104 protein-coding genes, 1 tRNA gene and 1 pseudogene (1 of these 106 cut by a window edge) are annotated in these 111295 nt (G+C 66.7%); 49 read left to right on the top strand and 57 right to left on the bottom strand.

The genetic code is table 11. The features are described 5' to 3' along the window. The 8 genes from ODR01_RS11915 to ODR01_RS11880 form a co-directional block, all read left to right on the top strand. Positions 1–42 carry the 3' portion of a nucleotidyltransferase family protein gene (locus tag ODR01_RS11915; RefSeq protein ID WP_316977882.1) on the top strand. Its footprint begins 1062 nt before the window's first position, so only the last 42 of its 1104 coding nucleotides appear in the window; its start codon lies beyond the left edge, outside the window; its stop codon occupies positions 40–42. Next, positions 39–1022 (top strand): GDP-mannose 4,6-dehydratase, encoded by a 984-nt coding sequence (locus ODR01_RS11910; RefSeq protein WP_316977881.1) that lies wholly within the window; start codon positions 39–41, stop codon positions 1020–1022. The genes ODR01_RS11915 and ODR01_RS11910 overlap by 4 nt, the downstream gene beginning before the upstream one ends. Beyond that, positions 1012–2196: a LegC family aminotransferase gene (locus ODR01_RS11905; protein ID WP_316977880.1), complete on the top strand. Its 1185-nt coding sequence runs from the start codon at positions 1012–1014 to the stop codon at positions 2194–2196. Before ODR01_RS11910 ends, ODR01_RS11905 begins: the two co-directional genes overlap by 11 nt. A gap of 222 nt (positions 2197–2418) precedes the next feature. After that, the gene (locus ODR01_RS11900) at positions 2419–3324 is read left to right on the top strand and encodes a flagellin N-terminal helical domain-containing protein (protein WP_316977879.1); all 906 of its coding nucleotides are present in this window, start codon (positions 2419–2421) and stop codon (positions 3322–3324) included. Positions 3325–3414: 90 nt separating this feature from the next. Continuing rightward, a complete protein-coding gene (locus tag ODR01_RS11895) occupies positions 3415–3918 on the top strand; it encodes a flagellar biosynthesis repressor FlbT (protein WP_316977878.1) in 504 nt (167 codons plus the stop codon). Further along, positions 3896–4234 (top strand): flagellar biosynthesis regulator FlaF, encoded by a 339-nt coding sequence (locus tag ODR01_RS11890; protein WP_316977877.1) that lies wholly within the window; start codon positions 3896–3898, stop codon positions 4232–4234. The genes ODR01_RS11895 and ODR01_RS11890 overlap by 23 nt, the downstream gene beginning before the upstream one ends. A gap of 17 nt (positions 4235–4251) precedes the next feature. Beyond that, positions 4252–6189, top strand: a complete 1938-nt coding sequence (locus ODR01_RS11885) for a tetratricopeptide repeat protein (protein ID WP_316977876.1) — start codon at positions 4252–4254, stop codon at positions 6187–6189. A gap of 10 nt (positions 6190–6199) precedes the next feature. Then, a complete protein-coding gene (locus ODR01_RS11880) occupies positions 6200–8194 on the top strand; it encodes a motility associated factor glycosyltransferase family protein (protein WP_316977875.1) in 1995 nt (664 codons plus the stop codon). A 12-nt stretch (positions 8195–8206) separates the two neighbouring features. Here ODR01_RS11880 and ODR01_RS11875 read toward each other — a convergent pair whose 3' ends face one another. The 6 genes from ODR01_RS11875 to ODR01_RS11850 form a co-directional block, all read right to left on the bottom strand. Continuing rightward, complete coding sequence (locus tag ODR01_RS11875) at positions 8207–9292, bottom strand: hypothetical protein (RefSeq protein WP_316977874.1); 1086 nt, start codon at positions 9290–9292, stop codon at positions 8207–8209. An 83-nt stretch (positions 9293–9375) separates the two neighbouring features. Next, positions 9376–10542, bottom strand: coding sequence for a UDP-N-acetylglucosamine 2-epimerase (neuC, locus tag ODR01_RS11870; RefSeq protein WP_316977873.1), 1167 nt, complete (start codon positions 10540–10542; stop codon positions 9376–9378). Positions 10543–10552: 10 nt separating this feature from the next. After that, complete coding sequence (gene neuB, locus ODR01_RS11865; protein WP_316977872.1) at positions 10553–11605, bottom strand: N-acetylneuraminate synthase; 1053 nt, start codon at positions 11603–11605, stop codon at positions 10553–10555. Beyond that, on the bottom strand, positions 11599–12411 hold the full coding sequence (locus ODR01_RS11860) for an SDR family oxidoreductase (RefSeq protein ID WP_316977871.1): 813 nt from the start codon (positions 12409–12411) through the stop codon (positions 11599–11601). Before ODR01_RS11860 ends, neuB begins: the two co-directional genes overlap by 7 nt. Continuing rightward, positions 12401–13111, bottom strand: a complete 711-nt coding sequence (locus tag ODR01_RS11855) for an acylneuraminate cytidylyltransferase family protein (protein ID WP_316977870.1) — start codon at positions 13109–13111, stop codon at positions 12401–12403. Before ODR01_RS11855 ends, ODR01_RS11860 begins: the two co-directional genes overlap by 11 nt. Beyond that, on the bottom strand, positions 13108–14121 hold the full coding sequence (locus ODR01_RS11850; RefSeq protein ID WP_316977869.1) for a Gfo/Idh/MocA family protein: 1014 nt from the start codon (positions 14119–14121) through the stop codon (positions 13108–13110). Before ODR01_RS11850 ends, ODR01_RS11855 begins: the two co-directional genes overlap by 4 nt. A 187-nt stretch (positions 14122–14308) precedes the next feature. Between ODR01_RS11850 and ODR01_RS11845 the strand changes: the two genes are divergently transcribed. Next, positions 14309–15067: a class I SAM-dependent methyltransferase gene (locus tag ODR01_RS11845; RefSeq protein WP_316977868.1), complete on the top strand. Its 759-nt coding sequence runs from the start codon at positions 14309–14311 to the stop codon at positions 15065–15067. A 40-nt stretch (positions 15068–15107) separates the two neighbouring features. Here the strand turns inward: ODR01_RS11845 and ODR01_RS11840 are convergent, their stop codons facing one another. The 11 genes from ODR01_RS11840 to ODR01_RS11790 all read right to left on the bottom strand — a co-directional run bounded on the left by ODR01_RS11840 (position 15108) and on the right by ODR01_RS11790 (position 28465). Next, positions 15108–15812 (bottom strand): acetyltransferase, encoded by a 705-nt coding sequence (locus ODR01_RS11840; RefSeq protein WP_316977867.1) that lies wholly within the window; start codon positions 15810–15812, stop codon positions 15108–15110. A gap of 102 nt (positions 15813–15914) precedes the next feature. Next, positions 15915–16271 (bottom strand): flagellar biosynthesis regulator FlaF, encoded by a 357-nt coding sequence (locus ODR01_RS11835; protein WP_316977866.1) that lies wholly within the window; start codon positions 16269–16271, stop codon positions 15915–15917. Between the two features lie 137 nt (positions 16272–16408). Beyond that, positions 16409–17725, bottom strand: a complete 1317-nt coding sequence (locus tag ODR01_RS11830) for a hypothetical protein (RefSeq protein ID WP_316977865.1) — start codon at positions 17723–17725, stop codon at positions 16409–16411. Between the two features lie 10 nt (positions 17726–17735). After that, positions 17736–19979 (bottom strand): flagellar hook-associated protein FlgK, encoded by a 2244-nt coding sequence (gene flgK, locus ODR01_RS11825; RefSeq protein WP_316977864.1) that lies wholly within the window; start codon positions 19977–19979, stop codon positions 17736–17738. Between the two features lie 20 nt (positions 19980–19999). Continuing rightward, positions 20000–20449, bottom strand: a complete 450-nt coding sequence (locus ODR01_RS11820) for a hypothetical protein (protein WP_316977863.1) — start codon at positions 20447–20449, stop codon at positions 20000–20002. A gap of 2 nt (positions 20450–20451) precedes the next feature. Next, positions 20452–20769, bottom strand: coding sequence for a rod-binding protein (locus tag ODR01_RS11815; protein ID WP_316977862.1), 318 nt, complete (start codon positions 20767–20769; stop codon positions 20452–20454). Further along, the gene (locus ODR01_RS11810; protein ID WP_316977861.1) at positions 20769–21932 is read right to left on the bottom strand and encodes a flagellar basal body P-ring protein FlgI; all 1164 of its coding nucleotides are present in this window, start codon (positions 21930–21932) and stop codon (positions 20769–20771) included. Before ODR01_RS11810 ends, ODR01_RS11815 begins: the two co-directional genes overlap by 1 nt. Positions 21933–22180: 248 nt before the next feature. Next, a complete protein-coding gene (locus ODR01_RS11805) occupies positions 22181–24349 on the bottom strand; it encodes a flagellar hook-basal body complex protein (RefSeq protein WP_316977860.1) in 2169 nt (722 codons plus the stop codon). A gap of 209 nt (positions 24350–24558) precedes the next feature. Further along, complete coding sequence (locus tag ODR01_RS11800) at positions 24559–25620, bottom strand: ABC transporter ATP-binding protein (RefSeq protein WP_316977859.1); 1062 nt, start codon at positions 25618–25620, stop codon at positions 24559–24561. Then, the gene (locus ODR01_RS11795) at positions 25617–27341 is read right to left on the bottom strand and encodes an ABC transporter permease (protein ID WP_316977858.1); all 1725 of its coding nucleotides are present in this window, start codon (positions 27339–27341) and stop codon (positions 25617–25619) included. Before ODR01_RS11795 ends, ODR01_RS11800 begins: the two co-directional genes overlap by 4 nt. A gap of 83 nt (positions 27342–27424) precedes the next feature. Continuing rightward, positions 27425–28465 carry a Fe(3+) ABC transporter substrate-binding protein gene (locus ODR01_RS11790; protein ID WP_316977857.1) on the bottom strand — a complete coding sequence of 347 codons (1041 nt, stop codon included), beginning with the start codon at positions 28463–28465 and terminating at the stop codon, positions 27425–27427. 326 nt (positions 28466–28791) lie between these two features. Here ODR01_RS11790 and ODR01_RS11785 point away from each other — a divergent pair, with 326 nt between their 5' ends. Beyond that, positions 28792–29226 (top strand): flagellar assembly protein FliX, encoded by a 435-nt coding sequence (locus ODR01_RS11785; protein ID WP_316977856.1) that lies wholly within the window; start codon positions 28792–28794, stop codon positions 29224–29226. Positions 29227–29392: 166 nt separating this feature from the next. Beyond that, entirely contained in the window at positions 29393–29809 is a 417-nt protein-coding gene (gene dksA, locus ODR01_RS11780) for an RNA polymerase-binding protein DksA (protein ID WP_316977855.1), read from the top strand. A gap of 92 nt (positions 29810–29901) precedes the next feature. Here the strand turns inward: dksA and flgH are convergent, their stop codons facing one another. The 4 genes from flgH to flgF are packed head-to-tail and all read right to left on the bottom strand — an operon-like array spanning position 29902 to position 33233. After that, a complete protein-coding gene (gene flgH, locus ODR01_RS11775; protein ID WP_316977854.1) occupies positions 29902–30663 on the bottom strand; it encodes a flagellar basal body L-ring protein FlgH in 762 nt (253 codons plus the stop codon). 10 nt (positions 30664–30673) lie between these two features. Continuing rightward, positions 30674–31639 carry a flagellar basal body P-ring formation chaperone FlgA gene (flgA, locus tag ODR01_RS11770; protein ID WP_316977853.1) on the bottom strand — a complete coding sequence of 322 codons (966 nt, stop codon included), beginning with the start codon at positions 31637–31639 and terminating at the stop codon, positions 30674–30676. Positions 31640–31651: 12 nt separating this feature from the next. After that, positions 31652–32437: a flagellar basal-body rod protein FlgG gene (gene flgG / locus ODR01_RS11765; protein ID WP_316977852.1), complete on the bottom strand. Its 786-nt coding sequence runs from the start codon at positions 32435–32437 to the stop codon at positions 31652–31654. Positions 32438–32495: 58 nt separating this feature from the next. Next, a complete protein-coding gene (gene flgF, locus ODR01_RS11760) occupies positions 32496–33233 on the bottom strand; it encodes a flagellar basal-body rod protein FlgF (protein ID WP_316977851.1) in 738 nt (245 codons plus the stop codon). Between the two features lie 297 nt (positions 33234–33530). Here flgF and ODR01_RS11755 point away from each other — a divergent pair, with 297 nt between their 5' ends. From ODR01_RS11755 to ODR01_RS11725, 7 genes are all read left to right on the top strand, one after another. After that, entirely contained in the window at positions 33531–34079 is a 549-nt protein-coding gene (locus ODR01_RS11755) for a flagellar basal body-associated FliL family protein (protein WP_316977850.1), read from the top strand. 42 nt (positions 34080–34121) lie between these two features. Then, the gene (fliM, locus tag ODR01_RS11750; RefSeq protein WP_316977849.1) at positions 34122–35246 is read left to right on the top strand and encodes a flagellar motor switch protein FliM; all 1125 of its coding nucleotides are present in this window, start codon (positions 34122–34124) and stop codon (positions 35244–35246) included. A gap of 2 nt (positions 35247–35248) precedes the next feature. Continuing rightward, complete coding sequence (locus ODR01_RS11745) at positions 35249–35683, top strand: DUF6468 domain-containing protein (protein WP_316977848.1); 435 nt, start codon at positions 35249–35251, stop codon at positions 35681–35683. An 18-nt stretch (positions 35684–35701) separates the two neighbouring features. Then, a complete protein-coding gene (locus ODR01_RS11740; protein WP_316977847.1) occupies positions 35702–36454 on the top strand; it encodes a MotE family protein in 753 nt (250 codons plus the stop codon). 86 nt (positions 36455–36540) lie between these two features. Further along, the gene (locus ODR01_RS11735) at positions 36541–37248 is read left to right on the top strand and encodes a flagellar motor protein MotB (protein ID WP_316977846.1); all 708 of its coding nucleotides are present in this window, start codon (positions 36541–36543) and stop codon (positions 37246–37248) included. Next, complete coding sequence (locus tag ODR01_RS11730) at positions 37245–37937, top strand: OmpA/MotB family protein (protein WP_316977845.1); 693 nt, start codon at positions 37245–37247, stop codon at positions 37935–37937. Before ODR01_RS11735 ends, ODR01_RS11730 begins: the two co-directional genes overlap by 4 nt. Positions 37938–37939: 2 nt before the next feature. Beyond that, entirely contained in the window at positions 37940–41428 is a 3489-nt protein-coding gene (locus ODR01_RS11725; RefSeq protein ID WP_316977844.1) for a tetratricopeptide repeat protein, read from the top strand. Between the two features lie 35 nt (positions 41429–41463). On the opposite strand, the gene ODR01_RS11720 is transcribed toward ODR01_RS11725, so the two are convergent. The 4 genes from ODR01_RS11720 to ODR01_RS11705 form a co-directional block, all read right to left on the bottom strand. Further along, positions 41464–41907, bottom strand: coding sequence for a CBS domain-containing protein (locus tag ODR01_RS11720; protein ID WP_316977843.1), 444 nt, complete (start codon positions 41905–41907; stop codon positions 41464–41466). A 112-nt stretch (positions 41908–42019) separates the two neighbouring features. Continuing rightward, complete coding sequence (locus ODR01_RS11715; protein WP_316977842.1) at positions 42020–43315, bottom strand: HlyC/CorC family transporter; 1296 nt, start codon at positions 43313–43315, stop codon at positions 42020–42022. Between the two features lie 58 nt (positions 43316–43373). Then, a complete protein-coding gene (aroB, locus tag ODR01_RS11710) occupies positions 43374–44519 on the bottom strand; it encodes a 3-dehydroquinate synthase (RefSeq protein WP_316977841.1) in 1146 nt (381 codons plus the stop codon). Then, positions 44516–45082 (bottom strand): shikimate kinase, encoded by a 567-nt coding sequence (locus ODR01_RS11705; protein ID WP_316977840.1) that lies wholly within the window; start codon positions 45080–45082, stop codon positions 44516–44518. Before ODR01_RS11705 ends, aroB begins: the two co-directional genes overlap by 4 nt. 239 nt (positions 45083–45321) lie before the next feature. Between ODR01_RS11705 and ODR01_RS11700 the strand changes: the two genes are divergently transcribed. The 5 genes from ODR01_RS11700 to ODR01_RS11680 all read left to right on the top strand — a co-directional run bounded on the left by ODR01_RS11700 (position 45322) and on the right by ODR01_RS11680 (position 50470). Continuing rightward, the gene (locus ODR01_RS11700; protein ID WP_316977839.1) at positions 45322–45462 is read left to right on the top strand and encodes a hypothetical protein; all 141 of its coding nucleotides are present in this window, start codon (positions 45322–45324) and stop codon (positions 45460–45462) included. A 4-nt stretch (positions 45463–45466) separates the two neighbouring features. Next, positions 45467–47272 carry a hypothetical protein gene (locus ODR01_RS11695; RefSeq protein WP_316977838.1) on the top strand — a complete coding sequence of 602 codons (1806 nt, stop codon included), beginning with the start codon at positions 45467–45469 and terminating at the stop codon, positions 47270–47272. After that, positions 47269–48234, top strand: coding sequence for a site-specific tyrosine recombinase XerD (gene xerD / locus ODR01_RS11690; RefSeq protein WP_316977837.1), 966 nt, complete (start codon positions 47269–47271; stop codon positions 48232–48234). Before ODR01_RS11695 ends, xerD begins: the two co-directional genes overlap by 4 nt. Before the next feature lie 172 nt (positions 48235–48406). Beyond that, positions 48407–49387: an HpcH/HpaI aldolase/citrate lyase family protein gene (locus ODR01_RS11685; RefSeq protein ID WP_316977836.1), complete on the top strand. Its 981-nt coding sequence runs from the start codon at positions 48407–48409 to the stop codon at positions 49385–49387. A 126-nt stretch (positions 49388–49513) separates the two neighbouring features. Beyond that, positions 49514–50470, top strand: coding sequence for an acetyl-CoA carboxylase carboxyltransferase subunit alpha (locus tag ODR01_RS11680; RefSeq protein WP_316977835.1), 957 nt, complete (start codon positions 49514–49516; stop codon positions 50468–50470). Positions 50471–50563: 93 nt separating this feature from the next. On the opposite strand, the gene ODR01_RS11675 is transcribed toward ODR01_RS11680, so the two are convergent. Further along, the gene (locus tag ODR01_RS11675; protein ID WP_316977834.1) at positions 50564–51223 is read right to left on the bottom strand and encodes a transposase; all 660 of its coding nucleotides are present in this window, start codon (positions 51221–51223) and stop codon (positions 50564–50566) included. Positions 51224–51367: 144 nt separating this feature from the next. Here ODR01_RS11675 and ilvD point away from each other — a divergent pair, with 144 nt between their 5' ends. Further along, a complete protein-coding gene (ilvD, locus tag ODR01_RS11670) occupies positions 51368–53041 on the top strand; it encodes a dihydroxy-acid dehydratase (RefSeq protein WP_316977833.1) in 1674 nt (557 codons plus the stop codon). Between the two features lie 12 nt (positions 53042–53053). Here the strand turns inward: ilvD and ODR01_RS11665 are convergent, their stop codons facing one another. The 3 genes from ODR01_RS11665 to secA form a co-directional block, all read right to left on the bottom strand. After that, positions 53054–53887, bottom strand: a complete 834-nt coding sequence (locus ODR01_RS11665; protein WP_316977832.1) for an amidohydrolase family protein — start codon at positions 53885–53887, stop codon at positions 53054–53056. Between the two features lie 22 nt (positions 53888–53909). Next, positions 53910–54920, bottom strand: a complete 1011-nt coding sequence (locus ODR01_RS11660) for an NAD(P)-dependent oxidoreductase (protein WP_316977831.1) — start codon at positions 54918–54920, stop codon at positions 53910–53912. 228 nt (positions 54921–55148) lie between these two features. After that, positions 55149–57875 carry a preprotein translocase subunit SecA gene (gene secA, locus ODR01_RS11655; RefSeq protein WP_316977830.1) on the bottom strand — a complete coding sequence of 909 codons (2727 nt, stop codon included), beginning with the start codon at positions 57873–57875 and terminating at the stop codon, positions 55149–55151. 297 nt (positions 57876–58172) lie between these two features. Between secA and ODR01_RS11650 the strand changes: the two genes are divergently transcribed. From ODR01_RS11650 to ODR01_RS11620, 8 genes and pseudogenes are all read left to right on the top strand, one after another. Beyond that, positions 58173–59048, top strand: a complete 876-nt coding sequence (locus ODR01_RS11650; protein ID WP_316977829.1) for a peptidylprolyl isomerase — start codon at positions 58173–58175, stop codon at positions 59046–59048. Between the two features lie 76 nt (positions 59049–59124). After that, positions 59125–60354 carry a bifunctional glutamate N-acetyltransferase/amino-acid acetyltransferase ArgJ gene (gene argJ, locus ODR01_RS11645; protein ID WP_316977828.1) on the top strand — a complete coding sequence of 410 codons (1230 nt, stop codon included), beginning with the start codon at positions 59125–59127 and terminating at the stop codon, positions 60352–60354. Further along, positions 60335–60820, top strand: a pseudogene (locus ODR01_RS25365) (GNAT family N-acetyltransferase); the annotation flags it as partial. The gene argJ and the pseudogene ODR01_RS25365, both read left to right, overlap by 20 nt. Before the next feature lie 84 nt (positions 60821–60904). Beyond that, a complete protein-coding gene (gene mutT, locus ODR01_RS25360) occupies positions 60905–61339 on the top strand; it encodes an 8-oxo-dGTP diphosphatase MutT (RefSeq protein ID WP_449441451.1) in 435 nt (144 codons plus the stop codon). Between the two features lie 110 nt (positions 61340–61449). Continuing rightward, positions 61450–62217, top strand: coding sequence for a competence/damage-inducible protein A (locus ODR01_RS11635; RefSeq protein WP_316977826.1), 768 nt, complete (start codon positions 61450–61452; stop codon positions 62215–62217). A gap of 310 nt (positions 62218–62527) precedes the next feature. Beyond that, positions 62528–62959 (top strand): SPW repeat domain-containing protein, encoded by a 432-nt coding sequence (locus ODR01_RS11630; protein WP_316977825.1) that lies wholly within the window; start codon positions 62528–62530, stop codon positions 62957–62959. A gap of 128 nt (positions 62960–63087) precedes the next feature. Then, the gene (locus tag ODR01_RS11625) at positions 63088–65112 is read left to right on the top strand and encodes an ATP-binding protein (RefSeq protein WP_316977824.1); all 2025 of its coding nucleotides are present in this window, start codon (positions 63088–63090) and stop codon (positions 65110–65112) included. Continuing rightward, a complete protein-coding gene (locus tag ODR01_RS11620) occupies positions 65109–65813 on the top strand; it encodes a response regulator transcription factor (protein WP_316977823.1) in 705 nt (234 codons plus the stop codon). The genes ODR01_RS11625 and ODR01_RS11620 overlap by 4 nt, the downstream gene beginning before the upstream one ends. A gap of 52 nt (positions 65814–65865) precedes the next feature. Here the strand turns inward: ODR01_RS11620 and ODR01_RS11615 are convergent, their stop codons facing one another. After that, positions 65866–66273 carry an SPW repeat domain-containing protein gene (locus ODR01_RS11615; RefSeq protein WP_316977822.1) on the bottom strand — a complete coding sequence of 136 codons (408 nt, stop codon included), beginning with the start codon at positions 66271–66273 and terminating at the stop codon, positions 65866–65868. A 62-nt stretch (positions 66274–66335) separates the two neighbouring features. Further along, on the bottom strand, positions 66336–66695 hold the full coding sequence (locus tag ODR01_RS11610) for a hypothetical protein (protein ID WP_316977821.1): 360 nt from the start codon (positions 66693–66695) through the stop codon (positions 66336–66338). Positions 66696–67159: 464 nt separating this feature from the next. Here ODR01_RS11610 and ODR01_RS11605 point away from each other — a divergent pair, with 464 nt between their 5' ends. Further along, complete coding sequence (locus tag ODR01_RS11605) at positions 67160–68098, top strand: bifunctional helix-turn-helix transcriptional regulator/GNAT family N-acetyltransferase (RefSeq protein WP_316977820.1); 939 nt, start codon at positions 67160–67162, stop codon at positions 68096–68098. A gap of 45 nt (positions 68099–68143) precedes the next feature. Further along, a complete protein-coding gene (locus ODR01_RS11600; protein ID WP_316977819.1) occupies positions 68144–68998 on the top strand; it encodes a DUF1194 domain-containing protein in 855 nt (284 codons plus the stop codon). Between the two features lie 4 nt (positions 68999–69002). Here the strand turns inward: ODR01_RS11600 and ODR01_RS11595 are convergent, their stop codons facing one another. The 3 genes from ODR01_RS11595 to ODR01_RS11585 all read right to left on the bottom strand — a co-directional run bounded on the left by ODR01_RS11595 (position 69003) and on the right by ODR01_RS11585 (position 71965). Next, positions 69003–70532: a tripartite tricarboxylate transporter permease gene (locus tag ODR01_RS11595; protein WP_316977818.1), complete on the bottom strand. Its 1530-nt coding sequence runs from the start codon at positions 70530–70532 to the stop codon at positions 69003–69005. Then, entirely contained in the window at positions 70533–71003 is a 471-nt protein-coding gene (locus ODR01_RS11590) for a tripartite tricarboxylate transporter TctB family protein (RefSeq protein ID WP_316977817.1), read from the bottom strand. An 80-nt stretch (positions 71004–71083) separates the two neighbouring features. Next, positions 71084–71965: a tripartite tricarboxylate transporter substrate binding protein gene (locus ODR01_RS11585; RefSeq protein ID WP_316977816.1), complete on the bottom strand. Its 882-nt coding sequence runs from the start codon at positions 71963–71965 to the stop codon at positions 71084–71086. A gap of 432 nt (positions 71966–72397) precedes the next feature. Here ODR01_RS11585 and ODR01_RS11580 point away from each other — a divergent pair, with 432 nt between their 5' ends. Then, positions 72398–72781 carry a hypothetical protein gene (locus ODR01_RS11580; RefSeq protein ID WP_316977815.1) on the top strand — a complete coding sequence of 128 codons (384 nt, stop codon included), beginning with the start codon at positions 72398–72400 and terminating at the stop codon, positions 72779–72781. Between the two features lie 154 nt (positions 72782–72935). Here the strand turns inward: ODR01_RS11580 and ODR01_RS11575 are convergent, their stop codons facing one another. From ODR01_RS11575 to ODR01_RS11560, 4 genes are all read right to left on the bottom strand, one after another. Then, the gene (locus ODR01_RS11575) at positions 72936–73664 is read right to left on the bottom strand and encodes an amino acid ABC transporter ATP-binding protein (protein ID WP_316977814.1); all 729 of its coding nucleotides are present in this window, start codon (positions 73662–73664) and stop codon (positions 72936–72938) included. Continuing rightward, positions 73661–74320 carry an amino acid ABC transporter permease gene (locus ODR01_RS11570; protein WP_316977813.1) on the bottom strand — a complete coding sequence of 220 codons (660 nt, stop codon included), beginning with the start codon at positions 74318–74320 and terminating at the stop codon, positions 73661–73663. The genes ODR01_RS11575 and ODR01_RS11570 overlap by 4 nt, the downstream gene beginning before the upstream one ends. Continuing rightward, on the bottom strand, positions 74317–75039 hold the full coding sequence (locus tag ODR01_RS11565) for an amino acid ABC transporter permease (protein WP_316977812.1): 723 nt from the start codon (positions 75037–75039) through the stop codon (positions 74317–74319). The genes ODR01_RS11570 and ODR01_RS11565 overlap by 4 nt, the downstream gene beginning before the upstream one ends. Before the next feature lie 85 nt (positions 75040–75124). Then, a complete protein-coding gene (locus ODR01_RS11560) occupies positions 75125–76015 on the bottom strand; it encodes an amino acid ABC transporter substrate-binding protein (RefSeq protein ID WP_316977811.1) in 891 nt (296 codons plus the stop codon). Positions 76016–76413: 398 nt separating this feature from the next. Here ODR01_RS11560 and ODR01_RS11555 point away from each other — a divergent pair, with 398 nt between their 5' ends. From ODR01_RS11555 to ODR01_RS11540, 4 genes are all read left to right on the top strand, one after another. After that, entirely contained in the window at positions 76414–76836 is a 423-nt protein-coding gene (locus tag ODR01_RS11555) for a DUF2442 domain-containing protein (RefSeq protein ID WP_316977810.1), read from the top strand. Positions 76837–76893: 57 nt separating this feature from the next. Then, a tRNA-Leu gene (locus ODR01_RS11550) sits at positions 76894–76978 on the top strand. A gap of 25 nt (positions 76979–77003) precedes the next feature. Then, on the top strand, positions 77004–77771 hold the full coding sequence (locus tag ODR01_RS11545; RefSeq protein WP_316977809.1) for a DUF6602 domain-containing protein: 768 nt from the start codon (positions 77004–77006) through the stop codon (positions 77769–77771). 209 nt (positions 77772–77980) lie between these two features. Further along, entirely contained in the window at positions 77981–80431 is a 2451-nt protein-coding gene (locus ODR01_RS11540; RefSeq protein WP_316977808.1) for a bacteriohemerythrin, read from the top strand. 52 nt (positions 80432–80483) lie between these two features. Here the strand turns inward: ODR01_RS11540 and ODR01_RS11535 are convergent, their stop codons facing one another. Together ODR01_RS11535 and ODR01_RS11530 are read right to left on the bottom strand one after the other, a co-directional pair. Beyond that, positions 80484–81089 carry a thiamine pyrophosphate-dependent enzyme gene (locus ODR01_RS11535; protein WP_316977807.1) on the bottom strand — a complete coding sequence of 202 codons (606 nt, stop codon included), beginning with the start codon at positions 81087–81089 and terminating at the stop codon, positions 80484–80486. Between the two features lie 3 nt (positions 81090–81092). Then, the gene (locus ODR01_RS11530) at positions 81093–81647 is read right to left on the bottom strand and encodes a thiamine pyrophosphate-binding protein (protein WP_316977806.1); all 555 of its coding nucleotides are present in this window, start codon (positions 81645–81647) and stop codon (positions 81093–81095) included. 186 nt (positions 81648–81833) lie between these two features. On the opposite strand from ODR01_RS11530, the gene ODR01_RS11525 reads away from it, so the two are divergent. Then, positions 81834–82220, top strand: coding sequence for a cyclophilin-like fold protein (locus ODR01_RS11525; RefSeq protein WP_316977805.1), 387 nt, complete (start codon positions 81834–81836; stop codon positions 82218–82220). A gap of 13 nt (positions 82221–82233) precedes the next feature. Here the strand turns inward: ODR01_RS11525 and ODR01_RS11520 are convergent, their stop codons facing one another. Next, positions 82234–82725: a hypothetical protein gene (locus ODR01_RS11520; RefSeq protein WP_316977804.1), complete on the bottom strand. Its 492-nt coding sequence runs from the start codon at positions 82723–82725 to the stop codon at positions 82234–82236. Positions 82726–82905: 180 nt separating this feature from the next. Here ODR01_RS11520 and ODR01_RS11515 point away from each other — a divergent pair, with 180 nt between their 5' ends. From ODR01_RS11515 to serA, 4 genes are all read left to right on the top strand, one after another. After that, positions 82906–84759: an SLC13 family permease gene (locus ODR01_RS11515; RefSeq protein ID WP_316977803.1), complete on the top strand. Its 1854-nt coding sequence runs from the start codon at positions 82906–82908 to the stop codon at positions 84757–84759. Between the two features lie 201 nt (positions 84760–84960). Further along, positions 84961–85977, top strand: coding sequence for a hypothetical protein (locus tag ODR01_RS11510; protein ID WP_316977802.1), 1017 nt, complete (start codon positions 84961–84963; stop codon positions 85975–85977). A gap of 176 nt (positions 85978–86153) precedes the next feature. Next, entirely contained in the window at positions 86154–87329 is a 1176-nt protein-coding gene (locus tag ODR01_RS11505) for a phosphoserine transaminase (protein ID WP_316977801.1), read from the top strand. A 10-nt stretch (positions 87330–87339) separates the two neighbouring features. Beyond that, positions 87340–88917: a phosphoglycerate dehydrogenase gene (gene serA, locus ODR01_RS11500; protein WP_316978059.1), complete on the top strand. Its 1578-nt coding sequence runs from the start codon at positions 87340–87342 to the stop codon at positions 88915–88917. A 127-nt stretch (positions 88918–89044) separates the two neighbouring features. On the opposite strand, the gene der is transcribed toward serA, so the two are convergent. The 4 genes from der to ODR01_RS11480 all read right to left on the bottom strand — a co-directional run bounded on the left by der (position 89045) and on the right by ODR01_RS11480 (position 93204). Continuing rightward, on the bottom strand, positions 89045–90418 hold the full coding sequence (der, locus tag ODR01_RS11495; RefSeq protein ID WP_316977800.1) for a ribosome biogenesis GTPase Der: 1374 nt from the start codon (positions 90416–90418) through the stop codon (positions 89045–89047). Positions 90419–90439: 21 nt separating this feature from the next. Further along, entirely contained in the window at positions 90440–91765 is a 1326-nt protein-coding gene (locus ODR01_RS11490; protein ID WP_316977799.1) for an outer membrane protein assembly factor BamB family protein, read from the bottom strand. 30 nt (positions 91766–91795) lie between these two features. Then, positions 91796–92452 (bottom strand): tetratricopeptide repeat protein, encoded by a 657-nt coding sequence (locus ODR01_RS11485; RefSeq protein WP_316977798.1) that lies wholly within the window; start codon positions 92450–92452, stop codon positions 91796–91798. 197 nt (positions 92453–92649) lie between these two features. Next, positions 92650–93204 carry a thioredoxin family protein gene (locus tag ODR01_RS11480; protein ID WP_316977797.1) on the bottom strand — a complete coding sequence of 185 codons (555 nt, stop codon included), beginning with the start codon at positions 93202–93204 and terminating at the stop codon, positions 92650–92652. A gap of 114 nt (positions 93205–93318) precedes the next feature. Between ODR01_RS11480 and ODR01_RS11475 the strand changes: the two genes are divergently transcribed. After that, a complete protein-coding gene (locus ODR01_RS11475; RefSeq protein ID WP_316977796.1) occupies positions 93319–93663 on the top strand; it encodes a hypothetical protein in 345 nt (114 codons plus the stop codon). 35 nt (positions 93664–93698) lie between these two features. Further along, positions 93699–94853, top strand: coding sequence for a hypothetical protein (locus ODR01_RS11470; protein WP_316977795.1), 1155 nt, complete (start codon positions 93699–93701; stop codon positions 94851–94853). Between the two features lie 119 nt (positions 94854–94972). Here the strand turns inward: ODR01_RS11470 and ODR01_RS11465 are convergent, their stop codons facing one another. After that, a complete protein-coding gene (locus tag ODR01_RS11465) occupies positions 94973–95224 on the bottom strand; it encodes a hypothetical protein (RefSeq protein ID WP_316977794.1) in 252 nt (83 codons plus the stop codon). A gap of 35 nt (positions 95225–95259) precedes the next feature. Further along, complete coding sequence (locus tag ODR01_RS11460; protein ID WP_316977793.1) at positions 95260–96732, bottom strand: sensor histidine kinase; 1473 nt, start codon at positions 96730–96732, stop codon at positions 95260–95262. A 191-nt stretch (positions 96733–96923) separates the two neighbouring features. Here ODR01_RS11460 and ODR01_RS11455 point away from each other — a divergent pair, with 191 nt between their 5' ends. Further along, the gene (locus ODR01_RS11455; RefSeq protein WP_316977792.1) at positions 96924–97688 is read left to right on the top strand and encodes a DeoR/GlpR family DNA-binding transcription regulator; all 765 of its coding nucleotides are present in this window, start codon (positions 96924–96926) and stop codon (positions 97686–97688) included. A gap of 83 nt (positions 97689–97771) precedes the next feature. On the opposite strand, the gene ODR01_RS11450 is transcribed toward ODR01_RS11455, so the two are convergent. Together ODR01_RS11450 and ODR01_RS11445 are read right to left on the bottom strand one after the other, a co-directional pair. Then, positions 97772–99070: a hypothetical protein gene (locus ODR01_RS11450; protein ID WP_316977791.1), complete on the bottom strand. Its 1299-nt coding sequence runs from the start codon at positions 99068–99070 to the stop codon at positions 97772–97774. A 708-nt stretch (positions 99071–99778) separates the two neighbouring features. Then, positions 99779–100912, bottom strand: a complete 1134-nt coding sequence (locus tag ODR01_RS11445) for a hypothetical protein (protein ID WP_316977790.1) — start codon at positions 100910–100912, stop codon at positions 99779–99781. Between the two features lie 361 nt (positions 100913–101273). Here ODR01_RS11445 and ODR01_RS11440 point away from each other — a divergent pair, with 361 nt between their 5' ends. Both ODR01_RS11440 and ODR01_RS11435 read left to right on the top strand, forming a co-directional pair. Continuing rightward, positions 101274–101732, top strand: coding sequence for a terminase small subunit (locus ODR01_RS11440; RefSeq protein WP_316977789.1), 459 nt, complete (start codon positions 101274–101276; stop codon positions 101730–101732). Positions 101733–101889: 157 nt separating this feature from the next. Beyond that, entirely contained in the window at positions 101890–102429 is a 540-nt protein-coding gene (locus ODR01_RS11435) for a type 1 glutamine amidotransferase domain-containing protein (protein ID WP_316977788.1), read from the top strand. Between the two features lie 26 nt (positions 102430–102455). On the opposite strand, the gene ODR01_RS11430 is transcribed toward ODR01_RS11435, so the two are convergent. From ODR01_RS11430 to radA, 8 genes are all read right to left on the bottom strand, one after another. Continuing rightward, complete coding sequence (locus tag ODR01_RS11430) at positions 102456–103019, bottom strand: flavin reductase family protein (protein WP_316977787.1); 564 nt, start codon at positions 103017–103019, stop codon at positions 102456–102458. 68 nt (positions 103020–103087) lie between these two features. Next, positions 103088–103327: a hypothetical protein gene (locus tag ODR01_RS11425; protein ID WP_316977786.1), complete on the bottom strand. Its 240-nt coding sequence runs from the start codon at positions 103325–103327 to the stop codon at positions 103088–103090. A gap of 174 nt (positions 103328–103501) precedes the next feature. Next, positions 103502–103903, bottom strand: coding sequence for a SirB2 family protein (locus ODR01_RS11420; protein WP_316977785.1), 402 nt, complete (start codon positions 103901–103903; stop codon positions 103502–103504). Between the two features lie 173 nt (positions 103904–104076). Further along, positions 104077–106398, bottom strand: a complete 2322-nt coding sequence (locus ODR01_RS11415) for a nitric-oxide reductase large subunit (protein WP_316977784.1) — start codon at positions 106396–106398, stop codon at positions 104077–104079. Between the two features lie 261 nt (positions 106399–106659). After that, positions 106660–107385 (bottom strand): SDR family NAD(P)-dependent oxidoreductase, encoded by a 726-nt coding sequence (locus ODR01_RS11410; protein WP_316977783.1) that lies wholly within the window; start codon positions 107383–107385, stop codon positions 106660–106662. A 3-nt stretch (positions 107386–107388) separates the two neighbouring features. After that, positions 107389–108864 (bottom strand): amidophosphoribosyltransferase, encoded by a 1476-nt coding sequence (gene purF, locus ODR01_RS11405; protein WP_316977782.1) that lies wholly within the window; start codon positions 108862–108864, stop codon positions 107389–107391. A gap of 178 nt (positions 108865–109042) precedes the next feature. Then, positions 109043–109714 carry a CvpA family protein gene (locus ODR01_RS11400; RefSeq protein WP_316977781.1) on the bottom strand — a complete coding sequence of 224 codons (672 nt, stop codon included), beginning with the start codon at positions 109712–109714 and terminating at the stop codon, positions 109043–109045. Continuing rightward, positions 109707–111119, bottom strand: coding sequence for a DNA repair protein RadA (gene radA / locus ODR01_RS11395; protein ID WP_316977780.1), 1413 nt, complete (start codon positions 111117–111119; stop codon positions 109707–109709). Before radA ends, ODR01_RS11400 begins: the two co-directional genes overlap by 8 nt. Positions 111120–111295: the final 176 nt, after the last annotated feature.

Raw genomic sequence — 111295 nt, 5'->3', positions numbered from 1 at the left:
CGGGCCCAGGCGGACGCCGCGTCCGGGAAGTTTCGGAAATGAACTGGCAGGGAAAAAAGGTCCTGGTCACCGGCGCCGACGGCTTCATCGGCAGCCACCTGGCGGAACGCCTGGTCGCCGAGGGGGCCAAGGTGCGCGCCTTCGTGTGGTACAATTCGTTCGGCCGCTGGGGCTGGCTCGACGATTCCCCCATCCGCGAGACGCTCGACGTCATGGCCGGCGACGTGACCGACGCCGAGTTCGTGCGCCGGGCCGTCGAGGGCCAGGAGGTGGTCTTCCATCTGGCCGCCCTCATCGCCATCCCCTATTCCTACCACGCGCCGCGTTCGTATCTGCGCACCAACGCCGAGGGGACGTTGAACGTGCTCCAGGCGGCGCGCGAGTTGGGCATCCCCCGTGTCGTCCACACCTCGACCAGCGAGGTCTACGGCACCGCGCGGGTCGTTCCCATCGACGAGGGCCACCCCTTGCAGGGCCAGTCGCCCTATTCGGCCAGCAAGATCGCCGCCGACAAGCTGGCGGAAGCCTTCCACCTGTCCTTTGGACTGCCGGTCGTCACCATCCGGCCCTTCAACACCTTCGGGCCCCGCCAGTCGGCCCGCGCCGTCATTCCCACCATCATCTCCCAGGCCCTGCGCGGTGAGACGGTGCGGTTGGGCAACCTGCACCCGACGCGCGACCTCACCTACGTCAGCGACACCGTCGAGGGGTTCCTCAGGGGCGGCGCCGTCCCCGGCATCGAGGGGCGCACCTTCAACCTCGGCACCGGGCAGGAAATCAGTATCGGCGGCCTGGTCGATCTGGTGGGCGAACTGCTGGGCCGCAGGATCGAGTGCGAGGTCGAAGCGGCCCGCCTGCGCCCGGCCGGCAGCGAGGTCGAACGCCTGCTCTCCGACAACCGGCTGGCCGCCGACGCGCTGGGCTGGGCCCCGCAGGTGACGCTCAAGGCCGGCATGGCCCGGACCATCGAATGGGTGCGCGAGCACCTGAACCAGTTCCGGGGAGGCGTCTATGTCCTCTAAGGGCCAAGCGGTCACAATTCCTCTTTGCGTGCCGTGGATGACGGGGACCGAGGGGCCGTACCTCGCCGAATGCGTCGACACCAACTGGGTGTCCTCGGCCGGGCCGTTCGTCACCCGCTTCGAGACGATGATGGCCGACTATGTCGGCACCACGCACGCGGTCGCCACCGTCAACGGCACCGCGGCGTTGCACCTGGCCCTGCTGGCCGCCGGGGTCAGGCCGGGCGACGCAGTGGTCACCTCGACCGTGACCTTCGTCGCCACCGCCAACGCCATCCGCCATGCCGGCGCCTGGCCCGTTTTCATCGACGTCGATCCCGCCACCTGGCAGATCGACCCCTCGTTGCTGGCCGGCTTCCTCAGGCGGGATTGCGCCGTCGTCGACGGCCGGCTTTGCGACGGGCAGACCGGCCGGCGCATCGGCGCCCTGTTGCCGGTGCACATCCTCGGCCATCCCGCCGACATGGACCCCGTCCTCGATCTGGCCCGCGAATTCGCCCTGCCGGTCGTCGAGGACGCCACGGAATCCCTGGGCGCCACCTACAAGGGCCGAAGGGTGGGGGCGCTGGGCGACATCGCGGCGCTCAGCTTCAACGGCAACAAGCTGATCACCTGCGGCGGCGGCGGCATGGTCGTCACGTCCAGCGCCGAGTGGGCGGAACGGGTACGCCACCTGACGACGCAGGCCCATTGCCATCCGGTCGAATCCCTGCACGACGAGGTCGCCTTCAACTATCGCCTCACCAACGTCCAGGCGGCCATCGGCTGCGCCCAGATGGAAGCCATCGAGGCCCGCCTCGCCGCCAAGCGGCGGATCGCCGACTTCTACCGCACGCTCTGCGCCGAGGTGCCGGGGCTCACCTTCATGCCCCAGGCGAACTGGGCGGGGGCCGTGTTCTGGCTCTCGACCGTGCTGGTCGACCCCAAGGCGTTCGGCCGTGACTGCCGCCAACTGCTGGCCTTCCTGGCCGAGCGCGGCATCGGCACCCGGCCGCTGTGGCAGCCCATGCACCTGAGCCCCGCCCATCGCGGCGCCCGGGCGGTCGGCGGCGGCGTGGCCGAGGATCTGTATGCCCGCGGTCTCAGCCTTCCCTCCTCATGCGGCCTTACGGAGGAGGAAAAAATTGCCGTTCGCTCGGCAATAGTTGCCGCCTCGGCAAGATCTGCCGCCTGAACGGAGTGGGGCCGGCCTCGGAAACCTTGGACTCTCCGGCATTTTCTGCCTGGCACGCGACTTGCTTGGTTCTGGGCACCGGACCCCATATCCGGCGGCGCCCAAGGTCCAATTCGAGGCATAACGCCATGGATAGGCAAGCGGTCGCGAGTGTGCTACTATTCGTCCGGTGCGTGAGAAGCACGCACTTTTTATGATCCTTCTAGAAAGGGAGATCTCTTAATGTCTAACGTCAGTCTGTCTTCGGCAGTACGTGCAAACCTGCTGTCGCTCCAGGAAACCACCAGCCTCATCAACCGGACCCAGGGCCGCCTTTCGACCGGCCTCGCCATTGCCAGCCCGGTTGACGACGCGGTGAAGTACTTCCAGGCCAAGTCGCTCAGCGATCGGGCCAGTGACCTTGCAGCGCGTAAGGACGGCATCGACCAGGGCGTCAGCGCCCTGACCACCGCCCTCAAGGCCACCGACGCGATCGAAGACCTGGTCGGCCAGATGAAGGGTGTCGTCGACGGTTCCCGCAGTGGTGACAAGAGCCAGCGCGCCTCGGCCGCCAAGCAGTTGCGCGAACTCGCTGGCCAAATCCAGAAACTGGTGGACGACTCCACCTATCAGGGCTTGAACCTTCTGAACTCGACGGCGTCGAGCCTGAACGTTCGGTTCAGTGAAAAGGCCGACTCCAAGCTCGAGATCAAGGGCAACAACCTGAACGCCAGCGCGTTTTTCAAGAATTCGCTTGGCGTCTCCCTTGGCATTTCGAAGGCGTCGGCCATCGTTAGCGAGCTCGGCTTCACCAAGGCGATCTCGCTCTACAACTTGTCGCTCGCTGGCAGCTTGGCGCTCTTCAACAAGGCCGCCGACTTGGCGGTCACGCGGTTGGACAAGACCATCAGCGAGCTGCGTTCGAAGGCCGCCACACTGGCCGGCAACGTCGCCATTCTGAACGTTCGTCTGGACTTCACGAAGCAGTATGTCGACGTGCTCGAACAGGGCGCCGGCAAGCTGACTCTGGCCGACCTCAACGAGGAAGGTGCCAACCTGCTGGCTCTGCAGACCCGCCAGCAGCTCGGCATCCAGGCGTTGTCGTTCGCCGGTCAGGCCGAACAGGGTATTCTCGGCCTCTTCAGGTAAGGCATTCGCCGGTTGGCGAGTAGATGACCGGGGAGGCCTCGTGCCTCCCCGGTTATTTTATTAAACGTAGAGAATATGGGATATGCATAAATGCCGCTAAAGTTGCAGCTCAGAAAAGGCCAGAAGATCATTATCAATGGGGCTGTGCTTGAAAATGCCGGCACGCATACGGCTTCTCTTTTAATCAAAAATGATGCCGCGATCATGCGCGATACCGATATTCTGACGTTTGAAGATGCGAAAACGCCAGCTACTCGTGTTTATTATGCTCTTCAGTGCTTGTATTTGTTCCCGGCGGATCGGGATAAGCATTTACCCAATCTTAACGAACTTGTCGGTAGTTATAGTGCTGCCGCGCCCAGTTCGCAGCCCATCTGCGATGGAATCCGGCTCTTGGTGGACGAGGGCAAGTTCTACCAGGCGCTCAAGCTGGCACAAGATCTGATTGCCCACGAAAAGCAGGTTTTTGCTTATGTCCAAGGAACAATTGATCAACAAGTACAACGTCCCGCCGCTGGAGGGGAATCCCCGGGCGACGGAGGCGTGGGCCCTGACGCAGGCGGCCCTCAAGATGAAGGCCGCACAAGAGACTAACGACCTCGAGGCCATGTTGACCGCGGTCCGCCTGAATTGGCAATTGTGGACCATCATCCAATCCGAACTGTTGTCCCCCGATTGCCCGGTTCCTGCCGACATCCGCCAGAACGTGCTGTCGCTGGCCAATTTCATCGACAAGCACACGGTCGGCTTCATCGGGGCGCCGGAAGCGAAGAAGCTCAATGTCCTGATCTCGATTGACCGGGAACTGGCCGGCGGACTCTATGCTGCGGCGCCCGCCCCTGTCGCCGAGCCGGCGCGCGGAACGGCGGAAGCCGACATGGTACGCCAAACCACCAATACCTCGGCCTGAACGCGGGAGTCCCGGACGTGAAGAAAAAAACGGCAACGCCGAAGGAACACTTTTTCGGGCGGGTGGACGAACTTGTCGAAAAGGGCGAGTGGGAAACGATCCAGGAGGAAGGTGCGGCTCTCCTCGAAGGGGGTGAACCATGCGGCGACGTGTTGTTCCTGCTGGCGCTGGCCGCCTTCATGCGCCACGATTTTGCCGGTGCGGTGGCTCGTGCCAAGCAGGCTTACGACATTGAGCCGGGGGTGACGGAATACTGCGATCTGCTGGCCACCCTGCACGGCATGGCCGGCGATCTCAGCAGCGCCAGCTTTTTCGCCAAAATGGCGTCCGTCGGCACGTCGTCGCCAAAGCTTGTCGGCTGGCTGCCGAAATCGCTGCCGACCTTTACCGAAGCGTTTTTCGAAGTTCAATCGCGGCCGTTCTTCCAGCAGGCCGTGCGGGCGCTGTCGCTTGGTCGGTGGGCTGATGCCGAGCATTGGTTCGGCCAGCACTTGGCCTTCCATCCGAAAGACGCCGAAGCCCACGCTGGCCTCTCCCATGCCCTGATGGTTCGGGGCCTTTTTGCCTCGGCCGCGGAAAACCTGCGGGCGGCCCGCCACGTCGTGCCGTCCGACGCCAAGGTCGCAAGCCTGCTGGGCAACGCCCTGGCGGCCATCGGGCAGTTCGCCGAGGCGCAGGCCGTGCATCGCGCCGCCAAGGCGGCGGACGCCGCCGATCCTGCCATCCATGCCGCGGCGATCGTCGACCTGTTGGCCGATTCGGAAGTCAAACCGCAAGCCATTGCCGCGGAAATCCAGGACTGGGCCCGCCGCTTCGGCGTGGCGCCAGAGGCTCTGCCGCCCCGGCGCAGCTCGGCATCGCCGCGCCGGCTGACGGTCGGCTATGTGATCGGGACGGCGGGCCGCTCGCAATCGATTGCGTTCCTGACCGAGATCCTGGCCAAACACGAGGCCCAGCGCTTTCGCGTGGTCGGGTTCGGTGCAGGCCCGCTTTCGGACGCCTCCAACGCCGTATTCCAGAAGTGTTTCGAGGCCTGGGGCAACACCCGGGACGCCGATCCGCTGACCTTCGCCTCCATGGTTCGCGCCGAGAATGTCGATATCCTGATCGATGTCAGCAGTTTCACGTCGCCGGCGCTGCTCCAGGCCTTCGGCGCCCGCATGGCGCCGGTGCAGGCCATGTGGTCGCCATTCTTCTATGGCATGGCCCCGCAGAATGTCGACGCCCTGCTGACCGACGGCTTCCTGGATCCGACCGACAAGGCTGCGGCGATTGTCGGCGAGGCCCTGTGCCGGCTGGAAATGGGCGCTCCCGTGGTCCTGCCGGTCCCAGCGGTGCCGACGGACGCCGCCGCCGGGGGGGAAGCACGTGGTCCGGTCTTCGCGGCCGATGCGACGCTGGCCGAACTCAATGTCCAGACGGTGGAAGCCTGGGCGCAAATCCTTGCCGCCGTTCCGGATGCCGTGCTGCTGTTGCGCGATCACGGCTTCCGCAGCGGCGACGTGGGCAAGCGCCTGATCGGCCTGTTCGGCAATTTCGGCCTCGCCCATCGCGTCGACGTCGTCTCGGTTTCCGAGACGGCCGAGTTCTTCGCCCAGGCCGATGTTTGCCTGCTTCCCTACCAATCGATGCGTCCCGAGGTGGCCATCAACGCGTTGACCGCCGGCCTGCCGGTCGTCAACTGGAGCGGTGTCGGCCGCCATCGGCGCCTCGTCGGCAGCGTGCTGAATTTCGCCGGCCTGGCCGCAGACATGGTGGCGGAAAGCGCCGACGAGTATCGGGATAAGGCGGTGGCCTGGATGAACGACCCGAAACGTCGCGAAGCCTTCCGGCCAATCATTCGCGATCACTTGGACAAAGCCCCCATCTTTGATGTTGGGGGCCGGGCTGCCGACCTAGAGAGGGCCTACCTGAAACTGCATAGTAAGGTCGCGGCCGCGGTCGGCTCTGCCTGACGGGGTACACATGTCCGAAGCGGAAAGAACCAGCCTTTTCCGGCGGAATCGGAATGCATTCCGCCGTCATCATCCGAAGATTTGGGCCGAATTGGAGCGGATTGAGAAACCGGTTTCGCGGGCGATCATCGAGAACGATCTCGTCGTCAACATTGACCTCGGCGATATTCGCCTTTACCCGGACCCCGCCCCGGCCTGGACCGCGCGGCAGCTTGATGACTATTTCACTAACCCCGACCGCTTGGGATTCGAAAATCCCTTTCACTGCAACCTTTCGCCCGTGTCGATGGAGGTGCTCCGGGATATAGGCGAATACCTAGCCGAGCACAAAAGGGCCAAGCTGGCGTCCTATCCGGTCGTCGACGTCGGCTATGCCTTCATCTTTGGGGTCGGCCTGGGCCTCCACGTGGCCGACTTGGTCCGCCGCAAGGTGGCTCGCAATCTGATATTGATCGAGCCGATCCCGGAATTCTTGCTGCACTCCATGCAGGCGGTCGACTGGAGCCGGATCTTTGCTGCCGCCCGCAAGCAGGGCATGGCCATCGAATTTCTGCTCGGCAAGGACCCCGGCGCCACTATCGATGGGATCGAGGTGCTGTTCAGCCGACGGGGCACCACATTCCTCGACGGCTCGTATGCTTACCGCCACTACCATTCGTGGGTGCTGCAGGAGGCGCGCACCCAACTCAATGAGAAGATCAAGGTATTCTATTACTCGTCGGGGTTTTTTGAAGATGAGATCCTGATGATGCAGAACACCTACGGGAATCTTCGCGAGCGGGCATTCCACGTCGTCGACAGGCGGCCCCGCATTGCGCGGCGGATGCCTGCTTTCGTCATCGGCTCGGGATCTTCGCTGGACAGGGACCTGCCTTACATCAAGAAATGGCGGGACCGTGCGATTGTCTGTTCGTGCGGCACCAGCTTGGGCATCCTCCTGAAGAACGGCATCCGGCCCGACCTGCACGTCGAGAACGAGAACACCCTGCCGTTGGTGAAGAATCTGCAGAATTTCCGCGAGACCTACGGCCTAGACGGGATCCGGCTGGTATGTACGACCACCCTGCGGCCCGAGGCCAGCGGGCTGTTCGACCAGCGCTGGTTCTATTACCGCGCGCCGCTCAGTTCGAGCGCGGTGCTTTCCGGCGGCATCGAGCCGCTGCCCAACGCCGACCCGCTGGTTTCCAACGCTGGCTGCGCCGCCCTGGCCTACCTGGGGTTCCAGGACATCTACCTGTTTGGGGTTGATTGCGGCCGCCACTTCGAGGGCGAACATCATTCCCGCGACGCCGTTTATTATCAGGACGGCTACGACATCAATCCGAATAACCGACCGGATGCCGGCTTCGAGCGGGTGGTGCCCGGCAACTTTGGTGGCAAGGTGGTGACGAGTTGGTCCCTTGACCTGTCGCGTCGCAGCATCACCGCGCTTCTGAAAAAGCGGGACGTGAGTATCACGAATTGCAGCGACGGTGCCCGCATCGAAGGCACTCGTCCCAAGGTGGCGGGTGCCCTGAATATCACCTATCCGCCGAACGAGCAGGAAGCCGTCCTTTCGGATATCGAGAAAAGCCTGCCGTTCTTCAAACCGGGAGAAATGCTGGACAAGACCGATCTTCAAGCCCACGCCGATGCCTGCGATGTATTTGAAAAAACCTTCAATGAGGTGATCGACAAGGCCTTTGAGGAGGACGGCGGCTTCTGGGAGTTCGAGCAGCGGCTCGAGGCGTTCTGGTACGGGGATTGGTCCAAATACAAAGGCGTGCTTCGCATCATCGGGGGTTCCTATGCTTCGATGGTGCGCCTGGGCGCCTTCGCTGGCACCCGTCTTCGTAGCAAAAAGGCACGCATGGCCTTCCTCCACTTCTTCCTTGAGCGCTATCGCCAGGCCTGCCTGTGGATGGCGGCTGAAACTCACACTCTTTTGCAGGAAATGGCGGAACGGCGGCCGGAAATCAGCGAGGTCGGCAAAGTCCCCGAACCGGCCGAACCGCCGGCTTGTTGAGAGACAGCCTCATCAGGTCAGGATGTCGATGAGCGATTTGGCGTACTGGTTGCTCATCAACGGGGAGAGCATCTTCGCATACTGGTTCTGCAGGGCCAGCGCCTGAACGATCGCGTTGGTCGAGACCTGGTATTCCTGGCTTAGCGCGGTCTGCTCCTTCTGGATGGCGGTCGCCTGCTCGATCGTCAACTGGTTGGTCTTTTCGCGCATGCCGGAGATCGTTTCCGTGGCGATCCCCTCGTAGTAATTGATGGTGATATTGGCCAACTGATAGCGCCGCACCTCGAGATCGATGGCCACCTTGGCCGAATTCAGGTCGGCCAGCGCCTTGGCGCGGCCGGTCTCGGTTGCCAGGCCTTCGTAGGCCCAGGAATCGAGAATGGGCAATCCTTTGCGGTAAAGCGTGCCGCTGTAGGTTTGCGGCGTCGCCGTATCGGGGGCGACCGTGAAGGTGATGGCATCGCCGGCCAGGCTGTCCAGCCTAAGGCCGGTGGCGATGTTGCCCACCGTGCTCGTCGGTTCATCCGGATAGATGTCGTAGCGCTTGAGAATTTTGGCCGAGCGGTCGAGGTCCCAATATTTGCCCTCGGAATCGACGATGTGATAGTCGCTGCCCAGGAAAGCGCTTCTGACCGTATATTCGCTGCCGTTGATGCCCGTCGGAAAACGCACTTCCTGCTTGGCGATGCCCAGCAGATTGGTGCTGTCCGAGGTGCGGGCGGCGATGCCGTCGAGAGACTTCAGGTAAGCGTCGAAACTCGCCGCGTACATTTGCGGGTTGGTATAGCCTTCGGTGTTCTGGGCGCACTTGTTGACAGCCCGGATCATGTTTTCGAGGCTGTCTTGAATCGACTTCGCGCGGCCCACCGTGTCGCTGACAACACTCCGGGCTTCCCGCATGTCTTCGCGAACGTCGCTCCAGCGATCGCTTTCGCGTTTGATCGAGTTGATCTGTGCGGCGTACTCGTGCCCGATCGCCGCCGTCTTCTGCGTCGCTTTCTGATTATAGAATTTTTGAACCTGGACAAGCATCTGCGCTTGGCCAAAGTCGGCGGCCGAGAACGGCGACAGGACTGTCTTTCCAACGGTATCGGCCATACTGACCACCTGTTCGATTCATTCTTGAATCGCGAAGCAATAATCATACCGGATTTGCCGGCTCCGGTAAAGGCTTGTCGGTTTCACGCCGGGGGCAGGTCGACGAAGCCCTTTTTCACCAGGACGTCGCCCAAGGGCACCGACGTCAGGGCGCGGTGGATGATCTCGCCGGCCGGGCGGTCGACGGCATAAGGGTTCCTGAGCCCAGCCAGGGAGGCCCGGAAGGCTTTCGACGTCGCCTTGCGGATGCCGGCCAGGATGGCGTCGGCCTGGCGGGGGACGTCGATGACGTTGGCGGCGCGCGGCCGGCCCTGCTGGCGCTCGCCAATGTTGACGACCGGCAGGCCGAACGACGCCGCCTCGATGATGCCGCTCGATGAATTGCCGACCATGGCGGCGGCTTTTCCCATCAGCGCGAAGTAGCCCGGGGTTCCCAGGCTGTCGACCAGGCGGGTGAGGGGGTGGGCCGCCACGTACGTTTCGATCAGGCGGCGGATCTCGCGCCCACCGGCATCGGCGTTAGGGGCCGTGAAGACGACGGGAAGGCCGGCGGCATCGAGCGCCTCCAGCAACGCCCCGGCCTGTTCGGCTACGGGCATTGCGTCCCGGGTCTCCGGGTGGAAGGTGACCAGCAGCGGGGCCGGCGTCAGGGGCAGCCCGACGCGGGCTTCCAGTTCGGCCGCCGCCAGCGCCGGGGTGTCGGTGAGGTTATCCAGGCCCAGCGCCCCGCAGACGACGACGCGCCATGGTTCCTCGCCCATCTGCAGGACCCGGCGGCGGAACGTTTCGGTGGCGACGAAATGCAGGTGGGCGAGCTTGGTCATCGAATGGCGGAAGGAATCGTCGAGCGCCCCCAGCGTCAACTCGCCGCCGTGCAGGTGGGCCAGCGGAATGCGCAACGGTTGCGCCGCCACCGCCGCGGCGTGCATCTCGAAGCGGTCGCCGAGGATGACGACGATGTCGGGGGCCAGCGCCGCATACGCTTCGGCGAAGCCCCGGGTGGCCCGCGCCATGGCCTCGGCGACACCCGCCGGGCTGTCGTCGCCGGTCAGCAGGTCGACGCGGGCGGCGACGGCGAAGCCGGCTTCCCCGATCTCTTCGATCGTCATGCCGAATTCGGCCCTAAGGTGCATGCCTCCGGCGATCACTTGCAGGGTGACCCCGGCGTCCCCGGCCAGCCGCTTGAGCAGCGGGCGGTAAATGCCGAAATCGGCCCGGGTGGTGGTGACGACGGCGATGCGGCGGGTCATCGGGGGCGCCTCACTCGACCATTGCCAGGGTCAGCTGCTCGCCGGCCGCGACGTCGACCTTGAGCCGGCGGCCCAGCAGGTCGCCCTGCCGCGAGGGGGGCAGGCCGGTTCCGGGCCGGCGCGCCGCCAGATCGGCGGCGGCGATCACGGTGCCGGCCGCCAGATCGCGTACGGCCACCAGGCTTTTGCGGGCGACGCCTGCGGTATCGGCCTCGCTGGCGGCGGGCCGCTTGACGCCGCTGCCCAGTGCGCTTTCGACGCGGCGCACGGCGGTCATCAGGGCCGCCAGTTCGCTGGGTTCCAGCGAGGCGCGATGGTCGGGGCCGGGCAACGCGCGGTCGGTGGTGAAATGCTTCTCGACGATGGTGGCGCCCAGCGCCACGGCGGCGATGGCGACGTCGATGCCGGTGGTGTGGTCGGACCAGCCGATGGGCACGCCGAAGGCCCGCGCCAACGCTGCCATGGCGCCGAGGTTGCAATCGGCGGGATCGGCCGGATAGGCGCTGACGCAATGGAGCAGCGCCAGAGGCGGCGCCCCAGCGGCGCGGATGGTATCGACGGCGGCCTTCACTTCCGCCATGTCGGCCATGCCGGTCGAGACGATCAGCGGCTTGCCCTTGCCGGCTAGGTGGCGCAGGAACGGCGCGTTGGTCAGTTCTCCCGACGGCACCTTGAAGGCGGCCATGCCGAGGGTATCCAGGAAATCGGCGCTTTCCTCGTCGAACGGGGAAGAGAGGAACAGGATGCCCCGCTCGCGGCAATGGACCGCCAGTTCGCCGACCACGTCATCCGGCAGTTCAAGGCGGCGCAGCATGGCCAGCTGGCTTTCCTCGCCCGGCTCGTTTCGTTTCTGATAGGCCGCCTTGGGGGCCGAGGCGAGCGCCAGGCGGTCGGCCTTGAAGGTCTGGAACTTGACGGCGTCGGCCTTGGCGGCGGCCGCCGCCTCGATCAGGGCGTGGGCCAGCGCCGGCTGGCCGTTGTGGTTGACCCCGGCCTCGGCGATGACGAAACAGGGCGCCCCCTCGCCGACGGGACGATCCGCGATGGCGATGCGCCCTACCATGCCGTCCATCCGCCGTCGACGACGACGTTCTGGCCGGTCACGTAGGCCGAAAGATCTCCCGCCAGATAGGCGACGGCGCCCTTCATGTCCTCTTCGGTACCCATGCGGCCCAAGGGCGTGCGGGCCTCGTAGCGGCCGACGAAGGTTTCCGACTGGCCGCGCTGGACGCCGCCCGGGGTGACGGCGTTGACCCGGACCTTGGGGGCCATCACGCAGGCCAGCCAGCGGGTCAGCTGCAAAAGTCCGCCCTTGGCGGCGCCATAGGCGGCGGGGTTGCCCATGCGGGTGCCCTCGTAGAGGCCGAGGTCGGGCCCGACCATGCCGTAGATGGAGGCGATGTTGACGACCGATCCCCGGCCCGATCTTTCCAGCCACGGCTTGGCCGCCTGCACCAGCACGAAGACCGCCGTCAGGTTGACTTCCAGCGCCGCCCGCCAGGTTTGCGGCGACTGCTCCTCGAAGGGGACGGCCCAGCCGGTCAACTTGCTGTCGCCGACGAAGGCGGCCGAGTTGACGATGATGTCCAGCCCGCCCAGCTCGGCGGCGACTTTCCCGGGCAGCGCCTTGACCGCCGCCTCGTCGGCGAGATCGGCGGCGAGGCCAAGGGTTCGGGCGGAATGGCGTTCGGCAAGCGCCCGCGCCGCCGCCGCGCAGGCATCGCCTTCGCGGTCGGTCAGCGCCACGGCGGCGCCCAGTTCGGCCAGCCCCGCCGCCACCGCGCGGCCGATGTGGCCGGCCCCGCCGGTCACCAGCGCGACGCGGCCGGTGAGCGCCATCAGATCTTTGATATCGCGGTCACTTGCCATCGGTTCTGGCCCCCCACAACGTTTCCGCCACCTTGAGATCGAGCGCGGTGTCGATGTCGACGGCCCGTTCCGCCGGCACCTCGATGACGCCGACCCGTCCGGCGAACAGGCCGTCGGCCCTTCTCAAGAAGGCGGGGCTGACCACGTAGCACACCGTGGTGATGTCGAAAACGGCCGGTGCGGTCTGCCGCGTGTGCACGGTCTTGTCCGGCGGGATGACGAGGTGGGCGTGCCGCTCGCCGTCGACCGTCACCATGTTGAAGTAGGGATTGCGCGCCGCCGGCGTCACCGTCATCACCACGTCGACGTCGCCTTCCCTGAAGCGTGCCACGCAGGCGTCGATGTCGGCGGGCTGGCGCAAGGGCGCCGTCGTCGGCACGCTGACGAAGACGTCGACCTTGGGCCCCGGGCCGGCATCGATGGCATCGATGGCGTGACGCCAGGCCAGCCATTCCGGCGAGCGGTCGCCGGCCAGTTCGGGCGGGCGCATGAACGGCACTTCGGCGCCCCATTGGCGGCCGGCGGCGGCGATCTTTTCGTCATCGGTCGACACCACGACCCGTCCCACCGAACGGGCGGCGCGGGCCGCCAGGATGGCATGCGCGATCAGCGGCTTGCCGTCGAGCGGCGCGATGTTTTTGCCGGGAAAGCCTTTCGAGCCCCCGCGCGCGAAGATGAAGGCGACGACGTTTTCGCTCATGGGCGGACGGTCCTTTGCTCGGCGGCCGACCGGCGGGCCGCGGCGATCACGGAAAGGGTGCGGGCGGCATCGTTACCGTCGATCAGCGGCGGCCGCCCGGTCCGGATGGCCTCCAGGAAGTGGCGGAACTGGCTTTGGAAGATGTCGTCCCGTCCGGCCGCCGGCGCGGGCAGCGTCTCCCAGCCATCGGTATCGGGCCTATGCAGGCTGGCCTGGTGGCGGATGCCGTCCCACGCCAGCGTGCCGGCGCTGCCGACGATCCGGCAGATGCGCGTCGCCGGCCGTTGCAGCATGTCCAGATGGACGGTGGCCCGGGCCCCCGAGGCGAAGGTCAGAAGCAGGTCGGCGCTGTCCTCGACGTCGATCTCGAGATCGCCCAGGCGGCCGATGGCGGCGGCCACCGCCGTCACCTCGCCGGCCAGCCAGCGGGCATAGTCGATCTCGTGGCTCAGCTCCAGCAGCGCGCCGCCACCCAGCGCGGCCCTTGCGCTCACTCCCTGGCGATAGTCGGTGCCGGGCCGCCAGTCGGGCAGGTACTGGCCGACCTCGGCGTTGAGCGACAGCACGCGCCCGATGGCGCCCGCCTCCAGCGCATCCTTCATGGCGCGCAGCGACGGATCGAAGCGCAGGCAATAGCCGACCTGGAGCGGAACGTGCCGGTTCGCGCAGGCGTCGAGCAGCGGCGCCAGGCCTTCGGGGCTGTCGGCCAGCGGCTTCTCGATCAGCAGCGGCACGCCGGCACGGGCCAGCGGCAGGGCGGTGGCGACGTGGAAGGGGGCGGGGTTGGCGATGATGGCGGCATCGACGCCGGCGGCCAGCGCCGCCTCGACATCGTGGACCAGCGCCGTCTTCGCCCCGAGGCCGGCCGGTAGGGCCTGGCCCGGCCGGCGCAGGATGACGATCCGGGCATCCGGCAGCACGGCGCGCACGGTCTGAAGGTGGCGGCGGCCGATGCTGCCGAGACCGGCGATCAGGATGTTTTCGGGCGTGCGGATGGCGGCTTCGGTCACGCGGTTCCTCCCACGGCAGCACCCTCCGTCAATGCGCCGGGCCTGTCAATCGTCGCCCTATGATAAGGCGTCGGGCAGCGCTTGAGGAACGGCGGATACGGGGCTGCCTTTCCGACCCCGGGGCCTTATACTTCGCATCGACTGTGGCGGCCCGCGCTCCGGGCGGCTTTTTCTGGATGGGCTGATCATGTATCTGTGCTCCTGCACTCGCGAGCAACTATTGAGCCTCTTTCCCAAAGATGGCGTGGTGGCCGAGATCGGTACCGCCGAGGGGGCTTTCGCCCGCTCGATCCTCGACGCCGCAAAGCCCCGCCTTCTCCACCTGATCGACCCTTGGGAACACTTTGCCGAGGGCGCATATACGGCGGATTTCAGCAACGTATCGGCCGAGCGCCAGGATGCTCGCCATCAGGACGTGCTGAAGAAGTTCGCGGCCGAAATCGCCGACGGGCAGGTCGTCGTACACCGCGCCACCTCGGCGGCGGCACTGGCCGATTTCGCCGATGGCGAATTCGATTGGATCTACGTCGACGGCCTGCATACGGAGGAGGGCGTCCACGCCGACCTCACCGCCTACGCCGCAAAGCTCAAGCCGCACGGGTTCATTTCGGGCCACGACTACACCAACAATCCGTTGGCCGATCGGCAGGGATTCGGAGTCATCGAGGCCGTCAATCGCTTCGCCGTCGAAACCGATTTCCGCCTGATCCTGATCACCCGTGAGGCCTTTCCGACCTACGTGCTGGCGCGTGCCGGGGCAGGGGTCGATCGTCTCATCGGTGGCCTGTTCTTCAGCGGTGCTGTGGTGACGGCGATCGAGGGCTATCCCGAAACCGGCACCTTCATCCATCGTTTCTACGAAGTGGGCGACCGACGGGGCCTGGTGCCGGTTTTCACGATGTCTTCCGGGACCAAGGGCGATAAATCCGGCAGCGGCGAGACGTGAGAGTGTCACACGGCTGGCCCCGGCCGGTCCGCCGGGGCGTTTAGCGGCGCGGCGTCGAGACGGCGGGGACGCCAACGGCCCGGGCGCCGTCGGGGACGTCGCCCAGGACCACGGCGCCGGCGCCGACGACGGCGCCTTCGCCGATCCGTACCCCCTGGATCAGCACGGCGCCCGCCCCGATGTAGGCCAGGCGGCCGACGGATACCCCGCCCAGCACGATGGCGCCGGGCGACACCTGGGCATGGTCGCCGATCCGGCAGTCGTGTTCGACGATGCAGCCGGTGTTGAGCACGACGTTCCGTCCGATGGCGGCATTGGGATTGACGATGACGCCGGCCAGCACGGCCGTGCCGCCCCCGATGGCGCTCGACGCCGCCAGACGGGCCGCCGGATGGAGGACCGTGGTCGGCTCAAGCCCCGATGCCAGGCCCTTCTCGAAAAGCGTCAGGCGGGGGGCGTTGTCGCCGACACCGCCGACGCCGACGATGAAATGGGTGAAGCCGTTGGCGCGGGCATGGACAAGATCGCCATCGTCGCCCACCACCGGCACGCCGGAAATCTGGCGGCCCCGCAGGGCGGGATCGCGATCGAGAAAGGCCAGGCGCGGCCAGTGGGATAGGGCAACCAGGGCGTCGAGGACGACCCGGGCGTGGCCGCCGGCCCCCAGGATGACGCAGCCGGAGGTGCCGGCGGATACCGGCCACCGCGGCGCGTCGATCTGGCTTGCTTGCTTCCTGCCTGTCATGGCCTTCCGTCGGTTCTTGGCGAAGGGGCGCGGCATTCAAAGCAAAAGCGGCGACATCGTTCCGCCGCCGCTCTTAAGCCTTCCGCCACCGCTCGAAGCGCCTCAGGCGCCGCCGGATCTCGACTCCAGCAGTCCCTCGGAAATCTGCAGATTGATGTTGATGAAGGTGTCGAGGACCTCGGGCGGCATCTCCACGCCCTGGGCCATGGTCGTCTGGGTGACGAACTGGCTCAACTTCATCAGGTTCTGCTTGGTTTCATCGGGCAGCGGATTGTCTTGCTGGTTGACCAGGGTCCGAATGGCCACCCAGACCTCCATGTTGTTGTCCAGGGCGGCGGCAAGCCGGCCCTGCTCGTCGCGCGCCTGGTCGAGCATGACCGCGGCCTTCGACAGTCCGAAAGCCCCTTCCTCGTTGGACGACAACCTTTCAAAATCCCACGTGGCCCGTTCGTCTGCCATATACGTCCTCTCCACATTGCTTGGGCAATTCACCGAGCCCATACCCCAGGACGCACCAGCCCTAGAAATCGAAACTTCATGCGTTACGTTGATCATATACGGTTAAGCTCCTGATCTCAATTGCGTTATCACCGCCATTACATGAACTTGCCCAGGCTCAACTGCTGGATTCGCGCGATGGCCTGATAGGCGGTTTCAAGAGCGCGGGTTTCGTCGAGCAACCTGGCGACGACTTCGGTCGTGTTGATGTTCTCGGTTTCGATGACGCTCTGGTCGAAAAAGCTGATCAGCGTCTTGTGCTGCTTGTTGGTCTGGTCGATGAGGACCCGGTGGTATCCCATGTCCTGCTGGACCTGGGCGATGTTGCTTTTCTCTTCGTTGCCGAAGGGCGCGGAACCCATGGTGGTGATTTCGAGGGAGGACGTGATCAGGTAGAGCGCCTGGTCGAGGCGTTCGGGATGGTTCTCCAGGCCGCCACCGCCGAGGGAACCGTACTCCCCTTGGGCGATCAGGCCCATGGCCCGGATGGCCTTTTCGAAGGCCGGGTCGATGGCGTTGATGTCCATGGTGAAGTCGCGGTACTCGTCGACGCGCTGGGTCTGGCTGGCGGTATCGCCGTTGTAGTAGCTGGAAACCGAGATGGTGGCGGTGGCGTCGGCCGCCGGGACGGGGGTGACGCTGGGAAAGGCGTTGGTAACGTTGATGGTGCTGGTGCCCACCGTCATGGCGCCCGCAATGGTGATGTTGGTGCCGTCGTTGGACACCACCGTATAAGTGCCGTCGTTGCCGATGGCGCTGTTGGAGATGGTGATGATCGAGCCGACTGGGATGCTGGACAGGGAACTGCCGGTACCGGCCTGGATGGTATCGGCGGCAGTCATCGTTAGGCCGCCGGTGGCGGCGGGGGGCAGGGTGACGTTGGTCTCGACATGGGCCTCCCGGGTCGGCGGGTAGACGGTCGATTCGCCGTCGTACTGGGCCTGGAAGTCCTGGAGCGTGGTGAGGCCGAGATCGACCGGCTGCGTGGTCACCCGGCTGCCCGAAAACATGAAACGCCCGTCGGCGTCGGAGTTGAGATGGATGCCGATGTCGTTCATCGCGCGAAACGCCGCGTCCTGCACGTCCTTGACCCGCTGTTCCTCGTCTCCACTGCCGGCCTCGAACTCGAACAGCGCCTCGCGGAAATCGATGATCGCGGTACGGATGCCCGATACCGCCACGTCCATGGTCTTGAGCCTGAGGTCGGTCGTCACGTTGTTGGACACGAAATTGCTCAGCATGTCGCGGCTGTTTTCCACGCTGACCAGCCGCTGCGAATTGCGGGCGATGCCCTGATAGGTCTGCGACACCTTTTCGGTCGAGGCCTGGATCTGCAGGTCGTTGACGCGCGCCTGGGTCTGCATAAGGCGGCTGACCAGGGCGTTGGTGGAAGCCAGGTTGGCGATGCGGTTCATCGTTCACTCCTTATCCGACGGCTTGGTCGAGGGCGTCGAACATGTTCTGGATGACGCCGATCAAACGGGCCGCGGCCGAGTAGGCCTGCTCGAAGCGGATGAGATCGGCCATTTCCTCGTCGAGGTTGACGCCGCGGATGTTGTCGGACTTGTTCTGCAAGGACTCGGTCAGGGCCTGTTGCGAATTGGCGTCGGTTTCGTTGTTGTCGGCCAGGCTGGCGCTGCGCCCGAGGATGGAGGCGCCGTAGTCGGCGAAGTTGACCTGGAGCGAGCCCAGCCCGCCCGCCGCGTCGAACGAATTGACGGCACTCATGCGCGCCGCCAGAGCCTTGATGGCGCTGTCGTCCCCGACGCTGGTGTAATACTCTCCGGCGCTGCCCAGGTTGGCGTCCCATTGCACCGTGCCGCGGCTGACCAGGGACGGCGAATTCCTGATGTCGCCGCGCACCGCGATCTGCCCGGCCACCCGGACGTCGGCGTTGTGCACGTCCAGCGTCGACAGAAGCCCGCCGGCGCCGGTTTCGGTGACCGCGAAATCGCGGCCGTCGTCGTGGGCGATGCGCAGGCGGTAACCCGAACCGTCGGGGACCACCGAGGCCGTTACGTTGGGCACGTTGGTGTTGATGGCGGCGGCGATCTGGGCCAGCGTCGATCCGGCCGGGATGGCCACCGTCATGTCGCCGGCGCCGCCGGGATCGAGCGGCAGGGTCGAGGTACCGTCGACGAAGCGCAACGTGGTGGCGGACGATTTGAAGCCGGCGCTCATGACGTCGGATTCGTGAATGTTGCGGCCGGCGTTATCCACGAAGAAGTCGTTGAGGCCGAAGAAGTTGGCAAATCCCTTGACCGTCTCGTCGACGGTGCCGTTGCCGTCGGCGTCGAAGCCGATCTCGGCGTCTTCGAGCGCGCTGCCGTTGGCGGTTGCCGCCTGGTCGCGGAAGGCGAGGTTGAGGCTGGTCGAATTGAGCTCGATGGCGAAATGTCCGGTGCCGTCGACGGCAACCTTGGCGCCGGCGGCGCCATTGGCCTGCAGCCAGGTTTCCATGGTGGACGCGACATCGGCGATGGCCCAGTCGTTGCCGGCGCCGCGCGAGGAAAATCCGGCCCCGGTCATGATGGTGTTGAGCGTGGTCGCCGCCGACTGGTTGCCGTCGCCGTCGACCAGCACGATGGCGACGTCGTCGACGCTGCCCGTGGGGTCGAGCTTGATGGTCTGGTTTACCGCGTTGGCGGCGTCCGCGGTGTTGAGAAACTCCCTGGAGCCGGTCATCGACTGCAGGCCGGGGAAGGTGGCGCCGCGGTTGTGGATCTGATTGACCGTGTCGCGCAACGTGGCGGCCAGCTCGTCGATCTGGCTCTGCATGTCGGTGAGGATGGTATCGCGCATTTCCACCAGGCCGCCCAGCGAGCCGCCGACCAGTTCGTCGGTGACGTCGTTGCCGGGCACGGGGGCGCCGAGGTAGATGCCGCCGAGGTCGCCCTCGGCATGGGTGGTGGTGGGGGTGACCGAGCTCGCCGGCGAATGGCTGAACTCGAAGGCGACGTTGTCGACCAGAGTGCGGCCGGCCGAGCTGAACACCACCACGTCGCCGTCGCCGCGATAGAAGTAGCGGATGTCGACGAGGCCGGACAGCTCGTCCAGGGCCTGGTCGCGCTGGTCGCGCAGGTCGCTGACGTCGTTGGTCACCGTCTTGTTGCGGATGATCTTGTCGTTGAGGTCGGCGATCTTGGCCGTCAGGTTGTTGACCTCGCGGACATCGGCGGCGATTTCGGCATCGGCCTGAACCCGCAGTTCCTGGATGGTCTCGCTCATGGACTGGAGCTTCAGCGCGACTTCCTGGCCCTGGCGGACGAGTTCGCTGAGCTCCAGCGTCTTGTCGGGCGATACGGCCAGCGTTTCGATGGAGGAGACGAAGGTGTTGAGGATATGGCTGATGGAGGTGTTGTCGTTGGGCGAGCCGAAGGTTTCCTGAATGCGCGCGTAATAGGTCTGCTGGGACCGGAGGCGCTGATAGGTGCCGGTTTCCAGGCGCAGGCTCTTGACCAGCCCCTCGTCGATGACGCGCGTCAGTTCGGAAAGCTGGACACCGGCCCCGGCGCCGCCGACCACCCGCTGTTCGATGTTGACGATCTTGCGCGAATAGCCAGGCGAATTGACGTTGGCGATGTTGTCGGAAATCGCGCCCAGGGCTTGCTGATTGACCAGCAGGCCGCTCTGGGCGGTGCGCAGCGCGAGGGTGATGGTGCCTGACATGACGGGCCTTCCCGGTCCGGTTACAGCGACTTGTCGAGCGAGATCGGGATGCTGGCCGGTGCCGCCCGAAGGCCGGTTGCCGCCATTCCGCCGGTACGCGAATAGGTGCCGGGGCCGGGCCGTCCGGCCTTGATGGCGGCGGCGACCTCGTTCAGCACCCGCCGGTTGACCTCCATGGCGATCCTGAGGAGCTTGGCGTTTTCCCGGCTGAGGTCTTGGACGTGGGCGCCCAAGGTGCGGAGCCGGTCGCGCAGCGCCGGCTCCACGGTGCCGATGGCCTCGGCGCCGGCATGCTCGGCCAGCCCCTTGATCCGGCTTTCGTAGGCGCGGCTGAGATCGTCCTTCTGCTCGACCAGGGCGCGGGTCTCGTCGAACCGTCCGGCGGCAAGCGCGCGGTTCTCGACGGTCAGGAAATCGGCCAGTCGCTGGCTGATGACAATGAGATCGCTGATTCGCTTTGACGCATCCATCGTCACTTTCCTTCCTGCATCTTGATCATTTCGCGCACCACCATGTCGGCGATGCCGACGCCGCCCTTGCGGGCGAAGGCCTTGCCGTATTCGTCGACCTGTAAAGAGCGCCACATGGATTCCGCCTCGCCGCCGCCGAACGGCTCCTCGGCTTCGAGGTCGGCGAACATCGGCTGCAACATCTGGCCCAAGAAAAACGCCTCGAAGTCCTGGGCGGCCTCGCGGGCCTTGGCGAGGTTCATGCCGCGTCCGGGGGTCGGGGTCCGGCTGCCGGCGGCCATGGCGTTTTCCGCCTGCAGGGCGAGGATGGTATCGGCCATCACATCACCTCGATCTGGGCCTGCAGGGCCCCGGCCGCCTTGATGGCCTGCAGGATGGTGATCATGTCGCGCGGGCCGATGCCCAGCGCATTCAGGCCATTGACCAGTTCCTGAAGGCTGACGCCGGGCGAGAGGACGGCCAGCCGGCGGTCGGCGCCCGTGTCGACGTCGATTTCGGTGCGCGGCACGGTGACCGTCTCGCCGGCTTCGGCGAAGGGGCCCGGCTGCGACACCTGCGGCGTCTCGGTGATGCGGATGGTCAGGTTGCCCTGGGCGATGGCGACGGTGCTGATGCGCACGTTCTCGCCCATGACGATGACGCCGGAGCGTTCGTCGATGACGACGCGCGCCAGCTGATCGGGCTCGATGCGCAACTGTTCGATGTCGGTCAAGAGGTCGACCACCCGCGTGCCGTAATTCTTGGGCACGTTCACCTTGACGGTGCTGGGGTCGGTGGCGCCGGCGGCATTGGTGCCGAGGAAGGCGTTGACGGCGTCGGCGACCCGCCGGGCGGTGGTGAGATCGGGATTGCGAAGGTTGAGCTCGACGGTGTCCATGGCGGCCATCTCGAAGCCGACCTCGCGCTCGACGACGCCGCCTCCGGCGATGCGCCCGCTGGTCGGCACGCCCTGCGTCACCGATTGCGCCTGGCCGGCCGCCTTGAAGCCGCCCACCGCGACCTGGCCCTGCGCGACGGCGTAGACCTCGCCGTCGGCGCCCAGCAGCGGGGTGACCAGCAGGGTGCCGCCCGACAGGCTCTCGGCGTCGCCCAACGAGCTCACGGTGACGTCGATCTGGGTGCCCTGGCGGGCGAACGCCGGCAGGCTGGCGGTCACCAGCACGGCGGCAACGTTCTCGGAGCTCAGTCCCGACTCCGTCGGCTTGACGCCGAGGCGGTTGAGCATGGCCAGCAGGCTCTGCTTGGTGAAATGGCCGTCCTTCAGGCTGTCGCCCGATCCGTCGAGGCCGACCACCAGGCCGTAGCCGACCAGCATGTTCTGGCGGATGCCCTCGAAGGTGACGATGTCCTTGACCCGCGACGCGCCGTGGGCGGTGGTCGCCGCGACGGTCAGGATCAACAGGCTGACGGCGGCGGTGGCCAAGGCGCGCAGGCTCGTCCGGAAGCGGTCGGTGGAGAGCGTCAGAGGGTGCGTGGTGTTCATTGGCGTGTTCCGTCTCAAGCCGAGTGTCCCAGATTTCCCAATCCGGCCGGTGTTGCCGACCGCCGATAGCCTTGCGAAATCCATGCCATCCGCCGTTTTTCTGTACTCTCTTGAAAATAAATGGAAAACGGAGGAAGTCGTCGGAGAAAAAGCCCGGCCGCTCCCCCACTTGCCGGGCCGATTCCGGCCGCGGCGCGGGTTTGCGGAAAATATTGCCGGGTGCGGCGGGGACACCGCCGGGCCGGCCTCTAGCGCTTGAGGTCGCGGGCGACGGCCGTCATCTCGTCGATGGTCTTGAACACCTGGGCCGAGGAATTGTAGGCGTTCTGCGTCATGATCATCATCGAGAATTCCTCGGCGATGTCGACGTTCGACAGCTCGCGGGAATTCGGCATGAAATCGCCGGCGCCGACCGAGCCGGCGGCGACGATCTGGGGATCGCCCGACTCGCTGGTCGGCGAGAAGACGTTTCCGTTCTTCTCCTCCAGGTCGTTGGGATTGCTGAAGACGGCCAGCGGAACCTTGTAGAGGACGCGCGTGGTGCCGTCCTCGAAGATGCCGCTGACGACGCCATTCTCGTCGAAGCGGAAGCCTTCCATGTTGCAGGCGGCGAATCCGTTGCGGCTGTAGTTGATCGGCGTGAAATCGCCGGCGTACTGCGTCATGTCGGTGACGTCGAGCGCGACGGTGGCGGTGGCACCGCCGGCGAAGTTGAGGGCGAGGGCGACATTGGCCGGCGTATCGATTTCGCCGTGCTCGGAGAAGGTCAGTACGGTGGCGGTGGTGGTTGTGGCGATGGCGTTGTCCGCCGTGACGCCGCCGTCGACGGCATTGGCGGACAATGAGAACGGCAGCCCCGCATCGTCGGCGGTGATGGTCATGCCGTCAGTCCCCGCGGCGACCGCGGTGACGGTCGCCGCGACAATGCCGTTATTGAAGGTGGTGCTGTTGATCTGCGCCATCAGGGCATCGCGGATCTCCGTGATCGTCTGGGCCGGAGACGCCGAGACCGTGGCGATGGCGTTGTCGGGAGTGAATCCGACCGTGGGAGTCGAGCCGACGAGGGTGAACGGCGTGCCGGGGACATCTGCCGTGACGCTGAGACCGTCGGTGCCTACGGCGGTGGCGTTGACGACCGCGCCGAGTGTCGTGTTGATCTGGTTCACAAGGTCGTCGCGCACGTCGGTCATGGTGGCGGTGACGAGCTGCGCGGTCGCGGTGGCGAAGGCGTTGTCCGCAGGTCCGCCTCCATCGACCGCCCCGGGAGTCATCAGGAACGGCGTGTTGGCCACGTCGGCGGTCACGGTCACTCCGGCGGCCCCACTGGGAACTGCGGTGACGACGCCGCTCAGGGCCGGAAGCGCATTGATCTGGGCGATCAGGTCGTCACGGATAGTGCTCAGGGTATCGCCCGGGACCACGGGGTGACTGAAGAGGTTGCCGTCAATCTCGATCGAATAGGAGTCTCCCAACACGGGGGTGCCTGAGAACGTAACCGTGTCCTGCTGGAACCCGGGAACCGTATAGGTGATCGGCGTACCGTTGATGGTGACCGTGTACTGGTCGCCGGCTTCGAGCGTGCCCGAAAGGGTGGCGGTGTCGGTCTGGTTGGTCGCGACCGTATGGCTGATCACCGAGCCGTTGACGGTCACCGAATAAATGTCGCCGGCCTCCGGCGTTCCCGACAGGGTCGCGGTGTCGACCTGTGCGGTGGCGACGCCGTCGGTCTGGGCCGTCATCAGCCACTGGTTGGCGACATGCGACTTGCGGAAGGCGAAGGCCACCGCCTGCTGGTTGCCGGCCGAATCGACCATGCTGACGGTATAGTTCTCGCGGCTGCCGGTGGCCGCATTGGCCGGCAGGTTGACCCCCAGGATGCCCGTCGTCGTCGGCACGAAGCTGTTGGAGAAGGCGTAGGAGTCGATGCGCATCGGTTGCAGGGAGCCGCCGCTGGTCGGGAAGGTGCCGTTGGCGTCGGCCTCCCAGCCCAGCACGAAATAGCCGTTCTTGTCGGCGAGATAGCCGTCCTTGACGGTAATCGTGCTGCCGTCGTCGGCGGTGACCGACACGTCGTTGACGGTGTTCATCTGGAACGAACCGTCGCGGCCATAGAAGGTGTGGCCGCTGCCGTCGAAGGTGTCCGACAGCACGAAGAAGCCGCGGCCGTTGATGCCGAGGTCCATCATGCTGGCGCTGGCCTGAAGCAGGCCCTGCTGGTCGATGCGCTGGTATTCCCAGGGGCGTACCCCCGAAAGGTCGGATTCGTGATCCATCTGCTGGCCGACCAGCGTCGAGAAGCGGACGTCGCGCCCCTTGTAGCCGCCGGTGCTGACGTTGGCGATGTTTTGGCCGATGGTGTTGAGCGCCTGGGTTTGGCTCATCATGCCGAGGACGCTGGGTGAAAAGATTCCGAACATGCCGTGACTCCACTTGGTGCCGCGGTTCCTCCCGCAGGCGATCCCATGAATCCAGGTTCTCCGAAGCAAGAAGGATGCCACTCGGTACAGGACGCTAACCAATTGATTTTCAAGGATAACAGAAGGCACCCTGCGGGAAGGCCGGCGGACCCTTTTGGTCGCGGCGGGCCGGTCGGCCTGCAAGTTTTGCCGTGCCGGGCGCGGCGACCTCAGGCGGGGAAGACGAAGCTCTGGCCGCGATCGACGCCGATTTGCACCGTCTCGCCGGGGTGGAGCGGCAGGATGCCGGGCACCCGGCATTGCAGGGCGATCTCCTCGCCGTTTCCGGCCGGAACCCGCAGGCTGAGATGGCTCGACCGGCCGAGCAGGCGCGAGGACACGATCCGGGCGGCAACTGGTGGCGCCCCGTCGGCCGCGCCGTCCGCTCCCACGACCAGGCCCTCGACGCGGACCAGGACGTCGACCGGAATGCCGTCGGCGATGCCGGGGGCCTCGAAGCGGCCGAGGGGCGTCTCGACCGCGTGCCCGCGCACGACGCCGGGCAACCGGTTGACCGGTCCGAACAGTTCGGTCACGAAGGCGTCGGCGGGGTGGAAATAGGTGTCGAAGGGCGATCCCGACTGGACGATGCGCCCGCCGTTCATCACCAGGATGCGGTCGGCCATGAACATGGCTTCCTCGGGGTCGTGGGTGACCATCAGGGTGGCCGCGCCCGATTCCTTCAACAATTCCAGGGTCGACTCGCGGACCTGGACGCGGCGGTTGACGTCGAGGTCGGAGAATGGCTCGTCGAGCAAAAGGACGCGGGGACCGGGAGCCAGCACGCGAAGCAGGGCGACGCGCTGCTGCTGGCCGCCGGACAGCGTGTGGGGATAGGCCTCGGCGAAGGGCGCCAGGCCGACCCGCTCCATCGCCTCCTCCACCCGAAAGGCGGGGGCGGCGGAGGCCTTGTCCAGACCGAAGCGGATGTTCTCGGCCAGCGTCAGGTGGGGGAACAGCGCATAGTCCTGGAACATCAGCCCGACACGGCGCTTCTCCGGGGGAACGTGGCGGCCGTCGGCGGCGTTCGCCACCACCTCGCCGTCGATGACGACCCGGCCGCGCTGCAGCCGCTCCAGCCCGGCCGCCAGCCGCAGCAGGGTGGTCTTGCCGCAGCCCGACGGGCCGAGCAGGCAGGCGAGTTCGCCCCGCTTGACGTCGAGCGTCGCGCCGGCGACCACCGGCTGGCCGCCGAACGCGTGGACGATGCCTTCCATGCCGAAACCGCTCATGGCCGGCTTCCGGATGCCCCCTGCCCGGGGCGGGAGCGGCGGATGGTGCGGCTGAGCGCGATGACCGGCAGGATGCCGGCGGCGACGATGGCCAGCGCGCCCGGCGCCGACTGTTCCAGCAGTTCCGCCGAGGCCAGCTGATGGACGTTGGTGGCCAGCGTCTCGAAATTGAAGGGACGCAGCAGCAGGGTCAGCGGCAGTTCCTTCATGCAGTCGACGAAGACCAGGATGGCGGCGGTCAGAAGGCTGCCCCTGAGAAGCGGCAGGTGGACGCGTCTTAAGACCGAGAACGGCGTGTGACCCAGCGTCCGGGCGGCCCCGTCCATGCTGGGCGTGACCTTGCCGAGGCTGGCCTCGATGGCGCCGAAAGACAGGGCCATGAAGCGGACCAGATAGCCGAACACCATGGCGAGGACGGTGCCGCTCAGCAGCAGGCCGGGAGAAAGCCCGAACCAAGTCCGGGCGACGGCGTCGACGGCGTTGTCCCAGGCCGCCAGCGAGACCACGACGCCGACCGCCAGAACGGCGCCGGGAATGGCGTAGCCGATGCTGGCGAAGCGGATGGCCGCCGGCAGCCAGCGGTTGCGGCTTACCCTGATCCCGTAGGCGAGAAAAAGGCCGATCAGCACGGCCAATCCGGCGGTGATCGAGGCCAGCAGAAGGCTGTTGGCGGCAAGTTCCAGGAAGCGGCCGGTTCCCGGGCCCGGGCGGTGATCGAGCGCGAAGCCCAGAAGCCGGGTGGCCGGGATCAGGAATCCCAAGACCACCGGGGCCAGACAGGCGAGGAACGCCAGCGCCGCCCGCGCCGGGGAAAGCGGAACGGTGGCCAGCGCCCGGTAGCGGGGCGTGGTGTGGTGGAAGCGCCGCTTCCGGCGGGCCCACCGCTCGGCGGCGATCAAGAGCGCGACGATGCCCAGCGTCAGCGCAGCCAGCTGGGCGGCGCCGGCGGCGCTGTTCATGTTCAGCCAGACGTCGTAGATACCGGTGGTCAAGGTGGCGACGGCGAAAAAGTCGACCGTCCCGAAATCGTTGAGCGTTTCCATCACCACCAGCGTCACACCGATGACGATGGCCGGCCGGGCCAGCGGCAGCGCCACTCGGGCGAAGCTTTGCCACGGGCCCTTGCCAAGGGTGCGGCTGACCTCGAGCACGCACACCGACTGTTCGAGAAAGGCGGCCCGCGCCAGGAGATAGACGTAGGGGTAGAGAACCAGCGTCATCATGGCGATGGCGCCGCCCAGCGAGCGGATCTCGGGAAACCAGTAGTCCCGCCGCGACGTCCACCCGAAGAGGTCGCGCAAGGCCGCCTGCAGCGGCCCGGCGTATTCCAGGATGTCGGTGTAGACATAGGCGACGACGTAGCTGGGAACGGCGAGCGGCAGCAGCAGGGCCCACTCGAAGATCCCCCGCAGGGGAAAGCGGCACATGGTCACCAGCCACGCGGCGCCGACGCCGACGATCAGCGTGCCGGCGCCCACTCCCGCCGCCAGGACGGCGGTGGTGGCCAGGTAGTGCGGCAACACGGTCGCCGCGAGATGGCGCCAGATGTCGTCGCTGGGGGCGACGGCCAGGGCGATGACGGCGACGATCGGCATGGCGATCAGGCCGGCGACCAGGAGCGCCCCCGTCGTCCAGCCGTCGAGGCGCGGGACGGCGGTGGTGCGCGAGATGACGCCGGGGTCGGTGCGGGCCAGTTCCAAGACGGGGGTCCTTCTTTCCATCTCTCGCGCCGGAGCCGGCGGCTGCCGGCCATCGCCGCCGCCCCGGAGCCGGAGCGGCGGCGACAGTCCGCAATGTTCAAGTCCTAAAGGTCGAAGCCCACCTGATCGACGAGGCGCGCCGCCAGCGGACGGAACTTGGCGACCCGGGCCAGCTCGACGGCGTCGGCCTTGAACGGGCCCCACGATTCGACCAGCGGATCGAGCGGCACCCCGGCCTTGACCGGGTATTCGATGTTGGCCTTGGCGTACAGCTTCTGGGCGTCGTCGCCGCTCAGGAATTCGATGAGCCTGACGGCGTTGTCCCGGTTCTTGGCGCCCCGCACCAGCGCTGCGCCGCTCAAGTTGACGTGGGTTCCGCGCTCGTCCTGGTTGGGGAAGACGATGCGTACTGCCTCGGCCCAGGCCTTCTGTTCGGGGTTTTTGTCGCTCAGCATCTGGCCCATGTAATAGGTGTTGGCCAGCGCCACGTCGCAGACGCCTTCCATGATCGCCTTGGCCTGCGAGCGGTCATTGCCCTGCGGCTTGCGGGCGAGGTTGGCCTTGACTCCGGCCAGCCATTCGCGGGCGGCCTGCTCGCCTTTGTGGGCGACGATCGAGGCCAGCAGGGAGATGTTGTAGTCGCTCTTGCCCGAGCGCGAGCAGACGCGCCCCTTCATGTGGGGCGCAGCCAGATCCTCGTACGAGCGGACCTCGTCGGTGCGGACGCGGTCCTTGCTGGCGAAGACGATGCGGGCCCGGCTGGTCAGGCCGAACCACAAGCCGTCCGGATGGCGGTACTGGGCCGGAATGTTCGCCTCCAGCACCGCCGACTTGACGGGTTGCAGGATCTCCGCCTCGACCAGGTCGTGCAGGCGGCCGATGTCGACCGTCAGCACGGCGTCGGCCGGGCTGTTCGGCCCTTCCGCCTTGATCCGTTCGAGAACGCCGTTCTCGGCGTAGACGACGTTGACGGCGATGCCGCTCTGGCGGGTGAATTCCTTCAACATCGGTTCGATGAGGAACGGCTGGCGGAACGAATAGAGGTTGACCTCCCCGGCGGCCATGGCCTGTGAGGCGAGGGCCGCCGCGCCGATGACGGCCGAAACGACAGCTCCGGCGGTCCGAAGGCTCTTTTGCAGGGTCACGATGTCTCTCCTTGCAGCATCAATGGTTGCTTTCCCATTTGCTGGCTGCCTCGTGGAGAAACTCGGTGGCTGGCTGGTGGGGCGGTCGGCTGAACGGTCCGCCACGAAAACCTCGATCGGCGCCGGTTGCGTCGATTCCCCGTCCGGTGGCGGAACGCGCCCAGCAAGTGGGGAAAATGAGACGCATTTTCAAGTAGGGCCCGCGCTTTTCGGCTTTTCCCGGCCGCGCCGCGGGGCAGGCGGGCGGCGGCGGCCGATTTACGCCTTCTTAACCCTCGGGCCGGTATATACTGGCAAATCTGTCCTGTTGAGAGACCGCGACGCCTATGAAGATCTCGAATGTCGGATCCACCAAGGCGACCCCATCGACGGCGCGCAAGAAAAAGTCGTCGGAGACGGGAGACAGCGAATTCGCCCACGAACTGTTCGGCGCGGCGGAGGCCTCGGCCCCCGCGGCGCCCGTCGAGACGCACGCCGTGGGAACCGTCGAATCGATCCTGGCCGTCCAGGAGGTGCCGGACGCGCCCCAGGAACGCTCGCGCGGCTTGGCCCGCCAGTATGGCGACGACCTGCTGGACCGCCTCGAGGCGCTGCGCCGGGATATCCTGGTGGGGGCGATTCCCAAGGACAAGCTGGCCGATCTGGCCCATGCGCTCCGGGCCCAGCGGGGGCAGACAGACGACCCGCGCCTGAAGGAAATCATCGACGAGATCGAGCTCCGGGCGAAGGTCGAAATTGCCAAGCTTACGCGCGTGGTTTGACCCTGCGGATTTCCATGCCGTTCGCGTTTCGTCCGATTCCTCTAAAATTTTACAGGAAATTCAATCTTCTGTCGCCGCGACTTCTTCGTGCGATGGGGTCTTGCAGGGGCATGGCCGGACCCCTATATTCCGGCCCAATTTCGAGCAGACCTGGGTGCGGGAAAAAATGACCGTGATACTTCCTCCCGACTACAAGCCCTCTGAAGACGAAGCCTTCATGAATCCCCGAATGCGCGAATACTTCCGCCGTAAGCTGATCGGCTGGCGGAACGAACTGCTGGACGCCTCGACGGAAACCCTCCAGCATCTCCAGGAGGGCGGGCTTTTGGCGCCCGATATCGCCGATCGGGCCTCCGCCGAGACCGACCGTTCCCTGGAGCTTCGGACCCGCGATCGCGCCCGCAAGCTGATCAGCAAGATCGACGAGGCGCTGGAGCGGATCGAGAACGGCACGTACGGCTACTGCGAAGAGACCGCGGAGCCGATCGCCATCTCGCGCCTGGAGGCCCGGCCGATCGCCACCTACAGCCTGGAAGCCCAGGAGCGCCACGAACGCATGGAGCGGACCCACCGCGACGATTGAACGGCCGTGCCGCCCGGCGGCGCCGAGCCGTCAAAGCAAAAAGGCCGATGCGTCGCATCGGCCTTTCGCTTTTGGGGGGAACCTCTACCGCCCTAGAAGGGGAAGAGGATGTCCCAGATCTGCGTGCCCCAACGCGGCTGCTGCAGATTGCTGAGCGTGCCGCGCCCGCCATAGGCGACCCGCATTTCGGCGATCTTCTCGTGGGGGATCGAATTGTCCGAATCGATATCTTCGGGGCGGATGACGCCCATCACCATCAGTTCGCGCAGTTCGGCGTTCACCCGCACTTCCTGGCGGCCGAGGATGACGAGGTGGCCGTTGCGCAGGATCTGGGTGACGATGGCGGCGAACGTCACCTCCAGGGTCTCGCTCCTCTCGATGGAGCCGTCGCCCGAGGTCTTGTGGGTGTTGCCGAAGCTCAGCATGGAGGCCGGGTTGACGGCTTCCGGCAGGACCTTGCTGAACTCGGCCTCAAGGCCCAGCAGGGCGGTGACGTCGGTATCCTCGCTGTCCTTGCGGTCGCGTTCGGTCTTGTTGTCCCAGGTGGCGCTGTCCTTGAGGTTGAGCTTGACGGTCAGGATGTCGCCGATGTCCTTGGCCCGGGTGTCCTTGAAGAAGGCCTTGGCGCCGGGCCGCCACAGGGAATTCGGGTTGTGGTCGGCCGGCTGGGCGGCGGGCAGCGGCAGGTTGACCGGCTTGTAGTCGGGCTTGGCCGTCGGGTTTTCGATCTGCGAAAGCTTCGGCCCGTCGCCGACCTCGGAGAGTTCGGTCAGGGTGTTGCAGCCGGCGACGGCGGCAATGACGGCTGCGAGGGCGGCGATCTGGACGGTTCGCATGGCCGGATGGCGGGTCATGGCGTGACTCCTAGTTGATCAGCGTCCGGTCCGAGGCGGTGACGGTCACCATGTGGGGACCGACGACCACGGCCTCGATGACCATGTTGCTCTGGACGTTGGAGATGCGGATGACATCGCCGTTGGCGCCGTCCTGCATGGCGCGGCCCTTGGCGGTCAGCGTCATCCGCGGGCGCTGGTAAAGAATGGTAACCAGGCCCCGGTTCGGCACCAGGATGGGGTCCTGGACTTCGCTCATGGCAATCGCGCGGCCCTGGGGCAGCGCCCGCTTCGGCGACTTGCCGATCAGGTCCTCGACCTCGACGATGGTGTCGCGCCGCATCTGGCTGGCCCGCGCCGGGATGGTTTCGAGGTCGCTCGCCTTGATGACTTCGCCGGGCAGGACGCGATGGGTCAGGACCGGGACGTCGCGCACGTCGTGGATCCGCCCGGCCAGCCGGAAGCGCTGGGTGCCGGCGCCGTCGGGGGAAACCGCGATCACCGTGGTGAAGCGGCGGGTGCGCGGGTCGAAGACCATGTCCTCGACGTCGATCAGGGTGTTGGCGCCCTCGGCGACGTAGACGCGGAAGGCGTGGTTGGTCAACTCGACCTGGGCGTCGGGCCCGATGCCGTTGCCCGACAGCGCGTCCAGGATGCGGTTCTCGATTTCGTCGCGGCCGATCACCGTGCTGGCCCGCTGAACCACCGCCTGGTCCTGCAGGCTCATGGGCCGCCACGCCAGGCCATAGGCGTTGGCCACCCGGTAGAGCCACTGGCTGTCGAAGATGGCCCGCTTGCCGGGGGCCGGCGCATAGGCGACGCCGACGTCGGCGTTGGCGCCGGCGCCGATGAACAGGTCGCCCAGCTTGATCAGGTTGTCGTCGACCGTGACCGATTGGCGCAGGACGACCTGGTCGGTGGTTTCGGCGAGTGCCGCAGGCGCCGCAAGCGCGCAGCCCCAGGCGGCGGCGATCAACAGGATGGTTCCCAACCTCATGATCCGTCCTCCCTACCTAAGGCCGCTGACGGTGTTGAGCAGGTCGTCGACCGTCGTCACCACCTTGGCGTTCATTTCGAAGGCGCGCTGGGCCGAGATCATCTCGGTGATCTCCTCCACCGCGTTGACGTTGGAGGTTTCGAGGAAGCCCTGGAGTACCGAGCCGAAGTTGATGGCGGCGGGGTTGCCGACGGTGGGACGGCCGGAGGCGGGCGTTTCCAGCAACAGGTTGTCGCCGACCGCTTCGAGGCCGGCGTCGTTCTGGAAGACGGCGAGCTGGATCTGGCCGACGTTCTGCAGGGCCGTCTGTCCATCGATCTTCACCAGCACCTCGCCGCTTTCGTTGACGGTGACGTCCATGGCGTTGTTGGGCACCGTGATGCCGGGCTGCAGGGCATAGCCGTCGTGGGTGACGATCTCGCCGTCGGCGTTCAACTGGAAGGAACCGTCACGCGTGTAGGCGGTTTCGCCGGTCGGCAGTTCCACCTGGAAGAAGCCGGGCCCCTGGACGGCCAGGTCGAAGGTGTTGTCGGTGGCGTTCAGGTTGCCTTGCTCGTGAATGCGATAGACGGCGGCCAGCTTGACGCCGAGGCCCATCTGCACGCCGGTCGGGACCACCGTGCCGGCGTCCGACGACGTGCTGCCGACCCGTCGCAGGTTCTGGTACAGCAGGTCGTGGAACTCGGTGCGCCGGCGCTTGTAGGCCGTCGTGTTCATGTTCGCCAGGTTGTTCGAGATGACCGAGACGTTGCGCTCCTGCGCCATCATTCCGGTCGCTGCGATGTCCAAAGCTCTCATGATTTTCGTCCTTTCCGATTCTTGGCCGTCGGGCGCGCTTTTGCGCAGCCTTTCCGGATCAGACCGAGGTGCTGGCGAGTTCGCGGATCATCTTCTTCATCCGCTCGTCCTCGGTCTCAATCAATTTGTAGGCTTCCTTGTAATTGCGGTTCACGTCGATCAGGCGGGTCATCTCGACGATCGGCTCGACGTTGGAGCTTTCCAGCATGTTCTGCACGACGTCGCGTTGCTCCGCTTCGACGGGCACCGTCTCGGCGGTGAACAGCCCGCCGGAGACTTCCTTCAATTCGTGGGGGTTGTCGAAGTTGACGATCCCGAGCCGGCCCAGCGGGCCGTTGCGCGTCGAAATGGTGCCGTCGCGCGTCACGTGGATGTCGGCATCGCCGGGGGCGAAAAAGAACGGCTGGCCGCCGTCGGCGAGCACCGGATCGCCTTGCTGGGTGACGAGCTGTCCGGCATCGTCCAGCTGGAAGCGGCCGTTGCGCGTGTAGCGTTCGCCGTTTTCCGTCTGGACGACGAAGTAGCCGTCGCCGTGAATGGCCATATCCAGGGGGTTTCCGGTTTCCCGGAAGGAGCCTTCCTGGAAGTCGCGGACGGTGGCGATGTCCCGGACGTAGGAAACCTTGTCGCCCATGATGCGCTCGCCGCCGCGGCTGCGAACCGGATGTTCCATGAACATCATGTGTTCGCTTTTGTAGCCGGTGGTGTTCATGTTGGCGAGATTGTTGGCGATGACGCTCAACTGCCGGCGCAGGGTCGCCTGACGGGAGAGTGCAACGAATGAGGTGTTTTCCATTTCCGCGGTCCCAAACCGAAAGAGTGTCCACAAATGCCCGGTCCCGTTCATGCATGGCCCATGCCAAGAACGAAATCCTTTTATATTCAATGGATTGGATGTCGTCCCGGCGGCCGTTCTCCCGGCGTTTTTGGTGCCTGTTTCCGTTCGTTGCCCGGCAGTTATTGCCCGCCGACGGGGGCCTTTGTCCCGCCCGCCGCCTCCTTCAACGACTTATTAACTAAGCCCCCTTAAGGTGCGTCGTGGGCAATCAATGTGGGCAGCGAAGGTGGGTCTCACCTGTAGCGGGTTTGTGGTATGGCCGAAGATCTCGAGGAAATCGACGCAGAGGAAACCGACGACGCTGGCGAAAGCGACGGGTCGCCGGCCAAGAAGAAGGGCAAGAAGACGCTGTTCATCATCATCGGCGCCGCCCTCCTGGTGGTGATCGGCGGGGTGGCTGGCGCTTGGTTCACCGGGCTTCTCGATCCGGTGGTGGCGATGGTCACCGGCGAGCCGGCGGAAAAGGCGTCATCCGAGGAGGGCACCGGCCCGGTGGGCGTGGTGTACCTCGATCTGCCCGAGATTCTGGTCAACCTGAACACCGGCAGCCGCACCAAGTCGACCTTTCTGAAGATGCGCGTCAGCCTGGAACTGCCGAACGGCCAGGACATCCCCAAGGTCGAGGCGCAGATGACGCGCATCATGGACGCCTTCAACGTCTTCCTGCGCGAACTCAGGATCGAGGATTTGAAGGGTTCGGCCGGGATGTACCGCTTGCGCGAGGAACTGCTGGCCCGGGTGGGCGTCGCCGTGGCGCCTACCCCGGTCAATGACGTTCTGTTCAAGGAAATGCTTGTCAATTAGCCGCCGCGCCATAGGGCGAGGCGATCAGAGGATGCGGAAGCGATGACCGTGCCTGCGGACGAGACCAACACCGGCCAGCCGACCGAAAGCGGAGACGGCGACGACCAGGACGCGCTCGCCGACGAGTGGGAGGCGATGGTCGCCGGCGGTGACGACGACGAGGCGTCGGCCGACGAGATGGCCGCCGGTGGGCAGTCGACCCGGGTCCTGAACCAGGACGAAATCGACAGCCTGCTCGGCTTCGACGAAGGCCATGGCGAGGAGGGCGGCCGTTCGGGCATCCAGGCGATCCTCAACAGCGCGCTGGTGTCCTACGAGCGCCTGCCGATGCTGGAAGTGGTGTTCGACCGCCTGGTGCGCATGATGTCGACGTCCTTGCGCAACTTCACGTCGGACAACGTCGAGGTGTCCCTCGACAATATCGCCTCGATCCGCTTCGGCGATTACCTCAACTCCATTCCGTTGCCGGCCATGCTCAGCGTCTTCAAGGCCGAGGAATGGGACAACTACGGCCTGATCACCGTCGATTCGGCCCTCATCTATTCCATCGTCGACGTTCTGCTCGGCGGCCGGCGCGGCACTGCCGCCATGCGCATCGAGGGGCGGCCCTACACCACCATCGAACGCAGCCTGGTCGAGCGCATGGTGCACGTCGCCCTGGGCGATCTTTCCGCCGCCTTCGAACCCCTGAGCCCGGTGACTTTCCGCTTCGATCGCCTGGAAACCAACCCGCGGTTCGCCACCATTTCGCGGCCGTCGAACGCCGCCATCGTCGCCAAGCTCAGGATCGACATGGAGGATCGCGGCGGGCGCATGGAACTGCTGATTCCCTACGCCACGCTGGAACCCGTCCGCGAACTGCTGTTGCAGATGTTCATGGGCGAGAAGTTCGGCCGCGACTCGATCTGGGAAACCCATTTGGCCGAGGAACTGTGGCTGACCGACGTCGACCTGGACGCGGTGCTGGACGAGCAGGTCATGCGCCTGAGGGAAGTTTTCCACTGGCGGGTCGGCTCGCGCATCATGCTCAACGCTTCGCCGGATTCGAAGGTTCAGCTCAAGTGCGGCGACGTCTCGATGTATTACGGTGGCATGGGCCGCAAGGGCGACCATGTTGCGGTGCGCATCGACGACCGGGTGCCGCAGAAAACGAGGGAGAATTCGTAACCGTGGGCTTTTCGCTGGTTCTTGAAATACTGGTTGCGGGTCTTCTGGTGGTGACCATCAGCTATACGGTGATGCTGAATCGCCGGCTGCGCACCATGCGCCAGGACAAGCTGGCGCTGGAGAAGCTGGCCGCCAAGTTCGTCGATTCGACGATGCGCGCCGAGGAAAGCATCACCCGGCTGAAGGCCACCGCCGACGACCTCAAGGAGCGGATCGACCGGGCCCAGGGCCTGCGCGACGATCTGGCCTTCCTGACCGAGCGGGGCGGCAGCACGGCCGACCGCCTGGAATCGCTGGTGCGCGAGGCACGCAAGGAAGCGCCGGCCGATCAGCCCCGTACGCCCGCCAAGGGGAGCGGCCGGGCCGCCGCCCCGGCCGACGACGTGAAGTCGGACGCCGAACGCGAGCTGATCAAAGCCCTGCGCGCCGCCCGCTGACGGAAAGGAACCTTTCTCATGATCCGCTTTTTCGTTCGCTTCCGGTTTCTTCCCGTCACCATCTTTGCCGCCGCCCTCATGCTGACGGTCAAGATCGGCCACATCTGGGAAGGTCTCGACGGCATGCTGGTGGGGGCCATTTCTGTGGCTGGCGCCGAGGCCCAGCAGCCGGGCGCCAAGGCGCCCGCCGCGCCGTCTCCGGCCGCGCAGTTGCCGGCCGCCGGCGCGCCGCTCGGCAAGGCCACGCCGGTCAAGGACACCCCGCTCGCGGGGGTCGCCGGACCGGCGACGGGCACTCCGGTTGCCGAGGCTCCCGCCACCCTCAGGGTCGACGATCCCACCCTGCTGACGCAGTCGGAAATCGACCTGCTGCAACAGTTGGCCGTGCGCCGCGAGACCATCGAAACGCGCGAGCGCGAGATCAACATGCGCGAAGGGCTTCTGAAGGCGGCGGAATCGCGGATCGACAAGAAGGTCCAGGAGATGAAGCTGCTGCAGGCCACCGTCGAAAAGCTGATCGCCACCTACAGCGAACAGCAGGCGGCCAAGGTGGCAAGCCTGGTCAAGATCTACGAGAACATGAAGCCCAAGGACGCCGCCCGCATTTTCGAGGAGCTGGACATGGACACCCTGTTGCTGGTGGCCGAGCGCATGAAGGAACGCAGCCTGGCGCCCATCATGGCGAACATGGACCCCAGCAAGGCCAGGGACGTCACGGTGGACCTGGCCCGGCGGCGGCAATTGCCGCAGTCCGCGGCGGCCGGCGGCTGAAGCCGGTGTTCGCCTTCTCGCGCCGGTCGCAGGCGATACCAACGGTTGTCGTCGGCCGGGCAAAGAGCGTGACGCATTGATCCGAGATGGACGAGTTTGAAACCCTTCAGCGGCCGCAACCCGAAAGCGCAGCCCATCATACGACGGCGCTGTTCCTCTCGCTTTATGTCCTGATGCTGGCTTTTTTCATCGTGCTGGTCTCCATGTCCTCGTTCGAAAAGATCAAAAGCCGTGCCGTGATGGACAGCCTGACCTCCACCTTCGCCTCGCTGCTGGCGCCCAGCGGCGAACTCACCGCCTTCGCCTCGAAAGAGGGGGATTTCCTCGCCGCGCAGGCTTTCCAGGAGCAGATCGGCGCCGTCTTTTCCTCGCCCATCCGCGTCGCCCGGGTGGAGGTCGTGCAGCCGGGCCGCCTCATGCGGGCGGTGATGGCCTCCGATTCCCTGTTCCTTTCGGGGACCGCCGAGATCCGCGAGGCCCACATCCCGCTCCTGGATCGCATCGTGGCCTCGCTCAGCGTGGTCACCCCCGGTCTGCACTACGACATGGAATTCCTCATCGGCAGCGTTCCGGCGCCGGACGGCCTGCTGGCCGTTTCCGGAACGCTGGAATCCACCCGGGCCGGCGCCTTCGCCCGGGCCATGTCGGCGCGCGGTGCGCCACCCGATTCGATCGCGGTCGGCGTGCGGCCGGGGAACCCCGGCGAGATCGTCATGCGATTCTTCGTGCGCCCCGCGGACGAGGTCCGCCTGGAATTCGACCGCGCGGCCCGGCGCCAGGAGGCCGGACGATGACCAGACTGGCGCCCGGCCTTGACGAATTTCCCGACGCCCCGCCGCCGAACCGCGGCTGGATGGTCATTTTCACCGACCTGGTGTCGTTGATGCTGACCTTCTTCGTGCTGCTGTTCTCGATGTCGAGCGTGCAGGTCGACCGCTGGAAGGAAATGGTCGATGCCTTGTCCGAAACCCTCAATCCGGCGCGCGAGAAGGTCGATCCGGTGCCGGTGGCGCCCTACAACATCGCCACGCTTTCCCTCAAGCGGGCCGTCAACCTCGATTATCTCGGCGCCGTCCTGGAAGACGTGGTGCGCCGGGATGAGGGATTGGCGCACAGCCGCGTCCTGGGCCTCGAGGACCGCCTGATCGTCGCCCTGGCCGGCGACCTGGCGTTCGAGCCCGGCGAGGCCGGGTTTTCGGAGCAGGGCCGGCAGGCTCTCTTCGTTCTTGGCGGGGTGCTGCGCAACGTGGGCAACCAGATCGGCGTCAACGGCTATACGGATTCCACGCCGCCCGGGGGCGCCTACGCCTCCAACTGGGAACTGTCCCTGGCGCGCGCCGCCACCGTCGCCAACGCGTTGAAGCGTTCCGGCTATGGCGAGGACATCGTCGCCTACGGCTACGCCGACAGCCGGATCAAGCAGCTGGCCGGCATGCCGGCCGGGCGGGTCGACATCGTCATCTTCCCGACGGTCGGAGACTAGACATGTCGGGACGACGCAACCGCTGGGCGCCGTTGTGGCTGGGGATGGGGATGTCCCTGGTCCTGGCCGTGGCGGCCCGGGCCGAACCGGTGACCGTCCGCGCGGCGCCGCACGAAGGCTTCGGGCGCATCGTCTTCAACTGGCCGACGCCGGTTCCCTATACCGCCGAATCCGAGGGATCGCGGGTGGTGATCCGTTTCGGCCGCCCGATCGAGACCGATCTGGGCGGGGTTGTCCGGGTGCTGGGGGCCTATGTGCGCGCCGGCGACGTCGGCGCCGATGGCCGCTCGGTGGTGCTGGCGACGGTGGGCAATCTCACGGTGCGCGCCTTCGATCTCGGCAGCGCGGTGGTGTTGGATTTGGTGGAGGCCGCCGCCCAGCCGCCGGCGAAGGCCCCTGGCGCGCCCGCCGCATCTCCGGCGGCGCCTTCTCCGGCAACGGCGGCGCGGCCGGCGCCGGCCGGCCCGCAGGGTGGCGAGGCGCTCGGCGTTCGCGTGGGCGAACACGAAGGTTACAGTCGCGTCGTCTTCGACTGGTCGCGCCCGGTCGGCTATACGGTCGACCAGGCCGGCGGCGCCGCCACGATCACCTTCGATCGGCCGGCGAGCCCGGATCTCGGCACCTTGAGGGCGCGGCCGCCCCGGTTCGTCGAGGGCGCCGAATCCGTCCTCGAAGGCGGCCGGCTGAAGGTCGTCCTGCGCACGCCGGCGGCCTCGCAGATCAAGCATTTCCGATCCGGCACCAAGGTGGTGGTCGACGTCATGGCTCCCGCCCGGGGAACGCCGCCGTCCCCCCAGAAGGCCGCCTCTCCGGCCGTCGCGGCAAGCGGCGCCGGGGCCGTTGCGCCGCCGGTCAAGGCTGGCGGCGCTCCGGTTCCTCCGGCGGCCGCGCCGCCGATGGCCCTGGCGGCCGTCAAGCCGCCGGGCAGCGCGCTGTCGCCGCCGCCGCCGGTCGCCGGGCGGCCGACGCCGCTGGTTCCGGTCGCCCCCGCTTCCCTGGCCGACCCGCCGGCACCGGAGGCCGAACAGCCGGCCGCCATCGGCACGCTGACGCCGACTCCGATCGGGCTGTCGAATGTTCCGGCGGGCGGGCCCGCCAAGGCGGCGCCGACGACCGCGCCGGCCGGCGCGGTGACCCTGCGCTTCGATTGGAACGAGCCGGTGGCGGCGGCGGTGTTCCGCCGCGCCGACATCCTGTGGGTGGTCTTCGACCGGCCCCAGAAGTTTGACGTGGCGGCGTTGCGGGCTGTCGGGGGCAACGTTATCCGCGGCATGGAGCAGGTGCCGGTGGAGCAGGGGGCGGTGCTGCGTATCGACACCGTGGCCGGCGTCAACCCCAGCGTGCGCCGCAACGGGCTGGCGTGGCTGCTGGACTTCGTGAAACAGCCCCTTCAGCCGCAGACCCCGATCGAGGCCCTGGCCCAGACCACGCCGTCGGCCGGCACCCGGGTGTTCCTGCCGGTTCCCGAGCCCGGCGCGGCGCTGGCGATCGACGATCCCGAGGTCGGCGACACCCTGATCGTGGTGCCGGTCATTCCCCTGGGATACGGAATGGGCGTGCCTTACGAATATCCGGAGCTCCGGCTTCTGCCGACCATCCAGGGGGTGGTCGTGCAGCCGGCCATCGACACCCTGCGCGTCCGCGCCCTGCGCCAGGGCGTCGAACTGACCAGCGGCGGCGGCCTGCAAATCACCCCGGTCTCGCGCGAGATGGCCGCCACCAACACCCTGGCCTCAAGCGGACCGCTGACCACGATCTTCGATTTCGAACGCTGGCGGAACCTCGCCCCGACGGCCTTCGTCGCGCAGAAGCACCAGCTTCTCAAGGCGGCGGCGGCGGCCAAGGAGCTGGAGAAGGAAAAAGCCCGCTTCGATCTCGCCACCTTCTTTCTGGCCCGCGGATTCGCCGCCGACGCGCTGGGCGTGCTCAATGTCATGGCGACCTCCCGCCCCGGCATCGCCGAGGACCCCCGGTTCCGGGCGACGCGGGGGGCCGGCAACTACCTGATGGATCGTCTGGCCGCGGCCGAGGAGGATTGGTACCACCCCAGCCTCAACAACAACGACGAGGCGACCTTCTGGCGGGCGCTGCTGGCTGCCCGCAAGGGCGACGCCGTTCAGGCCTCGCGCGTGCTGCGCCAGTTGGGAAGCGTGGTGCGCGGCTATCCCGATCCGCTGAAAATGCCGCTGGGCGTGACGGTGGCGCAAACGGCGGTCGAGGTCGGCGATACCCGCCAGGCCGCCCATTTCCTCGAATTGCTGGCGGTCGAAGACCCCAACCCGCGCCACCGGGCGCAGATGGCCTACGTGCAGGGCCGCATCGCCGAGCTGTCGGGCGATTTCGACGGCGCGATCGGCAAATGGGAGGAGACCGAACGGGGCGCCCACCTGCCCAGCCGCGCCAAGGCGGCGGTCGCGCGCACCGAATTGCTGCTGAAACTGGACAAGGCGACGCCGGCCGAGGCGATCGGCACCTACGAGAAGCTTCGCTATGTCTGGCGCGGCGACGACTTCGAATTCGGCCTGCTGCGCCGGCTCGGCCATCTCCATCTGGCGGCGGGCGATTATCGCAACGGCCTGCGAACGTTGCGCCAGGCCGCCACCTATTTCCGCGAGCACCGGGAATCGCCGCTGGTCACCCAGGAAATGACCGATTCGTTCGCCAAGCTTTATCTCGACGGCGGCGCCGATGCGCTGCCGCCGGTTTCGGCGATCGCGCTTTACGAGGAATTCAAGGAGTTGACCCCGGCCGGTGCGCGGGGCGACGAGATGATCCGCAAGCTGGCCGACCGCCTGGTTTCGGTGGATCTCCTGGAACGCGGCGCCGAGTTGCTCGAATCGCAGATCGAATTCCGCCTCCAGGGTCCCGAGAAGGCGCGGGTGGGCACCCGGCTGGCGGTGATCCGCCTCATGGCCAACGAGCCGGAACGGGCGCTTACCGCCCTCGACGTTACCGAAAGTCCCGGCCTTCCGGCCGATCTGGCGACGGCGCGCCGCTACTTGCGGGCCCGCGCCGCCGTCCTGGTGGGGCAGGCGGACAAGGCGCTGGCCCTGCTCGACAAGGACGAGTCGATCGAGGCCGAGCGCATCCGCGCGGACATCTTCTGGGCCAAGCAGGATTGGGCCAACGCGGCGCAGGTTCTGGCGCGGCAGGTCAAGGCGGCCGGCATCACGTTCAAGCAGCCGCTCGACGACCGGCAGGGCCTGGCGGTCCTCAAGCTGACCGTCGCCCTGGCGCTCAGCGGCAACGAGCGCGGCCTGACCCGCGCCCGCACCGACTTTGGTCCGCTGATGGCCGAATCCCCTTACGCCGACGCCTTCCGGCTCATCGCCAGCCCTACCGAAACGGGCGTGATCGACTATCAGACGGTGGCCGGAAAGGTCAAGGAAGCCGAAAACTTCCAGTCCTTCATGACCGACTACCGCGACCGCCTGAAGACCAACAAGCTGAGCGAGCTTTTCGCCACCAAACCCACCCCCCCGGCCAGCTGACGCCGGTCGGGCGGAGAGGGGCGGCGGGGCCGGATTCAGGCGCCGTAGCGGTCGCCGAAGACGAAAGCCTCGGTTTCCCGGATGCTCTCCTCCAGTTCGTCCTTCATCACCTCGTAGAGATCGCGCACGGATACCATGGCGACCGCCTTGCCATCGACGGTGACGGGCAGGTGGCGATAGCGGCGCACCCGCATGATTTCCAACGCTTCCATTTCGGAATCGTCGGGAGAGAGGGTGTCCGGATTGCGCGTCATGATGTCGGCGACGGTCGTCTTCTTCGGATCGAGGCCATTGGCGACGATCCGTCGGGTGATGTCGCGTTCCGTCAGGATGCCGGCCAGCAGTCCGTTCTTTTCCAGTATCAAGATTGCCCCGATATCGCGATTCGCCATCATTCTGGCGGCCTCCAGCGCGGTGCCGTCGAGCGGCAACGTGTGGATGCTTTGGTCTTTGACGACGTCAGGGATGATTCTCCGCATGATCGTAGCCCCCGTTCGTGTCGACGGTACCTCCCCACGGCTTACGAATGCCTATCGGAATCATGTGGGGGCGTCGCGGGACGACTTCAATGACACGGTGCCGGGGCCGGAGCTACGGGGCGGTGTCCCGGCCTCCGGGGGCGCGTTCGGCGCCGTCGCCGGGCGGCGTGATGCGGACCGAGGTGATCTGATGGCGCTGTCGGCGCAGGATCTCGAAACGGAAGCCGTTGAACAGGAAGGTCTGGCCGATGTCGGGGATGCGCCGCGTCTCGTGGAGCACCAGTCCGGCGATGGTGGAGGCCTCCTCGTCGGGCAGCGTCCACTCGAACTCGCGGTTGAGGTCGCGGATGGTCGCATCGCCGTCCACGATATAGCTGCCGTCGCCCTGCGGGCGCACGCCGCTGACCGTCACGTCGTGCTCGTCGGAGATGTCGCCGACGATTTCCTCGAGGATATCCTCCAGGGTGACGATGCCCATCAGGCTGCCGTACTCGTCGACCACCAGGGCGAAATGTTCCCGCCGTTCGCGGAAGGCCAGCAACTGGTCCAGCAGCGGCGTGTATTCGGGAATGAACCAGGGTTTGGCCGCCAGGGCGACGACGTCCAGTTTTTCCATGGCGCCGCTTCCCGCCTCGACGGCGCGAAAGAGTGCCTTGGTGTGCAGGATGCCGACGATGTTGTCCGGGGTTTCCCGCCACAACGGCAGCCGGGTGTAGGAACTGGCCAGCACCTGCGAGACGATCTCCGCGGCCGGCAGGTCGGCGTCGATGGTCACCAGGTTGCGGCGATGCACCATGATCTCGCCCACCTGGACGTCGGTCAGGTCGAGCACGCTGCGCAGCATGGCGCGTTCGTGGCGGATCGCCGCCTCGTTGCCGCTGTGCAGTTCGATGGCGCCGCGCAGTTCCTCGTCGCCGGCGCCCATGGCCTCGCCGCCCTGGATGTCGCTGCCGAACATCTTGAAGATGCCCCGCACGATCCACAGCAGCAGGCGGGTCGCCGGGTTCAGGATCGTGACGAGGACGTTGATGATGGGCGCCAGCGCCAACGCCACCGGACCGGCGTTGCGGATGGCGTAGGTCTTGGGCAGGATCTCCGCGAACAGCAGGATGAGCAAGGTCATGGCGATGGTGGCGTAGGCCACGCCGGCCTCGCCGAACATGCCCAGCAGCAGGCGTGTCGCCAGGGCCGAGGCCAGGATGTTCACCAGGTTGTTGCCGAGCAGCAGGGCGCTGATCAGTCGCGGCTTGTGCGCCTGCAGATGGCTGACGATGGCGGCGCTGCGGCTGCCCGATTGCTCCATCTGATGGACCAGGGCCCGCGAAACGGCGGTCAGCGCGGTTTCCGCTCCCGAGAAGAAAGCCGAGAGAACCATCAGGACGACGATCGCGGCGATGTATTCGATCATGGGGCTCGTTCCACCGGCAAACGGGGGGCAGTTGGCTCGGCCGGCGCTCCAACTAGGGTTATGGTCGGTCGCTCAACGCCACGTCGACGACGTCTCTGAGCAGGCCGGGGTCGACCTCCTGGGTGGTGAAGGCCTTGCCGATGCCCTGGGTCAACACGAACGTGGGCAACCTGTCGCGGACCTTCTTGTCCGACATCATGTGGGAAAGAAGGCGCTCCGCCGTCCACGACGGTTCGGCGATCTCGCCCACCCCCACGCGCAGGCCGCGCGCCTTCAGGTGCCGGCGGGTCCGTTCCAAGTCGGCGGCGGGGCAAAGCCCCATGCGGACCGAAAGGGCGGTCGCCATCACCATGCCCAGGGCGACGGCCTCGCCATGCAGCAGGCGCTCGCCATAGCCGCACTCGGCTTCCAGCGCGTGGCCGAAGGTGTGGCCGAAATTGAGCAGGGCCCGGCGGCCGGATTCCCGTTCGTCCTCGGCGACGACGGCGGCCTTGGCGGTGCAGGCGCGGACCACCGCCTCGGTCTGGATGGCCTTGTCGCCCCGGCAGAAGGCGTCGCCGTGCTGTTCCAGCCATTCGAAGAAGGGCGCGTCCTCGATCAGGCCGTACTTCACGGTCTCGGCGTAGCCGGCCAGCAGTTGGCGGGGCGGCAGGGTGGCCAGCGTGCCGACGTCGGCCAGGACCAGGATCGGCTGATGGAAGGTGCCGATCAGGTTCTTGCCGTGCCGGGTGTTGATGCCGGTCTTGCCGCCGACCGAACTGTCGACCTGGGCCAGGAGCGTGGTCGGGACCTGCACCACGTCGACGCCGCGCAGCACGATGCTGGCGGCAAAGCCCGCCAGGTCGCCGATGACGCCGCCACCCAGGGCGACGACGGCCGTGGTGCGCTCGATGCGCTCGTCGAGCAGCCGGTCGGTCAGGTCGCGCAGATGATCGAAACTCTTGCTCGCCTCGCCGGCCGGCAGCACGACGCTGAAATGTTCGATGTCGGCCGCGGCGAGCGAGGCTTCCAGGGTTTCCAGGTAAAGCGGCGCGACGGTGGCGTCGGTGACGATCACCACCCGCCGCCGGCTGATGACCTCGGCCATGCGCCGGCCGGCTTCCTTGAGAAGCCCGTCGCCGACGACGATCGAATAGGCGCGCGAACCAAGCTCGACGCCGAGGGTGGAGGCGACGGACGGGGCGGTCCCGTTTGCGCTCGTCATGCCGTTGCCCTCGTGGCGCCCAACTGTTTGGTCATGGCTGTCAGTTCCTCGATGATGCGGTCCGCCGTTTGGCGCGGCTTCTCGGCGCCGGTGTCGATGGTTATATCCGCCTCGGCGTAGATGGGATAGCGCATCTGGGCCAGGCGCTCGAGCGTGCCCATCGGGTCCTCGTTGTTGAGCAGCGGCCGGCCGGTCCGCTGGCGTGTCCGCCGGTAGAGGGTTTCGACGTCGGCCCGGAGCCAGATCGAGGTGCCGCGTTCGCGGATCAGGGCCCGGGTGCCGGCGTCCATGAAGGCGCCGCCGCCGGTCGCCAGCACGCCGGGTGGGGCGTCCAGCAGGCGGGCGATGATCCGCCGCTCGCCGTCGCGGAACGCCTGTTCCCCGTGCATCCTGAAGATTTCGGCGATGGTCAGGCCGGCCGCCTTCTCGATTTCGGTGTCGGCGTCGGTGAACGTCGCCTTCAGCCGTTTGGCGAGAATGCGCCCGATGCTGGTCTTGCCCGCGCCCATCAGGCCGATCAGGACGACGTGCCGGTTACCGGGAAGTGCGAGGGCGGAGGTCATTGCCGGAGAAGGGCTCCGGGACCGCTTGCCGCGTGCCGATGATGCCTGTCCGCCATGCGTCCACCGCTCGCCACGCCCCGTCGTTGAAAGCGGGGGATGGACCCGATACACTGCCGAATATTCGCCATAGTTAATGCCTAGCATAAACACAAATCTGGCCGATGTCATAGCGTGGCGTCGTCGAAGCCGATAGAGAAAACCTCCGCGCGGGCCGGCGTCAAACGAACGGGAGTAACGGAATGAAGCATTTCTCGCGGTTGGTCGTCCTGGTGGTTGCCGTCCTGGTGGTGGGCGGCGCCGTCTTCCTGGCGACCTGGGACATTCCGGCGCCCACGGCCGTGGTCGAGAAGGTCATTCCGAACGACCGGTTCCCCCGTTGATCCGATGACCAGGACCCTTCCCCGGCTTCTGCTCGCGGCCTTCGCGTTGACGGCCTTGCCGTCGGGCGCATGGGCGCAGGCCCCGGCCCAACCCCCCGACCGGGGCGGCCGGCCGCTGATGCTGGCGCCGCTGCCGCGCGTCGAGGCGCCCGCGCCGACCCCCGCGGGAACGCCCGCCGAACCGCTGTCTTCCGGCGGGGTTCAGGTTCAACCCCTGCAGGCCATCGACGCCGATTCGGTGGGCACGCTGTCGTTGGCCGAGGGCGGCTTCGGCGAGGCGATGTGGCGCGGCACGCCGCGCGCGCTGCTCGAGCGCCTGCTGCCGTACCTGCCCGTCGCCGTCGATTCGGCGGCGATGCAAAGCCTGGCGCGGCGTCTTCTGCTGTCGGCGGCGGTGCCGCCGCCGGTCGAAGGCGGCAAGAAGGGCAGCCTCCTGGCGACGCGCGCCGACCTGCTTCTGCGCATGGGCGCCTTCGAGGCGGTCGACGCCCTGCTGGCGGTGACCCCCAACCGAACCGAAGATCCCGCCCTGGCGCGGATCGAGGCCAATGCGCGCTTTCTGGCCAACGACAATGCCAGGGCCTGCGCCCTTGTCGCCACCCGCATTCGCGACACCGACACCGACTACTGGCAGAAGGCCCTGATCTTCTGCCAGATCCTGGCCGGCCAACACGCCCAGGCCTCTCTCGGCGTTTCCCTGCTGCGCGAGGCGAAGGTCGACGATCCGCCGTTCTTTGCCTTGGTCGACGCCCTGATCGCCGGTGCCGGCAAGGGCGGCCGCGTCGAGAAGCCGGCCCGGGTTCTGGACAAGATGCCGGCGCCGACGCCGCTGATCCTAGCGATGGCCAGGGCGGCCGGCGTGCAACTGCCGGCCGACGTCGTGGCGCTGAACCAGCCGGGCGTTCTCCGGGTGGTGGCGACCAGCCCGAACGGGCCGGTCGAAGTCCGCCTGGACGCCGCCGAGCGGGCCGAGGCGGCGGGCGGCCTGCCGGCCGAGACGCTGCGCCAGCTTTACATGGCCGTCGATTTTCCCGACGAGGCGCTGGCCAATCCGCTGTCGCGGGCGGAAGCCGGAAGCGGCCCCCTCAGCCGCGCCCTGCTTTATCGGGCGGCGCAGCTCCAGACCGTTCCGATCGCCCAGGCCGAGGCGATCGGCCGGGCATTCCAGCTGGCCCGCAAGGGCGATCGCCAGGCGTCGGCGGCGCGCGCGTTCATGCCCATCCTCAAGCGCATTCCGCCGTCGGCCGAGCTGATCTGGTTTGCGCCCGAAGCCGTCCGCGCCTTTCTCCTGGGCGGCGAGGTCGAGATGGCCAAATCGTGGTTCGGCGTTCTGCGCGCCAGCGCGCTGTTCAATCCCGAATCCGCCGCGGCGGTGACGGCGCTGCGGCCGATCCTTCGGCTGGCCGGCTCGGCCGAGGCGGCGGATTGGAAGCCCGAGGAGCTTTCGGCCTGGTGGACCGACGCCAGGAAGACCGAAAACGGACGCAGCAAGGCCGGCCTTCTGCTGAGCCTGTTCGACGCCTTCGGCGAACCGCTGCCCGACGACCTGTCTGCGGAGTTGTTGGACGAACCGGACCGGCTCATGGCGCCGGTTCCCGAGCCGCCCCTGTGGTTCCGCCTGCGCGGCGCGGCGGCGGCGGGACGGATCGGCGAAACCGTCCTGCTGTCCCTGGTGACGCTGGGCGACGAGGGGCCGGCGGCGGTCGACCCGATGGCGCTGCGCGACGTCCTGAGCCGGCTTCGCGCCGTCAACCTCGAAGCCGACGCCCGGGCGCTCGCCGTCGAAGCGGCCCTGGCCGCCGGCCTATGAAGGCGCCGGCCCGGGTGGGACGGCCGCCCCGGCCGGCCGAGGCGCCCGGCTCGCGGCGGGTCGAGGCGTTCCTGGAAATGATGGTGGCGGAACGCGGCGCCTCGCCCAACACGCTGGATTCGTATCGCCGCGACCTTACCGACTTCGCGGGCTTTCTTGCCGGCCGCCGACGCCTGCCCGAGGATGCCGACGCCGCCGATGTGCGCCGCTACCTGGCCGGGCTGGCGGCGGCCGGCCTGTCGGCCCGCACCGGCGCCCGCCGGTTGTCGGCCCTGCGCCAATTCTTCCGCTTTCTCTACGGCAACGGCGAGCGGAGCGACGATCCCTCGGCCACCATCGACGGACCGCGCCTGGGCCGGCCGCTGCCGAAATATCTGAGCGAAGCCGAGGTCGACAGCCTGCTCGTGGCCGCGCACCGGCGCGAGGATGCCGAGGGACTGCGCCGCGCCGCCCTGCTGGAGGTGCTCTACGCGACCGGCCTCAGGGTCTCCGAACTGGTCGGGCTGCCGTTGTCGGCGGTGTCCCGCGACGGGCGGGTCCTGATCGTGCGGGGCAAGGGCGGCAAGGAGCGGATGGTGCCCCTCAGCGACCCGGCGATGGCGGCCATCGACGCCTACAAGGCGGTGCGTGGCGCCTTCATCGCAAAGGGCAGGGCGCGGGCCGCCGTCTCGCGCTGGCTGTTCCCGTCGCGCGCGCGGGCCGGCTACCTGACGCGCATGCGCTTCGCCCAGATCCTTAAGGAACTGGCCGCCGAGGCCGGGCTCGACGGCCGACGCGTTTCGCCCCACGTCCTTCGCCATTCGTTCGCCAGCCACCTGCTGGCGCATGGGGCGGACCTGCGCTCGCTGCAGCAGATGTTGGGGCATGCCGACATTGCGACCACCCAGATCTATACCCATGTGCTGGAGGAGCGGATGAAGGCCTTGGTTCGCCAGGCCCATCCCCTGGCCTCGGCCCGCTGACGGCGGTTTCGGGGGGGCGTTCCAGCATGCGAAATAACGCCTAGTGAGGGGCGGGGGTAGACGTTATAAAGGCCCCTCACGCGAGTAGAGGGCGCCCGCAAGACGGAAAACATCACAATCTGCTCGCGTTTGATCCAGACTTTCCCTGACGTTTCTTCCGGGAGGAGAAATCATGAGCTTTAAAATTGTCGAACAGTGCACGCCGCGTCTGAACCGTACCGAATTCGCGGTGCCCGGGTCCAACCCGAAATTCATCGAAAAGGCCGCATCGAGCAAGGCCGACGTGGTGTTCCTCGACCTCGAGGACGCGGTGGCGCCGGACGATAAGGTGCAGGCCCGCAAGAACGTGATCGCCGCCTTGAACGATCTGGACTGGAGTGGCAAGACCATTTCGGTGCGCATCAACGGCCTCGATACCCACTTCATGTACCGCGATGTCGTCGACATCATGGAGCAGGCGCCCGGCAAGGCCGACCTGTTCATGATCCCCAAGGTCGGCACCGCGGCCGACGTCTATGCCGTCGACATGCTGGTCACCCAGTGCGAAATGGCGATGAAGCTCACCAAGCGCATCGGCTTCGAGCTGATCATCGAGACCGCGCTCGGCATGGCCAACGTCAACGAGATCGCGGCGGCCAGCAAGCGCAACGAATCGCTGCACTTCGGCGTTGCCGACTACGCCGCCTCGACCAAGGCCCGGACCACCAAGATCGGCGGCCCGAACCCGGCCTACCATGTGCTGACCGATCCCGACGACAAGGGCGGCCGCGAGATCCATTGGGGCGACATGTGGCACTATGCCATCGCCCGCATGGTGGTTGCCGCGCGCGCCAACGGCTTGCGCCCGATCGACGGCCCCTTCGGCGATTTCTCCGACCCCGACGGCTACAAGGCCCAGGCCAATCGCGCCTCGGTCCTCGGCTGCGAGGGCAAGTGGGCGATCCATCCGAGCCAGATCGACATCGCCAACGAGCTGTTCAGCCCGTCGGAAAAGGAAGTCAGCCAGGCCAAGCGCATCCTGGCGGCCATGGAACAGGCCGCCAAGGAAGGCAAGGGCGCGGTGTCGCTCGACGGCCGCCTGATCGACATCGCCTCGATCAAGCAGGCCCAGAACCTGGTGCAGAAGGCCGAACAGGTTTCCGGCCACAAGTAATCTCTGCACGACGGAATGTCCGGCGGCGTCCTTGGGCGCCGCCGGATGCTTTTTTGGGGGACCCGCCCAACGGCGAATGGCAGAATTGGCTTCGTTCCTCCGGGGATGCCGTGGTAGGAAAGCGCCATGCACAACTACCTGGATTTCGAAAAGCCCATTGCCGAACTCGAAGGCAAGATCGAGGAATTGCGCCACCTGACGGGTGACGGCGAGCTCAATATCGCCGACGAGGTGGGCAAGCTTCAGGGCAAGGTCGACAAGCTGCTGTCGCAGATCTACGCCAAGCTGACGCCCTGGCAGAAGACCCAGGTGGCGCGCCACCCGGATCGTCCCAACACGGCCGACTACATCGGCGCCCTGGTCGCCGATTTCACGCCGCTGGCCGGCGATCGGCTGTTCGCCGAGGACACCGCCATCGTCGGCGGCCTCGGCCGTTTCCGCGGTCACTCGGTGATGGTGATCGGCACCCAGAAGGGCCGCGAGACCGAGGGGCGCATGAAGCACAACTTCGGCATGGCGCGCCCCGAGGGCTACCGCAAGGCGCAGCGTCTGATGAAGATGGCCGAGCGCTTCGCCCTGCCGGTCGTCACGCTGATCGACACCCCCGGCGCCTTTCCCGGCATCGACGCCGAGGAGCGCGGCCAAGCCGAGGCCATCGCCAGAAGCATCGAGACCTGCCTGTCGCTGCACGTGCCGCTGGTCAGCGTCGTCGTCGGCGAGGGGGGGTCCGGCGGCGCCGTGGCGCTGGCCGCCGCCAACGCCGTGCTGATGCTGGAGCACGCTGTCTATTCGGTGATCTCGCCCGAGGGCTGCGCCTCCATCCTGTGGCGCAACAACGAGCAGGCGGCGGAAGCCGCCGACGCGCTGAAATTGACCGCCCAGGACTTGAAGCGCCTGGCCGTGATCGACGACATCATCCCCGAACCGATGGGCGGGGCGCATCGCGGAGCGGCGGAAACCATCGAGAACGTCGGCAAGGCCCTGGAGGGCGCGCTCGAGTCCTTCGCCGGCATGGAACGCGGCGCCATCAAGGCCAAGCGCCGCCAGAAGTTCCTCGACATGGGCAAACTCGGCCTGAACTAATTTCGGTGACATAATTTCGTTGACAGTGCACTTAATTCGACGGCACCACCCATTCCAGGTGATCACAATCGTTGCCGCGAATTAAGTGCACTGTCACCGAAATAGGCGTGGACCGCGCTTGGCCGGTTTCAGCGCGCGGCCGGTGCGGGCCTCCAGGTCGGCGAGAAAGCGCTCATCACCCAGCGGCCGGCCGATGCTTTCGGCCCGGCGCAACCGCTCGGTCGCCTCGGCGTCGGCGTCGCGGCCGATGAAGGTCTTGAAATCGGGGAAGCGTTCGAGCACCGGCGCCACGGTGGTCAGGCCGTCCGAGCGCCCGGCCAAATGTGCGTGCACGCTCGACCACGGCCAGTCCTGCGGGCGCGGGGCGAGGCAGGCCCGCACCGGATTGAAGGCGACATAGCGCAGCGCCGCCGCCAAGTGCTCCTCGTCCATGGCCACGGCGCCGAACCGCCCCTGCCAGAAGTGGCCGGTCGACTTGAGGCGGGCATGAACGTGCCCGGCGTAGCGGCGATGCACCGTCGCCAGGGCGCGGCGAAGCCCGTCCTCGTCGGCCGGCACCAGGATCAGGTGCACGTGGTTGGGCATCAAGACCCAGGCCCACACCTCGACCCCGGCGGCGGCGCAGGACTCCGCCAGCAGATCGCGATAAAGCCGGTAGTCGGCGTCAGAAAAGAAGGTGCGCGCCCGGCCATTGCCGCGCTGCGTCACGTGGTGCGGTAGGCCGGGAACGACGAGGCGGGCGAGGCGGGCCATGCCTTGAGGCTAATCGGCGCCGGTGCCGCAGTCAATTAAGTGCACTGTCACCGAAATAGCATCATCCACCGGTCCCAAACGGCGTGCACGGAAGTCGGGGTATCCCCATCTGTTGGTTCAGTCTGCCACAGGGAAGGGGATCTCATGCCGTTCAACGAACGATCGAAACACATCACCCAGGGGGTCGAACGCTCGCCCAACCGGGCGATGTACTATGCCATGGGCTACGAGAAGGCCGACTTCGACAAGCCGATGATCGGCATTGCCAACGGCCATTCCACGATCACACCCTGCAACTCCGGGCTTCAGCCTTTGGCCGATGCCGCCGTGGCGGCGATTGCGGCGGCCGGCGCCAACCCGCAGACCTTCGGCACGCCGACCATCTCCGATGGCATGTCGATGGGCACCGAAGGCATGAAGTATTCGCTGGTTTCGCGCGAGGTGATCGCCGACTGCATCGAAACCTGCGTGCATGGCCAATGGATGGACGGCATCCTGGTGATCGGCGGCTGCGACAAGAACATGCCGGGCGGCATGATGGCCATCGCGCGGGCCAACGTGCCCGGCATCTTCGTCTATGGCGGCACCATCAAGCCGGGCCGCTGGAAGGAAAACGACCTTTCCATCGTTTCCGCCTTCGAGGCTGTTGGTGCCTATCGGGCAGGACGCATGAGCGAGGCCGATTTCGAGGGGATCGAGCGCCACGCCTGTCCTTCCACCGGCTCGTGCGGCGGGATGTATACCGCCAACACCATGAGCGCATCGTTCGAGGCGCTGGGCCTGTCGCTGCTCGGATCCTCGACCATGGCCAATCCCGAAGCCGAAAAGGCGCAAAGCGCGGCGGCCTCGGCGCGTGTTCTGGTCGAGGCGGTCAGGCACGGCATCAAACCGCGGGACATCATCACCCGCCAAGCCATTGAGAACGCCGTGGCCTTGATGATGGCGATCGGCGGCTCCACCAATGGCGTTCTTCACTACCTGGCGATCGCGCATGCCGCCGAGGTGGAATGGACGCTCGACGATTTCGAGCGCGTCCGCCGCCGGGTGCCGGTGATCTGCGACCTGAAACCTTCCGGCCGTTACATGGCGACCGATCTGCACCAGGTGGGCGGCATCCCGCAGGTGCTGAGACTTCTGCTGAACGCCGGCCTGATCGACGGCAATTGCCTGACCATCACCGGGCGCACGCTGGGCGAAGAACTGGCGTTGGTTCCCGACGCCCCGCCAGTCGGGCAATCGGTCGTCCGTCGGCTCGACGACGCCCTCTATGCGGAAGGGCACTTGGCCGTTCTCAGGGGCAACCTTGCGCCAGATGGGGCGGTCGCCAAGATCAGCGGTTTGAAGAACCCGGTCATGCAGGGGCCGGCCCGGGTGTTCGAAGACGAGTCCTCGGCGATGGAGGCCATCCTCTCGGATCAAATCAAGCCGGGCGACATCCTGGTGCTGCGCTATCTCGGCCCGCGGGGCGGTCCCGGCATGCCCGAGATGCTGGCCCCCACCTCCGCCCTGGTCGGCCGCGGCCTGGGCGAAAGCGTCGGCCTCGTCACGGACGGGCGCTTCTCCGGCGGCACCTGGGGCATGGTCGTCGGCCATGTCGCGCCGGAAGCGTATGACGGAGGATCGATCGCCCTTGTTCAGGAAGGCGACCCGATCACCATCGACGCGCACAAGCAACTGCTGCAACTCGATGTCGGCGGTGACGAACTGGCGAGGCGTCGGCAAGCCTGGCGCCAGCCGCCGCCACGCTACAGCCGCGGCGTGCTGGCAAAGTTCGCCCGGCTGGCGCGGTCGGCCAGCGAAGGAGCCGTCACCGACTAGAAGCTTCTTGCCCTAGAACCCGTATAGTTCGGCCGGATTGTCGACCAGGATGCGCTGGCGGGTCTTCTCGTCGTCGACCCACTCGGCCAGCAGGTCCATGGTGGCGGCATGGGCGAGCGGGTTTGCCTGGCCGGGGTGCGGCCAGTTGCTGGCCCACAGCATGCGCTGCGGGTAGGCCTTGGCCAGGTGCCGGGCCTCGGGCCGCACGTCCTCGAAGGCCGGGGCGCCGGTGGCGGACGATTCATAGGGGGCCGACAGCTTGACCCAGCAGCGGCCGCCCTCCAGCAGGCGCAGCAGCACCTTGAAGGCCGGATCGTCGACCGTCACCGGCGGCGTGAAGCGGCCGACGTGGTCGACCACCAGGGTGCCCGGCAGGCGCTTCAGCAGGGCCTCGCGCTCGGGCAGTTCGCGGCCGTTGAGTTGAAGCTGGATGTGCCAGCCGAAGGCGTGCACGCGGGCCGCCACCTCCTCGATGATCTGCCACGGCACGGCGCCGCCCGGCAGCATGTGGAAGCGGGCGCCGCGCACGCCCAACCCGTTCAGGCGGTCGAGCTCGCTCTCCGGCGTCGTCTCGTCGACCACCATGACGCCCCGCGCGTTGGCGCCGAAGGCGGCCATGGCGGCGAGCTGGCAGGAATTGTCGCGCCCATAGGCGGTCGGCTGGATGGCGACGACGCGCGTCAGCCCCAGGACCTTCTGCACCTCGCGGTAATCCTCGACCCAGGCGTTGGCGGGCGCGGTCTTTCCCGGCACCATGGGGAACTTGGGGCTATAGAAGTGCATGTGGGTGTCGCAGGCCCCCGCCGGGGCGGCGAACCTGGGACGGGCGAAGTCGGACGCGGCCATGGTTTTTTCTCCTTCTTGAAGGTCAGGGGCGCCGGTTTTTCCAAAATTCCTTAAGTCGAACGGCGCAATCGGCATTGAGCGCGCGTTCCGGCATGCGCCCCGCCAGAACCGCCCTGGTCTGCTCGACGCTGCTCATCGCCTGGGCATCGGCGTTGGCCGGCGTCAGGCCGCCCAGGTGCGGCGTCGCGGCGACGCCGGGCAGGCTGGCCAACTGCGGCGAGGGGCGCTGGTCGGCGGCCCGACCGACGTCAAGCGCCAGCTTGGCGATGTGGCCGGAACGGTAGGCGGCTTCCAGCGCCGCTTCGTCGATCAGGTTGCCGCGCGACACGTTGACGAAGACCACGCCCTTCTTCATCAGGGCGATTTCGCGCGCCCCGATCAGGTTCTCGGTCGTCTCGTTGGCGATGGCCAGCGGCAGCACGAAGTCGGATTCGCGAAGCAGGGTGTCCAAATCCACCTGGATCATGCCGGGGCGGTCGATCGTCTTGAAGGGGTCGCTGACCAGCACCTTCATGCCCAGCGACACCAGGATCTCGGCGAGCCGGCTGCCGACGGCGCCGAAGCCGATGACGCCCGCCGTGCTGCCGGCCAGTTGCAGGCCCATGTTGGAAGGCGGCACGCGTCCGGCCCGGTATTCCACGGTGGATTCCACGACGTCGCGGCAGACCGCCAGCATCAGGGCCAGCGCCATCTCGGCGGTGGCGTCGATGAAGGAAATCCCGGCGTTGGCGACCAGCACGCCGTTGCGCGACGCCGCCGCGATGTCGACGGTGCGCACGTCGAGCGCGCAGCGGAAATAGGCCATCAGCTCCGGCAGGCCGTCGAAAAGGGCGGCCTCGGCCGGCGGCGAGCGGTGCGAGACGATGATCTGGCAGCCCTTGGCCGCCTCGACGAACTCGGCCGTCGTCAGGTCGCGGTCCAGCGGGTTGAAGCGGACCTCGCCCAGCGCCTTGAGATGCGCCAGCGCGCGGCCGTAGTAGACCTCGCGATCCTCGGGGTTGTGGGCGAGAAAAATCCTGAGCGCGCCATCCATGCCTTGGGCCTCCCTTCAACGGCTGCGGGAAAGTGCCACCCGTTGGCGGCAGGGTCAAGGCGGACGGCGGCCCGTTCAAATTCTCCCTCTCCGCCCCCGGGGGCGGAGAGGGCAGGGTGAGGTGGGGGATTCCAGAGGCGGCGGTGCGAGCCCACCTCACCTTCCCGCGCCTACGGGCGCGGGCCCCTTCCTCTCCCCCCTGAAGGGCGGAGAGGGGAAAACGGAGGCCTATTCGAGGGCGCCGTGGCAGTGCTTGTATTTCTTGCCGGAGCCGCATGGGCAGGGGGCGTTGCGGGCCACCCGGCCCCAGGTCGCCGGGTCGGCGGGGTCGAGCGCGGCGGCGGCGCGGCGCGAGCGCACCGTGACGTCGCTGCCGGCGTCGGTGGCCGGGCGGGCCGATCCCTGCGCGAAGGCCGGGTCGTCCCGGGTTTCCACCATTTCCTGCTGGCTCCGCTGGGGCTCCAGTTCGGCCGGCGTCTCGAAGCGCAGCTCGACGTGCGACAGCACCATGGTCACCCGTTCGCGCAGGCGCACCAGCATGTCCTCGAACAGGTTGAAGGCCTCGCGCTTGTATTCGTTCAAGGGGTCGCGCTGGCCATAGGCGCGCAGCCCGATGCCCTGGCGCAGGTGGTCCAGCGTCAGCAGATGCTCTTTCCACATCTGGTCGAGGAGCTGCAGCAGCAGCGACTTCTCGACGTTGCGCATCACCTCGGGGCCGTAATGGGCGGCCTTCTCGGCCATCTTGCGGTCGGAGGCCTGGGTCAGGCGGTCGCGGATCTCGGTGTCGGCGATGCCCTCTTCCTTGGCCCAATCGGCGATCGGCAGGTCGAGGCCGAGCAGGCGGACGCACGCCTCGTGCAGGCCGCCGACGTCCCAGTTGTCGACATAGGCCTTCTCGGGGATGTGGCGGGCGACCAGGGCGTCGATCACCTCGTGGCGCATGTAGGCCACGTCGGCCGCCACGTCGACGGCGTCCATCTGCTCCTTGCGCTGCTCGTAGATGACCTTGCGCTGGTCGTTCATGACGTCGTCGAACTTGAGCAGGTTCTTGCGGATCTCGAAGTTCCTGGCCTCGACCTTCTGCTGGGCCTTCTCCAGCGCCTTGTTGACCCAGGGGTGGATGATGGCCTCGCCCTTTTCCAGGCCCAGCTTGCGCATCATGGTGTCGATGCGCTCGGACCCGAAGATGCGCATCAGGTCGTCTTCCAAGGACAGGAAGAACTTCGACGCTCCGGGGTCGCCCTGGCGGCCGGAACGGCCGCGCAGCTGGTTGTCGATGCGCCGGCTTTCGTGGCGCTCGGTGCCGATGACGAACAGGCCGCCGGCGGCGAGCACGATCTGGCGGGCAGCCTCGATTTCGGCGCGGATCTGATCGATCTTCTGCTGGCGCTGGGCCGGGTCCATGTCGGCGGGCAGTTCGTGACGGATGCGCATGTCGACATTGCCGCCCAGCTGGATGTCGGTGCCGCGGCCGGCCATGTTGGTGGCGATGGTCACCGCGCCAGGGGCGCCGGCCTGGGCGATGATGGACGCCTCGCGTTCGTGGTGGCGGGCGTTGAGCACGTTGTGCGGGATCTTCTTCTTCTTCAGCAGTTCCGAGAGGTGCTCGGACTTCTCGATGCTGACGGTGCCGACCAGGGCCGGCTGCTGGCGGGCGTAGCAGTCGGCGATGGTGGTGACGATGGCCTCGTTCTTTTCCTCGGCCGTGCGGTAGACCTCGTCGTCCTCGTCCTTGCGGATGCACGGCAGGTTGGTCGGGATGTCGATGACCTCGAGCTTGTAGATCTCCTGGAACTCGCCGGCCTCGGTCATGGCGGTGCCGGTCATGCCGGCCAGCTTGGGATAGAGGCGGAAATAGTTCTGGAAGGTGATCGAGGCCAGCGTCTGGTTCTCGTTCTGGACCTCGACGCCTTCCTTGGCCTCCAGCGCCTGGTGCAGGCCGTCGGAATAGCGCCGGCCTTCCATCATGCGGCCGGTGAACTCGTCGACGATGACGACCTTGCCGTCCTTGATCATGTAGTCGACGTCGCGGGTGAACAGCTTGTGCGCCCTAAGCGCCTGGTTGGCGTGATGGACCAGGGTGACGTTGTGCAGGTCGTAAAGGTTGCCGGTCTCCATCAGCTTGACGTCGCGCAGCAGCTGTTCCAGGTGCTCGTTGCCGGCCTCGGTGAAGGTGACCGCGCGCGCCTTTTCGTCCTTCTCGAAATCCTCGTCGGCCAGCTTGGGGATCAGCTTGTCGATGCGCTTGTAAAGCTCCGACGAATCCTCGGCCGGGCCGGAAATGATCAGCGGCGTGCGCGCCTCGTCGATCAGGATGCCGTCCACCTCGTCGACGATAGCATAGTTGAACGGCCGCTGGACCATGTCCTCCAGCCGGAACTTCATGTTGTCGCGCAGGTAGTCGAAGCCAAGCTCGTTGTTGGTGCCGTAGGTGACGTCGCAGGCGTAGTTCTGCCGGCGCTCGGCGTCGGAGAGGTCATGGACGATGACGCCGACCGTGAGGCCGAGGAAGCGATAGACCTGGCCCATCCACTCGGCGTCGCGCTTGGCCAGATAGTCGTTGACCGTCACCACGTGGGCGCCCTTGCCGCCCAGCGCGTTGAGGTAGATGGCCAGCGTCGCCACCAGGGTCTTGCCTTCGCCGGTCTTCATCTCGGCGATCTGGCCACGGTGCAGCACCATGCCGCCGACCAGCTGGACGTCGAAATGGCGCTGGCCCAGGGTGCGCTTGGATGCCTCGCGGACCGTCGCGAAGGCCTCGACCAGCAGGTCGTCCAGTTCCTCGCCATTGGCCAGGCGCTCGCGGAACCAGCCGGTGCGGGCCTTGAGTTCGTCGTCGCTGAGCGGCTCGATCTCGGGTTCGAGCGCGTTGATCGCGGCGACCTGCTTGTGAAGGCTTTTGACGTAACGGTCGTTGGCCGAGCCGAACAGCCGCCGGGCGATGGCACCGATCATAGAAAAAACCTCAGGAATCCGGACACCCGCGAAGTCGGGGTGACCCCGCGAAGCTTTGGGCAAGAGATAGAGCCCTGGGAAGGCTCTGTCAACGCGGCCGGCGCCGAACGGGGCCCCACAATGCCGTGATTTGGCGAAGCGCCGGGGGCATCCCAATATCCAAGGAGTGGGGGCGATGGGAATCGGGCGCGCCGCCCTTGCCGCGGCGCCGCCGTTGTGCATTATGCTGGAGGCCGGCCGGCCGAGGAAGCGGCCATGCGGATGCTTGCGTCCGGCGCAACAGAAGGATTCAACTGAATGCCGAGATTTCTTGCCGTGGCCCCCTGGGCGATTGCCGGTGCCTTCGTGCTTTTGCTGACGCCGGCCCGGGCGGCGGACGACCCGGTGGTCGCGACCGTCGACGGCGCCAGCATCCATCTTTCCGAGGTGGAGCGCATTCACAGCCAATTGCCCGAGCAATACCGAGCCTATCCACTGCAGATGCTGTTTCCCGACCTCCTCGACATGGTGGTCGACCGGCGCCTCGCCGCCGCCGCCGCCCGCAAGCAGGGCCTGGCCAGCGACCCCGAGGTCAAGTCGACGCTGGCGCGCGTCGAGGAAGACGTCCTGCAGCGCGCGCTGCTCACCCGCCACATCGAAAAGACGCTGACCGACGACGCGCTCAAGGCCCGCTACGAGAAGATGGTGGCCGACATGCCGGCCTCCGAACTGGTGCATGCCCGCCACATCCTGGTCGAATCCGAGGCCGAAGCCAAACGCGCCATCGAGGACCTGAAGAAAGGCGCGGACTTCGCCAAGCTGGCCGAGGAACGCTCCACCGGCCCCTCCAAGTCCAAGGGCGGCGACCTGGGCTTCTTCGGCAAGGACGAGATGGTCCCCGAATTCGCCGATGCCGCCTTCAAGCTCAAGCCCGGCGAGACCACCCAGCAGCCGGTGCAGACCCAGTTCGGCTGGCACGTGATCAAGGTCGAGGAGCGCAAGGCCGCCGAGGCGCCCAGCTTCGAGGACTCCCGCGAGGAGTTGAAGGCCGAAATGTCGCGCGACATCGGCATCTCCTTCGTCAAGGACCTGCGCGACAAGTCCAAGGTCGAGCGCTTCAACATGGATGGCACGCCGATGCAGCCGGCCAAGCCGGAAGCCCCGGCCACGCCGGAAACCCCGGCCAAGAAATAGGCCGGGCAGGGAGGAACGGCGCCGGGCCGGAGGTCGATCGGCCGGACCCGGCGCGCCGCACGCGAATGGAAAAACCATGACCAAGACATCGCCTCTGGCTCCGGACCGTTTTCCGGACATGCCGGCCGTCGCCGGCGTGACGCTGGCCGTCGCCGCCAGCGGGGTCAAATACAAGGGCCGCGACGACCTGCTGGTCGTCGAACTGGCGCCCGGCACCACGGTGGCCGGGACCTTCACCCGCTCGCTGACCGCCGCCGCGCCCGTCGAGTGGTGCCGCGAGATCGTGCAGGGCGGCAGCGCCCGCGTTCTGGTGGTCAACACCGGCAACGCCAACGCCTTTACCGGGAAAGTGGGGACCAAGGCGGTGGCCGACGTGGCCCGTGCCGCCGCCAGGCTGTTTTCCTGCCACGAGGACGAGGTGTTCGCCGCCTCGACCGGCGTCATCGGCGCGCCCTTGGACCCGACGCCCATTCTCAACGCCCTGCCCGAGGTGCGCCGCCGCCTGGCCGCTCCGGGCTGGCTGACGGCCGCCAACGCCATCAAGACCACCGACACCTTCCCCAAGGGCTCGGTGCGCACGGCCGTCATCGGCGGCGCCGAGGTGACGATCTGCGGCATCGCCAAGGGCGCCGGCATGATTGCGCCGGACATGGCGACCATGCTGGGCTTCGTCTTCACCGACGCGGCGATCCCGGCCAAGGTTTTGCAGGACATTCTGCGCCCGGCCGTCGAACGCTCGTTCAACAGCATCACGGTCGACGGCGATACCTCGACCAACGACACCGTGCTGCTGTTCGCCACCGGCAAGATCGACCATGCGCCGGTGCGCGCCGCCGGCGACGCCAAACTCAGGGATTTCAAGCGCAAGCTCGAAGAGGTGCTGGTCGACCTCGCCCGCCAGATCATCCGTGACGGCGAGGGGGCGTCGAAGTTCGTCACTGTGTCGGTTACGGGCGCCGCCAGCCCGCGGGCGGCCCGGCGCATCGCCTTTACCATCGCCAACTCGCCGCTGGTCAAGACGGCGATCGCGGGGCAGGACGCCAACTGGGGGCGCATCGTCATGGCGGTGGGCAAGGCCGGCGAGAAGGCCGACCGCGACAAGCTGGAGATCCGCATCGGCGGCATCCTGATCACCGCCAAGGGGGGCCTGGTTCCCGGCTATGACGAGGCGCCGGTGGCCGCCCACATGAAGGGCCTCGAGATCGACATCGCCGTCGACGTCGGCATCGGGCGCGGCCAGGCCACGGTGTGGACCTGCGATTTGACCCACGAGTACATCAACATCAATGCCGACTACCGGTCCTGAACGGGGCTGTTCGGCCCCGCCTTCGGCGCGGGCCTGGGGCGGGGCGCCCATCGCCACCGCCCGCCTGCGCCTGCGGCCGCCGGCGGCGGAGGACGGGCCGGCCCTGATGGCGCTGGCCGGCGAGTGGGAGGTGGCGCGCTTCACCGCCTTCATCCCCCACCCCTACGCCGAATCCGACGCCCGCGAGTTCATCGCCACAGCGGCGGCCAAGCGCGCCCACCGCCAGGAGGCCATCTTCGTTCTGGAGCGCCGCGCCGAGGGCGACGTCATCGGCGCCGTCGGCGTCGCCGTCGACGGGGCGGCGGGCGGCGAGGTCGGCTATTGGGTCGGCAAGCCCCACTGGGGGCGGGGCTACGCCGCCGAGGCGGTGAAGGGCCTGCTCGGCCTCGCCTTCGACGGCCTCGGGCTCGAACGCGTCGGCGCCGCCGTCATGAAGGAAAACGCCGCCTCGGCCCGGGTCCTGGAAAAGGCCGGCTTCGCCCGCCGGGGCGAGGGAACCGGAAGTTGCTGCCAGGGCCGTTGCGCCGGGCGCGCGACCGTGGCCTTCGAGATGACGGCCGAGGCCTGGCGGACGGCCCGCGCCGCCCGGCTCACCCTCCTGGTGGTCGCCGTGGCGCTGATCGACGCCGACGGCCGCGTGTTGATCGCCAGGCGCCCGCCCGGCAAGAGCATGGCCGGCCTGTGGGAATTCCCGGGTGGCAAGGTGCACGCCGGCGAAACGCCCGAGGCGGCCCTGGTGCGCGAGCTTAACGAGGAACTCGGCATCGACATCACCGAAAGCTGCCTCGCCCCCTTCACCTTCGCCTCGCACGCCTACGCCGACTTCCACCTGCTGATGCCGCTCTATCTGTGCCGGGTGTGGACGGGGGACCTCACCCCGCGCGAGGGCCAGGCCCTCAAGTGGGTGCAGCCGACCGCGCTGCGCGACTACCCGATGCCGCCGGCCGACGAGCCGCTGGTGGCGATGCTGCGCGATTTCCTCTAATTCTATTTCGGGGACGCCATACTTAATTCATCGCGATATGGCGGATCGCTTTCGACGAGACATTCAGTGAATTAAGTATGCTGTCCCCAAAATAGAAAGGTGAATTAAGTATGGCGTCCCCGAAATATACCCTCGTCACCGCCTGTCTCGTCATTATCGGCAGCGAGGTGCTGTCGGGGCGCACGCGCGACGCCAACCTGCAATACCTGGGGCAGCGCCTGAACCAGCGTGGCATCCGGCTCACCGAGGCCCGGGTCATCCCGGACGTTCCCGACGTCATTGTCGCCACGCTCAACGAATGCCGGGCCAAATTCGATTACGTCTTCACCACCGGGGGCATCGGGCCGACCCACGACGACATCACGGCGGCCTGCGTGGCCCGGGCCTTCGGGGTGGCGCTGGAGCGCAACGCGGAAGCCCGCCGGATGCTCAGGCGCAACTACCAATCCGATGCCGAGCTCACCGAGGCCCGCCTCAAGATGACCGAGATCCCGGCCGGCGCCAGCCTGATCGAGAACCCGGTCAGCCACGCGCCGGGCTTTCGCATGGAGAACGTCTTCGTCTTCGCCGGCATCCCGCGCATCATGCAGGCCATGTTCGAGGTCATCGTCGATACCCTCGAAGGCGGCGCCCCGGTGCTGTCGAAGGCGGTCACCGCCCGCCTGCCCGAAGGCATCCTGGGCGGCCCGCTGGCCGACATCCAGAAGCGCTTCCCCGACGTCGAGATCGGCAGCTATCCCTTCAGTCGCGACGGTATGCACGGCGCCAGCCTGGTGATGCGCGGCACCGACGCGGCCCGGCTGGAGGAAACCGCCGCCGCCATCCGCCAGATGGTCCGCGACCTCGGCTGCGAACCGATCGACGCCGACATGGCGTAGCCGGCGGACTTGCCGGACTCGGCAGATCCCTTCGCGAGCCACCCAGACAGCCTTGGTTGAGATTTATAAGTAAATGACGGGAAGTGCCCGGAATCAGATTAAAGTTTTTCATCTTATTAACATCGTTTTAATACGACGTTTTTGACGGTTAACATTTTAATACGGATCTAAATTATCAAGATGCCAACTCTGATGCTTTTCAACACTCATATACTTACCGTCATCAATGCAATTTGATTTGGCATAGCTTCCGAAACGCCTAAAATCTCCTGCCGGGATCCGCATTTGGCCATTCCGTCGGAGGAGACACATGAACGACACGCTGGAATCCGCCCCCGGCACGACCACCGTGTGGAAAGACACCACGGTCTTCGGCATCGGCGGCTGGCTGCTCTTTTCCCCAATGGTCCTCGACCTGAACTCCAGTGCCATGGACATGTTCGTCACCGTCGGCGCCGGCGTCGTCATGGCCGGCCTCGCCGCGATCGCGCTCAGCAAGGATCGTCCCTGGGTGGAAGGGGCCATCGTTGTCTGGGGCGCCGTCTTGGCGGCGCTTCCGTGGGCACTGGGCTTCGTCTTGCAGGCGGCCGTCATCAACGCGGTGGCCTGCGGCGTCCTGACGATCGCCTTGGCGGCATGGCGGGTCTACGACCTTTGCGTCCGGCGCGCCGCCGAGCCGGCGGCCTCCGTCGCGGCGAATCCGGCCGACGCTGGCGCGGACGACAAGCGCCGGGCGGCCTGAGCCCCGGCGCCACCGGCCTGGCCGGCCCGTGACGGATCCGGCCGCCCTCGCTCCAACGATCTCTTGCCTAATGCCGCCGCCCGGCGGCTATGATGGCCGGGTGGTGTTTGCGGCGGAAAGGATGTGCCGTGGGCGATGAGTTGGCCTCGGGCCCTGGCAGCGAACCGGGCACGGGTCCCGAGGGGAGCCTGCTGGTCTGCGTGGGCGAGGGATCGGATGGGGCCGGCATTGTCGAGGCCGGCCGGCGGCTGGCCGAGCGGTTGCGGGCGCCCTGGACCGTGCTTCACGTTTCGACCGCTGGGGACGATGGCCTGAGCGAGGAGGAGAAGGACCGCATCGCCGCCGCCCTCGGCCTGGCCGGGCGCCTGGGCGCAGGCACGGTGACGCTGCCGGCGCAGGCCGACGTCGCCGGCGAGATTCTCGGGTACGCGGCGGCCCATTCGGTGACCACCCTGGTGCTGGGCCGGCCCCGCCGCGGCCGGCGGCGCGGGCCGTTCGGAGAGCCGGTGGCGGCCGGCGTGGTGCGCCAGGCCGAAGGCTTCGAGGTCGTCCTCGTGCCCCGCCAGGCGGCGCCCCGGCCATCGCCGGCCAACCGGCCGAAGCCGGCGCCGGCGCGCCGGATGTCGTGGCACGATTTCGCCTGGGCCAATGCCGGGGTCGCCGCGGCGACGGTGGCGGCGGCGGCGTTGGAAAACATGTTCTCCAGCCCGCACCTGTCGCTCATCCTGCTGACGGCGGTGCTGCTGATCGCGGCGCGCCTCGGCGTATGGCCGGCCCTGTACGCCAGCGGCCTCAGCTTCCTCGCCTTCGCCTTCTTCTTCGCGCCGCCCTATTATTCTCTGCTGGCGATGAACCCGCAGGACGTCGTCACGCTGACGCTGTTCCTGCTGGTCGCCACGCTGACCGGCAACCTGGCCGGGCGCTTGAAGCGCCAAGTCGATTCGCTGCACGCTGCGGCGCGCACCACCACCAACCTTTACGAGCTGAGCCGCAAGGTCGCCGCCGCCGGCTCGCTCGACGACGTGGTCCGGGCCGCCGTCGAGCATATCGCCTCAGCGCTGGAATGCCGCTCGCTGATCCTGCTGCCGCAGGGGGGCGCCTTGGCGGTCGCCCACGCCTTCCCGCCCGACCACCGCCTCGATCCCGCCGATCGCCCCGCCGCCGAACGGACCTGGCGGGAGTCCGAGGCGCCCGGGGTCGAGGCCGGCGGCGTGGCGGCGGGGGAAACGTCGTTCGTGGCGCTGCGCACGCGCCGGGGGACCGTCGGCGTGCTCGGCCTCGGCTTCGAGGGCCGCCCGCCGCTGACGACCGAACAGCGGAGGCTCTTGTACGCTATGGCCGACCAAGTGGCGGTGGCCATCGAGCGCACGCTCCTGATGATGGACATCGAGGAAACCCGGTTTCGCAACGAGACGGAGCACTTGAGGGCGGCGCTGCTGTCATCGGTGTCGCACGACCTCAAGACGCCGCTCGTCTCCATCATCGGGTCGGCCACCGCGCTGGGCGACGCCACCGTCAAGTTGCCCGATGACTCGCGCCGCAGCCTCATCCAGGCGATCCTGGAAGAGGCCCAACGCCTGCACCGCTTCGTGCAGAACCTGCTCGACATGACGCGCTTGAGCTACGGGAAGCTCACGATCAGCCGGCGATGGTGCGACCTGGGCGAGATCGTCAGCCGGGCGCGCCGCCAGACCGAGAAGGTGCTGGCCTGCCACCGGCTCGACATGCGCCTGCCGAACGACCTTCCCGAAATCCTCGTCGATCCGGTGCTGATCGAGCATGTGCTGGTCAACCTCTTGGACAACGCCGCCAAGTACGCGCCGGCCGGCAGCCGCGTCGAGATCGCGGCCGGTTCAGGGGCAGGCCGCATCGCGCTCAGTGTGACCGACGAGGGGCCGGGCATCCCCGAGGCCGAGCGCGAGGCGGTATTCGACCAGTTCTACCGGGCCCGCGCCGAGGACCGGCAGACCGCTGGCACCGGATTGGGCCTATCGATCTGCCGGGGGCTCGTGGACGCCCACGGCGGCACGATTGCCATCTCCGCCGGCCCTGGCGGCAAGGGCGCGTGCGTGACGGTGACGCTGCCGCTTGGGGCGGGGGGGCAGGGCGCGCCCGGGCACGAAGGGCTGACGAAAGAAGAGCTTGAACCATGACCGCACCGGCAAACCGCATCCTCGTCGTCGACGACGAACCGCAGATCCGCAAGTTCCTGGACATCATCCTCAAGGCCGGCGGCTACGACGTCGAGCAGGCGGCGAACGGCGAGAAGGCGCTCGAGGCCTGCGCGCTGAAGCCGCCCGATCTGGTGATCCTCGACCTCGGCCTGCCCGGCATCAGTGGGCACGACGTCATCGCTGCCGTTCGCGAATGGTCGCAGGTGCCGATCATCGTGCTTTCGGTGCGCGAGGCAGAATCCGAAAAGATCAAGGCGCTTGACCTCGGCGCCGTCGACTATGTCACCAAGCCGTTCGCCGCCGGCGAGCTGATGGCCCGTGTTCGCGCCGCCCTGCGCGGCCGGGCCGAGCCCGCCCACGAGAAATGGTTCGCCGAGATCGGGGATCTGCGCATCGACCTGCCGGTGCGCCGCGTCACGCTGGCGGGCCGCGAAATCCGCCTCAGCCGGCGGGAGTTCGACGTGCTGTGGTACTTGGCCCGCCACGCCGACAGGATCGTCACCCACCAGCAGTTGCTGCGCGAGGTGTGGGGCCCTGGGCAGGAGCATGAGACCCACTACCTGCGGGTCTACATCCGGCATTTGCGCCAGAAGCTCGGCGACGATTCCGCCAATCCGCGCTACATCGACAACGAGCCGGGTGTTGGCTACCGGCTGCTGGTTCCGCCCGAGGGGTCGTGAAACGGCCGGGGCCGGGGGCGCCTTGGCGTCGGCGCCGCCCGCCCGGACAGGCTCAGGCCGCCTGACGCGGCTGGCTTGCGGCCACTTTGGCCGGCTCGGCGGCCGGCTGGTTGCGGAGTTGGTAGACCCTCAGCGCCGCCAGGGCGACGACGGCAATGCCGCACGCGGTCGCGTTGATGATCGCGGTCTTCATGGCGAAGCCGAGAACCCACGGGGCGATCGCCAGGGCGGCGCCGGTGACGATGACGGCCCACTTGAGCCATACTGCGTTCGAGCGCATGGAGCCACCGCCCAGCACGATCAGGGCCAATCCGGCGATGACGGTGGTGGCGGTGTCCAGGACGGCCATGTTGATTTCCAGGGTCGGTGGGCTGAACGTCAGCCAACCGCCGACGATCAGGACGGCCACGTCCTCCCAGGCTGCGTGCGCGCGGGGGGCGGTTTCGGGGGTGTCGGTCATCGGATATCTCCCATAAGGGGTTGTTCAAAGCGGGAAGGCATGGGGCGGTTGGGGCGGCCCGCTCAGGCGGCCCGCTGCGCCACCTCGCCGTCGGCCACGGTCGCGACGGTCTCTGCCGAGCCGAGTGCACGGCGCTCGAAGGCGCGCAGCTGCCGCCGGGCGAGCCAGTAGGCGACAACGACGGCGCCGATCGGGACCAGGTCGAAAAGCGGAAACGGCTTGCCTTGCAGGCTGACGAAGTATTGGCCCAGCATGAAAAGGGCGATGGTGAAGCCATTGGCGAGCGACGAGGACAGGAGAACCTGCAGGCCCTTGCGCTGCCGCAGCCACAGGGGCGTGGACGGCAGCCGGTAATAGACGAGCGAGCCTTCGACGGAAAGAAAGGTAGCGGTGGCGACAAGGATCGCGAGCATTCCAAGCATGATAGGCCCCATGGATCGTGTCGGTGTCGGCAGGCCCGGTCGTTCTACGGCCGACCGTGAAGGAAGAAAACCGCGCCCGTGGGGAATCTATCGAAATTAGAGGGGATTGCTAATTAAAATGCATTGATGCTGATGTAATATCGACAAATATTAAAAATAAACGAAAGAAATTTTGGCATTGATAATAATATATATCTCGTTAGTGTTCAGCAATGCTGCGTTAAAACTGCGTTAAAGTGGCATTTTTCAGAATTTAGTCGTTTTAAAATGGGACCAATCACTTGGCATCCCTGCGATAGGGGGCGGATGTGGCCGGAACAAGTCCATGACGAGGGTGGTTGAGTGGCGGTCGTTCCCTTCCCCGTCAAGCCCGGCCACGACGATAGAAGGAGCCATCCATATACTTGACTAAAGCAATAAATTATATGACAAAAGCAATTATATCCGGCGAATGGAGGCAAGCCATGGCGGCGTCGGTTGCCGAAGGGCAGGTTGCGGCGGTGCGCCGGTTCAACCGGTTCTACACCCAGCGCATCGGCGTGCTCGAAGAGGGGCTGCTGAACAGCGCCTTTTCGCTGACCGAGGCGCGCGTGCTCTATGAACTGGCCAACCGGGAAAATCCGGCCGCCGCCGATCTTTGCCGCGATCTCGGCTTCGATGCCGGCTATCTCAGCCGCATCCTCGGGCGCCTCGTCCGCCGGGGGCTGCTGACGAAAAGCGCGGGGCAAACCGATGGCCGCCGCCGCCGCCTGGCGCTGACCGAGGCCGGGCGGGCCGCCTTCGCCACGCTCGATGGCGCCTCGCGCCAGCAGGTCGCCGCCCTGCTGGGCGGCCTGTCGCCGGCCGGGCGCGAGCGGCTGTTGGCGGCCATGGCCAGCGTCGCCAGACTGCTGGGCGGCCAGCCGGCGGGCGCCGTGTCCTATATTCTGCGGCCGCCCCGTTCCGGCGATCTCGGCCGCGTGGTATCCCGCCACGGGGCGCTGTATGCCGGGGAATACGGCTGGGATGAAAGCTTCGAGGTCCTGGTCGCCGGCATCGTCGCCGACTTCGCCAAAAACCAGGACCCCAAGCGCGAGCGCTGCTGGATCGCCGAAGTGGACGGCGAGGCCATCGGCGCCGTCTTCCTGGTCCGTCAGTCCGACGAGGTGGCCAAGCTGCGCCTGCTTTACGTCGAGCCCGAGGCGCGCGGGCTGGGCATCGGCGCCCGCCTGGTCGAGGAGGCCGTCCGCTTCGCCCGCCAGGCCGGCTACGCCACCCTGACCTTGTGGACCAACGACATCCTGACGGCCGCCCGCCGCCTTTACGAGGCGGCCGGGTTCAGGTTGATCCGCGAGGAGCCTCACCATTCCTTCGGCCACGATCTGGTCGGCCAGTACTGGGAACTCGGCCTCGTCTCCCACTGATCCGCCCGCCCTGGTAAACGGGAACCGCCTTCCCATCTGAAAGCAATGGGGGGCGGCAAGGCCGCCTTCCGCAGCGGCAGGGATGGGGTCGTCGCCATGCGGGGGCGCACTCTTCTGGCTTTCATGGTCGGGTGCGGGCTGGGCCTGCTGGCGGCCGGCCCGGCGGCGGCCGAGAAGGTCGATCTCGAATTGGTGCTGGCCGTCGACGTCTCGGGCTCCATGGACCCGCAGGAACTGCAGATCCAGCGCGACGGTTACGTGGCGGCGCTGGCTCACCCCGAGGTGGTCAACGCCATCCGCGGGGGCTACGCCGGCAGGATCGCCGTCGTCTACGTGGAGTGGGCCGGGCCGGGCTCGCAGGTCGTCACCGTGCCGTGGGCGGCCGTTCACGATACCGCCAGTGCGCAGGCCTTTGCCGCCGCGGTTGCCGCCGCCCCGGTGGCGCGCATTCGCGGCACCTCGATCTCGGGCAGCCTCGCCTTCACGTCGGGCCTGTTCGAGGCCAACGGCTTCGAGGGGACGCGGCGGGTCATCGACATTTCGGGCGACGGCCCCAACAACATGGGGGTGCCGGTGGAACCGGTGCGCGACCGCGTGATCGCCCAGGGCATCGTCATCAACGGCCTGCCGCTCTTGATCCGGCCCAGCATGGCGTCGGCCTACGGCGACGTCGGGCTGGAGGATTATTACCGCGACTGCGTGATCGGCGGCCCTGGCGCCTTCGTGGTGGCGGTCCAGGACATGGGCCGCTTCGCAGACGCGGTGCGCCGCAAACTGGTCTTCGAGATCGCCGGCGGGCCTCCCCGCGTCATCCCGGCGGCCTTCCGCCCCGTCCGCGGGAAAAGCGACTGCCTGATCGGCGAGAAGCTGTGGGGCCGCTGGATGCAGAACCGGGAGTAGGGGCCTACCCGCCGATCTTGCCCTTGATGAGCACGGGCGCCTTCGGCTTGCGGATCACGAAGAAATAGAAGAAGACGACGGTCAGGACGAGGAACACCAAGCTGTCCGGGCTGGTCAGGAAGATCATCGGATTGCCGTCCTCGAGCGACAGGCCGCGTCGGAAGTACAGCTCCAGGTCCGGCCCGAGAATGAAGCCGAGCAGCATGGACACGGTGGGATACTCCTGCTTGCGCAGGAAATAGGCGATCACCCCGAAGGCCAGGGTCAGCGACATCTGGAAGATCGAGAACGTCGCCACATAGCCGCCGACCACGGCGACGACGGCGATGCCGGAATAGAGCACCGCCTTGTTGATGCTCACGATCTTGATGAAGTAGGGGCCCAGCGCGAACAGCGTCAGCGGAATGAGGACCAGCGCGCTGACGAAGAGCGACGCGAACATCGGGGAAATCAGGTCGAACTGGTTGGCGAACAGCATCGGTCCCGGCTGCAGGCCGTTGATGACGAGCACGCCCAGCACGATGGCGGTGGTCGGATCGCCGGGGATGCCGAAGGTCAGCATGGGGACGAAGGCGCCGCCGCACATCGAGTTGTTGGCCGATTCGGCGGCGGCGATCCCCTCGATCGATCCGTCGCCGAACTTCTCCGGCCGCCGGGAGGCGCGCATCGCCTCGGCATAGGACACGAACGCCGCCATCGAGCCGCCGGCCCCGGGCAGCACCCCGATCAGAAAGCCGATGAGCGAGCTTTTGAGGTAGGTGAAAAGCCCGATCTCGCGAATGTCGGCCAGGGTCGGCAGGAAATCGCGCCGGCGGATCTTCGCCTCCGCGCCCTCGGCGATGACGGCCTCGTGGTGGTTTCGCTCGGACTGGATCAGCAACTCGCTGATGGCGAAGGTGCCGATGATCAGCGGCATCATGTTGATGCCTTCGACGAACAGGTCGATCCCGAAGGTGAACCGGGCGACCGGTTCCATGACGTCGATGCCGACGGTGGCGATCATGACGCCGAGAACGGTGGCGATGGTTCCTTTGGCGAAGGACTTCCGGCTCGCGATGACAATGACGATGAGGGCGAACAGGATCAGCGAGAACTTGCCGGGCGTGCGGATGAGCAGCGCCAGCTTCACCATCAGCGGCGCCACGAACATGAGCAGAAGGGCGCCGATCACGCCGCCCACCATCGAGCCCAGCGCGGCGTGGCCGAGCGCCTTGGCGCCCAGGCCCCTCTTCATCAGCGGCGACCCCTCGAGGCAGGTCATCATGTTGGCGGGGGCGCCGGGAATGTTGATGGTGATGGCGGTGATGCTGCCGGCATACATGCCGGCCATGAAGATGGACGCGCACATCACCAGCGCGACGACGACGTCGAGGCTGTAGGTCAAGGGCAGCAGCAGCGCGATGGCCAGGGCCGACGTCAACCCGGGCACGGCGGCGAAAAAGGTGCCGATCAGGAAGCCGATGACCATGGCGACAAAGGTCATGGGCTCGGCGAGGGCGGCAAAGCCGTTGAGCACTCCAAGCAGCGATTCCATTTAGATGATCCCGCCGAGTTTCGGCAGCCGGATGCGGAAGATTTCCGAGAACAGGACGAAGCAGGCCCCGGCGATGAGAAGAGCCCACAAAACGGTGACGAAGACGTTCCGGGCCTTGAACCGGAAGACGTAAAGCAGGGCCAGGACATAGGCCGTCGTCGACAGGAAGTACCCGGCCGGCTGGAAAAGCGCGATGTAGCCGACGGTCACCAGGACGACCTTGATCGGCTCGGCGAGCGCCACCGCTTCGCCCTTTTTCTTCCGGCCCTTGAGGGAGCTCCACAGAAGAGACGCCAGGGCGGCCAGCATGACCGCCGAAATGACGATCGGAAAGAACGACGGGCCCGCCGTCCCCTCCTGGAAGGGGCGCAGCGTGCGCAGGGCTTCGATCGAATAGGCCACGGAGGCGACGATAAGGACGACGGGAAGAACGACCTCCCCGCCGAGCGCGGTTTTCGGCTTTTCGTTCAAGGCACCATCTCCCGAAAGCAGAAAGGAGGCCCCACCCCCGCGAAAGGGGGACGGGGCCCGTTCAGCCACTCGGCCACGGCCTATTTCTTGAGGACGCCCTGCTTCACCAGGCCGTCCATCATGGTGAAGAACTGCTTTTGCGTATCCATCGCCCATGGCGTGACCTGGGCGGAGCCCAGCCAGGTCGGCGACACGCCGGTCGTCGCCAGCCACTTGCGGAACTCCTGGCTTTCATGGGCGTCCTTGAAGACCTTTTCGAGCTTCTGGACGATGTCGTCCGGGGTGCCGGCTGGGGCGGCCAGCAGGATGAAGCTGCCGATCTGGATGTCGACGCCAAGCTCCTTGGCAGTCGGGACGTCGGGATAGGTGGCGTTGCGGGCGTCCGAAAGCTCGGCGACGCCGCGCACGTCGCCCGACTGGATCAGCGAGGCGAAATCGCCGAGGCTGGTGATCACCGCCGCGACCTCCTTGGAAAGGATCGCTTCCTTCTGCGGCGCCGCCCCGCCGGGGTAGGACACCAGGTTGAACTTGGTGCCGGTGGCGTCCTGGAAGCGCAGCATGGCCAGATGGACCCGCGAGCCCACGCCCTGGATGCCGAGCTTGATCTTGCCGGGGTCTTTCTTGGCGGCGGCGATGAGGTCGGCCAGGGTTTTGTACGGGCCGTCGCCGCGCACCATGATGGCGTCCGGCTCGCTGGTGATCCGGCAGATGAGCTTCAGCTTGTCCAGGCTGTAGCCGGGCAGCAGCTTCTGCCAGGGAACCGTGATGACGCTGTCGTAGGTCAGGCTGGCCAGGTTATAGCCGTCGGGCCTGGCCTTCATGACGTCCATGACGCCGGTGGCGCTCAGGCCCCCCTCGATGTTCTCGACGTAGACGGCTTTCCCCAGCGCCTTCTCGGCGATGTTGGAAATCTTCCTGACGATGCCGTCGGTGCCGCCGCCGGCCCCCCAGGCCACGACCATGCGGACGTCCTTGGTCGGATAATCGGCAGCAACGGCTGATCCGGCGAAAGAAAGGGCCAAGACAGAAACGGCGATCGCTCTCCCAAAGGCGTTAGCTTGCATGTCCTCCTCCGTTGGCTGTTCGATGGGTGGGGAAATCAAGACGGGCGGATACGTCTCCTTTCGCTGGGCCGAGCCCGCGCTTCGGGCCGCGCAAAGCAAAGTTGCTCGATGGTTGTGTCTCCCTTTATGAAGATTACGCCAAAATCGAAATCGAGGCCAAGCCCCTCATTTTTTGAGAATGGCGGCATCGATTTGTTCCCCTGTCAATCGACCTTGTCTGTCGGAGCCGAAACGGTATCGACATCTTTCCCCCGCGGCCTGCCGTTAGGCTACAATAGGGCCGAGGGGGAAGAGGCCGGCATTACCGGGTCCGGTTTCGGGTGGGGTTCCATGGCGGCAAGCTATCGGATCGACGTCGAGCGCGGGGTGATCTTCTCGTCCTATTCGGGAACCGTCACCCTGGCGGATGTGCGCGCCGCCATGGCGTCGGCGCGGGCCGATCCCCGCGTCCGGCCGGAGTTCCGCACGCTGGTCGACTGCACGGCGGTGACGGATCACCGGTTGTGGTTCGACGAAACGGTGGCGGTCGTCGAGTTCATCGCGTCCGATGCCCTGCCGCGGATGACCGGACGGCTGGCCTTCTACGTGCCGGCGCGCAATGTGGTTTACGGTGCCCTGCGCCAGTTCAAGACGCTGAGCGGGAACGATGGCCGCATCGAGGTCTTCACCGACCGCAACGCCGCCCGCTCCTGGATCGGCCTGCCGCCGGAATGAGGACGCCGGGCTGCGGCCATCCTTAGGGCAGACCCTTTCACCTTCCTATCCCCGTCACCCCCGCGCAGGCGGGGGTCCAGGGCAAGCGACGGAGCGGTGGTCCTGGATTCCCGCCTTCGCGGGAATGACGAAACCAGGCTTTCGTGCGCACCTCCTAGTGGTGCAGGATCTTCGAGAGGAACTGCTGGGCGCGCTCGCTTCGGGGGGTGCCGAAGAAGTCTTCCTTGGTGGCGTCCTCGACGATCTCGCCCTGGTCCATGAAGACGACGCGATCGGCCACCCGCTTGGCGAAGCCCATTTCGTGGGTCACCACCATCATGGTCATGCCGTCCCTGGCCAGCTCCTGCATGACGTCCAGCACCTCGTTGATCATCTCGGGGTCGAGCGCGCTGGTCGGTTCGTCGAACAGCATGGCGATGGGGTCCATGGCCAGCGCGCGGGCGATGGCGACGCGCTGCTGCTGGCCGCCCGACAGTTCGCTCGGATACTTGTGGCCCATCTCGCCCAGGCCGACGCGGTCCAGCAGCAGCTTGCCGCGGGCCCTGGCCTCGTCCTCGCTGCGGCCCAGCACCTTCAATTGGGCCAGCGCGATGTTTTCGGCCGCCGTCTTGTGCGGGAACAGTTCGAAGTTCTGGAACACCATGCCGATGTGGCTGCGCAGTTTCGGCAGGTTGGTGGCCTTGTCGCCGACCGAGACGCCATCGACGGCGATCGTTCCCTCCTGGAAGGGCTCCAGCCCATTGACGCACTTGATCAGCGTCGACTTGCCCGAACCCGAGGGCCCGCAGATGACTACCACCTCGCCCTTCTCGACGTGGCTGGTGCAGTCCTTGAGCACCTGGAAGGGGCCGAACCACTTGTTGACGTGTTGGATCTCGATCATTGGTGCATCTTTCTGCGCAGGAATTTGACGTACAGCGACGAGGCGTAGCACATCAGGAAATAGACCGCCGCCGCGAAGACGTAGAGCTCCATCAGCCGGCCGTCGCGCTGCGCCACGGTGACCGCCGAGGTCATGAAGTCGGCCAGCCCCACCACGAAGACCAGCGAGGTGTCCTGAAAAAGGATGATGGTCTGGGTCAGCAGAACCGGCAGCATGTTGCGGAAGGCCTGCGGCAGCACGATGAAGCGCATGGTCTGCGAATAGCGCAGCCCCAGGGCGTAGCCGGCCCACGCCTGGCCGCGCGAGATGCTCTGGATGCCGGAACGCATGATCTCGCAATAGTAGGCGGCCTCGAACAGCACGAAGCCGACCAGGGCCGACTGGAAGGCGTCGACCTGGCGCTGGGCGATCAGGGGAACCAGGAAGTAGAACCAGAAGATGACCAGCAGCAAGGGCAGCGAGCGGAAAAAATTGACCCAGATGGCGCCGATCCATTCGAGCGGCCGGATGCCGGAAAGGCGCATCAGGGCCAGGATGGTGCCCAGCACGATGCTGCCCGCCGCCGACAGCCCGGTCAGAAGCAGGCTCAGCTGCATGCCGTCCCACAGATAGGGCAGCGCGCGGGCGATGGCGCCGAAATCGAAAGCGCCCATCATTTCCTCCCCTGCACGCCATAGCCGGGAATGCGGGCCCGCTTCTCGATGCGGTCCATGGCGAACACCACCACCAGGGTCACCACGACGTAGATGAGGGTGGCGGCGGTGAAGGCCTCGAAGCCCTGGAAGGTGTAGTTCTCGATCTGGCGGGCCTGCATCAGCACCTCGCCGACGCCGATGGTCAGGGCCAGCGACGAGTTCTTGAAGATGGTCAGGAACTCGCTCGTCAGCGGCGGCACGATGATGCGATAGCCCACCGGCACCAGCAGATAGCGATAGACCTGGGCCAGGGTCAGGCCCATGGCCAGGCCGGCCGCCGTCTGGCCGCGCGGGATCGATTCGATGCCGGCGCGCACCTGCTCGGCGACGCGCGACGCGGTATAGGTGCCCAGGCACAGGATGGCGCTGGTGGCCTCGGGGAACGGCATGTCGCGCTTCATCCAGCGGCCCAGTCCGTCGGGCACCAGTTCGGGCACGACGTAGAACCAGATGAACATCTGCACCAAAAGCGGGATGTTGCGGAAAAGCTCGACATAGGCGGTGGCGACGGCGCGCACCGGCAACGAGTTGACCGTCCGCGCGACGCCGACCAGCGATCCCACGGAGAACGCGATGATCCAGGCGACGGTCGAGACGATCAGGGTCCACTCGATGCCGGAAACGAGCCAGCCGAAATAGGGCTCCGTGAACAGGATGCCCCAGTTCCAGTTGTATTTCATGGATGGCGATCCGGTCGTGCGCGGGGGAGGGACGGGAAAGGAAAGGCCGGGAACGCCTGGGCGCCCCGGCCTTTATGCCCTGCCGTCACTCGGGGAAGGCTTGGACCATGAAGTTGGTCTTCAGCGTGCCGTCCATCGGCACGTTGAGCGCCGTGCCACCGGGAATCGGCGACATGAACCACTTGGTGTAGAGCTGCTCGATCTCACCCGTGCGGAACAGGGCGGCCAGCGTCTTGTTGACGAGCAGGCGGAAGGCCGAGTCGTCGCGCGACAGCATCAGCGCGTAGGGGTCGAACGACAGGAAGCGGCCGACCACTGCGTAATCGGCCGGGTTCTTGGCCTTGGCGATCAGCCCGTACAACTGGATGTCGTCGGTCGAATAGGCGTCGACGCGGTCGGTTTCCAGCGCCAGGAAGCCCTCGGCGTGATCCTTGACGTTCTGGATCTTGACGTCGGCGATTTTGAGCTTGGCGATGGCTTCCTTGATGGCGCGCTCGTTGGTGGTGCCCTGGGCCAGCGCGATGGCCTTGCCCTTCAGGTCCTCGACTTCCTTGATGCCCGACGACTTCTTGACCAGCAGCTTGGTGCCGGTGAGGTAGGTGGTGTAGGCGAAGTCGACCTGCTGCTGGCGGGTCAGGGTATTGGTCGTCGAGCCGCACTCGATATTGATATTGCCGTTGGCGATCAGCGGAATGCGGGTCTGCGGCGTCACCGGCACGTACTTGACGTTAAGCTTCTCGAGCTTGAGTTCGGCCTTCACCGCCTCGACGATCTTGGCGCACAGGTCCATGGAATAGCCGATGGGCTTCTGGTCGGGGCCGATATAGGCGAACGGCACCGAGGACTCGCGATGGCCGAGCACGATGGTGCCGGATTCCTTGATCTTCTGAAGCGTGCCGTAGTAGTCCGCGGCGCTTGCCGAGAAACCGCACAACACCGTCCCGGCCGCAATCAGGGCCAAACTTTTCTTCAACATAGCAACCCTCTCCCTCGAAATACGGTGACCTTCGATGTTTTCGTTTCCACCGCGTCGCAGGTCCCCCTGTTTCGACCCCTGGGGCCGAAGAAAATGCGACCGGCAGTTCAGCGGCCGATGTGAACAAAAAAGCCGCAACTTCCGCATGACGTCGACACTAAGCGTATTTATTGGGCGGGCGCAAGGGCATCGTGGCGGGGCTCGCAACCGGCTTGCGCCGGTTGACCGGCCCCGATACCCACGCTTGGCCTCGCGGGCGCGGCGAAACCGGCTCAAGCGGCCACCAACCCGGAATGCTTGAAAACCTAACCACGATGGGTTATTTTCCTTGGTGACGATGCATCGCGCGTTCGGCTTCCGCTTCGTGATCTTCGCCATGGCCAAGTGGAGAGAGATTCATGGCTGACGAGTTCATCAAACAGATGGAAGAGGCCGAGGCGTGCGGCCGGCAGGTGCTGGCGAGCGAGCCGCGCGCCAAGTCCGCCCGCTACGACGCGGCGAGCGGCCGGGTGATCGTCGAACTGACCAACGGCTGCAGTTTCGCCTTTCCGGCCCGCCGGGTGCAGGGGCTGGAGGAGGCGAACGACGAGGATCTCGCCGAAACCGAGGTCCTCGGCCTTGGCCTTGGCCTGCACTGGGAACGGCTGGACGTGGACGCCAGCGTGCCGGGCCTGCTGGCCGGCTTGTTTGGCACCAAGGCGTGGATGGACCGCCAGCGGGCCGCAAAGGCCGGGGCGGCGCGGTCGGCGGCCAAGGCCGCGGCGGCCCGGCGCAACGGCGCCAAGGGGGGGCGGCCGCGAAAGACGGTCGGGCAGAGGTAAGACCGTCCGCCGTGCCGCTTGCGCGGCCCCGCCGGGGCCGATACTTTCGGGGGCCTCGCGGGCGTGGCGAAACTGGTAAACGCAAGGGACTTAAAATCCCTCGGCTTCGGCCTTGCCGGTTCAAGTCCGGCCGCCCGCACCATTGTCTTGTGGCGCCTGGAGGACCGATGGCGGATCAGCGGCGTGCCCAGCACCTTTCCTACGTGTCCTCGCTGCGCCTGCTGGCCGACGAATCGCAGCGCCAACTGGCCGCCCTCATGCCCCACTATGGCGAGCGCGGGCGGATCGCCGAGGAGATCATCAAGTCGGCCCTGGAGCGGGTGCTGCCCAAGCGGTTCTCCATCGGCAACGGGGTGGTCGTCTCCTCCAGGGGGCAGGTCAGCGAGCAGGTCGACATCGTCATCTACGACAACTTCTTCAATTCGCCCATCCCTTCGGCCTTCGGCCCGTCGGTGTTCCCGGTGGAAAGCGTCTATGCCACCATCGAGGTCAAGGCGACGCTGACGCCCAAGGAGCTCGACGCCTCGCTCGACGACATCAAGGGGCTGCGCGAGATCGGCAGCCGCAAGCACGTCGTCATCTCGCGCTACGAGGACGTCGGCGGCAGCAAGAAGGTGGTGTCGGAAAAGCGCATCAGCACGGTGCCGCCGCGCTCCTACGTGGTGGCCTTCCGCCAGCGCGGCCTCGGGCGGTCGTACGACGACTTCGTCGGCGCGCTCCTGGGCGGGCTGGAGAGGGTGGATACCCACGTGCACGGCGTCTGCGTGCTCTCCACCGACTGGTTCGCGGCGCGCAAGCCGATGTCCTCGCCTCCCGTGGTGGTCGGCCAGGAGGGCGAGGCCCTGCTCAACCTCTATCTCTCGATCCTGCGCGGCCAGCAGAACTTCGCCGTCTATCCGATGGACGTCGAGGCCTACCTGGAGAACGCGGAGTAGGCCCGGCCGCCGGCCGTTTTCCCGCTTCCCCGTAACGCCCCAATGTTGGCTGTGGCGAACAAATCAAGATCGATTTGTGCCATCACTGAAACCATCTGATCATCCGGCTGAAACGTGAACGACACTTTTTCCGCATATCGTTCCCAGTAGCCGGAAAGGTATCGGTATCGCCTTCCCGGGATAAAAAAATAATTTTTCCGAGGGAAATCATGAACAAGCTGATGGGACGTTTTCGGGTGGGAACCCGGATCTACGCCGGGTTCGCGGTGGTTTTGGCGCTGCTGTGCGTGGTGGCGTGGCTGGCTTACGACGGCGTTCACCAGGGGACGAATGCGCTCGACGACTACGCCAAGGTTTCGGGCAACGCGCTCGCCGTGGCGGTTGCCGAACGCAACGTCGTCGGCCTCCGGCGCAACGCCTACGTCTACTATGACAAGGGTAGCGAAACCGAGTTGAAGCGCGCCCGCGAACTGGTCGGCCTTTTGCGGGACGAACTGGACGACGGCATCAAGAACGCCAGGGACGCCGAGCGCAACGCCAACCTGAAGAAGATGCGGGCCCTCGTCGACGACTATGGCAAGGCCTTCGAAGAGGTCGTCGTCAAGCGCGCCCAGCGCGAGAAGCTGGTGACCGAGGGCATGGAGGTCACCGGACCGGCGGCCAGCAAGAACATCTCGGCCATCATCGCCTCGGCGATCAAAGACGGCGACAACGAGGCCGCCGCCATGGCCGGCCTGACCCAGGAGAAACTGATGATGGCCCGCCTGTCGGCGGCCCGTTATCTGGCGTCTCCCAGCGAGAAGTTGAAGACGGAGACGGGGGAACGGGTCGCCGCCTTCCGCAGGGAGGTCGCGTTGCTGGCCGAGCGGCTCGAGCATGCCGAGCGCAAGCGGTTGGCCATGGAATCCGAAGACCTGACTGGCCAATACGTGGCCGCGTTCGAGCAGATGTCGGTGTTGGCCCTGGATCTCGACCGCCTGGTGTTCGAGACGTTGGCGATGGCCGGCGGCGACATGGCGAAACTGGCGGCGGCGACCGTCGTTTCGCAGCAGGCGAGCCTGAAGCAGGCCGTGGTCGAGACCAATGCGCTGTTCGAACGGCTGGCCTTGATGACGCTTGTCCTGTCGGCGGTGGCCCTTGTCGTCGGCCTTCTGTTCGCCTTCGTCGTGTCGCGCGGCATCACGCGGCCGGTCGGCGCCATGACCGGCGCCATGAGCGATCTGGCCGGCGGCAGGCTCGACATCGCCATCCCGGCGACCGAGAACCGCGACGAGATCGGCGACATGGCCAAGGCGGTCCAGGTGTTCAAGAACAACGCCATCCGCACGAGGGAACTGGAGGCCGAACAGGTGGCGCAGAAGAAGCGGGTCGAGGAGGAGCGCCGCGCCGCCATGCGCCGGTTGGCCGACGAATTCGAAGGGAGCGTCGGCGGCGTCATCCAGACCGTAACCTCGGCGGCGGCCGAACTGCAGGCGTCCTCGGAACAGATGGCCTCGACGGCCAACGAGGCGAGCGCCCAGGCGACGACCGTGGCCTCGGCGTCGGAGCAGGCCTCGGCCAACGTGCAAACCGTCGCCTCGGCGGCCGAGGAACTGTCCTCCTCGATCGGCGAGATAGGACGGCACGTCGGGCAGGCTTCTTCCATCGCCGCCGGCGCCGTCGCGCAGGCCGGCGAGACCAACGTCAAGATCCAGGGCCTGGCCGAAGCCGCCCAGAAGATCGGCGACGTCGTCGACCTCATCACCGACATCGCCGAGCAGACCAACCTGCTGGCGCTCAACGCCACCATCGAGGCGGCCAGGGCCGGGGACGCCGGCAAGGGCTTTGCGGTGGTCGCTTCCGAGGTGAAGAACCTGGCCAACCAGACGGCCAAGGCGACCGACCAGATCGCCTCGCAGATCGCCGGCGTCCAGTCCTCGACCCAGGAGGCGGTGGCGGCGATCGAGGCGATCACCAAGACGATCCGGGATGTCGACCAGATCAACTCGACCATCGCGGCGGCGGTCGAACAGCAGGGCGCGGCCACCCAGGAGATCGCCCGCAACGTCGAGCAGGCGGCGGCCGGCACCCAGGAGGTGTCCTCCAACATCGGGGGCGTGAATGCGGCGGCCACCGAGACTGGCGCGGCGGCCACCCAGATCCGCAACTCGGCGACCGAACTGTCGGGCCAGGCGGAACTGCTGCGCATCGAGGTCGCGAAGTTCCTCGACCAGGTGCGGGCCGACCCGTCGCAGATGAAGCTGATGGACTGGTCCGACGACATGGCCTGCGGAGTCGCCGAAATCGACCGCGACCACCGGCGGCTGGTCGACCTCGTCAACGAGGCCTATGCCCAGATGATGACGGGGGATGGGGCGCAGGCGGCCGGCAAGCTGGTGGGCGATCTCGGCTCACTGGCGGCGCGCCACTTCGCCGACGAGGAGCGGCTGATGAGCCGCATCGTCTATCCCCGCCTCGATCAGCACATGAAGATGCACAAGGATCTGCTGGATCGGTACGACCGGTTGCGGATCCGCTTCGCGAGCGGCGACGAATCGGCCGGCAAGGACCTGTTCGTTTACCTCGCGGACTGGCTCAAGGAGCACACGTTCAAGCAGGACCGCGCATTCGTCGAATACGCCCGCCAGCAGGGCAAGGAGCGCATGCTCCGGGCGGCCTGAAGTCTGCCTTGCAAGCCCCCGCCGGTATTGCGCCGGCGGGGGATCTTCTCTTTCAAAGCACGGCGGCGTCGCCCAGCAGCGCCACCCGGAAGCGGTCCTTGAGGTAGGCGCCCTCGCGCGGCGGCAGGATCTTCGGCAGCGTGTCGGCCTTGACCTTGGCGACGTAAAAGACCGGGCCCTTCGTGCCGCGGATGACCGGCACCGCCGCTTCCAGCTCGGCCTCGCCGCGGATCGTCGCCGTGAAGGGGATGCCGGCGCCGGCCGCCATCGCCGCCAGATCGACGCCGTGCCCGGTGTGGGTTTCCTGCATGCCCGTCTCGCCGTAGTGCTGGTTGTCGATGACCAGGATGGCCAGGTTGACGGGCGCCTGCACGGCGATGGTGGCCAGCGCGCCGACGCCCATCAGCATCTCGCCGTCGCCGGTCACCACCAGCACCCGCCGCTCGGGCTTGGCCAGCGCCAGGCCGAGGCCGACCATGGCGGCCGAGCCCATGGCGCCCCACAGCGGGAAGTTGAGCGGGTTGTCGCCGCCGACCGCCGTGATGTCCCAGGCCGGCGCCCCGAGGCCGGCGACGACCAGCAGATCGCCGCGGTCTTCGAGCAGGCGGCCGACCACGTGGCGGCGATCGAGAAGCTTGGACTTCGATGACGTCTTCATGGCTCAGCCCTTGAATTCCTTGGTTCCGATGAGACGCTGCGAAATCAGCACCGCGGCCGCCGCCGGCCCGTTGAAGGCGATGCTGCCGGCCGCCGCGATCATCGGGCCGACGTCGGCGGCGGTGGTGGCGACGTGGACGATGACGCCCTGCAGCTTCAGCGTGTCGGCCACCGTCTGGCCCATCGGCACCTGCCAGGGGTTGGTTTCGCCCCACTCGCCGCGCATGGTCACCACCATGAGCAGCGGGAAGCGGCAGGCGCGGGTCATGGACAGCGTGTTGATGCAGTTGCCGACCCCGCTGCTTTGCATCAGAAGGGCGCCGCGCTGGCCGCCCAGCCAGGCGCCGGCCAAGAGGGCCACGCCCTCCTCCTCGGTGGTCAGCGAAACCGCCCGCATGGCGTTGGCGGCGTTGCAGGCCTCGATCAGCCGGGTATGGCCGGCGTCGGGAACGTAGGCGACCTGGCGGACGTCAAGCTCGACGAAGGCCTTGAAGATGTCGTCGGCCCATTGGGGTTCCGGCCGGGCGGACGCCCGGGCCTTGTGTCGCGCGGTGGGCATTTTCTGGGTGTTTCCTCGATCAACGGCGTTGCATCCCCGGATAGCACGAAACGCCGGGCCGGTCATCTGCCGTCAGGCGAAAAAGGGGGGCGCGTGCCGGTCCCCCGACGCCTTCGGGCGCTTGCCAAACGCGGCGCCGGTCGTCATGCTGACGCCGCTAGGGAAGAACTGGGAAGGAGGAAGGCCATGCGCACGCTGCGCCTGACGATCGGCGACGTGGTCATCCGGGCCGAACTGTTTGACACGCCGACCGCCGACGCCCTCTACAAGGCCGCGCCCTTCAAGGCGTCGGCCATGACCTGGGGCGACGAGGTCTATTTCGCGACGCCGGTCAGCGTGCCGCGCGAATCCGACGCCCGCACCGTCATGGAACCCGGCGAGCTGGCCTTCTGGACCGACGGCGACGCCATCGCCATCGGCTTCGGCCCGACCCCCATTTCCCAGGGCGACGAAATCCGCCTGGCCTCGCCCAGCAACGTCTGGGGGCGGGCGCTCGACGACGTACATAAGTTGCACGCGGTGGCGGCCGGGGCGCCGATCAAGGTCGAGCGGCTCGAAAAGGCGAAACCCTGAGCGGAACGGCCGGTTACCGGCCGGGAATCGCGGACGCGCTGGTCAGCGCGGCGACGTTGGCGGCCGTCGCCTCGTCCAGCGCGATGCCGTTGTGCGCGGCCGCGGCGGCCGCGCTGGCGACGATGCCATGGAAATCGGTGATGGTCGAATCGATCACGACGCCGCGGCCGGGCCCGGCGATGGTCAGCTGGAACCATCCGCGCGAACGGTCGCGCCTGGTGGAATAGAAGCGCAGGCGCAGGGCCTCGACCTCCGTCCAGGCGATCCGCCGGAAGGTCGGCAGGTTGATGCTGATGGCGTCGTTTGCGACCTCGACGCGGGTGAAATGGCGCGCCAGCGTCCTCAGGCTGTACACCGCGAAGACGGCGATGAGGGTGCCGAACAGATAGGTGACCAGCGGTCTCGACGGCGCCACCGCGAAGGGAACCGCGGAAACCGCCAGCCCGCCGACGGACCGGGAATAATCGCCGATCACGGCGGTCAGGGGATAGGTGTGGAGGCTCATGGCAAGGTTCGTCTCCGCGGCGTCTCTGGGGTGACGACACCCTAGTCCGAACCGCGACCCAAGCCAAGGTCCGCCGGCCCGCGCAAAGGCCGGCTGGTGGAACCGCAAACGCTTCCCCATATGCTGGCGTCGGGACGATGCGACCCCGGGACGACGGGGCGCGAGGGGGAAACGGGAACAATGGCCGGCATCGGCATCGAATCGCTGCATATGTGGGCGGCCTTCGCGATCATTCTGGGCGCGCTGGCGCTGTTCGCCACGGAACGGCTGCCGATGGAGGTGACGTCGATCGGCGTCGTCTGCGCGCTGCTGCTCGTCTTCGGCGTGTTTCCGGTGCCCGACGGCGAGGGCGGCAACCGGCTGGACCCGACCCGCATTCTCGAAGGATTCGCCAACCCGGCCCTCATCACCGTGCTGGCGCTTCTGGTGGTGGGGCAGGGGATCGTGCGCACCGGCCTTATCGACCACGCCACGCGCATTCTTCTCAACCTGGGCGGCGGCAGCGGGGCGGTGGCCATGGCGCTCGTTCTGGGGGCGGCCGCGGCGTTCAGCGCCTTCCTCAACAATACGCCGGTGGTCGTCATGTTCATCCCCATCATGCAGGCCCTGGCCGGCCGCTTTCGCATCTCGGTCAGCAAGCTGATGATCCCCCTGAGCTTCGCCGCCATCCTGGGGGGCATGACCACGCTGGTCGGCTCCAGCACCAATCTGCTGGTCAGCGGGGCGCTGGTCAGCCTGGGCGAGGCGCCGCTCGGCTTCTTCGATTTCACCGTCCCCGGCGTGATCCTGGCCGGCATCGGGTATTTCTACATCCTGCTGGCGGCGCCGCGGCTGCTGCCCGACCGCGCCTCGCTGGTGCAAAGCCTGCTTCCCGGCGGCGGCAAGCAGTTCATCGCCCAGCTTTCGGTTTCGGCCGATTCGCACCTGGTCGGCAAGACGGCGCCCGGCGGCATCTTCGCCGACCTTGGCGACATGACGGTCAGGGTCGTGCAGCGCGACGAAGAGGCGTTTCTGCCGCCGTTCGAGGGGGTGGCGATCCGTCCCGGCGACGTGCTGGTGGTGGCGGCGACGCGCAAGGCCCTGACCGAGGTGCTGACCCGCGACCCGGGGCTTCTCGACCCCGATCTCGGCGCCGGGACGCCGCCGGAGGAGGACGACGAGCAGCGCTGGCGCAGCGGCGAGCGGGTCCTGGCCGAGGTGATGGTGGTGCCGGCCTCGCCGATGATCGGCCAAACGCTGGCGCAGATCGGTTTCCGCTACAAGACCCACTGCATCGTTCTCGGCATCCAGCGGCGGTCGCGGATGATCCGCATGCAGATGACCGACATCCGCCTGGCGGCGGGGGACGTTCTGCTGGTCCAGGGGCGGGCCGAGGACGTCGACGGCCTGAAACGCGATCCGGACGTCGTGCTGATCGCCTGGTCGGCCGAGATGCTGCCCAAGCTGGACCACGCCAAGCGGGCGGCCCTCATCTTCCTCGCGGTGATCGGGGTATCGGCCTCGGGCATGATGCCGATCGTCACGGCGTCGCTGATCGGCGCCGTGGCGATGGTGGCGACGGGGGTTCTCAACGTCCGCCAGGCGCTCAGGGCCGTCGATGCGCGCATCATGACGGCCATCGGCGCCTCGCTGGCCATGGGCGTCGCCCTGCAGGAAAGCGGGGGGGCGTCGTTCCTGGCCCAGCTGGCGGGCGATGCCCTGGGCCGCAGCAATCCGGCCCTGGTGCTTTCGGCGCTGTTCCTGATCGTCGCCGCCTTCACCAACGTCATCAGCAACAACGCCTGCGCCGTTCTGTTCACGCCGATCGCGGTCAGCATCGCGGCCGAACTGCATGTTTCGCCGGCCGCCTTCGCGGTGGCGGTGGTGTTCGCCGCCAACTGTTCGTTCGCCTCGCCGCTCGGCTATCAGACCAATCTTCTGGTCATGGGGCCGGGGCACAACCGCTTCCTCGATTTCGCCCGCGCGGGGGCGCCGTTGATCGTTCTTCTGTGGGCGGCGTCCTCGCTGGTGCTGCCCTGGTACTACGGGTTCTGACTGGCCGCCGCCAGGATAAGATAATCTTATCGATCTCATAACAAACGATAATTTGGCGTTCTGAGGGCGGAACGCTATCATCGCGATAATCTGAAACGCACCACCCGTTCCGATAGCGGGCGGCAGGCCGCCGACGGCGGAGTCCGCGGTGCGTTCCATGGCTGAAGACGGCAAAAAACAAGCAGCACGGGAGGAGGAAAGATGACGCAAGGAAGGACATTCGACAGATCGCGCATGGCCGGGGTGATCCCCTGCCTGTTGGCGGCCGGATTGCTGGCCGCGGCCGTGGTTTCGCCGCTCTCGGCGGCCGAACCGCAGGCGACGAAGCCCTCGGCGGCGGCGGATGCCGGTCCGCTGTGGGAGCGCAACCTCGCCAAGTGGCAGCCCCTGCGCCAAATCGCCAGCCGCGAGTTCAAGTTCCTGGTCGATCCCAAACATTTTTCGAGCGGCCGCGAGGCGGGATTCAGGGCGGTCTGGGAAAAGGTGAAGGATGCCGCCGCGAAGAACGGATTCAAGATTACCGACGGCAAGAAGGGATTGAAGGAGGCCGTGTCGACCAAGGAATACTTCGACACGCCGGACTTCAAGTTGCGCAAGGCCGGCTACGTGATTCGGGTGTCGACCAAGTACGCCGACGGCAAACCGGTCTATCCCTTCACCCTGACCGTCAAGGAAATGAGCCCGGACAACCTGTACCGGATTCTCGGTTCGAAGCTCGCCATCGCCAAGGGCTACAAGGCCGAGGCCGGCAACGAGGAGAATATCTCGATCTCGGCGAACGGCGCCTTGAATGGCTATATCGAAAGCGCCTGGGGCGTGAAGCTGAAGCCCGAAGAGATCGGGGCCAGGACGGTCGGCGATTTCGGGAAGATTTTCCCGGCCCTGCTCGCCGCCGGGCTGCCCGCCGACACCAAACTCGAAGCGAAAACCGCCTTCGGCTACAAAGTCGTTCCCGGCACGTTGCACCTCGACGGCGGCGTCGACGTCGACATCGAGATGGAGGGATGGGCGGCGGCGGCGGACGGCGCCATCTATCTGGGCGAGGTTTCGTTCAGCCTGGAGACGCCGGACTACTATGCCATGGCCAAGACGCACGCCTCGGCCGAGCGCTTCCTGCAACTTTGCCTTGGCCGGGACGCCGCCGAACTGAAGCTGGCGAATGGCGAACGGTGGGCCGGCTCCAAGGTTCTTTTCCTGCTCAACCTGCCTAACCCCTAGGATGCGTTGAGGTAGCCTCCGGGGGCGGTGTGCTCATGCATCGCCCCCTTTTTGTTGGGGGTTTCGGGGGGTATCGCACAACCTGTTGACGCCCGGCGAGAGCTTCTCTATAAGCGTTTCCGGGCCACGGCCCCCCAACGGGCTGCGACCCTTCTGTGAGGAAGGGAGATAAAATCATGACCTCGCCCCTGCGGCCGGATGTCCGGCCGACCAATCCCAATTTCGGTTCTGGTCCCTGCTCGAAACGCCCCGGATGGACTCTGGCGGCGCTCCAAGACGCGTTCATCGGCCGTTCGCACCGTGCCAAAGGCGGCAAGGCGCGGCTGCAGGACGTCATCGAACGCTCGCGCGCCGTCCTGGGCGTGCCGGCCGACTATCGCATCGGCATCGTGCCGGCCTCCGACACCGGTGCCGTCGAGATGGCCCTGTGGTCGCTGCTGGGCGAACGCGGCGTCGACATGCTGGCCTGGGAAAGCTTCGGCCAGGGCTGGGTCACCGACGTCGTCAAACAATTGAAACTGACCGACGTGCGCACGCTCAAGGCCGATTACGGCCACCTGCCCGACCTCGACAAGGTCGACTTCTCGCGCGACGTCGTCTTCACCTGGAACGGCACCACGTCCGGCGTGCGCGTCCCCAACGGCGACTGGATCGCCGACAAGCGCGAAGGCCTGGTCATCGCGGATGCCACCTCGGCGGCGTTCGCCATGGACCTGCCGTGGGCCAAGCTCGACGTCGTCACCTACTCCTGGCAGAAGGTGCTGGGCGGCGAGGGACAGCACGGCATGCTGATCCTAAGCCCCGCCGCCGTGAAGCGGCTGGAAAGCTATACGCCGGCTTGGCCGCTGCCCAAGATCTTCCGCATGACCAAGGGCGGCAAGCTGATCGAGGGCATCTTCACCGGCGAGACCATCAACACCCCCTCCATGCTGGCCGTGGAAGACGCCGCCGACGGCCTCAGGTGGGCGCAGTCGATCGGCGGTCTGCCGGCCCTCGTCAAGCGCTCCGAAGCCAATCTGGCGGCGGTCGCCGAATGGGTGGCGAAGACGCCGTGGGTCGATTTCCTGGCCGCCGAGCCGGCCATCCGCTCGTGCACGTCGGTCTGCCTCAAGGTGGTCGATCCGGCCTTCCTCAAGCTCGATGCCGAAGGGCAGGTGGCGGCCGCCAAGAAGATCGCCTCGCTGCTCGACAAGGAAGGCGTGGCCTACGACATCGCGGCCTATCGCGATGCCCCGGCGGGCCTGCGCATCTGGACGGGGGCGACCATCGAACTGGCCGACCTCAAGGCGCTGCTGCCTTGGCTCGACTGGGCGTTCGCCCAGGTCAAGGCCGAGCTCGCCACCGCGGCTTAAGGGAGAAATCATTATGAAGGTTCTGATCGCCGACAAGATGGCGCCGCAGGCGGCCGACATTTTCCGGGCCCGCGGCATCGAAGCCGACGTCAAGACCGGGATGAGCCCGGAAGAGTTGAAGGCCTGCATCGGCAATTACGACGGCCTGGCCGTCCGTTCGTCGACCAAGGCGACCGCCGAGATTCTGGCGGCGGCGGCCAAGCTCAAGGTCGTCGGGCGGGCCGGCATCGGCGTCGATAACGTCGACGTCGCCGCCGCCACCCAGCGCGGCATCGTGGTGATGAACACGCCCTTCGGCAACTCGATCACCACGGCCGAGCACGCCATCGCCATGCTGATGGCGGTGGCGCGGCAGATTCCGCAGGCCAACGCCTCGACCCACGCCGGCAAGTGGGAGAAATCGGGCTTCATGGGCGTCGAGCTGATGGGCAAGACGCTTGGCATCTTCGGCTGCGGCAACATCGGATCGGCGGTGGCCGAACGGGCCCAGGGCATCAAGATGAAGGTCATCGCCTACGACCCGTATCTGTCTCCCGACCGTGCCGTCGACCTCGGGGTCGAGAAGGTCGAGCTGGACGAGCTGTGGGAACGGTCCGACTTCATCAGCCTGCACTCGCCCCTGACCGATGCCACGCGCAACGTCGTCAACGCCCAGTCCATCGCCAAAATGAAAAAGGGCGTGCGCATCGTCAACTGCGCGCGCGGCGGCCTGATCGTCGAAGCGGACCTCAAGGCGGCCCTGGAATGGGGCCACGTGGCCGGCGCCGCGCTCGACGTCTTCCCCAAGGAACCGGCGACCGAAAGCGTCCTGTTCGGCATGAAGCAGGTGGTGGCCACCCCGCATCTCGGCGCCTCGACGACCGAGGCGCAGGAGAAGGTGGCCCTGCAGGTGGCCGAGCAGATGGCCGACTATCTGCTGACCGGGGCGGTGGTCAACGCGCTCAACATGCCCTCGGTTTCCGCCGAGGACGCGCCGAAGCTGCGCCCGTACATGAAACTGGCCGAACAGTTGGGCAGTTTCGCCGGCCAGGTGACGGAAACCTCGATCAAGGCGGTCTCCATCGAGTTCGAGGGCGATGTCGCCGACATCAACACCAAACCGCTGACGGCGGTGGTCCTGCAAGGCCTGCTGTCGCCGCTTTTGGAATCGGTCAACATGGTCAGCGCCCCGGTGATCGCCAAGGAACGCGGCATCGCCGTCTCCGAGGTGACGCACGAGCGCAAAAGCCCCTACCAGAACCTGATCCGCCTGGTGGTGACGACCGAGGCGCAGACGCGCAGCGTCTCGGGCACCCTGATCAACGGTAACACGCCGCGCATCGTCGAGATCAAGGGCATCGCCATGGACGCCCAACTCGGGCCGCACATGCTGTTCGTCACCAACAAGGACAAGCCCGGCTTCATCGGCGCGCTGGGCACCGCGCTGGGCGACGCCGGCATCAACATCGCCACCTTCAACCTCGGGCGGACCAAGGCCGGCAGCGACGCCATCGTGCTCATCGAAGTCGACGAGCCGGTGAACGACGCCGTCCTGAAGACGGTGAAAGCCCTGCCCAACGTGGTCCGGGCCAAGGCGCTGAAGTTTTAGGGGGTCGTGCGGTCGGACGGGCCTCTTTTCCTTCGTCATTCCCGCGTACGCGGGAATCCAGGGCAACCGCTCCGTCACTTACCCTGGATTCCGGGTTCGCGCTCCGCGCGCCCCGGAATGACGAAGATTACTCCTTGGAATAGGGATTGCGTCCCCTGCGGGTCTTGACCCGCAGGGGAACGCCCGGCAGGTCGAACGTTTCGCGCAGCCCGTTGGTCAGATAGCGGACATAGGAGTCCGGCAGTTCCTCGGGGACATTGGCGAAGATGACGAAGGTCGGCGGCCTGGCCTTCACCTGCGTCATGTAGCGCAGGCGCAGGCGCCGGCCGCGGACCATCGGCGGCGGGTGCTGTTCCGTGACCTCGGCCAGCCAGCGGTTCAGGTGCCCGGTGGGGATGCGCTTGTTCCACACGTCGTAGGTGCGCAGCACGGTCGGCAGCAGCCGGGGAACGCCGTTTCCGGTCAGCGCCGAGATCGGCACCACGGGAAGGCCCTTGACCTGGGGCAGCGACGTTTCCATCCGGTCGCGAACGGCGCGCAGCACGGCGTCGCGGTCTTCGGGGATGTCCCACTTGTTGACCGCCAGCACCAGGGCGCGCCCTTCCTCCACCACCATGCCGGCGATGGCCAGGTCCTGTTTTTCCAGGGGCGCCGAGGCGTCGATCAGAAGCACCACGCAGTGGGCGAAACGGATCGCCCGCAGCGTGTCGTTGACGGAAAGGGATTCCAGCTTCTCGCTGACCTTGGCCTTGCGGCGCAGGCCGGCGGTGTCGATGAGGCGGATCGGCCGGCCCTGGAACGACCAGGCGATGGAGATGGAATCCCGCGTGATGCCGGCCTCGGGGCCGGTCAGCATGCGGTCCTCGCCCAGCAACTGGTTGACCAGGGTCGACTTGCCGACGTTGGGCCGCCCCACGATGGCCAGTTGCAGGGTCGGGTCGTCCGACCGCTCGTCGGTGGGGTCGAGGATGTCCATGTCCCCGTCGGCCTGCTCTTCCTCTTCGCGGGCCTGGGCGAAAGGCTGCAGGGCGTCGAAAAGCTCGACCATGCCCTCGCCATGCTCGGCCGAGATGGCGATCGGTTCGCCGAGCCCAAGGGCATAGGCTTCGTACAAGGTGTCGGCCCCGGCTCGTCCTTCGCACTTGTTGGCCAGCAGGATGGCCGGCTTGCCGCGGCCGCGCAGCCACTTGGCGAAATGCGTATCGAGCGGCGTCAGGCCGCTTCTGGCGTCGATCAGAAGAAGCGCGACATCGGCCTCTTCGACGGCCCGGTTGGTCTGGGTCCGCATGCGGGCTTCCATGCTGTCGTCGAACGCTTCCTCAAGCCCGGCGGTGTCGATCACCGTGAACTTGAGGCCGCCCAGCGAAGCCGCCCCTTCGCGACGATCCCGCGTCACCCCCGGGGTGTCGTCGACCAAGGCCAGACGCTTGCCGATCAAACGGTTGAACAGCGTCGACTTGCCGACATTGGGCCGGCCGATGATGGCAACCTTGAAGCTCATGATCTTGTGCGCCGCCGGGCGCTATCTGAGGGCGACGAGGCTGGCGTCGTTGGCCAACACGTAGACCGTGCCATCGGCGACGATGGGGGCCACCGACACGCCGTCCGGCAACTCCTGGCGTCCGAGGACGCGTCCGTCATAGGGTGACACCGCCAGGGCCTCGCCGTGCGAGCCGGCGACGATCAAACGGTCGCCCGCCAGGACCGGGCCGGTCCAGATGATGGGGTCCTCCTTGTCTTCCTCGTCCTCGAAGTGGGGCAGGGGGCGGACCCAGAAAACGCGGCCGCTGGTGCGCGACAGGCCGATCAGTTCCCAATCGTTGGTCAGCACGAACAAATAGTCGCCGGCCACCCACGGGCTTTCCAGGCCGCCGATCGGCTTGTCCCAGATCCGCTGGCCGGTGCGCAGGTCGATGGCGGCCATGGTGTCGCCATGGCTGATCGCGAACACCCGGCCGCGGTCGATGATCGGCCGCCCGCGGATTTGCGAGAGCGTGGAGACCGCGTCGGTGCGCCGGGCCGAGACCAGGGAATCCGTCCACAGCAGGCGCCCCGTTTCGACGCGCAGCGCGACCAGATCCCCCGACGAGAACGGCGCCACGACGATGTCGTCGTCGACGGCGGGGCTGGCCCCGCCCAGCAGGGTGGCGATCTCGGCCGTGCCGGTGTAGCTCCACAGGGTTTCCCCGTTCGCCGCGTTCAGCGCGTACAGCTTGTTTTCCAGCGTGATGACGAAAACCCGCCCGCCACGCACGGTTGGGGCCACGCGCATGGGGCCGTCGAGGGAGCGCCGCCAGATTTCCTTGCCGGTCTTGGCCTCCAGCGCGACGACCTGCGCGAAGCCGGTCGTCACGAAAACCCGCCCGGCCTCGAAGGCGAGGCCGCCGTTGATGTGGCCGTCGTCCTCGTCGTCGGGCGTCAGGTCCACCGACCAGACGTGGGCCCCGGTGTCGGCCCTGTAGGCCGAGACCTCGGTCTCCACATCCATGGCATAGACCATGCCGTCGGCGACGATCGGCGGGGCGACGACGCGTTCCTCGTCGTCGGCGCCGGTGCCGATGTCGACGCTCCAGGCCTCCTTCAGCACGTCGCCGATGGCGATGTGATGCATGGCGTGGTTGGCATAGCCGCCGGTCTGCGGCCAGTCGGGGGTGGGCGACGGCGGCGGCAGAAGGATTTCGGTCTCGGCCAGATCGGGGTCCGGCTCGACCACCTGCGCATGGCTAAGCACGGACAGCCGCTCACCGGGAAGGGGCGGGGCTTCCTTTTCGCCGAACCACGAGCTGCAGCCGCCGGCAAGCACGGCCAGACCGGCGACGAGGGTGATCCTCCACCAATTTCCGTCCATGTCTTCTCCCGCGGCGACTCTGTCTTCCGGTTAACCCAGGATGGCCAGCATTTCCGAGGCCCGGCTCCGGATTCCCTGGGGGGTCTGGGCGTCCCCGGAAAGCTGGGTGAATATCTCGCGCGCCTTGTCGACGTTGCTCGCGCGCACCGCCAGCAGGGCGGTGACCTCGAGCGCGGTGAAGCGCCACGGATTGCCGGCGGCGGTCAGGGGGGCGACGCGTTCGGTGAGGGCGGCGGGATCGGCGGTATCCAGTTCCAGCAGGGCGCCCAGGATGACCGCCATCTGGCGGAAGGATTCCGGCACCGCGCCGTCGTTCGACAGGGCGCCGTAGGCGGCGACGGCGCCCTTGCGGTCGCCCTGGCTTTCGAGCAGCGCGGCTTCCTGGAAGCGGGCCAGCGTGGCGTAACCCTTGCCGGCGTCGCCGGCCAGATCGGCCAGGGCCTTGCGCGCCGCCTCGGGGTTGCCGTCCGCCCGCAGGTCGAGGGCGGCCAGGAAGCGGTCGCTTTGCTCGGTGCGGGTCTTCAGGTCCCAGCCCCGCCACCCCTGATAGCCGGCGACGCCGACGACCAGGAGCACGGCGAAGGCGACGACGTAGTTGCCATACTTCTTCCACAGCTTCGCGTACTTTTCGTGACGCAGTTCGTCATCGATCTCGCGCAGCAGGCTGTCTTGAATTTGGTCGGCCACGATTCACTCCAGGGCGACGCCGGGCGATCGGCAGCCCAGCGGTTTGGGCGCCACCATATCCGGCGTCCGGCCGGAAGGCAAATCCCTATGCAAATTTCGGTGACAGTGCACTAAATTCCTAAGACGACTGCCCGCTGCAGTGATGCGACGGTTCCGGAATTTAGTGCACTGTCACCGAAATTGTCACCGAAATTGGGTCAGGCGCGCCATTTGATCGAGCACCCCATGCTGGCGCGCTGTTCGGCGGGGCCGTGGCCGGTTTCCGCCACCTGGCGCATGGCCTCGAACAGGTCGCGCCGGACGCCGGGGGCGGCCGGCTGGCGCCCCGATTCGTCGAGGCGGCCGCGGTACTGAAGCCCGAGGCCGGCATCGAAGCCGAAGAAATCGGGGGTGCAGACGGCGTCGTAGGCCCGCGCCGCCTCCTGGGTTTCATCGATCAGATAGGGAAAGGAAAAGCCGTGTTCGGCGGCGAATTCCCGCATCCGGTCGGGGGCGTCGTCGGGATAGCGGACGGTATCGTTGGCCATGATGGCGGCGGCGCCGATGCCGAGCGGCCGCAGCGCGGCCACGTCGCGCACCAGCCGGTCGACGACGGCCCGCACATAGGGACAGTGGTTGCAGATGAACATCACCAGCGTGCCCCGCCGGCCACGCACGTCGGCCAGGCGGTAGGTGCGGCCGTCGATGCCCGGCAGACTGAAGTCGGGGGCCTTCCAGCCGAAATCGCAGAGCGGCGTCGGGGTGCTCACCATGGTCGGTTGCCTCCGGTCGCGGGCGCCGCGCGCGGGACCCGGGCTTTAACGTGTCCTTAACCGCGGCGGACCAATCATGTGGAGATACGGGACCCCGAAGCCAAGGGGGGTCGAATGGAGAAAACCGTCATGCGAATCGTCGCGGCGGCCTTTGTATGCCTTTTCATCGCTTCCTGCGGCGCGGCGGCACCCTACGCCATCGTCGATGGCGCCACCGTCGTCACGACCGAGAAGACGATGGCCGACCACGTCATTTCGCTGGCGTCGGGGAAAAATTGCTCGCTGGTGCGCCTGGAGCAGGGCACGACCTATTGCGAGGAGGACGAGGTGGTTCCCCATCCCACCCTCTTTTGCTACCGGGAACTCGCCGGCGTGACCTGCTATGATCGGCCGGACACGCGGCGCGGCGAGAGCGGCCGGGTCGGCGAGAACGACCACAACTACGTGAAGAAATACTGATTTTTCCGATGACGGGTCGATGGAAACGGCGCTGGATGGCTCTTTCCGGCGGGGTGGCGGTCCTCGCCCTGGCGGCGGTTCTGCTGTCCGGGAACGAGCAGGGCCGCCAGCAGGCCCTCGTCGACGCCGAGGCCAGGACCGTTTACGAATCGGCGCTGACGAAAGCCCTCGCCGGAGATCCCCAGGCCCAATTCCTGTTGGGCGAGGCCTTTCGCCAGGGGGTGGGCGTCGCGCGCAATCCCAAAAAGGCCGCGGAATGGTACGAGAAGGCGGCGGCCCGAAGCCACATCGAGGCGCTGTACGCCCTGGGCACCCTCTACGAAAACGGCGAAGGCGTCAGGCGCGACGACGGCCGGGCGGTCGACTGGTATCGCTTGGCGGCCAGCATCGGCCGCCATGGCGGGGCCGAGTTCGCGCTGGCCCGGTTCTACTACTACGGCCGCGGCGTGCCCGCCGATGCCGGCGAGGCCCTGTCGTGGTACAAGAAGGCGGCGGACGACGGCCATCCGGCCGCGCAGCACGTCCTCGGGACCATCTACGAAAACGGCTGGAACGTCGAGGCCGATCCGGTCGAGGCCTACAAGTGGTTCACGCTGGCCATTCCCAACCGCCATCGGGCGATGGCCATCGACCACGCCTTCGACCCCGTGGCGGCGCGCGACGCCCTGGCCCGCAAGATGACCCGCAACCAGATCGCGCGCGGCGAAAAGGCGGCCGCCCGCTGGCGGCCGGCGAAAGCGCCGCAGGGCGTCGGCCGCGATGGCTTTCCGCTGGTGCGCACGCTCGCCGTGCCGACGCCGCCGGCGACCCCGCGGGTCCCCCGGGTGGCGGTCCGGCTGTTCTCCTTCGAGGCGCCGGCCGGTCCCGGGGGGGCGACGCGCGCCGCGTACAGCCTGCTTGCCGAGTTCGACGGGCCGCCGGCCCAGGCCTCGGCGTGCGGCCTGGCGCCGCGCCTGCGCGACGCCGTTTTCCAGGACCTGTGGACCCATCCCCTGCCCGAGGCGGCCGATCCGGCGGCGCTGCGCGCGGCCGCCGGCCGGCTGGTGCCGGTCCTCAATGGCGTGCTCGGCCGCGAGGCGGTGCGCCGCGCCCTGCTGCATCCGGGCGAACGCCCGCTGGCCGCCAACGACGTCCTGCAAACGCCCTTCGACGCCGTCGAGGAATGCGTCCAGGCCGACGCCGGCAGCTAGTGATTTCGGGGACACCATAATTTTGGGGACACCATACTTAATTCAAGTGTGGAATTAAGTATGGTGTCCCCAAAATTATAAGTATGGTGTCCCCAAAATCCCGATGGTGTCCCCGAAATCTATTGGCCGCCGGCGTTCCGGAACCAGGCGAAGGGGTCGCTTCCCTCCGGCAGGTCGAACAGCTTGGCGGCCGCCCACAACAAAAGCCACAGGGTGACGGTGATCACCGGAACGGCCATCACGGCGCGGGCCGCCCGGCGTCCGATCAGGTCCTCCAGCGACTGGCGGCTGAACGGCTGCTTGGCGCCGTGGCCGAACAGGCCGTGGAAAAAGTTGGCGGTTTCGGCGATGAACCTGAAGATGCGCGACATGGCCGTTCCTGTCCTTGGCGATGTCCCCGTCCGGGTCACGGCGCCGCCGCGGCGGCATCGCCCGTTCCGTCCACGGCCGCCGGCGAGCGGCCGGCATGGGCCACGGCGTGGAAGACCCGAAGCGTGAAGCAAACGGCGGTGCCGCGCGGGCCGTCGGCGGCCACCGACAGCCGGCCGCCGTGGCGCTCGACGATCGAGCGGCAGACGGAAAGCCCGATCCCGGCGCGCCGCGACGGGCCGGCGGCCAGGGGGGCCATCAGCCGCTCGCGGCCGTCCTGCGGCCGGGCGGGGGCGGTGTCGACGACGGCCACCTCCACCTCGTCGGTGGCCAGAAGGGCGGTGCGAAGCGTCAGGACGCGGGGGCCCTCGCGGTCGCCGGCCATGGCCTCGATGGCCGCCCGGGCCAGCGCGATCAGGGCCTGCTGGATCTGCACGGTGTCGCCCTTGACCCACGGCAGCGCCTCGGCCAGCGTCTTTCGCACCGCGATCCCGGCGTGGCGGGCCTCGCCTTCCACCAGGCCCAGCGCGTCCTCGATCGCGGCCTTGATGTCGAGCGGCGTCAGTTCCGGTTCGTCGCGGCGGATGAACCAGCGCATTCGGCGGACGATCTCGCTGGCCCGTTCGGCCTGCCGGGCCGTCGCCTCCAGGGCTTCGCAGAGGTCGCCCCCCGCCGCCGGTCCGGCCCGCAGCCGCCGCACGCAGCCGCAGGCATAGTTGTAGATGGCGGTCAGCGGCTGGTTGATCTCGTGGGCGAAGCCGGCCGCCATCTCGCCCATGGTGCCCAGCCGCGCCAGGTGGGCCAGCTCGTTCTCCAGCCGCCGCGTCTCGCGTTCCGCCTGCCGGCGCGGGGTGACGTCGCGGGCATTGATCACCACGCCCCGCACCGCCGGATCGTGCAGCCGGTTCCGGGCGATGGCTTCCAGCCACCGCCACGTGCCGTCGGCGTGGCGGACCCTAAACGGCATCGACACGATGATGCCCGGCGTCCGGACGCCGGCGAAAAAGGCGTCGCGCACGCGCGCCAGGTCCTCGCGATGGATCAACTCGAAGGCGCTGACCCCGATCATCGCCGCCGGCTTCCGGCCGAGGATCGTCTCGGCGGCCGGGCTCTGGAAGCGGATGACGCCGTCCCCGTCCACCACGGTGATCGATTCCAGCGCATCCTCGATCAGGGCGGCGAACCGGCATTCGCCCGTTAGCCGGGCCTCCTCGGCCCGCGCCCGTTCGGCGCTTTCGGCCGCCAGTTCCCGGCTGGCCTGGGCGAGCCGCCGTTCCAGGTCGCCCCGCGCCGTCTCGCCATCCTTCAATCGATGGTTGAGGGCGCGCCAGCGCCGGAACGCCAGAACCAGGGCCGCCATCGCCACGGCCAGCGCCCCCGTCGACAGCGCGGCCAGGCTTCCCGAAACCGGCGGCTGCGGCTGGGCAAGCCACCCCTGGCTCCACCCGAAGGCCAGCGCGGCGCCCAGCGCCACGACCGTCAGTTCGCTTCGGTTCAATGGGCCTTTCATCGCGCTTCCCTGGTGTTCCCGGCCAACCCCCCGTCGGCCCGCCTGCGCCGCGGGCCGGCCGCACACTACCATAACGATTTGTCGCCGGGCAGCCCCGTGGCGGCATGGGGCGCCGTTTTCATCGCCGGGGCCCCGCGCTTGACGCCCGGGCGGGGCTTGGGCAGAGTCGGGGCGCACGAACGGAGAACGCCATGCTGGCCGAACAACGACGGGGCCTGATCCTCAGCATCGTGGCCGAGACGGGGGCGGTCACCATCGCCGATCTGCACCGCCGGCTGCGCGTCTCGCGCGAAACCATCCGGCGCGACATCACCCGCCTGGACCGCGAGAACCGGCTGCTCAAAACGCATGGCGGCGCCCTGTTGCGCGACGCCGTCGAGCCGGCGTTCGTCGAGCGGCTGTCGGTGAACGCCCAGGGCAAGCGGGCCATCGGGCGGGCCGCCGCCGCGCTGGTTCCCGACGGCGCCTCGGTCATCCTCGATTCCGGGACCACCATCCAGGGCCTGGTCGAGGCGCTGATGGACAAGCGCCGCCTCACCGTCATCACCAGCGACATCCAGGCCGCCACGCGGCTGGCCGGGCGCAACGACAACCGCGTGCTGCTGCTGGGCGGCGAGGTGATCGCCGGCGAGGGCGCCGTCATGGGGCGCGACGCCACGGCGATGCTCGCCACCTATTTCGCCGACTTCGCCTTCGTCGGCGCCGGGGCGCTCTCGACCCACCCGTGGCTGATGGATTTTTCGCGCGAAGCCGCCGAAATCCGCGGCCAGATGCTGGCCATGGCGCGCTGGCCGGTGGTGCTGGCCGACCACACCAAGTTCGCGCGCACGGCGCCCGTCCGGGTCCCGAACCTGGAAAAGGCCCGCCACATCGTCGTGGATCGGGCTCCCGAAGGCGCCTTCGCCGAGGCCCTGAAGCGCCTGGACGCCGAGGTGCTGGTGGCGGCGGGTGGGTAGGCGGGCCGCCTCACCGCCGCCCGATTCCGCCGGGGCGGCCAGGGGACGCGGTTTGGCGTCGGGTTATGATCCGTAGAACGGCATTAGGCCTGTAGGCATAAGACGACGAAGGCCGACAAGGTATCCCACATCGACGCCAAATGCTCCGGCGACGGCGCAAAATTAGGCGAGTGGACGTACCGGTTTAAGGTATCAGCCGACACCAGTTTATCTGCGTGTTGGAACTTCGTAAGAATGCCCAACTGCTTTTGGTCGATCTTGCCCTTGGCCCGGAGATCATTTCCGATTTTGACAACGCGGGTCGAGAGCTTGTCCTGATCATTTACAGTCAGTTTTGTCTGCTGGAGATAGTTCTCGACCGACAACTCCAGCAGGACACGGAAGAGTACCGAAATTGCGTTCGGATGCACGGAGATCTGCAGATGAAACTGCAATTCCTCCCAAATCTGGCGGTGACGCTGCAATCGTCCGGGCCAAACTAAGCCGTAGTCCGTTTGAGGAATGAGGGTCTTTCGTTGGGTCGGTTTAGGCTTCGCTGTTGGTTTTGCCTTCTTCGGTTTCGGACTTCCGTCGTTCGCCTTGTCGAGCATGTCGGCGGCGGTAGGTAAGACGCCTTCGGCCTCCAACTTGTCGAGGTAGGCGGTCTTTCCATCGACATCCCAGATATGGCCGAGGACGACTCGGCGGTTCGCCATATCGTCGGCGACCCTGGCCAGCGCAGTCAATACAACATCTTCCGTATGCGTGATCTCGAATCGACCACGATTGACGCTGAAACCGAGGCGGTTGCGGTACGGCTCCGCTGAGAGCAGGCGATTCATCGTAGAGCGCGGGATCTTCCGTCGTGACGGCAAGAGCTTTGCTGCTGCAAGGCGGCTTTCAACTTCATCTGCCACATTGAACCCACTTCCTTTTCCCGTTCGGGAAACGAAGGTGGCTTTCATGCGATCATCCCAGGTGCTTTGCCCGATTCCGTTTTGGCTGCCCGTATGACGGCGAAACAGAATCTCGTCAATTCGGTCCCGGTTGACCTCGACTTGGCATTGCACTGTCTTAGGAAATTTACCTGACCACTTGGTTCGCAGATCGGTGAAAAACTCCTGAAGCTCCGAGGTCGGCGCTCGACGCGGCTCTGCGAGCAGCTTCAAGCAGGTCACACGACGGTTTCCGTCAAAGACCAAAAATTTGTCTCCTTCAGGGGAGACCAGCGGTAGTTCGTAGATTTGGCCTTCCTTGACGATATCTCTCGCTAAATTTTTCATATGCGTTTCGCGTTCGTTGAAAAGCCAAGCTATTGCCGCTGTTTCGTTTTCCAGTTCGCCGTGCCTGTCGTTCGCCCGGTTCACGAGAAGAGCACGCAGGGAAATATTTCTGATTGCCATTGAACCCTCGGTAGCGAAGCTACCAATCCGCGGGGCTATCCATCTACAGATTCACATTTATGCCCCTTCATTGACTAATAGATGAATATTTTGACTTGAGGAAGGGGAAAATAATGACGTCAATAGACTGGTTGTTCGCGGATGGTGACAACAGAGAGCGCCCACGGCGGGTTAGTCGATCTCAGCTCTAGGGGTATGGTGACAGGGCACTTAAATCTGTGCTTTACGGTGACAAACTCATTTGATTCCGTATTCAGGCCACTGCCAATTTAGTGCACCCGCAATCCATAATCATGTTACCGCAATCACGCCGCTATAGTAGTGCGTCAGTTTGAAATCGGCCCCTGGCAATCCGTAACAACACGCGGCTGTCTGGCATCAACGCCCCTTAGGCATTCTCGCACTTCGCCACTGATCGTATTGAGGCGATAAACCATTGCTGGGCCGGTCGTAAATTCGTATGGAGCGATGACGCGGGGCGCAATGATTGCCAAGCCTATAACGCAGGCTCCAACCAGAATTGCTTGAGGAGTAGTCATGCTGCGTCGCTCCATTTGCTTTGGGCAGAATGCATCGAAGGCTCGCGGCGATGATAGCGCAGCGCGTTGACCGGTGTTGGCCGCACCTTTCGGTGCACAAACGACCTGTCGGGTTGACCGTCTCGTTCCCTGCTCATTGACCAATCCCGTGTCTTGCGGCCGCAACGGCTCACTCGTCGAAAAATTCTTCAAATTCTTCAAGTATCGTGTCGGTGGTATGGGTCAAGTGTGGAACCTTGGCTAAATTTCTGACCTGGCTATAGGAGATGAAAGAGCAACTCTTTGCCATGGGCCCGCTCTCCAGGAGCGAGAACACGGGACGCAGAATTTCGGTTTTCACTTTCTCCCTCCGCTCATCGGGCGCAACGATGTGGAGCGCGATGTCCATGTTCGGCTGAAGGGCTAACAGATCGGCCATCCTGAGCAGACCGCTATAGATGCTGGTCGTGTGTTCTACTTCGAAGGCTCGCACCATGGAACGCCGATGGAGCCAGATGACGTCGATGTTCTCGATAGTCCGCAACGTGACGCCGTCATAGTTCAAGGGAAGCCGGTCGAGCAGCTTCAACTGTAAATCGGTGGGCAGAAGGTTCCTTATTGCCGTTCGATCCGATGCAGGCACCCAGATGTTAAGCCCCATAAGAGCCCCGATCTTGGCGATTGTCGTCTGCACCTGGGTAGAGGCGCGAACCTCCGCAACTTGCGCTTCCGTCGAAGGCAGATGTTGGTCTAATTCTTCCTCTCGCTGGGGAACCTCGACCTCGACCTCCCCCTTTTCCGTCTTGATCACCGCTCGTTGCCGGAGCTTGCGTTCATCTTCCTTGGTCAACGGATAAGGCTTTGGGGTGTTCTGTTGCTTCGTCAGGAGTTTGAGCAAAAAGTCGCCATCATTCGGAGGTATTACCCGCAATGATGCACGAAAACCAATGCTTTGCGCCCAGCCAAAAGAGCCCGGTTCGACACCATCCGTCAGCGACAGATGGTCCCAGACATCAGGCGCCGTCATGGGCAAAGCGTGTTCAGTCGATAGGGTTATGAGCGGGTTGACTTTGAATCGGACGACGTAAGGATCGTCGCTCTCAAAGAAAATGGGCTCATCGGCAATGAACGGTTTACTAATGATCTCCAGCGCCCCACACCACCGCGAAAGGTGCACCAAGTAGCAGAGAAAGATCGTACCCGGCACGCCCCGATCATGGGCAACCTTCCGCTGCCTTAGCTTGAACCCGGAGATATCGGAGCCGTGCTTAAGAAATTGGCTCCAGGTGTGCGGCGTGAAGAGATCAAGCAGATAGTTTGGCATACCCGCGTCTCCATCGGCATTTCGCCTCAAATACTAGCGATACGATAGAGGGAGTACCAGTTCTAGTAGTTGGCAGACGTTTGCACCACGGACTTTCACTCCTGCCATCAAGCCGCCATACTGGAGCGCGTTTCCCTGAGGCTATTTCCCCAAAATCCTATTTACTTTCGAACGGAAGCAAGGTGGTGGGCGCGTTTTGGCTGGGCTCCGCCAACCAACTCGTCGTCAATACGATCTGGCCGTACCCGTGGTGGCGTCGGGCAGGTAGGTCCAGACAGTGGGACATCCCTTGACATTTCCCTAAATTAGGATTATAGTCACCTTTCCAGTATTTCATCCTGATCTGCGAGGAGTTTTCGCCATGTCCAAGGGCCCCAACGGGTTGACCCATCGCCAGGAGCGCTTCTGCCGCAATTTCGCCGCCGGCTTCAACGCCACCCGCGCCGCCACCGGCGCCGGCTACCGCGCGCTGTGGGCCGCCAACCACGGCCATCGGCTGCTGCGCCAGCCGCGCATCCGCGCCCGCGTCGCCGCCATCCAGGCGGAAATGGCCGCCGAGGCCTGCGACGGCACGGGCGTGCTGCTGGGCAAGCTGGAAAGCGTCTTTCGCGCCGCGCTGGAGGGCCGCAACTACCAGGCGGCGGCGCGCGCCGTCGACCTCCAGGCCAAGCTGGCGCGCATGGCCGCCGCCAGCGGGCCCGTCGAGGCCACTCAAGCCCCTGAATCGACAAGCGAAAATGGCAAAATGACGAGAAATGACGAGGTTTTTTCCGGCCGACCCATGAGAAGACGTTTAATTGTAAGGACTTGCCGGATTTAGCCGGGGCCGGAATCTCGTCATTTCCGGGGGTGGGGGCCTGGGCTTACCTATGTAAATGCGCCCCGGCCCCGTTTCGGAATAGATGGGTTCCCCCCGGGCGCTTCCGGCGGCCCGGCTTCGCGCACCATCGCCCAGCCCCAGAGGAAAGGAGCATCCGATGCCCGACCTGAACGGAAAGAAGATCGCCATTCTCGCCACCGACGGCTTCGAGCAGTCCGAATTGCTGGAGCCGCGCCGTATCCTGGCCGAGGCCGGCGCCCAGGTCGACGTCGTTTCGCCAAAGGACGGCGAGATCGTCGGCTGGGACCACACCGACTGGGGTGAATCGGTGCCCGTCGACGTCAAGCTGGAGGAGGCGCGCGTCGAAAATTACGACGCCCTGGTGCTGCCCGGCGGCCAGATCAACCCCGACAAGCTCCGGACCGAGGCAAAAGCGGTGGATTTCGTGAAAAAGTTTGCCACCTCGGGCAAGCCGGTCGGCGCGATCTGCCACGGTCCGTGGATGCTGATCGAGGCCGGGGTCGTCAAGGGCCGGCGCGCCACGTCGTACCCTTCGATCAAGACCGACATGGAGAACGCCGGCTGCGACTGGCAGGACCGGAAAGTGGTCGTCGACGGCAACCTGATCACCAGCCGCCATCCCGGCGATATTCCCATCTTCACCGGGCGCGTCGCCGAAATGACGGCGGCGCGCTGAACCCGGCGCCCCCTGGCGGCGGGCCTCTACTTCAGCATGTCGGGCCGGAACAGTTTGCGGCGGTCGATTGCCTTGCCGGCCACCACGAACACGCCGTCGCCGGTGTAGTGCAGGGTTTCCGGGTGTTTGGGCGTGCGGGCGGCGCGGGCCTTCACCACCTCGAAGATGAAGAAGTTGTACTTTTCGACCAGCGCGTCGTCGTAGAGCCGGCATTCGAAATGGGCGTGGCATTCGGCGATCGGCGGCGCGCCCACCGCCTCGGCCTTCCCGGCCGTCAGGCCGAAATGGGCGAACTTGTCGATCTCGGCGCCGGTGGTGTTGCCGATGCCGACCACGATGTCGGTCAAGGCCGCGGTCGGCAGGTTGATTACGCATTCGCCGCTGTCGCGGATCATACGAAAGCTGTGGTTGGCGCTGGAGATGACGCACCCCACCAGGGCCGGCGTGAACTCCATCATCGTGTGCCAGCCCATGGTCATGATGTTGGCCTGGCCCCGCCAGCGCGAAGACACCAGCACGATGGGCCCGGGCTCGAGATAGCGGCGGACCTGGCTGACCGGGAAATCGGCCTTGGCGGGGCGGGGCGTCATCGAGGGTTCCTCCGGCGGGTGATCGCACGCCGACAGAATAGCGCGGCTTTGCCAAGGCCGTCTCGATCTCAGCCGGCGAAGCCGCAGGTGTTGTAGACCCCTCGAGTGTAAATGCTGGCCCACAGCCCTTCGTCGGCGATGCCGCAGGTAATGGACGTTTGACTCCACCGGCCGGCCGCCAGGCCGTCGTCGGCGCCGGCCGCGTCCGGGCGCGCGCCGGCGGCCTCAACCGGCGCCGCCCCGCCGCAGGCCCGCCAGGCGGCCATCGGGTCGTGGATGTTCGTCGTCTCGGTCACGTGGGTCCGCATGATGTCCCTCCTCGCTGAGGCGGCCGGGCAGGCCCCGGCCGCGGTCGCCCAAAGTTAAGCATGAGACGCATTCGCATGCAATCCCCGCGTGCGCCATTGCGGGAGTGGAGTTTCTTCCGTCATCCCCGCACTTGTTGCGGGGATGACGCGTGGGTGGGGGAGTGGCCCGGCCCCTCAGCCGGCCAAGCCGGCGAAAATGCCCAACGGGTGGTGGGCCAACGCCACCGAGACGATGAAGGCGAAGACGGCGAGCGCGGTCACGAAGAAGCCGGCCCGCTTGGCCGGCGGGCGGGTCGGGCGGAAGGCCACGATGCCGAGGCCGATGTAGACCACCAGCAGCAGAACCTTGACGGTCAGCCAGCCGTCGACGAACGGGTACTGGCCCACCAGCGTCATCAGCATGAGGGCGGCGGTCAGCAGCGTGGTGTCGATGGCATAGGCCGCCATGCGCACCGCCATCGCCCTGGGCCAGCCGGCCCCGGCCAAAAGCGCCAGCCCGCGCACGGCGAACAGCGAACCGCTCAGCGACACCGCCCAGATGTGGACGAGCCGGATCTCGGGGTAGAACTCGGTCATCGGCGACGGTTCGCGGCTCCGGCAAGGGCCGTATGCGACCGCATGGAATCGCGCTTTCCTTTATCGTCACCCCCGCGCAGGCGGGGGTCCAGGCCCCGGCGCCGCATCGCGCGGAGGGCCCGGTCTGGATTCCCGCCTGCGCGGGAATGACGAAGAAATAAAAGCACCATCCCCTACGGCCGTTGCTGCGGGCTCTCGGCCCCGGCCTCGCCCGGCGCCCCGCGCTGGATGGCCTCGGCCTCCTGCCGTTCGTCCTCGCGGCGCGGGAACACCCACAGCCCGACCACGAAAAGGGCCAGGGCCAGGCCGCCGATCGAGAAGATGGTGTCGCCGGGAACCCGCATCCACACCAAGAGGTCGACCAAGGGCTGCTGCATGAACTCGGCCGAGCGGGCGTACCAGTAGCCGTGTTCGAGCGAGGCGAACAGCTGAAGCGTGCCCAGCGGCAGCAGGGTGAAGGCGGCCATCATCGCCAGCCCGGCGTTGAGGCACCAGAAGCTGGTCTTCAGGATGCCCTCGTGCCAGGCCAGTTCCGGCTTCATGCCGCGCAGGCAGAACAGCGCCAGGCCGATGCCCAGCATGCCATAGACCCCGAACAGCGCCGTGTGGCCGTGCAGCGGGGTCAGGTTCAGGCCCTGCATGTAATAGAGCGACAGCGGCGGGTTGATGAGGAAGCCGAACAGGCCGGCCCCCACCAGGTTCCAGAAGGCGACCGCGATGAAGAACATGACCGGCCAGCGGTAGCGGCGCATCCACGGCGTGGCGCCGCCGAGGCGATAGTTGTGGTAGGCCTCGAAGCCGATGTAGGCCAGCGGCACCACCTCGAGGGCCGAGAAACTGGCGCCCAGCGCCAGCACGGCGGTGGGGGTGCCGGCGAAATAGAGGTGGTGCAGCGTGCCCAGCACGCCGCCCGCCATGAAGACGATGGTGGCGAACAGCACGGCGACGGTGGCGGTCTTGACCGCCAGCAGCCCCAGGCGGGTGAACAGGAAGGCGATGACGGCGGTGGCGAACACCTCGAAGAAGCCCTCGACCCACAGGTGGACCAGCCACCAGCGCCAGTATTCGACCATCGAGAAGTGCGTGCGCTCGCCCCACATCAGGGCCGCCCCGAAGAAAAGCCCGATGGCGACGGTGGACAGGAACAGAAGCCCGATGATCGAGCGGCCCTCCGACGGCGTGCGCAGCGTCGGCCACAGGGCGCGGCCGACCAGGGTGAGCCACAGCATCAGGCCGATGAACAGGAACACCTGCCAGAAACGCCCCATGTCGGCGTATTCCCAGCCCTGGTGGCCGAACCAGAAGTTGTATTCCAGCCCCAGGGTCTGCATCACCGCCAGCCACTGGCCGGTAAACGAGCCGACGACGATGACGATCAGGCAGACCCACAGCACGTTGACGCCCAAACGCTGATAGGGCGGCTCGTAGCCCGACACCGCCGGGCCGATGTAAAGCCCGGTGGCCAGCCAGGCCACCGCGATCCACAGCACGGCCAGCTGGGTGTGCCAGGTGCGGGTGATCGAATAGGGCAGCACCTCGGCCATCTCGTAGCCATAGACCAGCTGGCCTTCGACCTGATAATGCGCGGTGATGGCGCCGAACAGGATCTGCACCAGGAAAAGGGCCAGCAGCACCCAGAAGTACTTGGCGGTGGCCAGCATCGAGGGCGTCGCCTTGACGTGGCGCATCGGATCGAAGGTGGGGAAGCTGTGGCGCTCCTCGCGGTCGTGGCTGGCCGCGTAGTGCCAGCCGAGAAGGCCGATGCCGGCCAGAAGGAACGTCACGCTGAAGGCCGACCACAGGAAGGTGCTGGCCGGCGGCCGGTTGTCGACCAAAGGCTCGCTGGGCCAGTTGTTGGTATAGGTGACGGCGCCGCCGGGGCGTTCGGTGACGGCGGCCCAGGCGGTCCACCAGAAGAAGGCCGACAGTTGGCGGCGGTGCTCGGCGTCGGGCACCGTGCCGTTCTTCATGGCATAGGCCTCGCGCAGTTCGGCGGTCTCGGGGGCGTTGCCGAACAGGCTCTCGTAGTGGGCCGACACCTCGGCGATGGCCACCGCCCGCTCGGGTGGCAGCGTGATGGTGCGCGTCGCCGCGTCGTAGGTGTTCTCGCGCATGGTGGCGGCCAGCCGGCCTTGCAGCGCCGCCTTCTGCTCGTCGGCGAGGTGCGCGTAGGCAAGGACGGAAAAGTCGCGCTTGGCCCAGCCGTCCAGCACGGCGATGGCCTCGCGGTGCAGCCAGTCGGCGCTCCAGTCGGGTGCGACATAGCCGCCGTGGCCCCAGATCGAGCCCAGCTGCATGCCGCCCATCGACTGCCAGACCTGGCGGCCCGTCTCGATCTCGTCCCGCGTATAGATGACGCGCCCGTCGGTCGAGACGACCCTCTCGGGCATCGGCGGCGCCTTCTGGTAGATCTGGTTGCCGCTCCACAGCAGCACGGCGAAAGAGACGATCAGCAGGGTGGCAAGAAGGGTCCACAGTTTCTTGGTGCTGGTCATGCGGATCGATCCTCCGGCAGGATGGGCCTGGGTCTCATTGGGCAAGGGGCCAACTGGAGGTTGAATTACCCATCATTGCCCATCTCTTTAGGTGGCTATTCCTCCTTGTCGAGACAATCGAGGCTATCAGAATGCGAATCGCCCTCCCTTGACGGCCGTCAAGCGCGATGACGGCGCATCACGTCCGATAAACGCATTACGAGTGGGGTTGTTCCGCTCGCCGCCGGCAGGTGGGCCGAAACTTTGGCGGCCTGCTGCCCCTCAATAGGCCCGCACGATCCTGCCATGCCGTCGGCAGCTTTTTTCGGCCAGTGCGACGAAGGTTTCCGTGACGTCTTCGGGGACCCGCAGCGTGGTCGGGTCTTCGCCCGGGAAGGCTTCGGCGCGAAGGGCGGTGCGCACCATGCCGGGATCGACCAGGTTGACCCGGACCGGCGTTTTGATGACCTCGGCGGCATAGGTCAGCACCATGCTTTCCAATGCCGCCTTGGTGACGGCGTAGGTGCCCCAATAGGCGTTGGTCATGCGCGCGGCGGCCGAGGTGGTGAAGATGGCGCGCCCGGAATCGCTCATCCGCAGCAGCGGGTCGAAGCTGCGGATCAGGCGCCAGTTGGCGGTCAGGTTCACCTCGACGGCACGCTTCCAGGTGTCGGGGTCGATGTGGCCCATGGGGCTCAGGATGCCGAGGATGGCGGCGTTGCCGACCAGGACGTCGAGGCGCCGGAAGCGCTCGAACACCGCAGCGCCGATCTGCTCGATCCGGCCGTGATCGGTGAGGTCGGCCGGCACCAAAGTGCAGGCGCCGCCCTGGCTGCGGATTTCGTCGTCCAGTTCCTCGAGCGCGCCCTGGGTGCGGGCCACCGCGATGACGTGCGCCCCCTCGGCGGCAAACTTTCTGGCCACCGCGCGCCCGATGCCGCGTGACGCCCCGGTGACCAGGGCGATGCGGTTTTCGAGACGCCGTTTATCGTCCCCCTCGGCACCCATGGTTCAGTCGCGTTCCGTCAGGAGCGACAGCTGCTCGGGGATCGGCCCTTCCTCCTTGTCGGTCAGGCGGATGGGGTAATCGCCGCTGAAACAGGCGTCGCAGTATTGGGGCGAGCCGCTGTCGCGCTTGGCCTTGCCGACGGCGCGATAGAGGCCGTCCAGCGAAAGGAAAGCCAGGGAATCGACGCCGATGTGGCGGGCCATGGCGGCCACGTCCATGCGCCCCGCCAGCAGCTCGTCGGCAGCCGGCGTGTCGATGCCGTAGAAGCAGGAATGCGCCGTCGGCGGGCTGGAGATTCGCATATGAACCTCTTTTGCCCCCGCGCTCCGCACCATCTCGACGATCTTCATCGAGGTGGTGCCCCTGACGATCGAATCGTCGATCAGCACGATCCGCCTGCCCTTGAGGCGGGCCGCGTTGGCGTTGTGCTTCAGCTTGACGCCGAGATGGCGGATGTTGTCGGTCGGCTCGATGAAGGTACGCCCGACGTAGTGGTTGCGGATGATCCCCAGCTCGAAGGGAACACCCGATTCCTGGGCATAGCCGATGGCGGCGGGAACGCCCGAGTCGGGCACCGGCACCACCATGTCGGCGTCGACGTGGCTTTCGCGGGCCAGTTCGGCGCCGATGTTCTTGCGCACCTGATAGACGTTCTCGCCCTCCACCGTACTGTCGGGACGGGCGAAATAGATGTACTCGAAGATGCAGAAGCGGTGAGATTGCTTGGCGAACGGCTTGACGCTGCGCACGCCGTCTTCGTCGATGACGATGATCTCGCCGGGCTCGATGTCGCGCACGAACTCGGCGCCGATGATGTCGAGCGCGCAGGTTTCCGAGGCCAGGATGTAGCCCTCGCCCAACCGGCCCAGGACCAGCGGGCGCACCCCCAGCGGATCGCGCACGCCGATCAGCTTGCGCTGGGTCAGCGCGACCAGCGAATAGGCGCCTTCGAGCTGGCGCAGCGCGTCGATCATGCGGTCGACCACGGTGGAATAGTGGCTCATCGCGATCAGGTGGATGATCGTCTCGGTGTCCGAGGTCGACTGGAAGATGCAGCCCTGGCGCACCAGGGCGCGCCGCACGCGGTAGGCGTTGGTCAGGTTGCCGTTGTGCGCGATGGTCAGGCCGCCGAACTCGAAATCGGCGAACAGCGGCTGCACGTTGCGAAGGATGGTCTCGCCGCTCGTCGCGTAGCGGACGTGGCCGATGGCCCGGTCGCCCGGCAGGCGGTCGATGACCGCCCCGGAACTGAAATTGTCGCCGACCAGGCCCAGCGCCCGGTGGCTGTGGAAATGGCGGCCGTCGAAACTGACGATGCCGGCGGCCTCCTGGCCGCGGTGCTGGAGCGCGTGCAGGCCGAGCGCAGTCAGCGCGGCGGCGTCGACGTTGCCCACGATGCCGAAGATGCCGCACTCCTCCCGCAGATGGTCGTCATCGTCGTCGCGCCGGGCGGAGGGAAGGGGGGGTGTCATCGTCATGGCCGTTTCGTCTTCGCGCCCGCTTCGTCATCCATCCCACGTTCCTTCCTCGTCATTCCGGGGCGTCCGCAGGGCGAACCCGGAATCCAGGCTGGCGACGGAGTGGTTGCCCTGGATTCCCGCGTTCGCGGGAATGACGATAAAGGCAATTCCGTTCCAAGCAACCCATCGCGGCGCATCATTTGCTGCCCTCGATCAGGCGTTCCATTTCGCGGCGTTCGTTGCGGTTATAGCCCTCGGCGGTCCCGGCGTCTTTGGCTTTCGGCTCGATGGTCAGCATGTCGCGAAAAACTTTCTGCGTTTCAAGTATTTTCTCGGCCTTGTCCTGGACGTTGCCGGCGGCCTTCGAGCCCGCCGTCCTTGCGTGGTCGGGCACCAGGCCGCGCAACATGGCGGCACCCCGCTCGATCAGCGGCATGCTGCGGGCCTCGTGAAGCCAGCCCGGCTGTTCGTGGGGCGGCATCAGCCAGACCAGGCCGAGGTAGGCCACGCAGACGATGACGGCTCCCCGCACCAGCCCGAACAGGAAGCCCAGCGAACGGTCGAGGAAGTTGAGCGCGCTGGCCTTGACCAACCCCGCCGCGCCGCGGGTGACGAAGGACAGCAGCACCAGGGTGACCACGAAGATGACGACGCCGGCCACCAGGTCGGCGATCAGTTCGATGGGGATCACGCTGCGCGCATAGGGCCGGGCGTAGGGATAGCCGTAGATGGTGGCGAAGATGGCGCCGATCCAGCCGGCGACCGCCAGCACCTCGTGCACGAAGCCGCGCGCGTAGGCCAGCAGCGCCGAGATCAGCAGCACGACGATGACGGCGATGTCCGTCACATTGACCGGAAAGTCACCCATGGCGCACCCTTTCGGCGGATCGGACCGCGGCCGGGCCGAACAGACGCACGACCTCGTCGACCCGGGCGATTTCCTTGACCTCCATCCCCTTGGGACCGGGCGGCTTGCGCCCGCCCTCCGCATTGGCGCGCCGCTTGGGCGCGATGGCCTGTGTGAAACCCAGTTTCGCCGCCTCCTTCAGCCGGGTGTCGGTGTGCGCCACCGGGCGCACCTCGCCGGCCAGGCCGACTTCGCCGAACACCACCGATTCCGGCGGCACCGGCACCCCGGACACCGCCGACGCCAGGGCGGCGGCCACGGCCAGGTCGGCGCCCGGTTCCTGGATGCGCAACCCGCCCGCCACGTTGAGGTATACGTCTGCGCCGGCGAAGGCAAGGCCGCAGCGGGCCTCGAGCACGGCCAGCAGCATGGACAGCCTGGCGCCGTCCCATCCCACCACCGCGCGGCGCGGCGTGCCCAACGCCGAGGGCGCGATCAGGCACTGGATCTCGACCAGCATCGGGCGGGTCCCCTCCATGCCGGCGAAGACGCTGGAGCCCGACACGTCGCCCTGGCGGTCGGCCAGGAAAAGCGCCGACGGATTGGCCACCTGGATGAGCCCGGCATCGGTCATTTCGAAGACGCCGATCTCGTCTGCCGGGCCGAAGCGGTTCTTCACCGCCCTCAAGATTCGGAACTGATGGCTGCGCTCGCCCTCGAAATAAAGGACCGTGTCGACCATGTGCTCCAGCACCCGGGGGCCGGCGATCAGGCCTTCCTTGGTGACGTGGCCGACCAAAACCACGGTGAAGCCCCGCCGCTTGGCCAGCCGGATCAGTTCCTGGGCCGAGGTGCGGACCTGGGCGACGGTGCCGGGCGCCGAGTCGAGGTTGTCGAGGAACATGGTCTGGATCGAATCGATGACCACGAATTCGGGGGCGTCGGCGGCATCGAGCGTCGCCATGATGTCGCGCACCGAGGTGGCGGCGGCCAATTGCACCGGGGCGGTATCCAGGCCCAGACGGGCGGCGCGCAGGCGCAATTGGTCGATCGATTCCTCGCCCGAGATGTAGGCACAGCCCTGGTTCTGGGCGAGCGCGGCGGCCACCTGCAGCAGCACGGTCGACTTGCCGATGCCGGGATCGCCGCCGACCAGCAGCGCCGAGCCGGGCACCAAACCGCCGCCGCAGACGCGGTCGAACTCGTCGATGCCGGTCAGCTTGCGGGGCGGGCTTTCGCTTTTGCCCTTAAGGCCGACGAAGTCGATCCTGTGACCGCGCTTCGATCCCAGCCCCTTGGGCACCGCCGCCGCCGGCGTTTCCTCGGCCATGGAGTTCCAGGCCCCGCAGGCGTCGCAACGGCCGGCCCATTTGGCATGGGCGGCGCCGCATTCCTGGCAGACGAATTGGGTGGTCGAGCGGGCCATGGCTGTCGCCTGTCCGGCTACGGCGCCGGCATCTCCCTCTCCGCCCCAACGGGGGGGAGAGGGGCGGGGTGAGGTGGGGAACGCCGCGGCCTTGGGCCCCCCGCCCCCCCCCGCCCCCCCCCCCCCCCCCCCCCCCCCCGCGGGGGGGGGGGGGGGGGCCCCCCCCCCCCCCCGGG

Origin of the sequence: Shumkonia mesophila, assembly GCF_026163695.1 — a bacterium.
Classification (GTDB): domain Bacteria; phylum Pseudomonadota; class Alphaproteobacteria; order Rhodospirillales; family Shumkoniaceae; genus Shumkonia; species Shumkonia mesophila.
The sequence above is the reverse complement of the archived record's forward strand: the minus strand, read 5'-3'. Positions and strand labels throughout refer to the sequence as shown.

What these genes read in the sequence shown, in the direction of transcription:
- ODR01_RS11800 (WP_316977859.1), bottom strand. Translation starts at nt 25,620, where the DNA reads ATGAGCGGTTTCGGCATGGAAGGCATCGTCCACGCGTTCGGCGGCCAG.
- fliM (WP_316977849.1), top strand. Translation starts at nt 34,122, where the DNA reads ATGACCGTGCCTGCGGACGAGACCAACACCGGCCAGCCGACCGAAAGC.
- ODR01_RS11720 (WP_316977843.1), bottom strand. Translation starts at nt 41,907, where the DNA reads ATGCGGAGAATCATCCCTGACGTCGTCAAAGACCAAAGCATCCACACG.
- ODR01_RS11600 (WP_316977819.1), top strand. Translation starts at nt 68,144, where the DNA reads ATGGGGGGCGGCAAGGCCGCCTTCCGCAGCGGCAGGGATGGGGTCGTC.
- ODR01_RS11705 (WP_316977840.1), bottom strand. Translation starts at nt 45,082, where the DNA reads ATGACCTCCGCCCTCGCACTTCCCGGTAACCGGCACGTCGTCCTGATC.
- ODR01_RS11815 (WP_316977862.1), bottom strand. Translation starts at nt 20,769, where the DNA reads ATGGCCGATACCATCCTCGCCCTGCAGGCGGAAAACGCCATGGCCGCC.
- ODR01_RS11700 (WP_316977839.1), top strand. Translation starts at nt 45,322, where the DNA reads ATGAAGCATTTCTCGCGGTTGGTCGTCCTGGTGGTTGCCGTCCTGGTG.
- flgF (WP_316977851.1), bottom strand. Translation starts at nt 33,233, where the DNA reads ATGGAAAACACCTCATTCGTTGCACTCTCCCGTCAGGCGACCCTGCGC.
- argJ (WP_316977828.1), top strand. Translation starts at nt 59,125, where the DNA reads ATGACCAAGACATCGCCTCTGGCTCCGGACCGTTTTCCGGACATGCCG.
- ODR01_RS11540 (WP_316977808.1), top strand. Translation starts at nt 77,981, where the DNA reads ATGAACAAGCTGATGGGACGTTTTCGGGTGGGAACCCGGATCTACGCC.
- ODR01_RS11895 (WP_316977878.1), top strand. Translation starts at nt 3,415, where the DNA reads ATGCCGCTAAAGTTGCAGCTCAGAAAAGGCCAGAAGATCATTATCAAT.
- ODR01_RS11575 (WP_316977814.1), bottom strand. Translation starts at nt 73,664, where the DNA reads ATGATCGAGATCCAACACGTCAACAAGTGGTTCGGCCCCTTCCAGGTG.
- ODR01_RS11900 (WP_316977879.1), top strand. Translation starts at nt 2,419, where the DNA reads ATGTCTAACGTCAGTCTGTCTTCGGCAGTACGTGCAAACCTGCTGTCG.
- dksA (WP_316977855.1), top strand. Translation starts at nt 29,393, where the DNA reads ATGACCGTGATACTTCCTCCCGACTACAAGCCCTCTGAAGACGAAGCC.
- ODR01_RS11680 (WP_316977835.1), top strand. Translation starts at nt 49,514, where the DNA reads ATGCACAACTACCTGGATTTCGAAAAGCCCATTGCCGAACTCGAAGGC.
- ODR01_RS11480 (WP_316977797.1), bottom strand. Translation starts at nt 93,204, where the DNA reads ATGGTGAGCACCCCGACGCCGCTCTGCGATTTCGGCTGGAAGGCCCCC.
- ODR01_RS11835 (WP_316977866.1), bottom strand. Translation starts at nt 16,271, where the DNA reads ATGGCAGACGAACGGGCCACGTGGGATTTTGAAAGGTTGTCGTCCAAC.
- ODR01_RS11430 (WP_316977787.1), bottom strand. Translation starts at nt 103,019, where the DNA reads ATGACGCCCCGCCCCGCCAAGGCCGATTTCCCGGTCAGCCAGGTCCGC.
- purF (WP_316977782.1), bottom strand. Translation starts at nt 108,864, where the DNA reads ATGACGATGACACCCCCCCTTCCCTCCGCCCGGCGCGACGACGATGAC.
- flgK (WP_316977864.1), bottom strand. Translation starts at nt 19,979, where the DNA reads ATGTCAGGCACCATCACCCTCGCGCTGCGCACCGCCCAGAGCGGCCTG.
- ODR01_RS11675 (WP_316977834.1), bottom strand. Translation starts at nt 51,223, where the DNA reads ATGGCCCGCCTCGCCCGCCTCGTCGTTCCCGGCCTACCGCACCACGTG.
- flgG (WP_316977852.1), bottom strand. Translation starts at nt 32,437, where the DNA reads ATGAGAGCTTTGGACATCGCAGCGACCGGAATGATGGCGCAGGAGCGC.
- ODR01_RS11620 (WP_316977823.1), top strand. Translation starts at nt 65,109, where the DNA reads ATGACCGCACCGGCAAACCGCATCCTCGTCGTCGACGACGAACCGCAG.
- ODR01_RS11595 (WP_316977818.1), bottom strand. Translation starts at nt 70,532, where the DNA reads ATGGAATCGCTGCTTGGAGTGCTCAACGGCTTTGCCGCCCTCGCCGAG.
- ODR01_RS11605 (WP_316977820.1), top strand. Translation starts at nt 67,160, where the DNA reads ATGGCGGCGTCGGTTGCCGAAGGGCAGGTTGCGGCGGTGCGCCGGTTC.
- ODR01_RS11420 (WP_316977785.1), bottom strand. Translation starts at nt 103,903, where the DNA reads ATGACCGAGTTCTACCCCGAGATCCGGCTCGTCCACATCTGGGCGGTG.
- ODR01_RS11525 (WP_316977805.1), top strand. Translation starts at nt 81,834, where the DNA reads ATGCGCACGCTGCGCCTGACGATCGGCGACGTGGTCATCCGGGCCGAA.
- ODR01_RS11685 (WP_316977836.1), top strand. Translation starts at nt 48,407, where the DNA reads ATGAGCTTTAAAATTGTCGAACAGTGCACGCCGCGTCTGAACCGTACC.
- ODR01_RS11610 (WP_316977821.1), bottom strand. Translation starts at nt 66,695, where the DNA reads ATGCTTGGAATGCTCGCGATCCTTGTCGCCACCGCTACCTTTCTTTCC.
- ODR01_RS11450 (WP_316977791.1), bottom strand. Translation starts at nt 99,070, where the DNA reads ATGGCAATCAGAAATATTTCCCTGCGTGCTCTTCTCGTGAACCGGGCG.
- ODR01_RS11740 (WP_316977847.1), top strand. Translation starts at nt 35,702, where the DNA reads ATGATCCGCTTTTTCGTTCGCTTCCGGTTTCTTCCCGTCACCATCTTT.
- aroB (WP_316977841.1), bottom strand. Translation starts at nt 44,519, where the DNA reads ATGACGAGCGCAAACGGGACCGCCCCGTCCGTCGCCTCCACCCTCGGC.
- ODR01_RS11735 (WP_316977846.1), top strand. Translation starts at nt 36,541, where the DNA reads ATGGACGAGTTTGAAACCCTTCAGCGGCCGCAACCCGAAAGCGCAGCC.
- ODR01_RS11530 (WP_316977806.1), bottom strand. Translation starts at nt 81,647, where the DNA reads ATGCCCACCGCGCGACACAAGGCCCGGGCGTCCGCCCGGCCGGAACCC.
- der (WP_316977800.1), bottom strand. Translation starts at nt 90,418, where the DNA reads ATGAGCTTCAAGGTTGCCATCATCGGCCGGCCCAATGTCGGCAAGTCG.
- ODR01_RS11635 (WP_316977826.1), top strand. Translation starts at nt 61,450, where the DNA reads ATGGCGTCCCCGAAATATACCCTCGTCACCGCCTGTCTCGTCATTATC.
- ODR01_RS11465 (WP_316977794.1), bottom strand. Translation starts at nt 95,224, where the DNA reads ATGTCGCGCATCTTCAGGTTCATCGCCGAAACCGCCAACTTTTTCCAC.
- ODR01_RS11460 (WP_316977793.1), bottom strand. Translation starts at nt 96,732, where the DNA reads ATGAAAGGCCCATTGAACCGAAGCGAACTGACGGTCGTGGCGCTGGGC.
- neuB (WP_316977872.1), bottom strand. Translation starts at nt 11,605, where the DNA reads ATGGTAGGGCGCATCGCCATCGCGGATCGTCCCGTCGGCGAGGGGGCG.
- ODR01_RS11425 (WP_316977786.1), bottom strand. Translation starts at nt 103,327, where the DNA reads ATGCGGACCCACGTGACCGAGACGACGAACATCCACGACCCGATGGCC.
- ODR01_RS11615 (WP_316977822.1), bottom strand. Translation starts at nt 66,273, where the DNA reads ATGACCGACACCCCCGAAACCGCCCCCCGCGCGCACGCAGCCTGGGAG.
- ODR01_RS11520 (WP_316977804.1), bottom strand. Translation starts at nt 82,725, where the DNA reads ATGAGCCTCCACACCTATCCCCTGACCGCCGTGATCGGCGATTATTCC.
- ODR01_RS11490 (WP_316977799.1), bottom strand. Translation starts at nt 91,765, where the DNA reads ATGGACGGAAATTGGTGGAGGATCACCCTCGTCGCCGGTCTGGCCGTG.
- ODR01_RS11730 (WP_316977845.1), top strand. Translation starts at nt 37,245, where the DNA reads ATGACCAGACTGGCGCCCGGCCTTGACGAATTTCCCGACGCCCCGCCG.
- ODR01_RS11830 (WP_316977865.1), bottom strand. Translation starts at nt 17,725, where the DNA reads ATGAACCGCATCGCCAACCTGGCTTCCACCAACGCCCTGGTCAGCCGC.
- ODR01_RS11875 (WP_316977874.1), bottom strand. Translation starts at nt 9,292, where the DNA reads ATGGCCGATACCGTTGGAAAGACAGTCCTGTCGCCGTTCTCGGCCGCC.
- ODR01_RS11840 (WP_316977867.1), bottom strand. Translation starts at nt 15,812, where the DNA reads ATGACAGGCAGGAAGCAAGCAAGCCAGATCGACGCGCCGCGGTGGCCG.
- ODR01_RS11905 (WP_316977880.1), top strand. Translation starts at nt 1,012, where the DNA reads ATGTCCTCTAAGGGCCAAGCGGTCACAATTCCTCTTTGCGTGCCGTGG.
- ODR01_RS11580 (WP_316977815.1), top strand. Translation starts at nt 72,398, where the DNA reads ATGGCGGCAAGCTATCGGATCGACGTCGAGCGCGGGGTGATCTTCTCG.
- ODR01_RS11555 (WP_316977810.1), top strand. Translation starts at nt 76,414, where the DNA reads ATGGCTGACGAGTTCATCAAACAGATGGAAGAGGCCGAGGCGTGCGGC.
- radA (WP_316977780.1), bottom strand. Translation starts at nt 111,119, where the DNA reads ATGGCCCGCTCGACCACCCAATTCGTCTGCCAGGAATGCGGCGCCGCC.
- ODR01_RS11860 (WP_316977871.1), bottom strand. Translation starts at nt 12,411, where the DNA reads ATGGCAAGTGACCGCGATATCAAAGATCTGATGGCGCTCACCGGCCGC.
- ODR01_RS11820 (WP_316977863.1), bottom strand. Translation starts at nt 20,449, where the DNA reads ATGGATGCGTCAAAGCGAATCAGCGATCTCATTGTCATCAGCCAGCGA.
- ODR01_RS11650 (WP_316977829.1), top strand. Translation starts at nt 58,173, where the DNA reads ATGCCGAGATTTCTTGCCGTGGCCCCCTGGGCGATTGCCGGTGCCTTC.
- mutT (WP_449441451.1), top strand. Translation starts at nt 60,905, where the DNA reads ATGACGGCCGAGGCCTGGCGGACGGCCCGCGCCGCCCGGCTCACCCTC.
- ODR01_RS11660 (WP_316977831.1), bottom strand. Translation starts at nt 54,920, where the DNA reads ATGGATGGCGCGCTCAGGATTTTTCTCGCCCACAACCCCGAGGATCGC.
- ODR01_RS11505 (WP_316977801.1), top strand. Translation starts at nt 86,154, where the DNA reads ATGACCTCGCCCCTGCGGCCGGATGTCCGGCCGACCAATCCCAATTTC.
- ODR01_RS11910 (WP_316977881.1), top strand. Translation starts at nt 39, where the DNA reads ATGAACTGGCAGGGAAAAAAGGTCCTGGTCACCGGCGCCGACGGCTTC.
- ODR01_RS11565 (WP_316977812.1), bottom strand. Translation starts at nt 75,039, where the DNA reads ATGAAATACAACTGGAACTGGGGCATCCTGTTCACGGAGCCCTATTTC.
- ODR01_RS11545 (WP_316977809.1), top strand. Translation starts at nt 77,004, where the DNA reads ATGGCGGATCAGCGGCGTGCCCAGCACCTTTCCTACGTGTCCTCGCTG.
- ODR01_RS11475 (WP_316977796.1), top strand. Translation starts at nt 93,319, where the DNA reads ATGGAGAAAACCGTCATGCGAATCGTCGCGGCGGCCTTTGTATGCCTT.
- ODR01_RS11805 (WP_316977860.1), bottom strand. Translation starts at nt 24,349, where the DNA reads ATGTTCGGAATCTTTTCACCCAGCGTCCTCGGCATGATGAGCCAAACC.
- ODR01_RS11715 (WP_316977842.1), bottom strand. Translation starts at nt 43,315, where the DNA reads ATGATCGAATACATCGCCGCGATCGTCGTCCTGATGGTTCTCTCGGCT.
- flgH (WP_316977854.1), bottom strand. Translation starts at nt 30,663, where the DNA reads ATGACCCGCCATCCGGCCATGCGAACCGTCCAGATCGCCGCCCTCGCA.
- ODR01_RS11795 (WP_316977858.1), bottom strand. Translation starts at nt 27,341, where the DNA reads ATGGAAAGAAGGACCCCCGTCTTGGAACTGGCCCGCACCGACCCCGGC.
- ODR01_RS11695 (WP_316977838.1), top strand. Translation starts at nt 45,467, where the DNA reads ATGACCAGGACCCTTCCCCGGCTTCTGCTCGCGGCCTTCGCGTTGACG.
- ODR01_RS11755 (WP_316977850.1), top strand. Translation starts at nt 33,531, where the DNA reads ATGGCCGAAGATCTCGAGGAAATCGACGCAGAGGAAACCGACGACGCT.
- ODR01_RS11585 (WP_316977816.1), bottom strand. Translation starts at nt 71,965, where the DNA reads ATGGTCGTGGCCTGGGGGGCCGGCGGCGGCACCGACGGCATCGTCAGG.
- ODR01_RS11445 (WP_316977790.1), bottom strand. Translation starts at nt 100,912, where the DNA reads ATGCCAAACTATCTGCTTGATCTCTTCACGCCGCACACCTGGAGCCAA.
- ODR01_RS11725 (WP_316977844.1), top strand. Translation starts at nt 37,940, where the DNA reads ATGTCGGGACGACGCAACCGCTGGGCGCCGTTGTGGCTGGGGATGGGG.
- ODR01_RS11470 (WP_316977795.1), top strand. Translation starts at nt 93,699, where the DNA reads ATGGCTCTTTCCGGCGGGGTGGCGGTCCTCGCCCTGGCGGCGGTTCTG.
- ODR01_RS11440 (WP_316977789.1), top strand. Translation starts at nt 101,274, where the DNA reads ATGTCCAAGGGCCCCAACGGGTTGACCCATCGCCAGGAGCGCTTCTGC.
- ODR01_RS11515 (WP_316977803.1), top strand. Translation starts at nt 82,906, where the DNA reads ATGGCCGGCATCGGCATCGAATCGCTGCATATGTGGGCGGCCTTCGCG.
- ODR01_RS11415 (WP_316977784.1), bottom strand. Translation starts at nt 106,398, where the DNA reads ATGACCAGCACCAAGAAACTGTGGACCCTTCTTGCCACCCTGCTGATC.
- ODR01_RS11630 (WP_316977825.1), top strand. Translation starts at nt 62,528, where the DNA reads ATGAACGACACGCTGGAATCCGCCCCCGGCACGACCACCGTGTGGAAA.
- ilvD (WP_316977833.1), top strand. Translation starts at nt 51,368, where the DNA reads ATGCCGTTCAACGAACGATCGAAACACATCACCCAGGGGGTCGAACGC.
- ODR01_RS11810 (WP_316977861.1), bottom strand. Translation starts at nt 21,932, where the DNA reads ATGAACACCACGCACCCTCTGACGCTCTCCACCGACCGCTTCCGGACG.
- flgA (WP_316977853.1), bottom strand. Translation starts at nt 31,639, where the DNA reads ATGAGGTTGGGAACCATCCTGTTGATCGCCGCCGCCTGGGGCTGCGCG.
- ODR01_RS11845 (WP_316977868.1), top strand. Translation starts at nt 14,309, where the DNA reads ATGTATCTGTGCTCCTGCACTCGCGAGCAACTATTGAGCCTCTTTCCC.
- ODR01_RS11410 (WP_316977783.1), bottom strand. Translation starts at nt 107,385, where the DNA reads ATGGGTGCCGAGGGGGACGATAAACGGCGTCTCGAAAACCGCATCGCC.
- ODR01_RS11510 (WP_316977802.1), top strand. Translation starts at nt 84,961, where the DNA reads ATGACGCAAGGAAGGACATTCGACAGATCGCGCATGGCCGGGGTGATC.
- ODR01_RS11570 (WP_316977813.1), bottom strand. Translation starts at nt 74,320, where the DNA reads ATGATGGGCGCTTTCGATTTCGGCGCCATCGCCCGCGCGCTGCCCTAT.
- ODR01_RS11535 (WP_316977807.1), bottom strand. Translation starts at nt 81,089, where the DNA reads ATGAAGACGTCATCGAAGTCCAAGCTTCTCGATCGCCGCCACGTGGTC.
- ODR01_RS11400 (WP_316977781.1), bottom strand. Translation starts at nt 109,714, where the DNA reads ATGGGTGACTTTCCGGTCAATGTGACGGACATCGCCGTCATCGTCGTG.
- ODR01_RS11890 (WP_316977877.1), top strand. Translation starts at nt 3,896, where the DNA reads ATGAAGGCCGCACAAGAGACTAACGACCTCGAGGCCATGTTGACCGCG.
- ODR01_RS11560 (WP_316977811.1), bottom strand. Translation starts at nt 76,015, where the DNA reads ATGTTGAAGAAAAGTTTGGCCCTGATTGCGGCCGGGACGGTGTTGTGC.
- xerD (WP_316977837.1), top strand. Translation starts at nt 47,269, where the DNA reads ATGAAGGCGCCGGCCCGGGTGGGACGGCCGCCCCGGCCGGCCGAGGCG.
- ODR01_RS11435 (WP_316977788.1), top strand. Translation starts at nt 101,890, where the DNA reads ATGCCCGACCTGAACGGAAAGAAGATCGCCATTCTCGCCACCGACGGC.
- ODR01_RS11880 (WP_316977875.1), top strand. Translation starts at nt 6,200, where the DNA reads ATGTCCGAAGCGGAAAGAACCAGCCTTTTCCGGCGGAATCGGAATGCA.
- neuC (WP_316977873.1), bottom strand. Translation starts at nt 10,542, where the DNA reads ATGACCCGCCGCATCGCCGTCGTCACCACCACCCGGGCCGATTTCGGC.
- secA (WP_316977830.1), bottom strand. Translation starts at nt 57,875, where the DNA reads ATGATCGGTGCCATCGCCCGGCGGCTGTTCGGCTCGGCCAACGACCGT.
- ODR01_RS11665 (WP_316977832.1), bottom strand. Translation starts at nt 53,887, where the DNA reads ATGGCCGCGTCCGACTTCGCCCGTCCCAGGTTCGCCGCCCCGGCGGGG.
- ODR01_RS11785 (WP_316977856.1), top strand. Translation starts at nt 28,792, where the DNA reads ATGAAGATCTCGAATGTCGGATCCACCAAGGCGACCCCATCGACGGCG.
- ODR01_RS11855 (WP_316977870.1), bottom strand. Translation starts at nt 13,111, where the DNA reads ATGAGCGAAAACGTCGTCGCCTTCATCTTCGCGCGCGGGGGCTCGAAA.
- ODR01_RS11455 (WP_316977792.1), top strand. Translation starts at nt 96,924, where the DNA reads ATGCTGGCCGAACAACGACGGGGCCTGATCCTCAGCATCGTGGCCGAG.